This is a genomic window from Pantoea sp. 18069, from assembly GCF_902706035.1.
In the GTDB taxonomy this organism is placed as follows: Bacteria; Pseudomonadota; Gammaproteobacteria; order Burkholderiales; family Burkholderiaceae_C; genus Comamonas.
Genome location: NZ_CACSJA010000002.1, coordinates 280030 through 382513, shown reverse-complemented (window position 1 = coordinate 382513; position 102484 = coordinate 280030). Strand labels below are relative to the sequence as shown.

Below are 102484 nucleotides of genomic sequence, written 5' to 3'. Positions count from 1 at the left end.
GGGGGGTACATCGGAGTTGTCGATGGAGGCTTCAAGGGCCTGGAAATCGACTTGTGCACTGTCGCCGCTGACGTAGTAGGACCAGCCTGCATCCTGGCTCAGGCGCTCTTGCAGTTGCGCCTGTGTCACGCTGTCCGAGCCGAGTTGGCTGGTGCCGCCGGCATCGAGTGCAATGACTTGCAGCGAGCCGACGTTGCCGGCCTGGACCAGTGTGTTGCTGATGGCGGTCAGGCCTGATTCGCTGACATTGACGATATGCACTTGTGCGCCATTGGCCTGGGCCTGGGCGGCCAGGTCCTGATATTGGGGAACGCGGCTGTCTATGAGGACCACTTCCTGAGGCGCTGTGTCGGCCCGGCTGCCATCGAAGTCCAGTGGCTGCGGGCTTCGGCCCTCGAGCGATGCATCCGACGCATGACCTGCATTGTCTTGATGCACGTCGTCCGGGGGCATGGCGTCCTGGGCGGCCACCATGGCTGCGCCATCAAACAGCAGCCGCGGCTCCAAGGCCAGCAGACGGCTAGTTGAACGGAGGCGTTTGCTTGACTTTGCCATGGTGGATTCCTTTGTAATTCGATGTGTGATTGTGCGAACCGTAGGATAAAGATTACTTTTTCTTACGCTCTTGTCCGTATCCGAAGGGGCATCAAACAGGAAATTTTATTGTTATTTTTTGAAATCTATGTTTTTCAGCGTCCCGTGCCTGGATTCTAGGGACTCAGGCCAGTTGGGGCGGGGGCTTGTAATTTGTTGACATTCTGTTGCATTGTTGGTTGTTTTGTTGCGACGATTCGGGCAAAAAACAGCTTCGCGGAGCTTGAGCAATTGCGGGTTCTATGCGCAAAAGATGGCGTCAATATGGGTTCTCTGTGTGTTCGCTTTGGGTGGGTGTTGCTCTTGCGAGCGCATGCGTCACGCCTGACGGTCGGCGGCTGGCTGGCAGCGCTGCTGAAAGCACGCCGACTGGGTGCTGCGCGCCTTCGGCGACGGCTGCATCAGCCAGCGCGCCGCTGGGCGAGGTCCTGCTCAGCCAGTGAGCTACAGGACAAAGTCAACCTTCCGGACGAGGCACGTCACCGGCCAGCCCCAGGTGATGCGGGCGTGCGCCGTGCGCCAAGATGGACGGTTGAGCGCCCCGAACGGTGGCGCGTCTGAAGGGGCAGTTCCATCGCGCAGATGCTGCAATTTGTCCTGTGCTTCGAGGAACTGGAACAGCCGCTGGCCCGGCAATTCCTGCCAGCGCGCCACGACGCGCCGGTCGACACTTCCTGCATGGCGCGGCTCTTGCCCCTGCCATGCCGCGTGAGCTGATCTGCGCAGGCCTTGGCGTGGCGGTTCTTCAGCGTCGCCAGCCCATAGGTTCTAGGACTGCGCCACAGCGCCGTCGGCTGCGCCCGGCTGTGCCAGCCCATGGAACGTGGTCTGCGTGACCCAGTCGAGGATCTGCGCATGGGTGTACTGGCCCGACTCCTTGAGCAGCGCCACGACGGGATCGCAGGCGCGCGCGAACAGCGTGTAGAGCACGAGTTCGGACGGCAGCTGGGCGTTGAGCTGGCCGCTGGTCTGGGCTTCGGCGATCCAGATGCTCAGGCGGTTGCTCAGCGCAATCAGCCGGTCCATATAGGCATCGTTCGATTGCAGTGAAGCGCTGAGGCTGGAGTTCTGCGCCGGCAGCGACGGCATTTCGCCTTCGAGCTGGGTCTGCATGGCCCAGCGGATCACCGCGCGCAACTGGTCCACGGGTGACAGCGGCGAGCCGGTCTGCGCGGCTTCGCTGGCCTGGGCGCGCAAGCCGTCGACAAATGCCAGCGCACGGTCGAGAACACCGACCATCGCCGCGCCCGCGAGCTCTTCCTTGGACGTGAACAGCTTGTAGAGACTGGCCTTGGCCATGCCCGCTTCCGCCGCGACTTCGTCCACGGTCATCGCGTCGTAGCCCTTGCTGGCCAGCAGGCGGTTGACGGCGGTGACGATGGCTTCCTGACGCAGGCGCTGGATCTGCTCTTTGATCGATGAACGGGTTTCCATAGGCCTTGATTCTAGAGCGAAACCCCGAGTGTGGAAACTTTATAGTGCAAAGTCGAGACTTAAAAGATATATTGTGAACTCATGAGTTCATTAATTGATCTTTCAAGTACAAAAATGGAGTTCGCCATGCACCGCATCGCTGTCATCGGATCCGGCGTCGCCGGCCTGTCTGCCGCGTGGCGGCTCGCGGATGCGCATGCGGGCCACCAGGTCACGCTGTTCGAGGCGGGCCGCCATTTCGGTGGCCACGCGAACACCGTGAACCTCGCGCTTGACGGCATACAGCACGGCGTGGATACGGGCTTTCTGGTCTACAACCAGCAGACCTATCCCTTGCTCACGGCGCTGTTCGCCGAGCTGGGCGTGGACAGCGCGGCGTCCGAGATGTCGCTGTCGGTGCAGTGCCTGGATGCGCGGGGCGGCAGCGGCCTCGAATGGAGCGGGACTTCGCTCAACGCGGTGTTCGCCCAGCGGCGCAACCTGTTGCGGCCACGGTTCTGGGGAATGCTGTCCGAGATCCTGCGTTTCAACCGCCTCACGACCGATCTCGCGCGGCGCCAGGTCGAAGACGAATTGCAAAGCCCTATCGCCGATTTCCTCCACACCCATGGCTTTGGCAAGGCGTTTCGCGAAGACTATCTGCTGCCGATGATCGGCAGCATCTGGTCCTGCCCGACCGAGCAGATGCTGCGGTTTCCCTTGGCGACGCTGGTGCGCTTTTGCCACAACCATGGGCTGCTGCAGGTCACCAAGCGTCCGCAGTGGTACACGGTGCGCGGCGGCTCGCGCGAATATGTGCGCCGCATGGTCGCGCGGCTGCAAGGCCCGGGCGTGCACCAGGCACGCCTCAACACGCCGGTGCTGGGCGTGCGCCGGCTGGATGCAGGCGTGCTGGTGCAGACGGCGCAGGGCAGCGAAGCCTTCGATGCCGTCGTCATGGCCTGCCACAGCGACCAGGCGCTGGCCTTGCTCGGCGCCGATGCGACGTCGCTCGAATCGGCGGTGCTGGGCGCGATCCGCTACCAGCCCAATGTCGCGGTGCTGCACACCGATACCGGCGTGCTGCCGCAGCGGCGCGCGGCCTGGGCGGCCTGGAACTACGAGCGCGCCGCGGGCGCGGGCGCCCACCAGGCCCAGGTCTGCCTGCACTATCTGCTCAACCGGTTGCAGCCGCTGCCCTGGCAGCAGCCGGTGATCGTCTCGCTGAACCCTTCGCGCGCCATCGATGAGGCCAAGGTCCAGCAGCGCATCGAATACAGCCACCCGGTGTTCGACCTGGCCGCCATCCAGGCCCAGGGCAAGGTCGCGGCGCTGCAAGGCCAGCGCCGCACCTGGTTCTGCGGCGCCTGGTCGGGCTATGGCTTCCATGAGGACGGCCTGCGTTCGGGCCTGGCCGCGGCCCAGGGCGTGATGCAGGCCCTGCGCCGCATGCCGCAGAGCGTCGCGCAGGAGGCCGCATGACCCAGGCCCCGGCGCAGCCGTTGATCGGCATGGGCCATGTCTGGCACCGGCGCCTGCGGCCGGTCGCGCATGCGTTCCGCTATCCCAGCTATTTCCTGCTGCTGCCGCTGCGCAGCCTGCGCGACCAGCCCAGCGCGGCGCTGGCGCGCAACCGCCGCGCGGGCATCAGTTTCCACGACTGCGACCACGGAGAAGGCGGGGGCGACGCGCTGGCCTGGTTCGATGGCGTGCTGCAAAGCGAAGGCATTGCCGACGCCGATGGCGAAGTCTGGCTGCACACCTTTCCGCGCGTGTTCGGCTATGTGTTCAAGCCGGTGAGCTTCTGGTATGCGCACCGCGCCGATGGGTCGCTCGCCGCAGTGCTGGTCGAAGTCAACAACACGTTCGGCGAACGCCATGCCTATCTGCTGGCGGGCGATGAACTGGACTGGGGGCGCGAGCAGACGGCGCGCAAGGTCTTTCATGTCTCGCCTTTTTGCCGCATCGAAGGCCACTACCGCTTTCACTTCGAGCGCACGGCCGCGGCTGCCGGCAGTCCGGCGAACACGCGCGTGCGCGTCGACCTGCATGACGACGCCGGGCCCCTGCTGCACACCAGCGTCGCCGGGACGCTGCAGGTGCTCGACGCGGCCAGCATACGGCGTGCGCTCTTCGGCATGCCTTTGATGACCCTGGGCGTGGTCGCCCGTATCCACTGGCAGGCGCTGCGCCTGTGGCGCAAGCGCCTGCCTTTCATTTCCAAACCCGCGGCTCCCGAACATTTCATATCGCGATGAACACCACCACAGTCCCCACAGCGGCCGCGGCCGCCCCGCGCCGTGCCACGGCCGCTACCGAACGCGTGCTGCGCCTGCTCGAGCGCCTGCCCATAGGCCAGCTCGAGCTGCACCTGCCGGGCCGCCATATGCTGCGCCTGCCGCTGCACCCCGGGGCGGCCGCCGACGGCGAGATGCCGCGCGCCGCGTTGAACGTGCGCGATGTGCGGGTGTTCGAGCGCGTCTGGAAGTCGGGCGACACCGGCCTGGCCGAGGGCTTCATCGATGGCGATTGGGACAGCCCCGATCTGCCCGCGCTGCTGCGCCTGTGCATTGCCAACCGCACGCACATCGAGGCCATGGTCTATGGCAGCTGGTGGGGGCGGCTAGCCTACCGCCTGCGCCACCTGCTGCGGCGCAATACCCGCGCGGGCAGCGAAAAGAACATCCATGCCCACTACGACCTGGGCAATGATTTCTACCGGCTGTGGCTGGACGCCAGCATGAACTACAGCGCGGCCTGGTTCGAAGGCCGCGACCCGCAAGGCGCAGACCTGCAGTCCGCGCAACTGGCCAAGGTGCGGCGCGCGCTGCGCGAAGCGCGCGTCGCGCCCGGCATGCGGCTGCTTGAAGTCGGCTGCGGCTGGGGCGGTCTGGCCGAAGTCGCGGCCGGCGAGTTCGAGGCCCAGGTCACGGGCGTCACGCTGTCCAGGGAGCAATTGCTCTGGGGCCAGCAAAGGCTGCGCGCCGCGGGGCTCGAAGGCCGGGCCGCGCTGCACTACCAAGACTACCGCGACCTGCCGGCCGCGCATGGCGCAGCGCCCTTTGATGCCATCGTCTCGATCGAGATGTTCGAAGCCGTGGGACACGAATACTGGGCCGGCTACTTCGACATGCTGCACGCCTGTCTCAAGCCCGGCGGCCATGCCTGCATACAGACCATCACCATTCGCGACGATCTGTTCGAGCGCTATCTGAACTCCACGGACTTCATCCAGCAATACATCTTTCCCGGCGGGCTGCTGCCCAGTCCGTCGGCATTCGAAGCCCAGGCCAGGCGCGCCGGTTTCGTCGTCGAGCAGCGGCTGGCGTTCGGGCGCGACTATGCCGAGACGCTGCGCCGCTGGCGCGACGCGTTCATCGCCGGTCGCGACGGGCTGCTGCAGCTGGATTTCGACGAGCGCTTTGCGCGCATCTGGACTTTCTATCTGGCCTACTGCGAAGCAGCGTTCGACACCGGCAATACCGATGTCATCCAATTCACCCTGAGAAAGCCCCTGCCATGACTGCCGGCCGGCCCACGCGGCGCGCGCTGTTGCAGCAAGGCAGTGGCGTTCTCGCTGCCCCCATTCTTGCCATGCCCCTGACCGCTTGCGCTGCCCCCACCCGGCCCGAGGAACTGCGCGCCGACCTGCCCGATGCCCGGCTCGTGGGCACGGGTGTGCTGCGTTTTTTTGGCCTGCGCGTCTACGAAGCCCGGCTGTGGGCCGGCCCGGGCTTTGCGCCCGAGCACTACGCGCACCAGCCGATGGCGCTCGAACTGCTCTATGACCGCAAGCTCGAAGGTCTGGCGATCGCCGAACGCTCCATTGCCGAAATGCGCCGCATCGGTGCGTTCAGCGAAGCGCAGGCGCGGCAATGGCTGGCACTGATGACCACGGCGTTTCCCGATGTCGCGGCGCAGGACCGGCTGCTGGGCTGGAGCGACGGCCAGGGCGGCGTGCGCTTTTTCCACAATGGGCGGCTGACGGCGCAGGCGCGCGACGCAGAGTATGCGCGGCTGTTCTTCGGCATCTGGCTGGCCGCGCAGACTTCGGCGCCGGCGCTGCGCAAGTCGCTGCTCGGGCTTGCGGACTGACGCTGCGCTTCGCACCATGACCACTGCCGCGCGCGCTCCCCTGCAACTGCCCTGGCGCACTGGGCTGGCCTATGGCGCGCTCGCCGCGCCGCTGGCCTTTGTGTCGCTGCCGCTGTATGTGAACCTGCCGCACCACTACGCGAGCGTTGCCGGCGCGCCGCTTGCGGCGCTGGGCGGTGTGCTGCTGGCCACGCGCGCGCTCGATGCGCTGATCGACCCCGCGCTCGGGCGGCTTGCCGACCGGCTGTTCCGCCAGGGCAAAGGCCAGGGCCATGCCTGGTGGGCTGCTGTACTGGGCTGCGTGCTGCTGGCGCTGGGCTTTGCCGCGCTGTGGCACCCGCCCAAGGACAGTGCGACGGCAATGCTGGTCTGGCTCGCGGGCGCGCTGCTGCTGACGACGCTGGCCTACAGCGCGGTCTGCATACTGCACCAGGCCTGGGGCACGCGCTGGGGCGGGGCGCCGGCCTGGCGCGCGCGCGTCACGGCCTGGCGCGAAGGCGCGACGCTGATCGGCGTGCTGCTCGCCAGCGCGCTGCCGCTGTGGCTGGGCTTCGACGCGACCAGCGCGCTGCTGGTGCTGGGGCTGATGCTCGGGCTCTGGAGCCTGCACCGTTTGAAGTTGCCTGTGGCGCAGCTGGCCGACCCCGTGGCGCCGTCGCCCGATCGGCCGCAGCGCTCGCCCTGGGCCAATGCGAGCTTTCGCTGGCTGATGCTGGTGTTCATGCTCAATGGCGTGGCCAGCGCGATTCCCGCGACCTTGCTGCCGTTCTTTGTCGCCGACCGCCTGCAGGCGCCGCAATGGCAGCCGCTGTTCCTGCTCGGCTACTTCGGCGCTGCGGCGCTGGGCTTGCCGCTGTGGGTGCGCGCGGTTGGGCGCCGGGGCCTGGCGCCGAGCTGGCGCGCGGGCATGGGCCTGAGCGTGCTGGCGTTCGCGGCCACGCCCTGGCTGGGCGCGGGCGATGGCGCGGTGTTTGCGGTGATCTGCGTTGCCAGCGGCCTGGCGCTGGGCGCCGACCTGGCCTTGCCGGCCGCGCTGCTGACCGGTGTGATCCACCAGGGCGGCGCGGGCGGGCAGTCCGAAGGCCGCTATCTGGGCTGGTGGACCTGCGCCACCAAACTGAATCTGGCGCTGGCCGCGGGCCTGGTGCTGCCCTTGCTGTCGTGGGCCGGCTACCGCAGCGGCAGCACCGATGCCGCGGCATTGCAGGCCCTGGCCTGGCTCTACGCCGGCCTGCCCTGCGTGCTGAAGCTGGGCGCTGCTCTGGCGCTCTGGTGCGCCGAACGCCACCACCCCACATGGAGACACACGACATGAAGCCATCGACTTTTGCGATCGCGCGGCGCGCGGCCCTGTGCCTGGCGGCTGCGGCGCTGCTCGCGGGCTGCGCCGGCCCTGAAGTCCAGGACTATGCGCGGGAACAACCCGTGCTGGACCTGCGCGAGTACCTCAACGGGCCGCTCACGGCGCACGGCATGTTCACCGATCGCGCGGGCAGGGTGGTCAAGCGCTTTTCGGTGCAGATGACCGGCCGCTGGGACGGCGACAGCGGCATGCTCGACGAGCATTTCGTCTACAGCGACGGCACGACGCAGCGCCGCGTCTGGCACCTCAAGCACCTGGGCGAAGGGCGCTACACCGGTCGCGCCGACGACGTGGTCGGCGAGGCCACGGGGCAGACCGCGGGCAATGCCTTCCACTGGAAATACACGCTGGCCCTGCCGGTCGACGGCCGGGTCTGGAACGTCGACCTCGACGACTGGATGTACCGCATGGACGCGCGCACCGTGCTCAACCGCACGGCCATGCGCAAGTTCGGCCTGCACCTGGGCGACATCACACTGGCGTTCGACAAGCCGCCCAGGGACTGACCACCATGGCCTTCTTTGGAGCCCCCCTGAACCCGCCGCTGCGCGACTGGACCGGCCGCTGGGTCTGGATCATAGGCGCGTCGTCGGGCATAGGCCGCGCCACCGCCGCGGCACTGCACCGCGAAGGCGCGCGCGTCATTGTCTCGGCACGCCAGGCGCCGGCGCTCGCGGACTTCGTCCGTGGGCATCCGGGCTGCGTCGCGTTGCCGCTGGACGTGGGCGATGCGCAGGCGCTGCGCGCCGCGGCACTGCAGGTGCAGGGCCAGGCGGGCCCGCAGGGGCTGGCGCTGGTGCTCTATTGCGCGGGCCACTACCGCGCGCAAAGCGCGACCGCGTTCGACCTGGCCGAGATGCAGCAGCATCTTGCCGTGAACTACGGCGGCGTGCTGCACCTGCTGGCCGCCGTGCTGCCGCAACTGCTGTCGGCGGGCCGGGGCCATCTGAGCCTGGTCGGCAGCGTGGCCGGCTACCGCGGCCTGCCGATGTCGCTGGCCTATGGGCCGACCAAGGCCGCGCTCAACAATCTTGCCGAAAACCTCTACCTCGACCTGCATCCGCGCGGCATAGGCGTGTCCATCATCAACCCGGGTTTTGTCCAGACGCCGCTGACCGCGCAGAACGCTTTTCCCATGCCCGCGCTGATCAGCGCCGACGAGGCTGCCGAGCGCATGCTGCAAGGCTGGGCGCGCGGTCGTTTCGAGATGAACTTCCCGCGCCGCTTCACCGCCTGGGTGCGGCTGCTGCGCTGCCTGCCCGACGCCTGGTACTTCGCGGCCGTGCGCCGCACCACCGGAGCCTGATGCCATGCCCTTGTTTTCCTCTGATCCCCGAATGGCGGCGGTCGTCACGGCCTATGAAGCGCTGCGGCCCGAGACCGTGCCGGCGCTGCTCGCGCTCTACAGCCCGCAGGCGCGCTTCAAGGACCCGTTCAACGAAGTCCAGGGCCGGGCCGCGATCGGCTGCGTGTTCCAGCACATGTTCGATACGCTGGGCGCGCCGCGTTTCATCGTGGGCCAGGCGGTGAGCGAAGGCGACGCCGGTTTTCTGACCTGGGAGTTCCTGTTCGAGCGCGCGGGCGGCGCGCGGATGTGCATTCGCGGTGCGACCCATCTGCACTTCGCGGCCGATGGCAGCGTGGATCTGCACCGCGACTACTGGGATGCCGCGGAAGAGCTTTATGCCAAGCTGCCGGTGCTGGGTGTGGTGATGCGCGCGCTGCAGAAAAAGCTGGCGGCCAGGCCGCGCTAGCGAGTTAAGCCGCCGCGGGTTGGCGAAACAGCTCCTCGATGCACGCGCGCAGCCAGACCTTGGCCGGCTCCTGGGCAAAGCGCCGGCTCCAGTGCAGCGAGACCGCGAAGCGGTGGTCGGGCAGGCCGGCGTCGAGCAGCGCATAGCCGCCGCCGCGCACGAAGCCCGCGGCGATCTCGTGGGGCATGACCACGGCCAGATCGGTCTGGCTCACGATGGACGGCACGGCCAGGAAGTGGGCCGCCGACAGCCGGATGCGGTCGGTGAGTTCTAGCGCCTCAAGTATGCGCAGCGTCTCTGAGTGCGAGCGCACGGCGACGAATTCAAGCTGGCGCAGCGCCTTGATGCCCGGTCGCGAACTTTTCCCTTTCTGCAGCAACGGGTGCTGGCTGCGCAGCAGCACGCAGTAATGGTCTTGCAGCAGCACGCTGCGCTCGGTGCTCAGCACGCCGGGCAGAAAGCCGATTGCCGCGTCCAGCGTGCCGCGGTCCAGCGCGTCGGCGATATCGGCCATGGGCAGCGGCAAGGTCTCTATGCGTATGCCGGGCGCGCGCTGGCGCAGCGCCGCCATCAGCGCGGGCAGGAAGCGCGCTTCGCCGATGTCGCTGAGGTGAATGCGAAACACCTGGCGCGCGGCGCGCGGATCGAACGCCTGCGCTTCGCCCAGGCCGACTTCGAGCGCCGCCAGCGCTTCGCGCACCACCAGCGCCAGGCGCTCGGCGCGCGGCGTGGGGCGCACGCCGCCATGCACGCGCTCGAACAGCGCATTGCCCAGGAGCAGGCGCAGGCGCGTCACCGCCTGGCTGGCCGCGGGCTGCGACAGGCCCAGTTCCTCGGCCGCGCGGCTCACGCTGCGGTGGCGGTAGACGGCGTCGAACACGCGCAGCAGGTTCAGGTCCAGCCGGTTTATATCCATGGAGTGAATATCTCTTAGATGGTTTATGCAGTTGCTGGAAATTATCGCCGCGGGCACGATGCGCTGTACGCCAAGGAACCGCCATGCAAGAGACAAACCCCCAGAATTCCGCCTCCTTTACCGTGCGCCATGCCGTGATAGACCTGCTGCGCCAGCTCGGCATGACGCGCATTTTCGGCAACCCGGGCTCGACCGAGCTGCCGCTGTTTCGCGACTACCCCGAAGACTTCTCCTATGTGCTGGGCCTGCAGGAGGCCGTGGTCGTGGGCATGGCCGACGGCTATGCCCAGGCCACGCGCCGCGCGAGCTTCGTGAACCTGCATTCGGCCGCGGGCGTGGGCCATGCGATGGCGAATATCTTCACCGCCTTCAAGAACCGCACGCCTATGGTGATCACCGCGGGCCAGCAGGCGCGCTCCATACTGCAGTTCGACCCGTTCCTGCACTCCAGCCAGGCGGCCGAGCTGCCCAAGCCCTATGTCAAATGGAGCTGCGAGCCCGCGCGCGCCGAAGACGTGCCGCAGGCGCTGGCACGCGCCTATTACATCGCCATGCAGGAGCCGCGCGGCCCGGTGCTGGTGTCGATTCCGGCCGATGACTGGGACCACCCGGCCGAGCCCATCCAGGTGCGCGAAGTCGGCTTCGAAAGCCGGCCCGACCCGCGCGTGCTCGACCTGATAGGCGCGGCGCTCGACGGCGCGCGCGCGCCGGCGCTGGTCGTGGGCGCGGCCGTGGACCGCGGCGACGCCTGGGACGCCGTGGTCGCGCTGGCCGAGCGCCACCAGGCGCGCGTCTATGTCGCGCCGATGTCGGGGCGCTGCAGCTTTCCCGAAGACCATCCGTTGTTCGCCGGCTTCCTGCCGGCGATGCGCGAACGCATCGTGCAACTGCTCGGCGGCCACGACGTGGTGTTCGCCGTGGGCGCGGCGACATTCACCTACCATGTCGAAGGACAGGGGCCGCACATTCCCGACGGAGCGGCGCTGTACCAGCTGATCGAGGACCCGGCCATCGCCGCCTGGGCGCCCGTGGGCACGGCGGCCATAGGCAATATCCGCCTGGGCGTGCAGGAGCTGCTCGCGCGGCCCGCGCCCGCGGTGCGCGCCGCTCCCGCACGGCGCGCACCCGCGCCACGCGCCAGGCCGCCCGAAGCCGGCCAGCGCATGTCGGTGGCCTGGGCGATGCAGACGCTGGCCGAAGTGCGTGACCCGCGCAGCATCATCGTCGAGGAAGCGCCGAGTTCGCGCTCGACCATCCAGGCCCATCTGCCTATCTTCCATTCGGGCACGTTCTACACCATGTGCAGCGGCGGCCTGGGCCACAGCATGCCCGCGGGCGTGGGCGTGGCGCTGGCCGAGCCGGCGAAGAAAGTCATTGCCGTGATCGGCGACGGCTCGAGCATGTATGCGATCCAGGCGCTGTGGAGCGCGGCCCAGCTGCGGCTGCCAATCACCTTCGTGGTCCTCAAGAACCGCCGCTACGCGGCGCTGCAGGAATTCGCCAAGGTGTTCGGCTACCGCGACGGCGAGAAAGTCGAAGGCACGGAGCTGCCCGACATCGATTTCGTGGGCCTGGCCAAGGCCCAGGGCTGCGACGGCGTGCACGTCGATGATGCGCTGCAGCTGCGCGCCGTGCTCGAGGCGGCGATCGCCGCGCCGCGGCCCATGCTCGTCGAAGTCGAAGTCGCCTGAAGCAGGGCGGCCCGAAGACCCGGGACACAACAATAAATTCACAAGGAGACAAACCATCATGACAACCCATTTCCATGCCACGCGCCGCCAGGGCCTGAAGGCTGCGTCGGCGCTTGCCGTGGCCGCGCTAAGCAGCATTGCGCTGCCGGCGATGGCCCAGAACTGGCCCGAGAAGCCGGTGCGCCTGGTCGTCAACTTCGCGCCCGGCGGCGCGGCCGACGTGCTCGCGCGCGCCATCCTGCCCCAGCTCTCCAAGACGCTGGGCCAGCCCGTGATCATCGAGAACAAGCCGGGCGCGGGCGGCAACATCGGCATCGCCGAGACCGTGCGCTCGGCCAAGGACGGCTATACGCTGCTGCTGAGCTCGGGCGGGGCGATCACGATCAACCCGATGATCTACGAGAAGCTCAGCTTCGATCCCGCGCGCGATCTCACGCCTGTCGCCGCCGTGGCGCGCGTGCATGTCTATCTCGAGACCCATCCCGATGTGCCGGCGAAGAACGTCGCCGAGTTCATCCAGTACCTCAAGGCCAATCCGGGCAAGGTCAGCTATGGTTCGCCGGGCCAGGGCAGCTCGCCGCATCTTGCGGGCGAGATGTTCAAGCGCATGGCCAAGGTCGACGCCGTGCACGCGCCGTACCGCGGCGCCGCGCCCGCGCTCAACGACGTGATCAGCGGCCAGCTGCAGTACTGGTTCGATCCGGGCCCGGGCCTCAAGCATGTCGACGCCGGCAAGCTGCGCCTGCTGGCCGTGGGCAGCCCGCAGCGCTCGCCCCAGTACCCGGATGTGCCCACGCTCGCGGAAAGCGGCCTTCCGGGCTTTGACGCCGACACGCTGTTCGGCATCTACGCGCCCACGGGCGTGCCCGACGTGGTGGTCAGCAAGGTGCGCGACGGCATCGCCAAGGCCATGGAGCAGAAGAACGTGCGCGACATCGTCGCCGGCCTGGGCGCGACCCCGGCCGTGATGACGCGCAAGCAGTTCATCGACCACCACGCGGTCGAGGCCCAGCGCTTTGGCGAGCTGGTCAGGAGCATTGGCCTGAAGGCCGACTGAACGGCAGGCGCGCGCGGTTGCGCCCGTACCTGCGCAGCCTCATGCGCCGAACGACAGCGCGCCGGCGGGCAGCGGCTGGCCCAGCGCCGAGATCAGCGCGGTGTAGTGCATGGCCTCGTCGGCGGCCAGGCGTCCGGCGACCTTGGCCAGGTCGCGGTTGGCAAACGCGGGAATCACGCCCACATAGGCATTGGTCGCGCCCAGCTCCAGGCGCGCCGCGAGGGCCAGCACGTCGTTCTGGGTCCTGAGAGTGTTGGCCTTGAGCGATTGGACATAGACGTGCATGGGGCGCTCGGCCACGGGGGCGCCGCCGAGCTTCTGGATGGTGGCGATCAGCGCGTCGCGGTGGGCCTTGTGGTGGCTCTGGAACAGCACGGCCACATCCAGCACGGGCTTTTGCAGCAGGCCGCTGCCCGCACCCAGTTGATAGGCGTTGATGGCTTCATGTTCGAGCCCCAGCGCGATGTTGAGAATCGAGACATCCTGGGCCGCATCGCCGCCCATGCCCTGGGCCAGCGCGTCCCGGCCCGCGAGCATGGCCACGGCCACGGCGGACAAAGTGCCCGTGGTGCCGAGGAATCCGCGGCGCGAGGCCAGCGGGGTGGAATTGTCTGCAAGCAAATGGGTGTTCATGATGGCTCCTGTGGGGTGGATGTCGGCACATTCCAGTGCCTGACACTTGAGATACGCAGCCCTGGCGCCATCGGATTCAGCTGAATGCGAATATTTTTGCGCCCCGCCAGCCACAGGGCTGCATCCAATCGGCCCTTGCCTGCGTATAGCCAGCTACACAAGGGCCAATCCTCTGGGTTGGCGGCAAACCAACAGCGCCTCTGCAAGCCAAGGCTTCTTTGCACAATGATGGGCATGAGCGTAAATACACCGGACAGCGAACTGATGGACCTTTTAGACCGCATCGCCGTGCAGGAGGAAGCCGCGCTCAAGCAGCTCTACGAGCACAGCGCCGCGCGCCTGTACGGGCTCGCGCTGCGCATTCTTGGCAACCGGGAATGGGCCGAGGATGTGCTGCAGGACAGTTTTCTGGGCATCTGGCGCAATGCCGCAAGCTACCGCGCCTCGCTGAGCCCGCCGCTGGCCTGGATGGGCATGGTGGTGCGCAGCCGGGCCCTGGACTTCCTGCGCCGGCGCCGCGCCGAGCGCATGCATGTCAGCGTCTCGCTCGACGATGCCGAAGGTTTCCTGCCGGCCAGCGACGCCCTGGGCCCCATGCAGCTGGCACAGGCCAGCGAGCAGGCGCTGGTGCTGCACCAGTGCATGCAGCGCCTGGAGCAGGCCCAGCGCGAGGTGGTAAGCCTGGCCTACCTGCGCGACCTGAGCCACAGCGAACTGGCCAGCCAGTTGAAACTTCCGCTGGGCACCGTCAAGACCTGGGTGCGCCGAAGCCTGGAGCAGTTGCGCAAATGCATGGCCCGGCATATATGAAGCCCTCCCTGAGCCGCCCTTGGCTGGCTGCCCCTGAGTTGGAGCATGCCAGTTTCAGGCGCTGCAGATGATGCGATCACCGTGGATAACCGAGAAGGTGGCACCATGAACCTGATACAGAACCCTGAACTGCTCGACCGCCTCGCCGCGGCCCATGCGCTGGGAACGCTGCGCGGCGGCGCGCGCCGGCGCTTTGAGCACCTGGCGCGCGAACATGCGCAGGTGCGCGCCACGGCCTTGCTGTGGCAGGAGCGCTGGTCGGCGCTGTCCGAAGTGCAGGCGCCGGTGCAGCCCGATGCCGCGGTCTGGACCCGCATCGACAATCTGCTGCAGGCAGAGAAGGAACGCGCGGCCCAGACGCTGCGTCGTCCACAGGCCGTGCCTGCGTCCGGTCTCTCCTGGTGGCGCAATGCCGCCTGGGCCGGAGCGTTCGCCACCGTGGCCGCCGTCGCGGTGGGCCTGTGGTCCCACCAGGACCTGCGCCAGGCCAGCGCGCAGCAGCTGGCGTTGCTGCAAAGCCAGTTGCAGACCGCGCAGGCGGCGCCGCAGATCCAGTATGTGGCAGTGCTCGCGGATGGCAGGCAAGAGGCGTCGATGCTGGTGACGTTCGATGCGCGCCAGAACCGCCTGGTGCTGCAGCGCGTCGGCGGCTTTCGCGAAGGCGCGGATCAATCGCTGCAGTTGTGGGCCTTGCCGCCGCAAGGCGGGCCCAGGTCGCTGGGCGTGCTCGGCCAGGGCCGGCTCGAGCAGCTCCCGGCCCAGGAAGCCCAGGTGCAGACCGTGCCCATGCTGGCCATCAGCCTCGAGCCCAGGGGCGGCGTGCCCAGCGAAACCGGGCCGACGGGGCCGGTGCTGTTCACCGGTGCGCTGATACGGCGGGATTTGTAGGCCCTGGAGGTCAGGCTGGCCAGATCCAGACCAGCGCACTGGTCATCACCAGATAGCGCAGGAACTTGCCAATCGCCATATAGAACACGCAGGGCCAGAACGGCAGGCGCAACCAGCCCGCGACCACGCACAGCGGATCGCCGACCAGCGGCAGCCAGCTCAGCAGGCAGGCCTTGGCGCCGAAGCGGCGCAGCCAGATGCGCGCCTTGCGCTCATGGCGCGAGGGCTGGCGCGCGGCCTTGCCGGTGCGCGGGCCGCCTTCGATCAGGTGGCGCTCCTTGGCCTTGTGCCAGGCCTTGTGCGCGCCCAGGCCCATCCACCAGCTGATCGCGCCGCCCAGCGTGTTGCCGACCGTGGCGACGAAAATCGCCTGCCAGAACAGATCGGGGTTGAGCTGCAGCAGCCCGGCGACGGCGGGCTCGGAGCCCAGCGGCAGCAAGGTCGCCGAGATCAAGGCGACGAAAAACACCGTGCTCAGCCCGAATTGCGGCAGCGACAACCATTCCAGCAACTGGTGTATCCATATCTCCATGAGGCGCAAGTGTAGGCCTGGGCTGGCTTGTCTTTATCCAGACCGCGGTTATTGTGCTTGCTTGACAAGACAAACAGAGGTGTAGCGCGATGCCTGGACAACAAAGAGTGGGTAGGGCGGTGGGCAGGGGCTGGGTACACAGCTGCCTGGGCGTGCTGGTTTTGGGGCTGGCCAGTTGTGGGGTGCTGCCGCCCCCGGGGGCGGCCGGGCAGGACGAGGCACAGGCTTCGGCCCGGGCCCAGGCCGAGATCGCTTCGGTGCTGGCGCAGGCCGAGTGCCGGCGCCTGGCCGGCCAGCGCGCGCGCCTGCAGGCGGTGCAGACAGCGCTTGCGCGCGAGGGCATGGCGCTGCGCGTGCTCGGTTGCCCGCAGCTGGCGTCGGGAGCGAACGCTGCAGCCGGCCAACAGGTGCTCGCGGTCGCGGTGCAGGTGGTCGACGGCGAGCGCGCGGCCCGGACCGTGCGCGGCCCGCTGGCCGATGGCGAACTGCTCGACATGGGCAGCGATGCACCCCAGGGCGCGTCGGGCCTCACGCAGCGCGTGAGCACCGCGAATCTGGCGAAGCCGCCCGAAGATGCGTTGTCGCCCGATGTGCTGCACAACCGTGCGTGGCTGCGCACGCTGATGGGCCGCGAGGGCTTGCGCGCCGTGGCCGACACCTGGTGGGCCTTTGCGCCACGCTGAGCGGCCGGGTAGTTGATGCGGCCCTGGTGGCTTTCAACCGCATTCTTTCTGCTGAAAAATTAAGCAGATACAATCTCGCCTCTTTTTCCCACCGCCCTTTCCCAACCTGAATCCTTCGATGGCTGCGCTGCGCATTGGTCATATTCCGCTGGAAAACCGCTTGTTTGTCGCCCCCATGGCCGGGGTGACCGATCGGCCTTTCCGCCAGCTGTGCAAGGCGCTGGGCGCGGGCTATGCGGTCAGCGAAATGGTCACGTCGCGCAAGGACCTGTGGAGCAGCCTCAAGACGTCGCGCCGCGCCAACCATGAAGGCGAGCCCGGGCCGATCGCGGTGCAGATCGCGGGCACCGATGCCGAGATGATGGCCGACGCGGCGCGCTACAACGTCGAGCGCGGCGCGCAGATCATCGACATCAACATGGGCTGCCCGGCCAAGAAGGTCTGCAACAAATGGGCCGGCTCGGCGCTGATGCAAAACGAGAAGCTGGCTGTGGAGATCGCCCAGGCCGTGGTCGAGGCCTGCGCCCCGGCCAATGTGCCGGTGACGCTGAAAATGCGCACCGGCTGGAGCGACGACCACAGGAATGCCGAAGTGCTGGCGCGCGCGTTCGAAGGCGTGGGCATACAGATGCTCACCGTGCACGGACGCACGCGCGAGCAGGGCTACAAGGGCTTTGCCGAGTACGACACGATTGCCGCGGTGAAGGCCGCGGTGCGCGTGCCCGTGGTCGCCAACGGCGACATCACCTCGCCCGAAAAGGCGCGCGATGTGCTGGCCTACACCGGCGCCGATGCGATCATGGTCGGCCGCGCGGCCCAGGGCCGGCCCTGGATCTTCCGCGAGATCGGCCATTTCCTGGCGACCGGCGAGCACCTGGCGCCGCCGCTGGTGGCCGAGCTGCGCCGCCTGCTGCTCGACCATCTGCAGGACCATTACAGCCTCTACGGCGAAGGCACGGGCGTGCGCAGCGCGCGCAAGCACATCGCCTGGTACCTGCGCAGCCTGCCCGGGGGGGAGGCCTTGCGCCAACATATCAACACCATCGAGGACTGCGGCGTGCAATGGCAGGCCGTGGCCGACTACCTGGAGCAGCTGGCCACGCAGATGGACCGGCTGCCGGTGGCGGCTGCGTACGGCCACGCCCAGCCTCTAGAAGAATCCGCAGGACAGACTGCATGAGCAACCAGAATATTGAACAATGCGTGCGAGACAGCCTCGAGAGCTATTTTCGCGACCTGGATGGCGAAGCGCCCAACAGCATGTATGACATGCTGCTGCGCGTCGTCGAGAAACCGCTGCTCGAAGTGGTGATGAGCCAGGCCGACCACAACCAGTCGCGGGCCGCCGAATGGCTGGGCCTGAACCGCAACACGCTGCGCAAGAAGCTTGTCGAGCACCAACTGCTCTGAGCGCGCACCCCCTTTTTGAAAGCCGTCGAGCCCGCGCGTTCGCACGCTTTCGCCCCGTTTCCTTTTGAAAATATCCCACCATGTCCCTCACCGCACTTCTTTCCGTCTCCGACAAGACCGGCATCGTTGAATTCGCCCAGGCGCTGCACGCCATGGGCGTGCGACTGCTGTCGACCGGCGGCACCGCCAAGCTGCTCGCCGACAAGGGCCTGCCCGTGACCGAAGTGGCCGAAGTCACCGCCTTCCCGGAAATGCTCGACGGCCGCGTCAAGACCCTGCACCCCAAGGTCCACGGCGGCCTGCTCGCGCGCCGCGACGTGCCCGCCCACATGGCGGCCCTCAAGGAGCACGGCATTGACACCATCGACCTGCTGGTGGTGAACCTGTATCCGTTCGAGGCGACCGTCGCCAAGCCCGGCTGCACGCTGGCCGATGCGATCGAGAACATCGACATCGGCGGCCCGGCCATGGTGCGCTCGGCTGCGAAGAACTGGGCCGACGTCGGCGTGCTGACCGATGCTTCGCAATACCCGGCCGTGCTGGCCGAGCTGCAGGCCGGCGGCAAACTGTCGAACAAGCTGCGCTTCGAGCTGTCGGTCGCGGCGTTCAACCGCATCGCCCAGTACGACGGCGCGATCAGCGACTACCTGTCGAGCGTGCGCTTCGAGGAAGACAAGCTGTCGGAAGAATACGTGCCCGAACGCGCCACCTTCCCCGGCCAGGCCAACAGCCATTTTCTCAAGGTGCAGGACCTGCGCTACGGTGAAAACAGCCACCAGCAGGCCGCCTGGTACCGCGATCTGGCACCCGCTGCCGGCTCGCTGGCCACGGGCCAGCAGCTGCAGGGCAAGGAACTGTCGTACAACAACATCGCCGACGCCGACGCCGCCTGGGAATGCGTCAAGAGCTTCGAAGCACCGGCCTGCGTGATCGTCAAGCACGCCAACCCCTGCGGCGTGGCCGTGGCCGGCAATGCGCATGACGCCTATGCCAAGGCCTTCCAGACCGACCCGACCAGCGCGTTTGGCGGCATCATTGCCTTCAACCGCACCGTCGACCTGGCCGCGGCCCAGGCCGTCGCCAAGCAGTTCACGGAAGTGCTGATGGCCCCCGACTTCACGCCCGAAGCGCTCGAAGTCTTCAAGTCCAAGGCCAATGTGCGCCTGATGAAGATCGCGCTGCCCGCCGACTACAACCAGGTGCGCAACGTGATCGAGACCAAGCGCGTGGGTTCGGGCATGCTGCTGCAGACCGCCGACAACCATGAGCTGCAGCTCGCCGACCTGAAGATCGTGACCGTCAAGCAGCCTACCCAGGAAGAACTGCAGGACCTGCTGTTTGCCTGGAAGGTTGCCAAGTACGTCAAGAGCAATGCCATCGTGTTCTGCAAGAACGGCATGACCATGGGCGTGGGCGCGGGCCAGATGAGCCGCCTCGACTCGGCGCGCATCGCCTCGATCAAGGCCGAAGCCGCCAAGCTGTCGCTGCAGCACACCGTCGTCGCCAGCGACGCGTTCTTCCCGTTCCGTGACGGCCTCGACGTGGTGGTGGATGCAGGCGCGACCTGCGTGGCCCAGCCCGGCGGCTCGATGCGCGACCAGGAAGTCATTGACGCCGCCAACGAGCGCGGCGTGGCCATGGTCTTCACGGGCGTGCGCCACTTCCGTCATTGATCTGACGCGCTGATGGTGCAGCCGTCTTCCCCTGCCTCCAGGCGCTGGCGCCGGGTGGGGCTGGGCGTGGCCGTTGCCATGGTGCCGGCCTTGTTCGCCTGGCTGGCCTGGCAAAGCATCCACAGCCGCCGGCCGCCGCCGCCCGCGCCAGCCGTGAGTGCGGCCCCGCTGCCCGCGGCCAGCGAAGGCTGGGCGCAGGTGCAGGCCCAGTTCTGCCTGCGCTGCCATGGCATGGAGCAGACCCATGTCGGCCCGGGCTTTGCGCAGATCGCCCAGCGCTACCGCGGCGAGCCGGACGCGCTCGCATACCTTGCACGCAGGATACGCGAAGGCAGTGCCGGCGTCTGGGGCCGCAAGCTGATGCCGCGCCAGCCGGGCATCAGCGCCGAGCAGGCGCAGGCCATGGCGGTCTGGCTGCTGGCCCAGCCCGACCCGCCGGCGCACTAGCGCCAGAAGTGGCGGCCATGGGGGTCGATGGGGGCTGGCTGTCATGCTTAGACTTGCCAGGGGGGCTTGTGCAGCGATTCCAATGGAATGCAATCAATTGCAAGAAATTTGCAAAATAATTTCATCTGATGGTGATGTGATTCCAGGTTAGGTATCATCGAACGCACAGAACCGAGCAATTCAAACCAGGCAGGAGAATGACATGCTTTCAACCCCTCGCCCAACCCCCGACCCCGCCGTTGTTTTGACAAAAGCCACCCTGCGGGCCGCCGAACAGCTGGGATTGAGCAATGCCGATCTGGCTGCAGTCATTGGCGTCAGTGAGGCCACGGTTTCCCGCCTCAAGTCCAGCGGCCGGCCCATCAGTCCAGCAACCAAGGAAGGCGAACTGTCGTTGATGCTGATTCGCGTGTTCCGCTCGTTGGACCCGTTGATCGGCGGCGATGATGCCAAGCGCAAGAACTGGATGGGCAGCTACAACAAGGCGCTGCTTGGCTCTCCCAACGAGTTGATCCGCAAGGCCGACGGCTTGGTCAGAACCCTTTCCTATCTTGATGGCATGCGCGCAGCAACATGAAGGCTGAGACCTGGGACCCGGCCTGGCTGGAGGAGCATTGCGTCAACCTGAGCATGGAGAACGCATGGAGAGGGGTGGAAACGCAATACATCGCCGCCTCCATGAAGCTGGTGGACTCGCTGCAAGAGCAGGAGTTGCTGGAGCAACTGCTCGAAAGCAGCAAACCACCCGCCGCGCAAAGCACCACGGCCAAGCATTACCTGCTGCTGAGCCCGTTTCGCTATTTTCCGCAGCACAGTTCACGTTTCCGACCAGGCCAGCAAAGCGGCCTGTGGTATGGCTCATCCACCCTGCCCGGGGCTTGTTCGGAAGTTGCCTGCTGGCGCATGCGCTTCATTCAAGATAGCGCGGGGCTGGTGGCTGATGGTGAACTGGTCACGGAACATACGTTCTATCAAGCTTCCGTGCGCGGGCGCGCCATCAACTTGATGGGCCATCCATGGGTGCAACTTTCTCATTTGTGGAAGCACGCTTCTGACTACAGTGCGACCCACAAGCTGGCAGAAGCCGCAACTGCCGCTTCAATCGATTGGATTCAATACGAGTCAGTGCGAGCGCCAAGCTGTGCCTTGGCCGCAGCCCTGAGCCCCGATGCGGTGTTTGCAGACAACGCCGCGCTGGAGCAATCCAGGCAAGAGTGGATTTGCAAGGCGACCAGGGAGACCGTGATGATGATCAGCAAGAGCGGGACTGAACGCTTTGAATGGCGCGAGTAGCAAGGGCCTGTTGACAACGCCTGGACCTGAATGACAAAAGCCCCGCAGGCCAAAACCTGCGGGGCTTTTTCATCGGTATGCAGCGTTTACAGCGTCTTGAACACCGCGCGCGCGGCTTCGATGGTGCTGTCGATATCGGCGTCGGTATGGGCCGCGCTCACAAAGCCCGCCTCATACAGCGCGGGCGCGAAGTAGTGGCCGCGCTCGAGCATGCCATGGTAGAACTTGTTGAAGCGCTGGCCGTCGGTGCGCATCACTTCGGCATAGGTCGTGGGCAGTTCGGGCAGGAAGAAGAAGCCGAAGAGCCCGCCTTCGTGGTCGCCGCAAAACGGCAGGCCGGCTGCGTGCGCGGCTGCCGTGAGGCCCGCGATCAGCCGGCCCGTGCGGCGGTGCAGCTGCTCGTGGAAGCCCGGCTGGCTGATCAGCTCGAGCGTCTTGAGGCCGCAGGCCGTGGCGATGGGGTTGCCCGACAGCGTGCCCGCCTGGTAGACCGGGCCCAGCGGCGAGAGCCTGGCCATGATCTCGCGGCGCGCGCCGAAGGCCGCCATCGGCATGCCGCCGCCTATCACCTTGCCCAGCACCGTGATGTCGGGCGCAAAGCCCGGAATGTGCTTCGCGTAAACGCTTTGCGCGCAGCCCAGGGCCACGCGAAAACCGGTCATCACTTCGTCGTAGACCAGCAGCGCGCCATGCTGCGTGCACAGCTCGCGGATGCGGCGCGTGAACGCGACGCTGGCGCGCACGAAGTTCATGTTGCCGGCAATCGGCTCGATCATCACGCAGGCCAGCTGCTCGCCGTAGAGCTGGAAGGCTTCCTCGAGCTGGGCGATGTCGTTGTACTCGAGCACCAGCGTGTCCTGCACGGCTTCGGGCGTGACGCCGGCGCTGGTCGCATTGCCGAACGTCGCCAGGCCCGAGCCTGCCTTGACCAGCAGGGCGTCGGAGTGGCCGTGGTAGCAGCCGTTGAACTTGATGATCTTCTTGCGGCCCGTGAAGCCGCGTGCCAGGCGCATGGCGCTCATGGTCGCTTCGGTGCCCGAGCTGACCAGGCGCACCATTTCCATAGCCGGCAGCAGCGCGATCAGTTTCTCGGCGAGCGTGACTTCGCGCTCGGTGGGCGCGCCGAAGCTGAAGCCGTCGAGCGCGGCTTCCTGCACGGCAGCCAGCACTTCGGGGTGGCCGTGGCCCAGAATCATCGGGCCCCAGGAGCCTATGTAGTCGACGAACTGCTGGTCGTTGGCGTCCCAGAAATAGGCGCCCTGGGCGCGCTGCACGAAGCGCGGCGTGCCGCCGACGGCATTGAAGGCGCGCACCGGCGAGTTCACGCCGCCGGGGATCACGGCCTTGGCGCGTTCGAACAGGGGAAGATTCAGGTCAGTGTTTGGTGTCATGGGGTGGCATCACAAAGCCCTCGAGGGGCAGTGGTTCATTCACCGATCGGCCCAGCGGGGTCGCGGGCGCGGGCGCCGCTTCCTCGTTTTCGGCATCGGCATCGAGTTCGTCGTCCTCGGGCTGGGCCCAGAACATGCGATCCGGCAGGAAGTGGCCCATGCCCGGGCGAAAGCCGTTGTCCAGGCTGTGGTCCAGGTATTCGAGCGCTTCCTGGGTGGCGCTGATCAGGTCGTTGCCGCTGGCCACCAGCGCCGTGAGCGCCGCCGACAGGGTGTCGCCCGCGCCGCTGAACGAGCCGTCGAACATCTCGAAGCGGTGGCTGGCGAGCACCGCATGCTGGGTCGACAGCACGTTGTCGAGAAACTGCTCGGGCAGCGGAATGCCGGTCACGAGCACATAGGGCACGCCCAGTGCGTCGGCGGCCATCGCCAGGTCGCGCGCGCTGGGGCTGCGGCTTGCATCCCAGTCGGGCAGCAGCCAGCGCCACAGCGTGCTGTGGTTTCCGACCAACACCGAAGTCTGCGGCAGCACCAGCTCGCGGAATGCGTCGAGGTACTGGTCGAGCAGGTCGTCGCGCCACCAGGACAGCTCGGGCATGTAGCTGATGATGGGCAGGTCGGGGTAGTCGGACGAGATTTCGGCGATCACCGCCAGGTTCTCGGGGCTGCCCGCGAAGCCGACCTTGATGGCGCGCACCGGCAGGTCCTCGAGCACGGCCCGCGCCTGTTCGTCGACGCAGTCGTCGGCAAACGCGTAGTGCTCGAAGATGCGGCTGGTGTCGCGTACGTAGGTGCCGGTGACCACGCCCAGCGGGTGTCCGCCGACAGAAGCGATGGTGGTGATGTCGGCCGTCAGGCCTCCCGCGCCGCTGGGGTCGCTGGCGTTGAATACCAGCACGCACACTGGCTGCGCGACATCGAAGTCTTCGGGCGCGGGTGCGCCCAAGGCGGTGGATGGGGTGGGAGTTGTTGCCATGATGGGCCTTAGTTTGCCCCTGCGCCAATGCCTGGGTGTGTCAGGGTGATGACTGGATACAATCGTTGCATTCTATGTGAAGGCCCTTTAAGCTGTGACGAACCCTAAGACTTGGATGTGTTTGATCTGCGGCTGGCTGTACCACGAGGAGCTCGGCTGTCCGGAACATGGCATTCCAGCGCAAACCCGTTGGGAAGACGTTCCGATGAACTGGACCTGTCCGGAATGCGCGGCCCGCAAGGAAGACTTCGAGATGGTTGAAATTTGAGCGCAGGGTGCACCTGCGCCGTGGTTTGACTGGGAGGATCTCAAGTGACAACGACAGCGGACGCACCTTTGAAGGTACTGGTGGTGGACGACAGCAACACCATCCGGCGCAGTGCCGAAATCTTTTTGCGCCAGGGCGGCTACGAAGTGCTGCTCGCCGACGATGGTTATGACGCGCTGGCCAAGGTCAACGACCACCAGCCGCAGCTGATCTTCTGCGACATCCTGATGCCCAAGCTCGACGGCTACCAGACCTGCGCGATCATCAAGCGCAATGCGCGCTATGCCGATACGCCCGTGGTCATGCTCTCGTCCAAGGACGGCGTGTTCGACAAGGCGCGCGGGCGCATGGTCGGCTGTCAGGAATACCTGACCAAACCCTTTACCAAAGACCAGTTGCTGCAGGCCGTGCGGCAATTCGGCAAGATTCCCCAAGGAGCGATGTGATGGCTGTTCAGAAGGTGCTGGTCGTTGATGACTCGAAGACCGAGCTGATGTTTCTGACGGATTTGCTGCAGAAAAAAGGCATGCAGGTGCGCTGTGCGGAAAACGCCGACGAGGCCTTTCGCTGCCTGGCCGAGGAAAAGCCCGACCTGATCCTGATGGACGTGGTCATGCCGGGACAGAACGGCTTTCAGCTCACGCGGGCAATCACACGCGATCCCCAGTACGCCGATGTGCCCATCATCATGTGTACCAGCAAGAGCCAGGAAACCGACCGCGTCTGGGGCCTGCGCCAGGGCGCGCGCGCCTACATCACCAAGCCCGTGGACCCGGCAGAGCTGCAGGCCAAGATCGACGCGCTGGGCTGAGCGGCGCTGTTCCATGGCCAATCGTGAAGCACTGAGACAATTGCATGCGCGGCTGGCCGCGCGGCTTCAAGCCGCCCGCAGCGAAGGCGTGGCCGCGGCCAGCTGGCTGGCCGTCGAGGCCGGCGGCAGCCGCTATCTGATGCCGCTCGCGCATGCGGGCGAGATCTTTCCCTGGTCGGGCGTGCTGCGCGTGCCCTACACCCGGCCCTGGCTGATGGGCGTGGCCAACCTGCGCGGCACGCTGGCCGCGGTGGTCGACTTTCCCGGCCTGCAGGGCAGGGCCGTGGTGCGCAACGAGATGACGCTGGCCGACGCGAGCCTGCTGGCCTTCAATCCGGCACTGGAGGTGCATGCGGCCCTGCTCGTGGACCGCCTGCTGGGATTGCGCGGCGCGCAGAATTTCACGGGCATGCAGGATGCCCCGCCCGATGCCCCAGGCTACTGGGGGGCGACCTACTTCGACGAGGCGGGCGATTCCTGGCAGGAAATCGATCTGCAAAGCCTCGCGCAAGACCCTGTATTTCTCCATATCCGTGCCTGAGTTTTCCCCTGTGAGGCTGTGTCATGTCTTTTGCCCAGAAAATTGGAAAAATGTTTCAGCGCCGTTCCGCCGGCAGCGGCGAAGGGCTGAGCGATCTGTCTGACGCAGACGTGGCGCAGGAGCCCGCGCGCAATGCTCCGGCCAGCCTCTACGGCGAAAGCGGTCTTTCGTCGTTCACCGACGACGAGCGGCAGCTCCATGAAGAGCAGGTGTCGCTGCCCCTGCTGGGCCGCGCGCCCGCGGCGCAGCAGCAGCGCCGCCTGCTGATCATGCTGGCGGTCGGCGTCACCGTGCTGGCGCTGATGGCCGGCTGGGTGCTGCAGCAGGCCGAGCGTTCGGCCCAGCAACTGGCCGCCAATGGCCAGGCGCTGATGCAGTCGCAGCGCCTGGCCAAATCGGCGTCGCAGGCGATGACCGGCAATGGCCCGGCGTTCGACGGTCTGCAGGAAAGCGCGGACGTGCTCGCTCGCAGCGTGCGCGCGCTCGCCGGTGGTGACGACGCGCTGGGCGTGGCGCCGCTGGGCTCCGAATACGCCGATGCGCTCGCGGAAATCACGCCATTGATGGAGCGCGCCGAAAGCAGCGCCCAGCAGGTGATGGCGCAGCGGCAGGTGCTGATGCAGGTCGGCGACGCGCTGCGCGCGGTGAACCGCCAGTCGTCGGATCTGCTCGAAGTCGCCGAAACGATTGCCTCGCTCAAGCTGCAGCAGGGCGCGTCGCCCGCCGAGATCTCGGCCGCTGGCCAACTGGTGATGCTGACCCAGCGCATAGGCAAGTCGGCCAACGAATTCCAGACCGCCGAAGGCGTGAGCCCCGAAGCGGTATTCCTGCTCGGCAAGGACCTGGCCTCGTTCCGCGAAATCGCCGAAAGCCTGCTCAACGGCAGTGCTGAACTGCGCCTGGCGGCGACGCGCGACGCGCAAACGCGCGAGCAGCTGCAGGCGCTGATCGCGCTGTATGAGCAAACGCGTACCGGCGCCAGCGCCATCCTGGGCAACCTGCAGGGCCTGGTGGCCGCGCGCGAAGGCCAGACGACGATCAACAACGACAGCGAAGCGCTGCGCCGCGGCCTCGAAGCATTGCAGGGCCAGCTGCGCTCGACGGCGGGATTGGGCGCGGGCCAGTTCGCACTGCTGGGCCTGGTGGGCCTGTTCGTGCTGCTGTGCGGCGTGGGCATTTCGCGCGTGCAGCTGCTCGACAGCCGCAACCGCCAGGGCGCGGCCGAGCAGCAGCAGCGCGACGCGCGCCGCCAGGAGCACGAAGCCAAGCGCGTCAACGACGCCAACCAGGCGGCGATTTTGCGGCTGATGAACGAGCTGCAGTCCGTGGCCGAAGGCGACCTGACTCAGGAAGCCACGGTGACCGAGGACATCACGGGCGCGATCGCCGACTCGGTGAACTACACCGTGGAAGAACTGCGCCTGCTCGTGGGCAGCGTGCAGAACACCGCGACGCGCGTGGCGCAGACCACGGCCAAGGTCGACAGCACCTCGACCGAGCTGCTCGCGGCATCGACCGAACAGCTGCGCGAGATCCGCGAAACAGGCCGCTCGGTGCTCGACATGGCGACGCGCATCAACCAGGTCTCGGCCCAGGCCCAGGAGTCGGCCGCGGTGGCGCGCCAGTCGCTGCAGGCCGCGGACCAGGGCCTGAAGGCGGTGCAGAACACCATCGGTGGCATGAACTCCATCCGTGACCAGATCCAGGACACCTCCAAGCGCATCAAGCGCCTGGGTGAGTCGTCGCAGGAGATCGGCGAAATCACCGAGCTGATTTCCGACATTACCGAGCAGACCAATGTGCTGGCGCTCAACGCCGCCATCCAGGCCGCTTCGGCCGGTGAAGCCGGCCGGGGCTTTTCGGTCGTGGCCGAGGAAGTGCAGCGGCTGGCCGAACGCTCGGCCGATGCGACGCGGCAGATTTCGGTGCTGGTCAAAGCGATTCAGACCGACACCCAGGATGCGGTTGCGGCCATGGAGCGCTCGACCCAGGGCGTGGTGCAGGGCGCCGAGCTGTCCGATACCGCGGGCACGGCGCTCAGCGAGATCGATAGCGTTTCGCGCCGCCTGGCCGATCTGATCGAACAGATCTCGCAGTCCACCTCGCGCGAAGCCGATCTGGCCAACGGCGTGGCCGACAATATCCAGCACATTTTCGCGGTGACCGAGCAGACTGGCGAAGGCACGCGCAGCACGGCCCAGCAGGTGCGCGAGCTGTCGCACATGGCCGAGGAACTGCGCCAGTCGGTGGCCCGATTCAAGATCGCCTGAGGCGTCTTCCCCTTTCCTACACCGGCGTTAGTCCGCCGCGGAGTTCCGCATGTCTTCCACTGACGCCTTCTTTCCCCATGCCGCCGAGACAGCTTCGGCCGACGCTGCGCAGGGCGAGCAGGACCTCGGGCCCCTGGCATGGGTCATCGACGAACTGCGCAAATCGCTCGAAGGCGCGGCCAAGGCGCTCGCGCGTTGCGCGCGCGAGGCCGAGCTGACGCAGGATGGCGCCGCCGCAGCGCTCGACACGCTGGCCGTGCAGCAGGCGCTGCACCAGGCCGGCGGCGCGCTGGAAATGGTCGACATGCCCGCGCCCGCGCGCCTGGTGCATGCGATGGAAGCGGCCGTGCTGCGCCTGGCGCAGGACCCGCAGCGCTGCACCCCCGAAGCCGCGGGCACGCTCGAGAACGCGAGCTTCGCCTTGCTCGAATACCTCGACACGCTGCTGGCCGGCAGGGCCGTGCCCGCCGTGGCGCTGTTTCCCCAGTACCGCGCGGTGCAATCGCTGGCCGGCAACGACAAGGTGCATCCGGCCGATCTGTGGCCCGCCGAGCGGCGCATGCACGAGCCCGCGCTGCCCGAAAGCACGCCGGCGCTGGCCTATGGCCCGCAGGCGCGCGCGCTGCTCGACGCGGGCGTGCTGGCGCTGGTCAAGACCGGCAATCCCGCTGCCGCGGCCCAGCTGCGCGCGGTCTGCCTGGGCTTTGTCGCCGCGCAGAACGAGCCCGATGCGCGAACGTTCTGGAAGATCGCGGCCGGCTTCTTCGACGCGTTCGCGCAGGGCCTGATCAAGCCCGACGTCTACGCCAAGCGCGCGGCTTCGCGCGTGCTGATGCAGTACGCGGCCATGGCCAAGGGCGACCAGCGCCTGCCCGAGCGGCTGACCCAGGACCTGCTGTTCTTCTGCGCGCAGGCGGCCGAGCCTGGCACCCAGGCGCCGGTGCTGCGCGCGGTGCGCGAATCCTTTGGCCTGGCGCGCCACCCGGCGGTCGACTACGAGCGGCCGCGCTTTGGCCGTTTCGATCCCGCGCTGCTCGCGCAGGCGCGCAAGCGCGTGGCCACGGCGACCGAATGCTGGTCGGCGCTGGCCGGCGGCGACCGCAGCAAGATCAAGCCCGTGGTCGAGCAGTTCGGCCAGGTCTGTGATTCGCTCAACAAGCTCTACCCCGACAGCACCGGGCTGGCGCGCGCGCTGCAGCGCGTGATCGAATCGATGGCGCGCAGCGGCGAGCCACCGGCGCCGGCGCTGGCGCTCGAAGTCGCGACCGCCATCCTCTATCTCCAGGCGGCGCTCGCGTCGCCGGAACTGGCCGACGAATCCATGGCCGCGCATTCGGGCCGGCTCGCGCAGCGCCTGGATGAAGTGCGCCAAGGCATGGAGTCGCAGCCGCTGGAACCCTGGATGGAGGATCTCTACCGGCATGTGAGCGACAGCCAGACCATGGGCAGCGTGGTGGGCGAACTGCGCACCACGCTGGCCGAGGCCGAAAACCTGCTCGACCAGTTCTTCCGCCAGCCGGCCCAGGTCGATGTGCTGGCCCAGGCGGCGCAGCACATGGCGCAGATGCGCGGCGTGCTGTCGGTGCTGGGCCTGGAGCAGGCCTGCCTGGCCGTGGCGCGCATGCGCGATACCGTCGAGCAGCTGATGCGCAACGAGATCCCCGCGGCCGGCCAGCCCCCGGTCTTTGCGCGGCTGGGCGCCAACCTCGGTGCGCTGGGCTTTCTGATCGACATGCTCAGCTACCAGCGCAATCTCGCGCGCCAGCTGTTCGTCTATGACGAGACATTGGGCGAGCTGCGCATCATCATGGGCCGCAACCGCGTACGTGCCAGCGACGCGCCCCAGGCGCAGACGCAGCATGTCGAAGCGCGCGCCGCCCAGCCTGTGGCGCCGGTGCTCCCGGTTGCCGCGGCGCCGGTGGCCGCGCAACCGGTACCCGTCGCTGCAGCGCCGGCCGTGGCCGACGCCCTGCCGCAGCCCGTTGCCGCCCCTGCGGCCGCGCCGTTGAGCGTGGCCGATGAAGACACGGACGAGGAACTGCGCGGGATCTTCCTCGAGGAAGCGCGCGAAGTCGTGGGCCAAGGCCTCGAGGCGCTCGATGCGCTGGCCGGCGACGCTGAACAGTGGAACGCACAGACCAGCTTGCGCCGGGTCTTTCACACGCTCAAGGGCAGCGCGCGCATGGTCGGGCTCGACGAGTTCGGCGAAGCCGGCTGGGCCATGGAGCAGATGCTCAACGCCTGGCTGGGCGAGCAAAAGGCCATGCCGCCCGCCTGGCAGGCGCTGGCGCGCGACGCCTTGCAGGCGTTTGCCGCCTGGACCCAGGCGATTGCCGACGGCCAGGACCAGGACTGGTCGGCGACGCCGTTTCGCGCCGCGGCCGATGCGATGCGCCTTGATGGCCAGCGCGCACCCGTGGCGCTGCAGCCATCGCTGCGCCGTCGCCGGCAGGTGCCAGCGCCTGCGGCCGAAGAACTTCTGCCCGGGGTGCAGGAAACGGGCACCGATGGCGACACCACGCCTTTGCCCGCGCTGCCGGGCGTTGTCGAGGAAATCGATTTTGCCGCCTTTGAGTCCGCGCTCCAGGCCAGCGAGCGCTTGCCCGATGCCGCGCCGGTGCCCGAGCCGCCTGCCGTCGAGCCCATCGCGCAGGGCGCCGAGGCCGAGTCGGGCCAGGAGTGGCTAGACGACACACCCGGCTGGGACGATACCCAGATCGAGGACGACGCGGCGCAGCCGCCGCAGCGCGCCGAATCGCCCGCGGCGCCCGTTGCCGCGCCCCTGGACGAAGGCTGGACATGGACGTCCGGCGCGCAGGCCGCGCCCGCCGCCGACAGCGTGCCGGTGGTGGCGCCCGCTGCCGTGCCCGACATCGCGCCCGCCCAGGAACCTGTGCCTGAAGCCGAGCCGGTCATGGAACTTGCTTCGGAGCCAGAAGCTGCGCCCGTGGCCGGGCCTGTGCCCGAGGCCGCGCTGCCACCCGAGCCCGAACCCGAGCCTGAACCCGAGCCCGTCGACGACAATGTCAAGGTGATCGACGGCCTGCGCATCCACCTGCCGCTGTACAACGTCTATCTGAACGAAGCCGACGAGTGGTCGCGCCGCCTCGATGTGGCGCTGCAGGAATGGGCGCTCGAAGCGCACCGCCCCCAGCCCGAGGAAGCCGTGGGCTGGGCGCATTCGCTGGCCGGCAGTTCGGCGACCGTGGGCTTCAAGGACTTGTCGCTTCTGTCGCGCGCGCTCGAGCACGCGCTGATGCACGTGCGCCCGCAAGGCCGCGGCGATGCGCAGCAACTGGCTGCGTTCCAGGGCGCGGCCAATGAGATCCGCCGCCTGCTGCACCAGTTCGCCGCGGGCTTTCTCAAGACGCCGCTGCCGGCCGTGGAAGCCGCGCTGCAGCAGGTGCTCGACAGCGAAATCGACCGCATTGCCGGTGAGGGCAGCGTGGCCCCGGGCCTCGATGCCGAAGACGCGATCTGGGCGCAGGAGCTGGACGCCGACGCGGCTGAACAGGCCAGGGCGCAGCAGGCGGCTGAAACGCAGCCGCAGCGCGAAGCCGCAGCCGAGGCGCAACCCGAGGCCATTGCATTCGAGCCGCAAGCCCCGGCGCCGAAGCCGGACCCGATCGACGCCGCGCTGGCGCTTGCCGTGGGCATGGACAGCGACATCGATGACGACATCGAAGCGCTCGATGCGCTCGACCCCGACCTGTTCCCGATTTTCGAGGAAGAGGCGGCCGAGCTGCTGCCGGTGCTGGGCACGGCGCTGCGCGACTGGGCCGCGCACCCGCAGCGGCTCGAGGCGCGCAATGCGAGCCTGCGCGCGCTGCACACGCTCAAGGGCAGCGCACGGCTGGCTGGCGCGATGCGCCTGGGTGAAATCACCCACCGGCTCGAGTCGGCGATAGAGCACATCGACGCACAGGCGGCGCAGGCCGTACAGATAGAGCCGCTGCTGGGCAGTTTCGACACGCTCAATGCGCATTTCGGCGCATTGCGCGCGCTGGGCGAGGAAATTGCCGCGGCGCCGCCCGCCGAGCCCACGGCGCCCATGCCGGCCGAGCCGGCGCGCGAGCGCAATGCCGGCCTGCGCGCGGCTACGTTCACGCCGATTGTCCCGCTCACGGCCGGGCGTTCGGCCTCGCAGCAGTCGGTGCGCGTGCGCGGCCAGCTGCTCGACCGGCTGATCAACCAGTCGGGCGAAGTGCTGATCGCGCGTTCGCGCATCGACGCGCGCCTGGCGCAGGCGCGCAGCTCGCTGCACGACCTCAACGGCAACCTCGAGCGCCTGCGCCAGCAACTGCGCGACATCGAAGTCCAGGCCGAGACGCAGATGCAGTCGCGGCTCGCGCTCTCCAAGGATTCGGCCGCGGGCTTCGACCCGCTGGAGTTCGACCGCTTCACACGCGTGCAGGAACTCACGCGCATGATGGCCGAGTCGGTCAACGACGTGGCCACGGTGCAGCGCAACCTGCAGCGCGACCTCGCCGCCGCCGAAGACGATCTCGTCGCCCAGGGCCGCCAGGCGCGCGACCTGCAGCGCGATCTGCTGCGCACGCGCATGGTCGAATTCGACGCCATTTCCGAGCGCCTGTACGCCGTGGTGCGCCAGACGTCCAAGGAAATGGGCAAGCAGGTGCGGCTGAACATCGTCGGCGGCACCATTGAAATGGACCGCGGCGTGCTCGACCGCATGGTGCCGGCGTTCGAGCACCTGCTGCGCAACTGCGTGGCCCACGGCATTGAACTGCCCGCGCAGCGCGAGGCCCGGGGCAAGGCCGCGACCGGCACCATCAGCGTGACGCTGCAGCACGAAGGCAACGACGTGCGCGTGCGCTTCGACGACGACGGCGCGGGGCTGGACCTCAAGCGCATTCACGCCGTGGCCGTCGCGCGCGGCCTGGCCGCCGAAGACGCGGCCATCACCGCCGAGCAAGCCGGGCAGCTGATCTTCCAGCCGGGCTTCACGACGGCGACCGAAGTGACCGGCGTGTCCGGGCGCGGCATCGGCATGGACGTGGTGCGCTCCGAAGTCAATGCGCTCGGCGGGCGCATAGAAACCCAGAGCACGCCGGGTGCGGGCTCGTCGTTCGCGCTGGTATTGCCGCTGACCACGGCGGTGACGCAGGTGGTGATGCTGCGCGTGGGCCAGTTCGCCGTGGGCGTGCCCGCGAATCTGGTCGAGATCGTGCGCCGCGTGCCTTTGGCGGCGCTGGAGCAGGCCTATGCCAGCGGCCAGCTCGACGAGCCCGGCAGCGAGCAGGCCCTGCCGTTCTTCTGGGGCGGCGCGCTGTGGCAGACGTCTGCGCAAAGCCTCGAAGGCGTGGGCAAGACCCGCGCCGTGGTGATCCTGCGCAGCGCGGCCCAGCGGCTGGCGCTGCATGTGGACGAAGTGCTGGGCAACCAGGAACTGGTTGTGAAGCCCCTGGGGCCGCAGCTCGCGCGCCTGCCGGGCCTGACCGGCATGTCGGTGCTGGCCTCGGGCGCGGTGGTGCTGATCTACAACCCGGTGGCACTGGCCACGGTCTATGGCGAGCAGGTGCGCGAACAGCTGCGGCGCCAGCCTGCTGCGGCGGTGCAGCTTGCCGGCGGCGACGGCGTGGCCACCGTCCAGCCCCAGGCCGCGGGCGCGGGCGAAGTGCCGCTGGTGCTGGTGGTCGACGACTCGATCACCGTGCGCCGCGTGACCCAGCGCCTGCTGCAGCGCGAAGGCTACCGTGTCGAAGTCGCGTCCGACGGCCTGCAGGCGCTGGAAAAACTGCAGGGCGCGCGCCCGGCGGTGGTGCTGTCCGACATCGAAATGCCGCGCATGGACGGCTTCGATCTCGCGCGCCATATCCGCGCCGACGCGCGGCTGCACGATCTGCCCATCATCATGATCACCTCGCGCATCGCGCAGAAACACCGCGAACATGCGCAGCAAATCGGCGTGAACCACTACCTGGGCAAGCCGTATTCCGATGAGGAATTGCTGAGCCTGGTGCAGCGTTATGCTGCACTGTCTGCGGCTCAGACGACGTCGATGGCGTAAGCCATTGGCGCGGCGTGAAAACCGTTGAATACCTGGGCTTCGACAGGCTCAGCCCGAACGGGTTTTTGACTGCGCGCTAACCCACGTTCTCCTTGAGCTTGCCTCGCCGGCCGCGTCGAAGGGTGAACGTCCAGACTAGAGACCGAAAGCGCGCTTTTTCTTAGCGGGCGGAGTTAACCGCAGCCCCCTTGACCACCGAATACCTCGCCAGCGTCTTATCCCTTGCCTCGGCATGGTCCACGATGGGGCGCGGATAGCTCGAAGGGCCCAAGGCCTGGCCCGCATCGACCAGCGACAGCCCCGCCGCGGCCAGCTCCAGCGGCCCGGCCTTCCATGGCGCGTGGATCAGCTTGTCGGGCAAGGCGGCGAGCTGCGGCAGATAGCGGCGGATAAAGCGGCCCGCGGCATCGAACTTCTCGCTCTGGCTGATGGGGTTGAAGATACGGAAGTAGGGCTGGGCGTCACAGCCTGTAGACGCCGCCCATTGCCAGCCGCCGTTGTTCGCGGCCAGGTCGAAATCGTTGAGCTGCTCGGCGAAATACTGCTCGCCCCAGCGCCAGTCGATTCCCAGGTCCTTGACCAGAAAGCTCGCCACGACCATGCGCAGCCGGTTGTGCATATAGCCGGTCTGGTTGAGCTGGCCCATGGCCGCGTCGACCAGCGGGTAGCCCGTGCGGCCTTCGCACCAGGCGGCGAACAGGCGTTCGGCCTCGGCGCCGCTTTCCCAGACGATGGCGTCGTACGCGGGCTTGAAGGCCTGCGTCACCACGCGCGGATGGTGGGCCAGGATCTGGTGGTAGAAATCGCGCCAGATGAGTTCGCTGAGCCAGACGGCCGCGCCCGGGCTCTGGCGCTGCGACGATTCGGTCCAGGCCAGGCGGGCGAGCTCGCGTATCGACACGGTGCCAAAGCGCAGGTGCACGCTCAGATAGCTCGGGCCCTTGACGGCCGGAAAGTCGCGCGCCTCGCCATAGTGCGCGAGCCGCGGAACGAAGTCGGCAAGCAGTTGCGCCGCGCCTTCGCTGCCGGTGGGCAAAGCCAGCTGCTGCAGATTGGTGGCCTCGAAGCCGATCTCGGCCAGCGTGGGCAGCCGGCAATAGCCCGCGGGCCGGGGTGCGAGGCGGCTTGCGTAACGCTCGACGGGGTAGGACGAAAGATAGAAGGCGTTGAGCTTGCGCAGCCAGGCGTTCTTGTAGGGCGTGAACACGCTGAACGGCGCGCCCGCCAGCGTCAGCACTTCGTCGCGCTCGAAAATCACATGGTCCTTGTAGGTGTGCAGTGCCACGCCGTTGGCCTGCAGCGCGGCGCGCACGCGCGCATCGCGCGCCAGCGCCTGGGGCTCGTCATCGTGGTTGGCGAATACCGCCGTCGCGCCCAGTTGTTGCGCCAGGCGCGGAATTTCCTGCGCGGCCAGCCCCTGGCGTACGATCAGGCCGGCGTCGGCGTGGCCAGAGAGCGCGCGCAACTGCGCATCGAGCGAGACCAGGCTGCGCTGGATGAACTCGACACGCCGGTCGGCGCGTGGCAGCGGCGCGAGGATGGAATCGTCGAAAAGAAAGACGCAATGCACCTGCGCGCAGCCGCGCAAAGCATGAAAAAGGGCGGCGTGGTCGTGCGTGCGCAGGTCGCGTCGCAACCAGACCAAGCCCACAGGGCCCGAAAGTGCCATGGATCACCGTTAAAATCTGGGAATGCCCGCTGATTCTGCGCCTATCAACTTGACGCACCATTTTCTGATCGCCATGCCCGGCGTCGAAGATGAGTCTTTTTCGCGCAGCGTGGTGTACCTGTGCGAGCACAGTGAGCGTGGCGCTCTGGGCTTGATCATCAACAAGCCCATGCCATTGAGCCTTGAAGGCCTGCTCGACAAGATCGACCTTTCCCTCGGGCGCGAAGACCTGCGCACCGACGTGGTGTACCGGGGTGGCCCGGTACAGACCGACCGCGGCTTCGTGCTGCACGACGCCTTCCTCGCCGAGGGCATCGTCGCCGAGGAATCCATTTATGCCTCGACCATGACCATTCCCGGCGGGCTCGAGATGACGACTTCCAAGGACGTGCTCGAAGCGCTGTCCAACGGCGCCGGCCCGCGCCGGGTGTTTGTCTCGCTGGGCTATGCCTCGTGGGGCGAAGGCCAGCTGGAATCCGAACTGTCGGAAAACACCTGGCTTACGGTGGGCGCCGACGTGGGGCTGATTTTCGAAGCCCCGGTGGCCGAGCGCTACGACCGCGCGCTGGCCCTGCTGGGCCTGCAGGCCTGGTCGCTGTCCCCGGAAGTGGGGCACGCATGAGCGACGCTCCCGACACGGTGCCGCCGGCACCGTCGCCTGCGCGCGCGCCCACGGACGCGCCGCTGCGCGCGCCCACGGACGCGCCGCTGCGCGCGCCCGTCGTCGTGCCCGCGCATTTCCAGAGTTTCCTGGCCTTTGACTTCGGCACCAAGCGCACGGGCGTGGCCACGGGCAGCCGCATGCTGGGGCTCACAACGCCGCAGGCGACGATCAAGGCCGAAGGCGCGGATGCGCGCATGCTGCAGGTCGCCGCGCGCATCAAGGAGTTCCAGCCCGACGCGCTGGTGATAGGCGTGCCTTACCACCCCGACGGCGCGGCCCACGAGAACACCGCGCGTGCGCTCAAGTTCGGCCGCCAGCTGCGCGGGCGCTTCGGCCTGCAGGTGTTCGAGGTCGACGAGCGCTACAGCACGACCGAGGCGCTGTCGGGCGGCGCGCGCGACGCCGATGCCGCGTCGGCCTGCATCATTCTTGAACAGTTTTTGAGGAGTCTTCCATGAACGATCCCATCGCCGGTAGCGGCAGCCTGGTGCTCGACGCCGAGGCGCTGTACCGTGAACTGCTGCGCGGCGTGCGCAGCCTCATGGGAGCTTCGACGCGCCTGGCGGGCATCACTTCGGGCGGTGCCTGGCTGGTCGAGCGCCTGCACAAGGACCTGAACCTGCCCGGCACGCCCAGCGTGCTGTCCTCGGCGCTGCACCGCGACGACTTCGCGCAGCGCGGCATGGCCACCAGCGCCCAGACGCAGATCGACTTCGACGTCAACGGCGCCGACATCCTGGTGCTCGACGACGTGCTCTACACGGGCCGCACCATCCGCGCCGTGCTCAACGAACTCTACGACTACGGCCGGCCCGACTGCGTGCGCCTGGCCGTGCTGGTCGACCGCGGTGGGCGCGAGCTGCCCATCCAGGCCGACTTCGCCGCGGCCCGCATCGCGCTGCCGCCCGCCCAGGCGCTGGCGCTGGCGCGCGACGAGCAGGGGCGCTTCCATTTCCGCATCCAAGAGGCCTGACCGTGTTGTACAAGCGCAATCCCCAGCTCAACAAGAACGGTGAGTTGATTCACCTGCTGTCGACCGAAGGCCTGTCCAAGGACATCCTGACGCATATCCTCGACACCGCGGCCAACTTCGTGAGCGTCAACGACCGCGAAGTCAAGAAGGTGCCGCTGCTGCGCGGCAAGAGCGTGTTCAACCTGTTCTTCGAGAACAGCACGCGCACGCGCACCACGTTTGAGATCGCCGCCAAGCGGCTGTCGGCCGACGTGTTCAACCTCGACATCGCGCGCAGCTCGGCCAGCAAGGGCGAGTCGCTGCTCGACACCATCGCCAACCTGTCGGCCATGGCCGCCGACATCTTCGTCGTGCGCCACAGCGAGTCGGGCGCGCCCTACCTCGTGGCCCAGCATGTCGCGCCGCACGTGCACGTGGTGAACGCCGGCGACGGCCGCCATGCCCACCCCACGCAGGGGCTGCTGGACATGTACACCATCCGCCACTACAAGAAGGATTTCTCCAACCTGCGCGTGGCCATCGTAGGCGACGTGCTGCACTCGCGCGTCGCGCGCTCGGACATCCATGCGCTCACCACGCTGGGCGCGGCCGAAGTGCGCGTGGTCGGCCCGCGCACGCTCGTGCCTTCCGACCTGTCGCTGATGGGCGTGCGCGTGTTCCACACGCTGGAAGAAGGCATACGCGACGCCGACGTGATCATCATGCTGCGCCTGCAGAACGAACGCATGACGGGCGCGCTGCTGCCCTCGAGCCAGGAATATTTCAAGGCCTTCGGTCTCACGGCCGAGAAGCTGCGCCTGGCCCAGCCCGACGCCATCGTGATGCACCCAGGCCCCATCAACCGCGGCGTGGAGATCGATTCCGAAGTGGTCGACGGCCCGCAGGCCGTGATCCTGTCGCAGGTCTCGTTCGGCATTGCCGTGCGCATGGCCGTGATGTCCATTGTTGCCGGCAACGAAGCCTAAATATGGAACACCCCCTGAGCGCCTGCGGCGCTTCCCCCTCTCATCCTTCGGTGGAGGGGGACGGCAGCCTCGGTGCGGGGCGGCCCTTCCTCGCTGCCCCCAGGCTGGGGCAGGCCAGTTTCAAACGCTGCGCGCATGCGCTGTCAATCATTGATTCGAAATTTTTGCTAGCCGTCCGTGACCGGACGGGGCATTGGGTGTGAAGTATGAAACTACTGATCCAGAACGGCCGTGTCATCGACCCGGCTCGCGGTTTTGACCAGGTCTGCGACATCGCCGTCGATGCGGCCAGCATTGCCGCGATCGGCACCCTGCCCGCGGGCTTCGTGCCCGACCGCGTGATTGACGCCAAGGGCTGCTGGGTGCTGCCCGGCCTGGTCGACCTTGCCGTGCGCCTGCGCGAGCCCGGCCACGAACACGAAGGCATGCTGCAAAGCGAAATGGCGGCCAGCGTCGCCGGCGGCGTGACCAGCCTGGTCTGCCCGCCCGACACCGACCCCGTGCTCGACGAGCAGGGCCTGGTCGAGATGCTCAAGTTCCGTGCCGAGAAGCTCAACCAGTCGAGATTGTTCCCGCTGGGCGCGCTCACGCGCGGCCTGGCCGGCGAAGTGCTGACCGAAATGAACGAGCTGACCGGGTCGGGCTGCGTGGGCTTTGGCCAGGCCGATGTGTCGCTGGCCAGCACGCAGACGCTGCAGCGCGCGCTGCAGTACGCCGCCACCTATGGCTACACGGTCTGGCTGCGCCCGCAGGAAATGCACCTGGGCAAGGGCGTGGCCGCGAGCGGCCCGCTGGCCACGCGCATGGGCTTGTCGGGCGTGCCCGTGGCGGCCGAGACGATTGCGCTGCACACGATTTTCGAGCTGATCCGCGGCACCGCGGCGCGCGTGCACCTGTGCCGGCTGTCGAGCGCCGCGGGCGTCGAGTTGGTGCGCCGCGCCAAGGCCGAAGGCCTGAGCATCACGGCCGACGTGAGCATCAATTCGCTGCACCTGACCGATACCGACATCGGCTACTTCGACAGCAGCGCGCGCCTGAACCCGCCGCTGCGCCAGCAGCGCGACCGCGACGCGCTGTCGGCTGCGCTGGCCGACGGCACGATAGACGCGCTGGTGTCCGATCACACGCCCGTCGATGACGACGCCAAGGTGCTGCCGTTTGCCGAAGCCGAACCCGGCGCGACCGGCGTCGAGCTGCTGCTGTCGCTGGCCGTCAAGTGGTCGCAGGCGCAAGAGGTTCCCCTGGCGCGCGCGATCGAAGTCGTCACGGCCGCGCCCGCGCGCGTGCTGGGCACGGCGCTGGGCGAGTTGCAGTCGCAGATCGGCCAGCTGCAGGTCGGCGGCGCGGCCGACCTGTGCATCGTCGACCCCGAAAGCCACTGGAAAGTCACGCCCGACGCGCTGGTCAGCCAGGGCAAGTGCACGCCGTTTGGCGGCTACGAGCTGCCGGCCCGCGTGCGCTGCACGCTGGTCGCGGGGCGCATTGCCTTCGAGCGTGGCTGAGCAAATCTGGGTGCGGCGCGGCCGCGCCGGCGCACGCCTGCTGCGCCTTACAGCCCACCTGCTGCACGGGCTGTGGACCATCTTCTGGCGCTTTCCGCGCCTGTCGGTGGCGCAGCGCAATGCCCATGTCCAGGCCTGGGCGCGCGGCCTGCTGCCGCGCGTGGGCGTGGAGCTGCAGGTGCACGGCACGCCGCCCGTCAACGGCCCGGTGCTGCTGGTCGCCAACCACCTGTCGTGGCTGGACATCCCGGTGCTGCATGCGGCGCGCCACTGCCGCTTCATTTCCAAGTCCGACGTCGCGTCCTGGCCGGTGCTGGGCACGCTGGCGCGCGCCGCGGGCACGCTCTATATCGATCGCAACTCGCGCCGCGACACGCTGCGCCTGGTGAACGTCATGGCCCAGGCGCTGGCGCAGCGCGATGTGCTCGCCGTGTTCCCCGAAGGCACGACCGGCGAAGGCCGCGAAATGCTGCCGTTTCGCGCCAACCTGATCGAAGCCGCGCTGCAGTCCGGCGCGCCCGTGCAGCCGCTGGGCCTGCGCTTCATCGACCCGGCCACGGGCGAGGACAGCGAAGCACCGATCTATGCGGGCGACACGCCGCTGTGGACTTCCGTATGGCGCACGCTCAGCGCGCCCGCGATCATTGCGCGCGTAGGCTATGGCGAACAGCAGACCGCCGAAGGCCGCGACCGGCGCACCTGGGCACGCGACTTGCAAGCCGAAGTCGACCGTCTCCGGCGCGCTTAGTCGTTTTTCGCGCATGGGCATTGCCGAAAACCGCGATAACCTACAGGTTTGAAGACCCAGCGCAGCGCGCAGCACATGCGTTACCCTGCGCGCTCGGCTTTTTCACATCACAGCTACAGGTGGATCCATGAAAATTTCCCGTTTTTCCCTGCTGGCCCTGGCTCTGGCCGGGGTGACTACGGCCCATGCGGGCAAGACGCTAGACACCATCAAGCAGCGTGACCAGATCAGCATAGGCATCAGCAGTGGCGTGCCGGGCTTCTCGGCCGCGGACAGCCAGGGCCGGTGGAGCGGCCTTGATGTGGACGTGGGCAAGGCCATTGCCGCGGCGCTGCTGGGCGATGCGAACAAGGTCAAGTGGGTGCCGCTGGCCTCGCAGCAGCGCTTCACCGCGCTGCAGTCGGGCGAAGTCGATGTGCTGTCGCGCAATACCTCGGTCACGCTCACGCGCGACGCCTCGATGGGCCTGGCGTTCACCGCCGTGGTGTTCTATGACGGCCAGGGCTTCATGGTGCCGGCCAAGACCAAGGTGCAAAGCGCCAGGCAGCTCAAGGGCGCGACGGTCTGCGTGCAGTCGGGCACGACCTCCGAGAAGAACATGACCGACTTCTCGCGCATCCACAATCTCAACCTCAAGCCCGTGGTGTTCGACAAGTTCGATGCCGCCAATGCCGCGTATTTCGCGGGCCGCTGCCAGGCCTACACGACCGATGCCTCGGGCCTGGCCTCGGTGCGCGCCAAGGAAGCCAAGGACTCCAAGGAACACGTCATTCTCACGGACCTGATTTCCAAGGAGCCGCTGGGCCCGCTGGTGCGCCGCGGCGATGACGAGTGGCTGGCCGTGGTGCGCTGGGTCGTGCACGGCCTGGTCGAAGCCGAGGAGAACGGCATCACCCAGGCGAATGTGGACAAGCTCAAGGTCGACACCACCGACCCCGTCGTTGGCCGCCTGCTGGGCAAGACCGAGGACACAGGCAAGCTGCTGGGCCTGGACAAGGAATGGCTGGTGCGCGCGATCAAGGCCGTGGGCAACTACGGCGAGATCTACGAGCGCAACGTCGGCGAGAAGACGCCTGTGGGCCTGGCCCGGGGCAAGAACAAGCTCTGGACCGATGGCGGCCTGATGTACGCCTTGCCGGTGCGATGAGCGTTGAGCGCCAGGACTCCCTGATCCCCGCGCGGCCCGCGCCGCCCCGGCCCCGGCCGGGCTGGTCCTGGCACCACCCGGCCACGCGCGCACGGCTGTGGCAACTGCTGGCCGTGCTGGGAGTCGCCGCGCTGGTCGGCTGGCTGGTGCACAACACCCAGGTCAACATGGCCGCGCGCGGCATCCAGAGCGGCTGGGATTTTCTCGGCCAGACCGCGGGCTTCGATATCGGCGAACAGCCGATAGCCTTCGAATCCACCGACACCTACTGGCGCGCGTTTCTCGTCGGCCTGCTCAACACGCTGCGCGTGGCCTTCGCGGGCGTGGTGCTGTGCACGCTGCTGGGCGCGCTCATAGGAGTGGGGCGCTTTTCGCGCAACCTGCCGGTGCGCGCGCTGTGCCGCGGCTATGTCGAGCTGTTTCGCAATGTGCCGCTGCTGGTGCAACTGCTGGTCTGGTACCTGCTGCTGGTCGAATACCTGCCCGACACGACCGAAGCCTGGTCCTGGGGCGAAGGGATTTTCCTGAGCAAGTCGGGGCTGATACTGCCGTTTGCGCAGCACGGCGCGGATGGCTGGCACTGGAGCGTGCCGGTGATCGACGGCTTTGCGATCGACGGCGGCGCCGCGCTGTCGCCCGAGTTCCTGGCCGTGCTCGCCGGCCTGACGTTCTACACCGCGGCCTTTGTCGCTGAAGTGGTGCGCGCCGGCATTGCGTCCGTGCCGCGCGGCCAGATCGAGGCCGCGCAAAGCATTGCGCTGAGCCGCTGGCAGACGCTGCGCCTGGTCACCGGGCCGCAGGCGCTGCGCGTGATGGCGCCGCCGCTGACCAACCAGTACCTGAACCTGACCAAGAATTCCTCGCTGGCCGTGGCCGTGGGCTACCCCGACCTGGTGTCGATCGCCAACACCAGCCTCAATCAGACCGGCCGCGCGCTCGAATGCATTGCCATCGTGATGCTGGTCTATCTGACGCTGTCGCTGGCGACGGCGCTGCTGATGAGCCGGCTCGACCACCGTGACCTGGCGCGGCAGGAGCCATGAGCATGCTGCAAACACCTCCTGTTGCGGCACGCGCGGCACCGCCCAGTGTCGGCGGGCTGCGCGCCTGGGTGCGGCGCGAGCTGTTCGGCAGCTGGGTCAGCGCGCTGACCACGCTGGCGCTGCTGGCCTGGGCGCTGTGGGCGCTGCCCGGCGCGCTCGACTGGCTGCTGTGGCGCGCCGTCTGGCAGGCCGACGCCGACGCCTGCCAGGCCGCGCGCGGCATCGGCGCCTGCTGGGGCGTGGTCACCGAAAAACACCGGCTGATCCTGCTGGGCCGCTACCCGCTCGAAGAACAATGGCGGCCGCTGCTCGCGACCGGGCTGCTGCTGGCGCTGGTGATCGCCAGCGGCGTGCGCCTTTTCTGGACGCGCTGGCTGGTGCTCGCCTGGGTGCTGGTCTGGGCCGTGTTCTTTGCGCTGATGCTGGGCGGCGTCGCCGGCCTGACGCGTGTGCCGACCGAGCGCTGGGGGGGGCTGCCGCTGACGCTGATGCTGACCACGCTGTCCATCGTGCTGGCCTGCCCGCTGGCCGTGCTGCTCGCGCTGGGCAGGCGTTCGCGCATGCCTGCGATCCGTGGCCTGAGCGCGCTGTTCATCGAACTGGTGCGCGGCGTGCCCTTGATTTCCGTGCTGTTCATGGCGAGCTTCCTGTTCCCGCTGTTCCTGCCCGTGGGCGCGACGCCCGATGTGCTGCTGCGCGTGCTGCTGGGCATTTCGTTGTTTGCCGCCGCTTATCTTGCCGAGACCGTGCGCGCGGGCCTGCAGTCCGTGCCCCAGGGCCAGCTCGAGGCTGCGGACAGCATTGGCCTGACCTGGTGGCAGACGCAGCGCCTGGTGGTGCTGCCCCAGGCGCTGGGCGCCGTGGTGCCGGGGCTGATGAACAGCTTCATCTCGATCTTCAAGGACAGCTCGCTGATCACCATCGTGAGCCTTTACGAGCTGACCGGATCGCTGGGCCTGGCGCTCAGCGGCGACCCGGTCTGGCGCCCTTTCATGGTGGAGGGCTACCTGTTCATCACCGCGATCTATTTTGTGGTCTGCGCGGCCATGTCACGCTACAGCCTGTGGGTCGAGCAGCGGCATGCACGCGGCCTGGCCCGTTGAAAGAAGAGCTGCATGCCAGACACTCCCATGGTCCGCTTCGAGCGCCTGAACAAATGGTTCGGGCGTGACTTCCATGTGCTGCGCGACATCGATCTCGAGATCGCGCGCGGAGAGCGCCTCGTGGTCTGCGGCCCGTCGGGCTCGGGCAAGTCGACGCTGATCCGCTGCATCAACGCGCTCGAACCTTTCCAGGAAGGCCGCCTGTCCGTGGGCGGGGTGGCGCTGGCCGTCGAGGGCCGCGAAGACCTGCGCGCGGTGCAGCAGGTGCGCCGCAGCGTGGGCATGGTGTTCCAGCAGTTCAATCTGTTTCCGCACCTGAGCGTGCTCGACAACCTGACGCTCGCGCCGCGCAATGTCGGCAAGGTGCCGCGCGCCGAGGCCGAAGCCCAGGCGCTGGCCCAGCTCGAGCGCGTGCACATTGCCGAGCAGGCGCACAAGTTTCCGCAGCAGCTCTCGGGCGGCCAGCAGCAGCGCGTGGCGATCGCGCGCGCGCTGTGCCTGTCGCCGCAGATCCTGCTGTTCGACGAGCCCACGTCGGCGCTGGACCCGGAAATGGTGCACGAAGTGCTTGACGTGATGGTCGAGCTCGCGGGCCAGGGCATCACCATGGTCTGCGTGACCCACGAAATGGAATTCGCGCGCTCGGTCGCCGACCGCGTGGTGTTCATGGACCAGGGGCAGATCATCGAGCAGGCGGCGCCGGATGCTTTCTTTTCCAATCCGCAGAGCGAGCGGGCGAGGCAGTTTTTGGATAAGTTGTTGGGCGCGAAGCGCTAGGGTCTGTTCACCCCGCAGTGGCTTGCCTGCGGGCAGGAGCCGGGTCTCGGCCCGGCAGCCGAGGTACTTTTCTTTGCTTCGCCAAAGAAAAGTACCCAAAAGAAAGGCGAGCCCTGCTGTCTGCGACCCTCCGCTGCGCTGCGGGCAACCTGCCGTGCTCGGTCCCGGGCTGCGCCGCGGAACTCGCTACGCGCCTTCGGCGCTGCGCTCGAACAACCGCGGCGAGTTAGTCAACGAAGCAGGTGTGTCCTTCGGCACACCTGCCAGCCCGGGCCCTGCGCGCGCCAGGCGCAGTCAGAAGGGCGAAGCGGGATAGCTTCGCGGGGGCGTAAACGCCGCGCTCCATGCAAAGGATGTTTCGTTCTATTCCCTCGGAAACGCCACCACATGCTCCATCGCCAGCGCCATCCCCACCCATTCGCCTATCTCATGGTTATGGTGGCTGGGCACATGGGCCATCACCGTCTGGCCGCTGGCCAGGCGCATGGTGTAGAGGAATTCCGAGCCGCGAAATGACTTGCGCACGATCTGCGCCTTGACCGGGGCGTCGTCGACGTGCACCACGTCATCGGCGCGCAGCAGCACATCGCATTCGCCGTCGGGGTAGCTCGCGGGCAGCGGGCATTCGGCCAGGTCGCGGAGTTCGCCCAGCGGTGTCTGCGCGACCACGCCGCTCTCGCGCATCACCAGGCGCGCGGGCAGGAACACGCCATGGCCGATGAAGTCGGCGACGAAGCGCGTCGCCGGCCGGTGGTAGAGCGTGTAGGCGTCGTCCCATTGGTGCAGCTCGCCGTGGTTCATCACGCCGATCATGTCGCCGATGGCAAACGCTTCGAGCTGGTCGTGGGTCACGAACAGCGCGGTCGCGCCCGCGGCCTTGAGGATAGTGCGCACTTCGTGCGCGAGCCGCTCGCGCAGGTCGACGTCGAGGTTGGAAAACGGCTCGTCCAGCAGCATCAGCTGCGGGCGCGGCGCGAGCGCGCGTGCCAGCGCCACGCGCTGCTGCTGCCCGCCCGACAGCTCGTGCGGAAAGCGCCCGGCGCTGCCTTCAAGGCCGACCAGGGTCAGCACCTCGGCCACGCGCGCCGCCTGTTCGCTCTTGCGCAGCGCATGGATGCCGAACGCCACATTCGCGCCCACGCTCAGGTGCGGGAACAGCGCGTAGTCCTGGAACACCATGCCGATGCGCCGCTGCTCGGGCGGCAGCGAGACCGTGGCGCTGCCCACGATCTGGTCCTGCAGGCGGATTTCGCCGCTGCTCACGGGCTCGAGCCCGGCCACGGCGCGCAGCAAGGTGGTCTTGCCGCAGCCGGAGGGGCCGATCAGCACGCCGATGTCACCGGCGTTCAGGTTCAGTGAAACGCCTTGGACGGCGGCCTGCGGGCGGCCGGCATAGCGCACCCCGAGTTGGGAGACCTTGAGAAACATTCCTTGATTGTAGGGCGGTGCAAATGCTTAGAATTCGCATTTGTACGAGAGGCCCTGGCCGTCGCATGCCTGATGCGCTGGCTGGACACGGGTCGCACCTCCTGCGCTTTCTTCCCCCCAGCCGAGCTCCATCTTGCGCCGCATCACTTACGCCTGTCGTTCCCTGCCCCTGATCCTGCTGGCGTTGCTGCTCACCTTGCCGGTGCTGGCCGTGTTCGCGGCCTGGCTGCCCTGGGGCAGCGGCGATACCCAGGCCGGGCCCATCCTGCGCGAAATGGCGTCCACGGTGCTGCCCGGCTATGTCTGGACCACGGTCTGGCTGGGCCTGATGGTGGCGCTGGGCGCGGCCGTGGTCGGCACGGTGGCCGCGGCCACGGTGACGCTGTTCGATTTCACCGGGCGGCGCACGCTCGAATGGCTGCTGCTGCTGCCGCTGGCCATGCCGGCCTATGTCACGGCCTATGCCTATACCGACTTCCTGCAGTTCAGCGGCCCGCTGCAGGTCTGGCTGCGCGAGACCTATGGCCTCGAAGGCCGCTTGCTGCCCGAAGTGCGCAGCCTCGGCGGCGCGGTCTGGGTGTTCGTCTTTTCGCTCTATCCCTATGTCTACCTGCTCGCGCGCACGGCGCTGGGCGAGCGCGCGGCGCATCTGATGGAAGCCGCGCGGCTGCTGGGCGCGCCGCTTTCGCGACGCATCACCGCCGTGGCGCTGCCGCTCGCGCGCCCGGCCGTGGCCGCGGGCGTGGCGCTGGTGGTGATGGAAACGCTGGCCGATTTCGGCGTGGCCAGCTATTTCGGCATCCAGACCTTCACCACCGGCATCTACAAGGCCTGGCTGTCGATGGACAACCGCATTGCCGCGGCCCAGCTCGCGACCTTCCTGCTGGTGCTGGTGGCGGTGTTGCTGCAGATCGAAGTGCGCGCCCAGCGCCGCATGCGTTTCGTCACAAATAGCGTGGGCCGCGCGGGATCGGCCGAAGCCCAGCCCCTGCGCCTGCGTGGCTGGCATTGCGGCGCGGCCTGGCTGGTCTGCCTGTTGCCGGTCTTGATAGGTTTCGTCGCACCCGTGGTGTTCATGCTGCGGCCACTCGCGGCCGACTGGTCGGTGCTGCCCTGGTCACGTTTTCTCGAGTGGGCCTGGAACAGCGTGCGCCTGGGCGGAATCACCGCGGTGCTGGCGGTGGCGATTGCGCTGGCGCTGGCGTTCGCGGTGCGCCGCCGCCCGGATGCGCTCACGCGCGGCGTGGTGCAGCTCGCGAGCCTGGGCTATGCCGTGCCCGGCGCGGTGATCGTCGTCGGGCTGCTGCTGCCCGTGGGCTGGCTGCAGGCGGCTGTGCCCGACTGGGGCCTGGCCTCGCTGGTCACGGCGACGGCGGTGGGCATTGTCTGGGCGTATCTCGTGCGCTTTTGCGCCGTGGCGCTGCAGTCCATGCAAAGCGGCTACGCGCGCATCCCCGTGAGCTTCGATGATTCGGCGCGCATGCTGGGCACGCGCAGCTGGGGGCTGATGGCGCGCGTGCACTGGCCGCTGCTCAAGCGCTCGACGGCCGCGGCGGCGCTGCTGGTGTTTGTCGATGTGATGAAGGAGCTGCCCGCGACCATGGTGCTGCGCCCGTTCAACAGCGACACGCTGGCCGTGGTCGCCTACCAGCTCGCGCGCGACGAACGCCTGGGCGAAGCCGCGCTGCCTTCGCTGGCGCTGGTGGCCGTGGGGTTGGTGCCGGTGATCATGCTCAGCCGCACGCTGCGCTCGAAGTAGGCGGCGCTGGGTAAACTGGGGCCCATGAGCCAGACACTTTCCACCCCAGACTTCCCGGTCACGATCTACCATAACAGCCGCTGCAGCAATTCGCGCGGCGCGCTGGCGCTGATCCGCGAGCGCGGCATAGCGCCGCAGATCGTCGATTACATCGCCGAGCCGCTGGATGCGGCCGCGCTCACGGCGCTCATCGCCCAGCTCGGTGTACCGGTGCGCGATCTGCTGCGCAGCAAGGAGGCGGTCTACGCCGAACTGCAGCTCGACGGCCCGGCGATCGGCGACGCCGAACTGATCGCCGCCGTCGCGGCCCACCCGGTGCTGCTCAACCGGCCCATCGTGGTCACGCCGCGCGGCGCGGCGCTGTGCCGTCCGCCCGAGAAAGTGCTGGCGCTGCTGCCGGGGTAAAACGCCGGGAATCCGCAGGGAGCCGTTATGCTGGCCCCATGAGCTTCTTCCCACTGCCAGAAACTCTTGCCCGGCGAGGCGCTGCCTGCGCGCTTTGCGCGGCGCCGTCTTGCGGTTGCGTGCCATGACCACGCTGGCGCTGCTCTCGGGCCTGGGCCACAGCATCGTGGTGATCGCGAGCCTGCTGGTCTACATGGTCGCCACCCGCATCGGCCGGCAGCGCCGCCACCCGTCGGCAGCGCTGGCCTGGGTCGTGGCCATGGTGGCTTTTCCCTACGGCGCGCTGCCGCTGTTCCTGCTGATCGGCAGCCGCAAGTTTTTGCGGCCGGTGCAGCGCCACGCCGCGGCCCTGCCGGCTCCCCAGGTCTGGGGTGATCAGGGCTATCCCGGCGATGGCAGCGAAGGCGCGGGCGCAGCGCCCCCTGAATGGGTGGCCCGCCTGCTGCGCGCGCTCGACCTGCCCGAAGCCATGCGCAACACGCGTGTCGAGTTCCAGTCGAGTGGCGAGCAGGCGCTGGCGGCGCTGATAGCTACCATGGACAGCGCGCGCGAGCAACTGGTGCTCAGCACCTACGTGCTGGCCGGCGACGCCACGGGCAAACAGGTGGCCCAGGCCTTGCAGCGCTGCGTCGCGCGCGGTGTGCAGGTGCGCGTGCTGATCGACGCCATAGGCAGCCTGCAGACGCCGCGCACGCTGCTGCGCGACTGGCGCGGCATGGGCATCGCCGTGCGCCGCTTCATGCCGCTGCTGCACAACCCGCTGTACGGCCGGCTCAACCTGCGCAACCACCGCAAGCTCGTGGTCGCCGATGGCCTGTTGCTGTGGAGCGGCGGACGCAATCTGGCCGATGAGTACTTTGTCGGCAAGAACGGCGCGCCGCCCTGGCTCGATCTGGGCTTTGTCGTCGAAGGCCCGCTCGCGGCCCAGGCGCTGGCCCAGTTCGACGCCGACTGGCGCGCCGCGCCGGGGCGCATCCACCGCAAGAAACACCGCGCCCCGCCCGTGGCCCGGCCCGCGGCGCTCGCGCCCGGCCCGGGCCAGACCTGGGCGCAGTGGATTCCCAGCGGCCCGGACCACGCCGACGATACGCTGCACGCGCTGCTGCTGTCGGCGGCTTTCCAGGCGCGCGAAAGCATTGTCGCGGTGACGCCATACTTCGTTCCCGATGACGCGCTGCTCGCGGCCTGGACGCTGGCCTGCCGGCGCGGCGTGCGGCTGCGATTGCTGCTGCCGCGGCGCTCCAACCACCGACTCGCCGACTGGGCGCGCGAGCGCGGTCTGCGCCAGCTCGCGCAGGCCGGTGCCGAAATCCACCTCCTGCCGGCGATGCTTCACGCCAAATGCGTGGTGATCGATGGCGAATGGGCGCTCAGTGGTTCGCTCAACCTCGACGCGCGCAGCCTGTTCCTGAACTACGAGGCCATGACCGCGTTCTATGGCCAGGCCGAAGTGCAATGGCTGCAGGACTGGCACGAGACGCTGCTGGCCGGCGCCGACCCCTATGTCACGCGCCGGCCGTCGTGGCCGCGCGATATTTTCGAAGGCATGGTGCGCACCGTCGCATTCCAGCTTTGAGCGCGTCGCGGTCTCGGCGCATGGATTGTCCGCTTGCGCAGATGCGCAAGCCGGATCGGCCCGAAGTTCCATCGGCCTGTGCAGCCGGTACCCGGGCTTTGCGCCAGGCCTTGCCGCAGACGTAAAAAAACCGGCAGGCCCTTGGGGGCTGCCGGTTGGCTGCTGGCCAGATGAGGCCGTTCAGTCGATCAGCACCACTTCGACGCGGCGCGCTTCGGCATTGCTGCCGCCGGCCAGGGTCTGCTCGGGCTTGCTCAGTTCGATCATGTTCTGGTCCACGCCAAGCGTGAGCAGCGTGGCCTGCACGGCCAGGGCGCGTTGCTTGGCCAGTTCGGCGTTCACGGCGCTGTCGCCGGTCGCATCGTGGAAGCCCGAAATGCGCGCGCGCTTGCCATTTGTCACGCCGCGCACCACATCGGCCAGCGCGACATTGCCACCGATGGCGACGTCGGCCTTGCCGGTCGCGAAATAGAACTTGACCACGCCGTTGTCGACACGCACCAGCGCTTCTTCGTAGAGCACCACGGCCGGGACCGTTGCGGCGGCGGCGGGCGCGGGTGCCTTGAGCACGCGCTGGTACACCACGGTGCCGATCACGGTCGAAACGATCAAGGTGATCAGGGCAAACACCAAGCCGAGCGCAAACCGCTGCTGGCTGTCGTCGTCTGAATTGCTGGACATGTCAAAACTCCCTCTGTGTTGATGAATGATGGCGCACGAATGAGGGGATTGTAGTGGGCCGCGCTTGGCCGCTGTCAACGGCGGCATGCCTTCGCCATCGCGGTGCGGGCTGCGCTCGCCGACTGCCGGCTTGGTGTCAAGCGCCGGGCCTACAGCGCAGCTCGTGCCGCCGGACACCAACGCCCTGGCCCGGTACGATGGCCTGCGTCAGGTAGCGCCCCAGGGGCTGGCCCATCTGCGAATCCGTCTCGAACCCCCAGCGGGCGCCGCAACGGCAGTGTGCATTGTGCGGCCGGTGCGGGCGCTCAGCAGTCGGTGTGCTGCTCTATGGTCTGGCGCACCTTGCCCAGCGCCAGCCGCAGCGCGTCGGGCGCGACCGAGCCCAGCGCCAGCCGGATCGCATGCGGCACATGGGTCGAAGTCGCGAACGGCTGCGCGGTCGAGACCGACACCCGCTGGCGTTCCAGCGCCATCGCCACGCGGTCGGCGCGCACTTCGTCGGCCAGCGGCAGCCAGACGAAATACGAGCCGGGGTGGCCCACGCGCGGCAGCGGCCCGAGCACTTCGGCCGCGAGCTGCTGGCGCTGGCGCGCATCCCGGCGTTTTTCTTCTTCGAGCCGCGCGACCGTGCCGTCGTCGACCCAGTTGCTGACCAGCGCGGTCATCACGCCGGGCGTGTTCCAGATGGTGGCGCGGATCACACGTTCCATCTTGGCGACCCAGGGCAGCGGCGCGGCGACGCAGCCCACGCGCAGGCCCGCGGCCACGTTCTTCGAGAAGCCCGAAACGTAGACCGTGCATTCGGGCGCGAGCATGGCCAGCGGCGGCGGCGGGTCTTGGGCGAGAAAGGAATAGGCGCCGTCCTCGATGATGATCACCCCGTGCTTGCGCGCGATCGCCACCAGCGCCTGGCGGCGCGGCACATCCATCACCCAGCCCAGCGGATTGTTCAGCGTGGGCATGGTGTAGACGGCGCGCACAGTGCGCTGCTGGCAGAGCTTTTCGAACGCGTCCAGGTCGGGGCCCGCGCCCGCGGCTGGGATGGGCGCGAGCTCCAGATGCTGGGTCTGCGCGACCAGCCTGAAGCCCGGGTAGGTCAGCGCATCGACCGCCACCACATCGCCGGGCTGCAGCAGCGCCATCAGCGTGATCGCCAGACCGTGCTGGGCGCCGTCGACCAGCAGCACCTGTTCGGGCGGCACGCTCAGGCCGCGGCGCAACAGGTGGCGCGCGACCATGGCGCGGTCGTGCATGCGGCCCGCATGCGGCTGGTAGCGCAGCAGCGCTTCGAGGTCGCCCGACGCCGCGAGCTGGCGCAGCGCGGCGCGCAGCAGCTCGGCCTGGCCCGGCAGGGACGGGTAGTTGAAGCTCAGGTCGACCATGTCCGCGGCCGCGCTGTGCAGGTCTATGCCCTGGCCCGCATAGAGCGCGGTCTCCTTGACGAACGTGCCCCGGCCCTGCTCGCCGCTGACCAGCCCCATCGCTTCGAGTTCGGCATAGACGCGCGTGGCCGTCACCAGCGCCAGGCCTTCGCGCGCCGCGAGCTGGCGGTGCGTGGGCAGGCGCGTGCCCGGCGGCAGCCTGCCCGCGCGTATGTCTTCGGCGAGCCGGTCAACCAGGGGCTTGTAGCGGGCTTGGGGCATAGCGCAGTGTATCCATGACAATTATTTGATTGTATTGGTGGAGCTGCCTAGCATCAACGCTTTCACACCGCCTCACAAGAAAGCACACCATGGGCAAAACATCGAGCGGATGGAGCAACGGCTTCATCGGCATGCTGATCTTCAGCGGCTCCCTGCCGGCGACGCGCGTCGCCGTGATGGAGCTCGAACCGCTGTTCCTCACCGGCGCGCGCGCCGCCATTGCGGGCCTGCTCGCGCTGTGCGCGCTGGCGCTGTTTCGCCAGCAGCGCCCGACACCGGGCCAGTGGCGCTCCTTGGTTCTGGTGGCGCTGGGCGTGGTGCTGGGCTTTCCGCTGCTCACGGCACTGGCGCTGCAGCAGGTGACCTCGGCGCACTCGATGGTGTTCATGGGCATGCTGCCGCTGTCCACCGCCATTTTTGGCGTGCTGCGCGGCGGGGAACGGCCGCAGGCTTCGTTCTGGTTTTTCTCGCTGCTGGGCAGTGCGCTGGTCATGGCCTTTGCCGTGTCGCAGGGGCTGGGGGCTTCGTGGCGCGGCGACCTGCTGATGCTGCTGGCGATCGCTATCTGCGGGCTGGGCTACGCGGAAGGCGCGAAGCTCTCGCGCGACCTGGGCGGCTGGCAGGTGATCTCCTGGGCGCTGGTGTTGTCGCTGCCGGCCATGCTGGTGCTCGCGGGCCTGCGCTGGCCGGCAAACCTCGCCGACGTCGGCGCCGGGGCCTGGCTGGGGCTGGCCTATGTCTCGGTGTTCAGCATGTTGATCGGCTTCTTTTTCTGGTACCGCGGGCTCGCGCAGGGCGGCATTGCCGCGGTCGGCCAGCTGCAATTGCTGCAGCCGTTCTTCGGCCTGGCGCTGGCCGCAAGCCTGCTGCACGAAGCCGTGAGCCTGGGCATGGTCGGCGTGACGCTGGCCGTGATCCTGTGCGTCGTCGGCGCAAAGCATTTCGCGCCGGTGATGCCCGCGCGCTGACTTCAGGTGATCTTGAATACCCAGCGCACGGCCTTGCCGCCTGACTTTCCTTCGTAGACCGCCCACTGCTTGATGCCTTTGACCAGCACCTGCTGGCTTACATCGCGCACCGACTTCTTGGCCTTGAGCTGGGCCGTGAGCCAGTCCTGGATATGCGCGTAGTGCGCGCCTTCCTGGCCCGTGGGGACCAGCAGTTCCTGGCCCGCGACTTTGCCAGCGGAGGTGACGGTGATTTCGGTGGCGGGCATGGTGAGACGGTGTAGCAGTGAAGGGGAGGGCGATTGTGCCCGTGGCACGCCGTTTTCGCCCGCGGTGGGGTCATGGCGGGAGCGACAATGGCCGCTGGCAGACCATTGTTCGGCCGATATTCAACACGAGGATTGCAGCATGCCAGCGCACGAGACCATCAACTACGTCGAGTATCCCGCGAGAAACCTCGAGGCGACCGCAGCGTTCTTCGCAGCGGCGTTCGGCTGGACCTTCACCCACTACGGCCCCGACTACATGGCGTTCTCCGGGCAGGGCCTCGACGGTGGTTTCTACCGCGCCGAACGCGCGGCCAGCACCGCCCAGGGCAGTGCGCTGATCGTCTTCTACAGCGAACGCCTCGAAGAAACGCTGGCCAAGGTCGAGGCAGCGGGCGGTGAGATCGTCAAGCCCATCTTTTCCTTTCCGGGCGGGCGCCGTTTTCACTTCACCGAGCCCAGCGGCAATGAGCTTGCGGTCTGGAGTTGACATTCCTCTGACTGACTTCGCACGATCGCCTGGGTGGTACCCGTGAGCAAAACGGTTTCTGGCACGAAAAGTTTGCCGCGCCGTATTACGTCTTCGAGGGCGCGATGCGTGCATGATGCGGGCTTCTTCCGCGGGTACGGCAGTGAACTGCACAGTTTGGCGCAGCGCGGAACGTGTCAATTTCTGAGCTGCCTATGCGGCAGTGAACAGCACGTCTGGAAAAGCGGCAAGCGTATCTCTTTTCTGAGCTGCTTATGCGGCAGTGAACTTGTTGTCGCGCACATCGGTAATGCCCGTTGTTTTCTGAGCTGCCTATGCGGCAGTGAACCGTGGGCGGTCGATTTTGAGCTCGGCAGCACTTTCTGAGCTGCCTATGCGGCAGTGAACGGCAGCGAGCCGGCCACTACCTGGAAGCTCTGTTTCTGAGCTGCCTATGCGGCAGTGAACAGTGTCAGCGCCAAGCGCTGGGTGCACCTGTCTTTCTGAGCTGCCTATGCGGCAGTGAACTGGCATCGTCACGCTTGTAGAAGCGGATGTACTTTCTGAGCTGCCTATGCGGCAGTGAACCTGGTGGCTGGGCGCCGCGTTGGCCTGCACTTTTTCTGAGCTGCCTATGCGGCAGTGAACCCAGGTGGCTTGGTCGAACACGGTCTGCACACTTTCTGAGCTGCCTATGCGGCAGTGAACGCCGCCAGGGTAAAGGCTCATGGTCGACAGGCTTTCTGAGCTGCCTATGCGGCAGTTAACCTGCTGATCTCGCTTTGCAGCGCCCTGCGATATTTCTGAGCTGCCTATGCGGCAGTGAACGCCGTGGTGTCCAACTTGGACAAGGTTGCCCTTTTCTGAGCTGCCTATGCGGCAGTGAACGAGGCGACAGCGAACGTGGCGAAGCTCAACCATTTCTGAGTTGCCTATGCGGCAGTGAACAAATACAGCGCCCCGGGAAGGGTGCCCACGCTTTTCTGAGCTGCCTATGCGGCAGTGAACGCACATTCAACGTGCCGGTGGCTCTGGAGCCATTTCTGAGCTGCCTATGCGGCAGTGAACGAACGCTCCGGTGAATTCAAACTGCCATTTCGTTTCTGAGCTGCCTATGCGGCAGTGAACATTCCGGCATCGGCCCCAAGCTGGCGTGATCTTTTCTGAGCTGCCTATGCGGCAGTGAACGTATGCGCTCAAGCCTTCATCGCGCAGTGTCATTTCTGAGCTGCCTATGCGGCAGTGAACTTTCGAGCATGCGGCCGTATACCGTGGCGCTGTTTCTGAGCTGCCTATTCGGCAGTGAACGCGATTTCGCGATGGTGCCCGATGTGATCGACTTTCTGAGCTGCCTATGCGGCAGTGAACGTCAGCGGCAATCTGGCCCGGTCGATCTATCATTTCTGAGCTGCCTATGCGGCAGTGAACTCTTTGCTTTGCTATTGCCTGGGCATCACTGATTTCTGAGCTGCCTATGCGGCAGTGAACACGGCAGCCTGGTGCTGCCTCTCTCTGGCCATTTTCTGAGCTGCCTATGCGGCAGTGAACGGCACGCAGCCCATGGCCTGCACCTGGGCTGCTTTCTGAGCTGCCTATGCGGCAGTGAACACACCAAGACCGAATTCTCTCCGGTCACCGATTTTCTGAGCTGCCTATGCGGCAGTGAACACGGTGCCTTCTTGCCAGCGATAGGCGCTATTTTTCTGAGCTGCCTATGCGGCAGTGAACGTGGCCCTGGCGCAGTGCTTCATTTCACGAATTTTCTGAGCTGCCTATGCGGCAGTGAACCGCAGGAGGTGGAGCCTCTTTTGTCGGACCTGTTTCTGAGCTGCCTATGCGGCAGTGAACAGTTCGTCGACCGTAGAGACGGAATTGCTCAATTTCTGAGCTGCCTATGCGGCAGTGAACAGGCACCGAACGAAAGTGAGTAAAAAATGATCTTTCTGAGCTGCCTATGCGGCAGTGAACTCTGGCTGCCCATGACCAGCGTGTCGGTAAATTTTCTGAGCTGCCTATGCGGCAGTGAACAACCCCATGCTGTGGCCACGCCGTACGCGCATTTTCTGAGCTGCCTATGCGGCAGTGAACATTGAGGCCATTGCTGGCACATTCAACGTGCCTTTCTGAGCTGCCTATGCGGCAGTGAACGCGAAGCACTTGGTCAAATCAGCGACCGCCTTTTTCTGAGCTGCCTATGCGGCAGTGAACGGCAAGCGGATCGCTTCGGCGGTAGCCGCCCTTTTCTGAGCTGCCTATGCGGCAGTGAACGCAGTTCAGGCACTGCCACGGCTGCGGGCGCTTTTCTGAGCTGCCTATGCGGCAGTGAACGACTTGCATCGTTCGTCGGGATCTCCGAGTTTTTTCTGAGCTGCCTATGCGGCAGTGAACCCGAGGGCGAGCGCGATCTGTCCGACTGGGACTTTCTGAGCTGCCTATGCGGCAGTGAACGAGCTGTTCGGCCAGAGGTGCAAACATTGCACTTTCTGAACTGCCTATGCGGCAGTGAACATGCAAAGACTGCGGCAGAGCTTGCGCGTGATTTTCTGAGCTGCCTATGCGGCAGTGAACATCACCGAGGCGTCTGAGTTGCTGCGTCTTCGTTTCTGAGCTGCCTATGCGGCAGTGAACCCCGTACCAACCGGCAAACGAGCCTCAATCAATTTCTGAGCTGCCTATGCGGCAGTGAACACACGGGCAATGTGACGGCCACGGTCAGCAACTTTCTGAGCTGCCTATGCGGCAGTGAACAGTGGGTCAAGGGCGATGTTTCGCCGCTGTCTTTTCTGAGCTGCCTATGCGGCAGTGAACGATAGCTGCCCAGTGGGTAGTTGTGCGTCAGCTTTCTGAGCTGCCTATGCGGCAGTGAACACGTCCGCGCGGCCTACGGCGGTCACTACTGTTTTCTGAGCTGCCTATGCGGCAGTGAACTACTTGCTGGCATGGCAACAGTGATCGGGACTTTTCTGAGCTGCCTATGCGGCAGTGAACGTCACCCGCGTGATGAGCTCGGAGGTGGCGGATTTCTGAGCTGCCTATGCGGCAGTGAACTCAACACAGGCTACAGCGCTGACCTGGAGTCTTTTCTGAGCTGCCTATGCGGCAGTGAACGCCTGGTGATGTGCAGCTGAGCGTGGCCGACTTTTCTGAGCTGCCTATGCGGCAGTGAACCTGACTAATTTTGCCCGAAACCCTTGCTGGTCAAGGGTTTCAAGCATTTTTGCAGGCGAGACCCTTTTATTTCATTCCACCGTAAGTGCTTGATTTGTAAAAGCTGCGGCAGGCGCTTTAAAAAAGGGTCAAAACCACGGTACGGTAGCCGTCGTACTCAGGCCATAGGCGTTGAAGTCCCCTGGGCTGGGCTGAGGCTGGGCGGGGCCCAAGGCCAGAAACAGCTTGAATTGCTGGGCTGTACTGGTGCTTGCCATCTGTATATAAGGCAGGTCGCTCATCCGGCCGACGCTGTCGGGGATGCGCTGGCGGGCCTCCTCTTCGCTGAGCTGATGGCGCTTCATCAGGCGGCGGCGCAGGCGTTCGGGGCTGCTTTTGACTTGAGTTCGCCGCAGAGCGCGGTGTGCAGCATGTGCCGGCACCGGCAAGGGTCCGGTGGTACTGACATGGTCGCGGACATTGCCGAGCCACGCTCCAGCTGCCCAGGGCTGCAAAGCGGCCTCGCTGCCGTACAGGCGCAGGCAGTCGCCCACGGAACGGCGGCTGCCGTCGTAACCCGGAAAGCCGACCGCAATGCCAGGCGCATCTTGCGCGGCGGCCAAGGCGCGGTGCAAACGTGTGTACAGCGCAGCCAGCAAATGAACGGGCGTGGTTTCAGGGTCGGGCCGAAGGCGCAAATCGATATAGTGGCTCAAGGTGGCCATGACTATTACTCCTTGCCCGCATCGCCAAACACGCCGCCGCGAATGAGCGTGGCCAGCACAAAGTGCTGCTGCTCTACGGCAGGCATTTTGTCTTTGATAAGCCAGCTGTCCAGCAAGGTATAGAAGTCCATCTTGTCCGAGGGCTGACGATAGGCCTTGCCCTGGGTGGTGACGGAGCCATAGGGCTCGACGGCAATGGGGCCTTGCTCGGCCGCGTCGGGGTACCAGGTGTCGATGCTGCGCAGGGCGTTGCCCAGTTTTTGCGAATGCATGCCGGCCGTGCCATCCACGGAGTAGAGCGTTTTGCTCTTCTTGCTGGAGCCTTTATCCAGGATCAGCTCTTGCGACGGAAACACTTCTTGTCCCTCTCCCAGGCGCACAAAGGCTTCCACGCGCAGCAGCACATGCGACTGGCCCGAGAGGCCTTGCTCCATCACTTGCGCCAGTTCTTGGGCCGCGCCTTCTTGCCCGGCCGGCACGTTGAAGTCGCGCAGCGACCAGGCTGTGGCATCAAACGTCCACTGCTGCAAGGGCTGGCCGTCTTTGAGCTGCGCAATGCGCACTTCGACCTGCTCGGCGCCCAGGCGGTTGCGCCACAAAAAGCGGCCATTGGCCAGGTTGGCCGTGTAGCGCGCAGCCAGCACGCCCAGGCCGTGGGCGTCCACATAGCCTTGCACGGTGGCGCGCAGCTTGGCTTGATAGTCGGCGTTGTTGCAGGCAGAGGGCGCGCCCACGCCCGCGAGCACGCGCAAGGTGAAGCGCACACGAAGGGTGTCGGCATCGCCTGGCAGGGCAGCGACGTCCACGGTCTGCAAGTTGGGGTTTTGGATGGCAGCGTCGAGTTTGGCCGGATCGGCGTCTTTGGTTTTGAGGCGGTTGGAGATGGTGCCGCGCACGGATTTTTCTCGCACGGTGACGGCAGGCCAGGTGCTGGCCTGGTCGCGGCTTGTCCAGGAGCCCGATGTAAACAGGGCGTCAGAGGGATCCAGCTTGCGTTCAAAGGCAAGGACGGAGGCAGTCTTGAGTGCAGCAGTGGCCATGGAAATTTCTCCAGATCAATTTATGCAGATACGGTTTCGGAAGGGTTTGCCGGTGGCTGCTCGGCGGCCAGTGCGGCGGTACTGCCTGTGAAGGTTTCGGGCTCACAGGCGTTTCGGCAGCGGTACAGGCCGGTGGCTTCGTCGTAGGTGGGCCACCAGATGAGTTGCCTGGCATCGCGCAAGCGGTGCGGGCTGATCCATTGGCCGATGGAGAAAACGCTTTCGACAAAGCGCAGCGGCGTGGTGGCGTCGCGCGCCTGCACCACGCTGCCAGCCGGGTGCAGTGTCGATAGCGCGGCGTAGCCCACCGGGATGGGTGCCAACCAACCAGGCCGCAGGTCGCGCTGCCATTCGATGCGCTCGGCAGCGGCGGGTTTGGCATCTGCAGCGTCAGGGACTGGCGTTTCACTGGGTACCGGCACGCGCATGGCGCGGGTGTTGATCCGCGACAAATCCAGCCAAGCGTCGAGTGCCGTGGCGGGTGTGGACGGGTCTGCATGGCCTTTCGTCTGGCGTTGCGACAGCGTGCGCTGGTGGGCTTGCAGCAGATCGTCGCGTGCCACCAGGGCAAAACCGGGCAGCAAACGGCGGCTGAGCTGGGCAAACTCCTTGCGCTGCTGCCCAGGCTCCTGGGCTTCGAGGCGCAGTTGTGGTTGCAACGCGCGGCGCGAACGCGGGGTGTGTGATGCGATCACGCTGCCGCCGGCGATGCGCATGGTGGCCAACAGGTCTGCAACGGTCTGCGCCAACTGCTGGCGTGCCGCCTCGTCGATCAGTTGGCTGGACAGACCCACGTCAAACACCAGGCTGATGTCGAGATGGATGCGGCCTTCTTCCACGATGCCGGCGGTCGATCCATCCTTGCGCACGGGATTGCGCGAGAGGTGGAAGCTGTGCGTATAGCCCCGGTGGGTTTGCGCTTCAAAGCGGTGGCACACCACACCCACACCGTTGAATTGGAGGCCGCAGTCGGCACCCAATTTGCGCTCCAGCGCCGCCATCAGCCCCACAAAGGCGGTGATGCTGGGAAAACCCCAGGTCATGGGGCTGGAAATGGCGTTGGCGTTTTGCACCTGCAGGTGCGGCACCAGCAGCAGGGCACGGTCAAAAGTGGAGTGCAGGTCAGCAGACATCAGCGGCCTCCTGCAGCGCCCAGGCTTCTTGGGCCAGCTCATCACGAACCAAGCTGCGCCAGTAGGTGAATTCCCGGTCGCCCAACGGCAGAGGGTCGCGCAACTGGCCGTTGATCCAGCGCGCGAGGTCTTCGGCGACGGTGTCGAGCGTCTCATCTACCTCGGGCGCCTGGGTGGAAGCGTCCAGCGCGGCCTGGACCACGCCTTCAGGATCGAGCCAGTGCTTTTGCGCTGCGCTCAACTGGCATTCAGGCCGCTGACTCCAGCCCGGTGTCACGGTGCGCAGCGTGGCGCTGAGCTGCAGCCATTCGTCCAGCAGATCAAACACCATGGCATCACGGCGCTGTCGTGTGCCTTGATTGGCGGATGGGTTCGATTCAAGAAACTGGCGCAGTTGTTGCAGGGTTTGCTTGACCTCCGGACGGTAGCCAAACCGCGCCATCAGGCGCCGGTTGGTATGAGGCAGTTGCTCGCGGGTTTGCCACAGCGGCGGCAGCGAGGCCAGCAGTGGATTGTTGCCGCCGCGTTCACTATTGAGCTGGCTGATGTTTTGCGGTTTGGTGCCGCCCATCTTGCGTACGGCCAGATGCGGGTATTCGTACACCGGCGTGTCGCTATCCGCGCCCTCTTTGCGCGCCTGCCGCGCAGCCTTGGCGGCATCGCCAAAGCGGTGTTCCTGCAGCGTTTGCCATACCGAATGGGCCAGTGCGCTGCCAAACAGCGGGGCGATCAGGTGGTAGCTGGCATCAGCGTGAGGGTCTTCGTCCACGCGCCAATACAACTGCTTGGCGTAGCCGTGGGTGGCCGGGGTGCCGCGCGGCTGAACGAGTGCGGCAAAATCTGCCATCCACCGACGGGCTTCAACGGGATCGGTGCTCAGCACTTCTGCCAGGTCTGCGTCTTGCGCGCAGGCCAGTTGCAGCAAGGTTCGCCCGTTTTGTGCCAGTTTCAGAAATTTGAAAACATCCAGCGCGGCGGCATTGCCGACCACGTCATCGGCATACGAGTCGCCCAGACAGTGACTGCCCACTTCATCCAGCACAGGCAAATCCTGCGGGCCTACATACAGACTGCTGCCGCGTGCGTCCGGGTGGATGGGTTTGAGGGTGTGCGTGGCGCACTGGATCTGGGCAGAACGCCGGGCGGCGTCATCGAGCCAGGTGCGCCAGGAGAACTGCGTTTGCAACTCGGTGCGTTTGGGATCGTCAGGTTTCAGCGCTTCGAGCTTGCCATTCAGTCGTTCGGTCAGGAACCCCTGAATGAGCTCGCGCAACTTTGCCTGACGCGAGGCGGTCGCCATAAAGCATTTCCTTGAAACTGCACGAAGTGCGTGCAATCTATAAAATGCTCCGAGGCAATGCCCCGGAGCGTGATGGTTGAGCGGCCTTTATCTTCTGATCGAGCGACTTGTCATCACACATGTACCCTCCTCAAACGACTAATCCCCGTTCGCTGGGTGCCTAGCCTTCCCGGGCCGTGGCGTTGCTGTTTGAAACCCCGACGGTGTTAGCGCATCGTCGGGATTCATTTAATAGTAAACCATTATAGATTTAGTCGTTAGTCGAATGAATCTGCTCTGGGCCAGCGCAGTCTAGCATGCGTCGCGCTAATTTGTCATGGGGTACGTCAACGTATACTTTTGAGACTGCCGGAAGGCAGCTCAGAAAATTATCGACTTCGTCGCTAGTTGCATTTCTACTGCCGCATAGGCAGCTCCTTAGGCCTGACCCGAGGTAAATCCCAGCGCTGGGTGAAAGCGCACGCACCAGTCGTCACTGCTCACGGGCAACGCCGTGGTGCCATAGCGCTGGGCGCATGCAACAGGAGATATGCCCAGGCTCTGAGCCAGCTCGCTCACAGCCCGCATATAGTCAAAGGTGCCCCATACGGCGATGCGCTCGCCTTGCACCAGCCGGTCGTCCAGCAGTTCCATGCGTTCACGCGTGATGTTGATGCTGCGCGGGCCGGCACTGCGCTTCACCCACTCCAGTGCCAGATGCAACTCCACGCCGTCCTCGTCTTCGTTGAGGAGCAGCATCACATCCACCTGTTCCCGGGTTTGCTGGCGAAAGCGTTGGCGCTGCGGCAGCACATGGGTCAGCAGGGCGTCTTGCGGTGGCGCAAGCCACCAGGTGGCGCCGTTGAACAATGATTCAGCCGGAGGCTGGCGCGCAGCTCCGCGCATCGGGGCACGGCCATGCAGTGCGGTTGTCGCTGCGGGCGGCGCAGCGCGCAGCAAGGTCTGGCGCAGACGGGCATGCTCCAAATCCACCCAGTAGCGCTGTGGTTGCAACTGTGCGGGTAAGGGGCTTTGAATGCGCGGACGCGCGTCGATGGCGTTCAGGTCTTCGATTTCGTGCGGGTGCAGCAATTCGCCCAGGCGGTGCGACACCAGCAGAAATGCTTCGCCGTCTTCAAACCCCGGCCATCTGAACGCAGCCGCTGCGGGCGACTGGAAATGGCGCAGGTTGGTGTCCAGCACGGCGATATTGGGTTGCATGCAGGCGCCGGTGCGGTGGCGGCGCACGCGACCGGCCAACTGTATGAGCGAGCGCATGGAGGACGGCTCGACCACAGCCCAGTCGTAGTCGTGGTCGCGGCCCACTTCGGTCACGGGTGAGCCGAGCACGATGAACATCTGGTCGGCAGACGCGTGCGCATCAATGCATTGGCGCAGGTCGGAGCGGTCAAACACGGCGTGCGGCGTGCGACGGTTGAGCACGGCGTCCAGCCGCTGCTCGATGGCCGAGCGCAGCAGCAGTGGAAAGCGCGCGTGGTACACGCACAAATGGACTTGCCAGCCTGCGGCAACGCCCTGACGAAAAAGCGCAAGCGCCACTTCCACCAGAGGCTCGATGTTGGCCATGCGCACCAGGCCAAAGCTGATGCGTTTGCCGCTGTGCGGGTCGACGCTGTGGTGGTGTGCGTGCTGCGCCATGGCTGCGGCCAGCACGGCCTGGGCAAAGCCCGCGTGGCGGGCGTCAGCGTCTTGTGCATTGGCAATCTGCAGGGGCAGCAGCGCTGCGCGGCGGCGCACTTCGGCGACGTTGGCCAGCCGATGGCTGCGGCCTTGCACATAGCTGATGTGCTGCGCCATGAAGGCGTCGGCGCTGGCGCAGTTGGCATGGCGCTGGTCATACTCGTCCAACCACAGACAGCACACGTCGGGTAGCACCGCGCTGCCGGGCTGCGCGCCCCGGTTCTTGGCATATTCGCGTCGCCCGGCCAGGTAGGCCTCGAACAGGCCTTGTACCAAAGCGGGCGCCAGCGTGGCCGATGACAGCAGCACGCGCGCACCAAGCAGCCCGGCCCAATGCACCAACCGACCCAGCGCGGGCAGGTCGCCCAGGTCAAAGTCGTCGGGCTCGTCGAGCACCAGGTCGCTGCTCATGAGCCGCAGCATGGGTGCGATCTGGCGGCCGCCGCGCTGGCTCTCGGTGGCGGGCACGAGATGGTCGATGGTGCAGACCAGCAGTGGCGCCGTCAGCAGTTGGCGCACCTTGGCATCGCGCGTGACGCGCGAGAGCAGCGGGTGTGCGTCTGCGTTGCCTTCGATGCCCTCCACCTGCGCAAATTCATCCACCAGGTCCTGGCGTGACGCCGAGCCGCTGGCTTCGGCTTGCGCTGCATAGTGCTCGAACAGCGTGCGGCTGGCCGCGCCACCGACCAGGATGGCAAGCTGCTCGTCGTCCAGTTGCAGCAGATTGCGAAACGCTCGCCCGGTTTGCAGCGTGAGCGTGCGCAGTCCCATGGCAAAAGAGCAGCGCATGCCGTGTACAGGATCTGCCAGCGCGTGCATGACCTTGGCGTTGGCCAGTGTTTTACCGCAGCCGGTAGACGCCATGTTGACGATGAAGGCGCCGTGCGTGGCGGCTTGTTCGCGCTGCGCGGAGGCCAGATCTGCGGCCTTGTCTTGCCAGCGAAAGGCGCTGTGCGTGCTGCGCTGGCGCAGCAGGCGATGGCCCGTCATGCGTGGCAGGTGCAGCTCAAAGCCGGGCAGGGCGCGCGTGGCGAGTTGGCTGTGCTTCGCCACGCCGATCAGGTGCTCGTTGAGGGGCTGGAGGAGTTCCGGATTTTTTCCATTCGTGCCATCTGGTTGGCGTTTGGTGTTTGCAGCCAAAGTTCCCCAAGCAGGGACGTCGATACGGCCATCGTCCTTCGTCTCAAGGCTGGAATAGTGGTGATCGGCCAGCATCAGGCACATGCGCGAGACGTGCATCACATACGGGTTGGCCAGCCAATCACCCTGGCCGGGCTGGGCCAGCAGCACTTGCAGGCGCCGGGAGAGCTTTGCGGCGTTTTTCTGCCAGGTGGGGCAGTGGATGGGCAGGTCTTTGGGGGTGAAGCTCCAGTAGGGCTTCACCCACCGGGCCTCGCTATGGGTGGGGATCTCGTTCCAGGGTGCAGTGATGCGGTGCAGCACCTGCGCCAAGTGGCTGGGGTTGAACACTTCGTCTTTGGGTGGCTGCGGCAGCCGGTGATGCGTGACCACCAACCAGCCGATGGCCTGAGCCAGCGGAGCATGTGCCAGCGCCATGAAGGGCGGCGGAGCGGGCGTGTCCAAGCCGTCACGGACCAGTCGGTCCGTCCAGGTCGCGTGATCGGCAGGCGTAGGCTCGGCGAGCCGTGCAAGCCATTGCGCATCGGTATCCGTGCCCACAAAGGCCTGGAACATGCGCAGGGATACCCATTCATGGCGGTAGTCGTTGCGCCCCATCTCGCCCTTGTTGCGCAGCCGGTCTTGAAAGGCCTGGCTGGCCTTGCCCAGGTCGTGCAGCAGCGCAGCCAGCGCAGCAAACAGGTGGATGGCCTCGCCGCTGTGCCAGTCATTTTCGTCCTGCTTGCGCAACACATTGCGCTGCGTGGTGTGCGTGGGTACAGCGCCTCGGGCGTTGAAGCGGCGTGCATCGCCCACCACCCACAACAGTTCGCTGTGGTCTAGCCCGCGAATCCAGTGGCAGGCCACGGCCGTGTTTTTGCGCGCGGTTTTGCGCAGCAGGCGGCGCAGGGTGTCCAGGCCCTCCTTGGTGATCGGTGTTTGCCAGGTGCGCTCACCCCGGCGTTCGGCGAACTGGTCCAGGATGCGTCGGGTTTCCACCAGGGCGCGCTTGTCGCATTCGGAAATCAAAAGAATGTTCATGCGGCAGTTCCTGATGTTGCGGGCGGGATGGGCTCCGTGGCCGTACTTGTTGCGCCCTGGGCCGCCAGGCGCCCGGTCTCCAGCGCGATGGCTTTGAGCATGTCGATCATGAAGTCCAGTGCCTCTTTGCGGGTGAATTGCTCTATACAGGCTTGGCGGAACTCCTGTTCGGTGTCCCCGCGTGCCGCCGATATGAAAGCCTGCGGCAGCACGATGGCGTCCTTGATCAAGTCGGCCGCATCAAACACCAGGCCGCCGCGCCGCGTCTTGCCGTGCAGCACGGCAAATGCTGCGGGCAGGCCCAGCACCCAGATAGCGGTGGCGCCGAGGCCGTAGGCGAGGTAGTTGCCGTGGTCGAGGAACCTGTTGGCCGGGTCACGGCTCTCGCCGCGCGCGCTGCGCGCAAACTGACCCGCTTGCGTGGCATGGGCGGCCATTTGGTAGAGCTGTTTGGTCAGGCGCCCCTCCAGGGCCAGCAGGTGGATGACATCGGGCGCCGCTGTCACGGCAGCGGTGGTCTGCGTGACGAGGGAGGCAAGGTGGTCGATGGGTACGGTGAACACGCTCTCCTTGGCTCGCGCGTGTTCACCCCAATGCTGCAGCAGATAGCGCAGGCGGGCTGCTTGCAAGGCTTTGGCTGCCGACAAGCGCAATGCATCGTCAAACCAGAAGCGCGCCCAGTGCTGCAGGTATTCGGTAGGCCGGTATTCGCTTTGCGGGGCGAACCAGGCCACCTCCTGCTCGAATTCATTGGCACTGAACAGTGGCGTCCCGCCTCCGCCGCAAAAGCCCACCATGACGCCCGCTTTGGCCAATTCGCGCATCGCGGCCTGGGTGACCGAGGTGCCAGTGCCCAGCAGCACCGTGCTGGTGTTTGCGATGGGGATGTTCCAGTAAAGCTGCTGCTTGCCCCGCTCTGTTACGTACTCGACCCTCCCGCCGTTGACCAATACCCTGCAATGTTCGAGGTAGTAGAGGTTGGCTCGCTTGGAGTGGAGGATGGTCTTTAGGTCGGAGGAACTCAGATTTTCCATGAAGAGAGTGGCACTTGCCCGCCAAGCGGAGTAGGGTCTTCATCATAGAGTTCGACGTGAACCGGTATCAAAGGCTCTGCTCACGCCAGTTCACAATAAAGACGCAGATGGCAGTGTCATGGTCCAATGTTTTCGGCCCTCTCAATGGGGGCACCCTTGAGGACGTCCAGGCACTGCTGCAACAGCTGACCTAGAGCCATCATTGAACAGAAAGGAGCCCCATGCGCAGTGCCATCCACACCACTTTTGGCGAACCCGCCGACGTTCTTCACCTCGGTGAAAGCCCGGTGCCGCAGCCGGGCCCGGGCGAAGTGCGGATCAAGACCTTGCTCTCGCCCATCCACAACCACGACCTCTGGACCGTGCGCGGGCAGTACGGCTACAAGCCTGCGTTGCCCGCGATAGGCGGCAGCGAGGCAGTAGGCATCGTCGACGCGCTCGGTGAAGGCGTGCAGGGCGTGACGCCGGGCCAGCGCATCGCCGTCGCCAGCGTGCACGGCAGCTGGGCCGAGTACTTCATCGCGCCCGCGCCGCTGCTGGTGCCGCTGCCCGCGGTGATTGCCGACGAAGCGGCCGCGCAGCTGATCGCCATGCCGCTGAGCGCGCTGATGCTGCTCGAGTTCCTGGAAGTCCAAAGCGGCGACTGGATCGTGCAGAACACCGCCAACGGCGCCGTGGGCAAGACGCTGGCGATGCTCGCTGCCGCGCGCAGCGTGCACACCATCAACCTGGTGCGCCGCGATGCCGGCGTCGATGAGCTCGCCGCGCTGGGCATTGCGAATGTGGTTTCTACGGCGCAGCCCGGCTGGCAAGACCAGGTGCGCGCCATCATCGGTGACGCCAGCCTGCGCGCCGCGGTCGACTCGATTGGCGGCAAGGCCAGCGGCGACCTGCTGGCGCTGCTCGGCGAAGGCGGCCTGCTGGTGTCGTTCGGCACCATGGCCGGCGAGCCCATGCAGATCGCTTCGGGCGACCTGATCTTCAAGCAGGCCACGGTCAAGGGCTTCTGGGGCAGCAAGGTCAGCGCGGCGCTGTCGGTAGACGACAAGCGGCGCCTGATTGGCGAACTGCTGGGGCTGGCCGCGAGCGGCGCGCTGAAATTGCCGGTGGAGGCGGTCTACGATCTGGCCGACGTGTCCCAGGCCGCGGTCGCAAGCCTGCAGCCCGGGCGCAAAGGCAAGGTGCTGCTGCGCCCCTGAAGTCCGCAGCGCAGCGGTGCGCTGCATTGATTCCTTGTTCGAACCCGGAGGAAACCCATGATCGCCAGCATTCTCATTGGCCTCGTCGTGGCCATCCATTGCTACATCGTCGTGCTTGAAATGCTCCTCTGGGAAAAACCGGCAGGCCGGCGCGCATTCGGCCTGACCCCCGAGTTCGCGGCCCAGACCCGCACGCTGGCCGCGAACCAGGGCCTGTACAACGGCTTCCTGGCCGCAGGCCTGTTCTACGGCCTGGCGCGCGGCAGCGCAGGGCTGGAGTTCCAGTGGTTCTTCCTGGCCTGCGTGCTGATCGCCGGCCTCTACGGCGGCTTCACGGCGAGCCGGAAAATCCTGCTGATACAGGCGTTGCCTGCGGGGTTGGCATTGCTGGCGCTGTGGCTGGGCGTCTGACGGCGCTGAGGGACAAAAGTGGCGGGGCGTTCATGCGGTTTTTCGAGATCAGGCCGTTGGCGGGTTAGCTGTGGGGCACAGTGCGCGCGCAATACGGTGGTTCCATGCCTTTAGACTTGCATGCTGGCGCAGGCTTCCAGGCGGGCTGCGCCTGGCCTTTTCCCATCATCGAGGCTTTTGCCCGGCCCCATCCCCATGGAAAATACAGCAAGCTCACACGCGGTTCTCGGATCTGCCATCGTGGACCAGATGGTTTCGCGCGAGCAGATGGAAGCCCTGATCCTGACCGGGAGGCCGGTGGCATTCGAGCGCTGTGATTTCGAGGGCGTTGACCTTTCAAGGCTCCACATGCGCGATTTCGAATTCAGCGCCTGCTCCTTCATCGAGACCTCGTTGTATTCGGCCTCCCTGACGCGAACGATTTGGCAAGGCTACCGCGCACGCCAGGCAGATTTTGAGTCCGCCGACCTGACGGACGCGCATTTCCAGTCCTGCGACCTCAACAACACCAAGTGGCGTCGCGCCAAGCTGCCTGCAGCCTCTTTCAAGGGCTGCAAGCTCACGGGCGCCAGCTTCGAAGAAGTTTCGCACCTGGGATTGACTTTTGAAGACTCCCTGCTGATCAGTGCCGACTTGCGGCGGCTGTCGTTTCGCAAGCAGCAGTTGCAGGCGCTCGACTTCTCGGACGCCAACCTGTCGGGCTGCGATTTCCGCGACGCCGTCTTCATTGGCGGCAGCCTGCGCGATGCTTATCTGAAGCAGGCGCGTTTCGACGGCGCGGATCTGCGTGAGGCGGATATTGGCGGGCTGAAACTCGAGGACGCCCGCCTGTTCCGTGGTGCCACTATTTCACGCAATCAGGCGGCGGGGCTTTTGATGGAGTTGGGAATTACCGTGGAGTGAGGGGCGCAGGGCCCGATGCCGGCGTCTTGGCTATCCATGGAAATTTCCTGGGCTTGACTTCAGCGGGCCACCGCGGACCCGCTGCAAGCAACGCTCAGACCTGGGCGAAGGCGTTTTCGCTTTTGCTTTCCTGGGTAAGGAACACGAGCATCACAATGAATCCGATGACCGGCACGAAGTAGATCAACTGCCACCAGCCGCTGCGATTGGTGTCATGGAGCCTGCGTGTTGCGGCTGCTATCGATGGCAGCAGAGTTGCCAAGGCAAAGACTCCGCTGAGCACTTCGCTGATCATCGCAGTCCCAAGGCTGACAAGCACCACGAACAGAAAGAACCACCAATACTCGGAGCGGCGTGCGCGGCCGCTGAAATCTGCGTACTTGGCAAAGCACACGCGAATGGATTCCTGGAACGTCATGTTTTCTTCCCATTGTTGACAGACGAAAAGTGATCGTCTGAAAAAACATCGTAACGTAACTTTGTGTCAAAGGTCCTGCGCCACTGCGGGCGGCGCGGAGCGCGGGGACTCCGCCTGCGTAAACCGAGGCAAAGCACTCATGGCAACTCGCCAGCCAGGCCGCTGCTGCCTGATTCGAACCAAACCGCCTTCATGGAACCTGGAGCGGTTCTGGCGACTGATGCGGCAATTGCAGAGAGAAAAAAGAAAAAGGCCGCACGTCTGTGGACATGTGCAGCCTTGAAATTGGTCCCCTCAGCAGGAATCGAACCTGCATCTAGCGCTTAGGAGGCACTCGTTCTATCCATTGAACTATGAGGAGACGCGGCGCTATTGTAAGCGGGCGCAGCGGGGCGTTGGCCCTGAAACCGGTGTAGAACCGGTTTCAGGGCGCAGTACTTCAATCCTTGCGCACCGTATAGATCAGGTCCACCGCGCTTTTCTCCCCGGTCTGGCCGCGCAGCGTGAGGCGGCGCGACAGGTCGTAGAAGATGTACAGCGTGCCCATTGCGCCCGACAGGCTTTGCTCGTAGGTGATGTACAAGTCCTTGGACAGGCGCTTGCCCAGCGTCAGTGCGGCGCCGTCCGAGGAGTCGCTGCTGCCCGGGCCCTTGAAGCCGATTTCGTCCAGGCCCACGCGGCCCGCGAAGTTCTCGCCCGAGCCGCCGCCGCTGAGCAGCGCGAGCGCGGCCTGTTGCAGCAGCGCGGCTTCGGCGCCGCCTTCGGAGGGGTCGCGGCCCATCACCACCCAGGAGAGTTTTTCGGCGTCGGGCATTTCCGGGTCGGAGTACAGGCGCACACGCGGGTCGCTGGCCGAGCCCGTGACCTGCACGCCGGCGCGCACGGCGATGTTCGGGCGTACGGCCAGAATGTCCAGCGACGGGTTGTCGTAGCTGCCGCTGAAGCGCACGATGCCGGTTTCCACGTCGAGCGATTGCCCCCAGGCGCGGTAGCGGCCCTGTTCGGTGCGCACTTCGCCGGTGATGCGCGGCGGCCCGCCGGCCTGCAGCGGACCGAGCACGTCGAGCTGGCCGACCAGGCGCGTGGTGATGCCGAAACCCTGCAGCGCGAAGTCATTGCCCAGGTCCAGGCTCACGGCGATGTCGGGCGGCTTCGCGGTCTGGGCCTTGGCGCTGGTCTGGCGCGCCTGCTCTTCCTGCTGCGCCTGGCGCGAAGCGGCCGAGCGCACGACCACGTCGGAGTCGAGCGAGGGTGCGGAGTCTTCGGGCAGCAGGATGGCCGCGCGGTCGGCCGTGAGCTTGCCGCGCAGCGTCCACAGGCCCTGGTCGAGCTGGGCCTGCAGGTTGCCCGAGACGCTCAACTGGCGGTCGGCGCGCACCAGCACCTGCAGCTTGCGCGCCTCGGCGTTGAATTGCATGCGCAGGCCCGATCCGTCGCTGTCGCCGAGCTTGTCCCAGCGGATGCTGCCCTGGCCGATCAGCTCGCCGCCGTCGGTCGGGGCCGCCGTGAGGTTGCCGCTGTAGCCCAGGATGCGCGCGCTGCTGCCTTGCCCGCCTTCGAAGCGCAGCTGAGTGATGTTGAGCTGGTTGCCCGCGAAGCTGCCGTCGAGGCTGCCGTTCTTCAGGTCCACGCCGTCGAGCAGCGAAGCGATGCCCAGGCGGCTGGCCTGCAGCGTGCCCTGCCAGCGCGGATCGAGCCGGCTGCCCGAGAGCGTGGCGTCGGCGCTGAACGTGCCCGACGCGCGCCAGCCCGGCGGCGCGAACAGCGACCAGATGCCGACGTCGGGCATCTGCGCCGAGACCTTGCCGGAGAGCGGTGCGTCCTCGGGCCAGGCCCAGCCTTCGGCGCTGCGTGCCAGCCGGGTGCCGAGCTGGGCCTTGACGTTGCCCGCGCGTTCGCTGGCCCAGTCGAGTTGGGCGACGACATCATCGCCCCGGGCCTGGAGGTTCAGCCGCGCCTGCTGGATGCGTGCCCGCATGCGCGTGCCCTGCACGGCCACCGCGCGTGCGCGTGAGCGTGGGCGGGCTTCGCCGCTGTTGCTGTCGGCGGAAGGGCCGCTGCTGCGCACGATGGTGGACGTATTGCCTTCATCGACCGCGATGCGGATGTCGCCGTCGGCGCGCTCCAGCGTCGCGCTGGCCTGGAGCTGGGGCCCCGTGGTGTCGATGTTCCAGTCGCCATTGAGCCGCAGGTCGCCACTGATGCCGGCGCGCGTGAGCGGGCCTTCCTGGCCCTGCACGCCCAGCGCATCGGCCCAGGCCATGGGTACGCCCAGCAGCCGGCCCTGGGTCTTGAGCGCCCAGCTGCCTTTGGGCTGGGAGCGCGCGATCATGTCCTGCCATTCGATGCGCGACTGGCCTTCCAACAGGGACGGGGGGGTCACGATCAGCGCGCTGGCGCTGGCCTCGATCTGGGTGGTGCGCACGGTCTGGCCGGGGCTGGTCTGGCGCAGCGTCAGCGGCGACTGCAGCTGCACGGCCCAGGTCCCGGGAAACTCCTTGCCGAGTTCGGCGCTGGCCTGCAGGCGGGCGATGCGCGCCTGCCAGTCGTTCGCGGCGCCGCTGCGCAGGCTCGACAGCCCCGCGTCAAGCGCGGTGTTCAGCTGCAGCTTGCGTTCGCCCATCTGGGCCTTGCCCTGCAGCTCGATCTGCGCCTGCTCGGGCGTGCCCTTGAGGTTCAGCGCGAGCCCTTGCACGGCCAGTGGTTCGGCATCCGCGCTCAGATAGCGCAGGCTGGGCACATCGAGGCTGGCCTGGAGTTGCAAGCCCGAAGGCGCTGCTGGCAACTGGCCCGCGGGCGCCTGCAGGCGCTGCAGCAGCTTGCCCCAGCCGCCCTGCCATTGCAGTGCGAGCTGGCCCTGGCCCTCGAGGTTGGCGCCGGGCAGGGGATCACTCACGCCGGGCAGGCCGCGCAGCCATTGCAGCAATGCGGGCGCCGAAGCGATGGCCAGATCGGCCTTGCCCTTGCCGCTTTCACGGCCGAGTTCGCCGTCGATGGCGAGCTTGCCGCCCGGCACTTCGGCCTGGGCGCGTGCGGTCACCTGCATGGTCCGGGTTTCGATTTCGACACGGCTGCTGCGCACCCGGGCTTGCAGCGCGTCGACGCGCAGATCGCTCAGGCGCAGCCATGGCGCCTGCCATTCGCCCTCGACATTGAGTCTTTCCAGCGCCAGCGGCGCGGGCTTGCCGGCGGCGCGGCGTGCGCGGCCGGTATCCGCCTGCAGCGCGGCGGTGAAAGCCACGCTGTGGTCTTCGCGGGTCGTGGCTTCGACGCGGCCCTGAAGGGGCGCGGCGTCCAGCGTGCTGTAGAGATCGGCGGGGTTGAGCCGGGCAACGTCCGCGCGGCCTTCGACGGTCTGGGTCGCGGGCGTATAGCGGCCTTGCAGGGCGATATGGCCCGGGCCGACGTCGGCGCGCGATTCGCGCACTTCCCACACGCCGTCGGCGTAGCGCACTTGCGCCTCGAGGCGGTCGAGCGGCAACTGCTGCTTGTCCCAGGGGCCGGCCTTGGCATTGCTCAGCTGGGTCTGCAGCGCCCAGCCGCCGTCGGCTTCGGGGCCGGCCTGCAGGCTGCCGGCGACCAGGGTGCGCGGGCCCGCGGGCCAGAAGCTCGCGACGTCGAGCTGCTCGAACGTGGCCTGGGCCTGCTCCAGCGGCTGGGCCAGCCAGGGGCGCACGACGGCCGTGACATGCGCGCTGGGCGCGAGCGCGGAGCTGTCGCTGGGCGCCTTGGCGTCGGCGGTGATCTCCAGCCGTGCGGCTTCGGTGGCCAGCGTGCCGGCTATCTTGACTTCGGCTTCGACGGTCTGGCTGCGCTGCTGGTCGGGCAGCGGCGCTTCGAGCCGGCCCGACAGCGTGGCCTGCAGTTGCATGGGCGCGTCGGCCTGCAGTTGCAGCGCGGCGCGGTAGCTGCCGTCGGCCCAGTCCAGGCGCGCCACGTCGAGGCGGTGGTGCTGGCCGTCATAGCGGTAGTTTCCCTTGAGCTGCTGGATCTCGGCGCGCGGCGGGCCGTTCCAGACCAGTTGGTCGATCTCGAACGGCAGCGCGATGCGCACCGGCAGGCGCAGTTGCTGCAGCGGCTCGGTCGGGCTCGCGTCGGGCTGCGCCGTGCTGGTGATTTCCAGGCGCTGGGCGTGCAGCTGGCCGACCTGCACTTCGCGCTGCAACAGCGGCTGCAAGCGCCAGCCGATGTCGGTTTTTTCGATTTCGACGGTCAAGGCCGGGCCGCGCCAGCGCAGCCAGCCGATATGGCCGCCCTGGCGCAGCGTGCCCGAGACGTCGCGCGCTTCGAGCGACTGCCCTTCGGGCAGCCAGCGTGCGACGCGGGTGATCAGCGAGGCGAGCGAGTCGGCCTGGCCGGCCCACCACCAGACACTGCCCAGCGCCGCGACCAGCACCAGTAGCAGCGAGATGAACAGCACGGCGAGCGCGCGCCAGGCGCGGCGCCAGCGGCTGCGATGGGCACGGGCCGCGGCGGCAGGAGTCGCGGCGGCCGATGCCGCGGCGGCCGGTGCCGTCTGGGAAGAGGGGGAAGGGGATGCAGTCGGCTCGGCCATGGATCAGAAAGTGAAGCCCAGGCGCAGATGCAGGCGCAGGCGTTGGGATTGGATGCCATAGGCGAGATCGGCCTGGATGGGGCCTACGGGACTGCGCCAGCGTATGCCCGTGCCCACACCGGCGCGCACGGTCAGCGCGTCGGTGTTGTCGGTGACCGTACCGGCGTCGAGAAACAGCGTGCTTTCCCAGTCGCTGGTGTTGCCGCGCACGGTGATCGGGCGCTGCCATTCGACGCTGCCCGAAGCCATGTAGCGGCCGCCGGTGACCAGGCCGTTGTCGGTGCGCGCACCGATGGACTGGTAGCTGTAGCCGCGCACCGTGGTGTCGCCGCCGGTGAGGAACAGCTGGGTCACGGGGATTTGCACGTCCTCGCGCGCGATCACGGCGCCGCCCGCGGCGCGCAGCGCGAGCCGGCTGCGCCGGCGCGTGAGGTCATCGCGCTGCCCCAGCTCGAGCAGCGTGAGCCAGCGCGCCGAGACCCGGCCGAAAGGTTCGTGCGCCGGTGTCAAGGTGGTGCCCGCGCCGACTTCCCAGGCAAAGCCGTAGCCGGAGCTGGGCGACGTCGGATTGTCGAAGTAACGGCCGGTCCAGCCGTAGTTGGCGGTGATCGACGAGCTCGACGGCAGGTCTTCGGCGCCCTGCAGCCGCGCAGCGTCGTACTGCAGGTAGTAGTTGCGGTCGATACGGTCTTCGCTGCGGCTGCGGCCGGCGCGCAGCTGCAGGCTGGTGGCGTCGAAGTCACCCGATTGCTCGCGTTCGGCCTTGGCGCCGCCGAACCAGGCCCAGCCCGTCTCATCGGGCAGGTCGGTCCAGTGGGTCGACAGCAGCGGGTTCTTCTTGTTGATATTGAGCTTGGTGACCGCGCGCCAGCCGATGCCGGGCAGGCGGTTGTGGATGTGGTCCACGCTCAGGCGCGGGCCGGTGTCGGTGCTCACGCCCACGCCCAGCACCCATTTCTGCAGCTTGGCTTCGCGCACCTGGGCGATCACCGGTGCCGTGACATGCGTGCTGTCCGGCTGGGCGGCGCTGGTGTCCAGCGTCAGGAACACCGAGTCATAGTAGCCGCTGCTCGCAAGCCGCTGCTGCGCATCGAGCAGCGTCTGCTGAGAATATTCCCGGCCTTCAGGCAGGCGCGCGATGCGGCTGGTTCCCTGGGTGTTGTAGCGCTCGCCGCCGTCGATGCGCAATGCGCCGAACGAATAGGCCGGGCCGGGCGCATAGGTCACGTCGAGCTGGGCCTGCTGGGTGTCGGCATCGATCACGGCCTGGCTGCCCGCGATCGCGGCCGTCGGGTAGCGGTGCTGCTGCAGGCTGCGCAGGCCCTGGCTCTTGGCGCCGCCCCAGGCGGATTGGGTAAAGCGTTGCCCGGGCTTGAGCGGCCACGCGGACTGGATGCGCGCGCGCTGCGCCGCGCCTTCGGGGTCGTCGGCCGTCGGGCCGGAAAAGCCGACCTGGGCCGCGGCGATCTGCGCGGGCGGGCCCGGATCGACGTGCACGATGACGACGAAACGCTCGTCGCTTTCCTCGGGCGCATCCTGGATTTCGAGCGCAATCGTCGGGCTGAAGTAGCCCAGCGTGCCTATCAGGTTGCGGATATTGCGGTCGGCCGCGCCCAGCAGGCGCGAGAGTTCGCGCCGCTGCAGGTCGGGCTGCTGGCGAAAACGCTGCAGCTCCATGTGCTTTTCAAGCAGCGTGCGCACGTCCTCGGGCGCCTCGACCTTCAGCGCGAAACTCGGCTTGCCGGAGATGGAGCTGACGGCCTGGGCATCGTGGGATTTTTCCTTCGACGGCAACAGGCTGCAACCGGAAAGCAGCAGCGCCGTGGTCAAAAAAAACGCCGACCCAATGGCCGGCGCCTGTGCGAAGAGGAGCTGGGGCATGGGTCTATTTTGACAGCAGGCGAATTGTGTCTTCGAGTCCTTTGAGTGACAAAGGGTACATCCGGTCGCTCATCAGTTGCTGGATGATGCTGATGCTCTGTCGGTATTGCCACACGCCCTGCGGTTCGGGGTTGATCCAGGCGAAGCGCGGAAACGCATGCGTGAGGCGCTGCAGCCACTCGGCGCCGGCTTCCTCGTTGTTGTATTCCACGCTGCCGCCGGGCTGCAGGATCTCGTAGGGGCTCATGGTGGCGTCGCCGACGAAGATCAGCTTGTAGTCCTTGTTGTACTTGCGGATGATGTCCCAGGTGTCGAATTTCTCGGCGAAGCGGCGGCGGTTGTTCTTCCACATGTAGTCGTAGACGCAGTTGTGGAAGTAATAGAACTCGAGGTGCTTGAACTCGCTTTTCACGGCCGAGAACAGCTCCTCGACGCGCTGGATGTGCTCGTCCATGGTGCCGCCCACGTCCATCAGCAGCAGCACCTTGACGTTGTTGTGCCGCTCGGGAATCATCTTGATGTCGAGGTAGCCCGCATTCGCGGCCGTGCTGCGTATGGTGTCGGGCAGGTCGAGTTCGAGCTCATTGCCCTGGCGCGCGAACTTGCGCAGCCGGCGCAGCGCGACCTTGATGTTGCGCGTGCCCAGCTCCTGCTGGTCGTCGTAGTCGCGGTAGGCACGCTGCTCCCAGACCTTGACCGCGCTCTTGTTGCGCCCCGGCCCGCCGATGCGCACGCCCGCGGGGTTGTAGCCGCCATGGCCGAACGGGCTGGTGCCGCCCGTGCCTATCCATTTGCTGCCGCCTTCGTGGCGCTCCTTCTGCTCTTCGAGGCGTTTTTTCAGCGTTTCCATCAGCTCGTCCCAGCCCATGGCTTCGATCGCGGCCTTGTCTTCGGGGCTGAGCTCGCGCTCGAGCAGCTTGCGCAGCCATTCCTGGGGCAGCTCGCGCGTCAGGTCGGCGACCATTTCCACGCCCTTGAAATAGGCGGCGAACGCGCGGTCGAACTTGTCGTAGTGCTTCTCGTCCTTGATCAGCACCGTGCGGCTCAGGTGGTAGAAGTCGTCGAGGCTCCAGCCGTCGGCGCTCTTGGGGCCGACCACGCCGGCCTCGAGCGCTTCGAGCAGGCTCAGGTATTCCTTGACCGACACCGGCAGCTTGGCCGCGCGCAGCGTGTAGAAGAAGTCAATCAGCATGGATCAGTCTCCGGCAGGCAGGGACGCTGAAGGCGCCTGCAGACGCGCGCTCAGGCGTGCGCGCACTTCGGGCCATTCGGCGGCGAGCAGGCTGTACATGACGGTGTCGCGGATGCTGCCGTCGCGGCGCAGCGCATGCGAGCGCAGCACGCCGTCCTTGTGCGCGCCCAGGCGCTCGATCGCGCGCTGGCTCGCGAGGTTGAGGATGTCGGTGCGCCAGCCGACGACCGTGCAGTCCAGCGCCTCGAACGCATGGGTCATCAGCAGCAGCTTGGCGGCGGTGTTCACATGGCTGCGCTGCACGCTGCGCGCATACCAGGTGTAGCCAATCTCGACGCGGCGCACGGCTGGAATGATGTCGTGGTAGCTGCTGCAGCCTATGATCTGGCCGCTGCCCGCGTCGACCACGGCCCAGGGCAGGCGCTCGCCGCGCGCCTGCATGTCCAGGGCCTGGGCGATATAGGCGCCCGTGTCCTCGGGCCGCGGCACCGAGGTCACGCGCAGGTTCCACAGTTCGCCGTCCGCGGCGGCGGCACGCAGGCCGGCCTCGTGCTGCATGGTCAGTGGTTCCAGCCGCACGCCATGGCCCTGCAGCACGACGGGGGAGGCGAAGGCGCTGCTCATTTCGAGTCGGACTTGTTGCGTTCCGTGCGCCAGATGCGTGCGGCCTGCAGGCCGCCACCGCCGAACAGGCCGATCAGTACGATGGCGGCCAGCGTCGTCGGCCCGTAGCCGGACGCGAACAGGTCCAGGCCCAGCAGCCGTCCCAGGCCATAGCCGAGCAGCGCCCCGACCACGAAGCCCAGCGCATCGGACAGGCCTTCCACCAGCAGTTGTCGAACATTGGTCATCGCAGGTCTTTCTTCAGCGGTTGCGCTGGTTCATTGCGACCAGCTTCTCGAACAGGCTCACGTCCTGTTCGTTCTTGAGCAGCGCGCCGACCAGCGGCGGCACGCTCACCTTGTTGTCGGCGCTTTGCAGCGCGTCCAGGGGGATATCTTCGGCCACCAGCAGCTTGAGCCAGTCGATGAGCTCGCTGGTCGAAGGTTTTTTCTTCAGCCCGGGCAGGTTGCGCACATCGTAGAAGGTCTTCATCGCGACCGACAGCAGCTCGGCCTGCAGCTTGGGAAAGTGCACGGCGACGATCTGGCGCATGGTGTCGGCGTCGGGGAACTTGATGTAGTGGAAGAAGCAGCGGCGCAGGAAGGCGTCGGGCAGCTCCTTCTCGTTGTTCGAGGTGATGAAAACCAGCGGACGGTGCTTGGCGCGGACCATTTCCCGGGTTTCGTAGCAGTAAAACTCCATGCGGTCGATTTCGCGCAGCAAATCGTTGGGAAATTCAATGTCCGCTTTATCGATTTCGTCAATCAGTAATGCCACGGGGTGATCGGCGGTAAATGCCTGCCACAGCACGCCCTTAATGATGTAGTTGTGAATGTCCTTGACGCGCTCGTCGCCGAGCTGGCTGTCGCGCAGGCGGCTCACGGCGTCGTATTCATACAGCCCCTGCTGGGCCTTGGTCGTAGACTTGATGTGCCACTGCAACAGCGGCATGTCGAGGGCCTGGGCCACTTCCTCGGCGAGCATGGTCTTGCCGGTGCCGGGCTCGCCCTTGACGAGCAGCGGGCGCTGCAAGGTGGCGGCAGCATTCACCGCCAGCATCAGATCCTGGGTCGCTACGTAGTTTTGTGAACCTTGAAATTTCATGGCGGTATATCAGCGTAAGTATTGATGGGGTCGTTTGACGGTTGCTGCCTATAATCATTTCGCTCCACGAGGCAAAGCAGAACTTCCAAAGGATTGTGCTCGCAAAATGAATCAGACTTTGACCACGATATTTGCCTTGACTGTCGCCTGCGTGACCGGCACGGCCCAGGCCCAGGATGTACGGGGCGATGCGAAAGCCGGAGCTTCCAAGGTGGCCATGTGCATAGGCTGCCATGGCATTCAAGGGTACCAGGCCAGCTTTCCCGAAGTGCACAAGGTGCCCATGATCTCGGGCCAGGGCGCGGGCTATATCGCGGCCTCGCTGGTCGCCTACCAGAAAGGCGAGCGCAAGCACCCGACGATGCGCAGCATCGCCAACTCGCTGACCGAGCAGGACATCGCCGATGTCTCGGCATTCTATGAAAACCAGGTTGCGCCCAGCACCGCCACCAAGCCCGCGCGCGAGCCCAGCGTGCAGGTGGCCGAACTGCTCAAGCGCGGCGCCTGCATCTCCTGCCACGGCGACAACTTCGCCAAGCCCATCGATCCGAGCTACCCCAAGGTCGCGGGCCAGCATGCCGACTACCTGTATGTCGCGCTCAAGTCGTACAAGATCGACAAGAACCCGCAGGTCGGCCGCACCAATGGCGTGATGGCCGGCATTGCCCAGCAGTTCACCAACCAGGAACTCAAGCAGCTCGCAGACTATATAGGTCGGCTGGATGGCGATCTGAAGACGGTGCCGCAGGCCAAGTTCCGCTGAGCCTATTTCGGCGCTCGCAGTTGGATGCCTTTGAAACTGGCGCGTTCCAGCAAGGAGGCAGCGAGCCCTTCGACGAGCTCAGGACGCCGCCCAGTCCACTGCGCACCGAGGGGGATGCCCTCTTGCGTCCCTTGTTCATGGGGAAGCCGGGGCCCGCCCAGGGCGCCAGCGGCTCAGGGGGGCCTAATCCTTTGTAGCCCGGCGCTGAACGCAAGCGATATAACCATCCCCATCCGGCGGGCGCCCCGCGCGCTGGCTTTCCCAGAGCATCTGGCCCAGGCATTCCATGGCCGCGTGGTGGGCCTCATGCAGCGAATCGAGCCGGCGCGTGAGCAGTTCGACGGCCTGGCGTATGCCGCGCGGCTGGTCGATGCTGCACTGCTCGCTGATCGACAGGTGCATGGACAAATGCAGGAACGGGTTGGTCTGGCCGGGCGGGTCTTCGTAGTTGCGCGCCACGGCCGCATCGGCATCGGCGAGCTCGGCAAAGTACTCGGGGTGCTCGGCAATCCAGAGGCTGGCCAGGGTTTCGATGGCTTCCATTGGCGCATCGGCGAGCATCTTGGCGCGCACCCCGCAGAAAAAGCGCCGGACATCGGCTTGGGAAGGGTTGAACATGATGGCGCGCAGCGTAGCACGGGTGCTGCGCTGCCTGCACACGCAGGTTTGAGTCCACGCCTAGAATGGACGGTTTTTCGCACCGCGCTTCCTGATTCATGGACCTGCAGACCTGGTTGGCCTTTTTCCTTGCCGCGTGGATCATCGCGGTGTCTCCGGGCTCGGGCGCGGTGCTGTCCATGAGCCATGGCCTGCGCTACGGCCTGCGCCAGGCCAGCCCGACCATCTGGGGGCTGCAGCTGGGCCTGCTGCTGGTGCTCGTTATCGCGGGCGTAGGCGTGGGCTCGCTGCTCGCGGCGTCGGCCTGGGCGTTCAATATCGTCAAGGTGGTCGGTGCGCTCTACCTGATCTATCTGGGCTTCTCGCAGTGGCGATCGAGCACCGGCCCGCTGGCCGAAGACAGCGCACCGGCCGTGGCACTGAGCCTGCGCCGCCGCCTGCTGACCGGCTTCCTGACCAATGCGACCAACCCCAAGGGCATCATCTTCATGGTCGCCGTGCTGCCGCAGTTCATGACGCCCAGCCGGCCGCTGTGGTCGCAACTGCTGATCCTCGCGCTGACCATGCTCGCGGTCGACGCGACGGTGATGCACGGCTATGCGGCCGGAGCGAGCGCCCTGCGGCGCCTGATGCGCAGTCCGCGTGCGCTGCGCGTCCAGAACCGGGTGTTCGGCGGCCTGCTGATGGCCGTGGGCCTGGGCCTGTTCTTCGTTCAGCGCGGCACGCAGTAGGGCGCCTCGCGCCCTTGTCGCCTGCCAGACAACGGCCAGGCCGCGCGCCCACTACAGTGGGCTGCATGCGTACCTTTACCTCCTATTCCGAAGTGCTGTCCTGCCTTGGCCAGGAAGTCGCGGTGACCGACTGGATCACGGTCACCCAGCAGCAGATCCAGCTGTTCGCCGATGCCACCGGCGATCACCAATGGATACATGTCGATCCAGAGCGCGCTGCGGCCGGGCCCTTCGGCACGCCGATCGCCCACGGCTTTCTGACGCTGTCGCTGCTGCCGCGCTTCTTTGAAAGCGCGTTCGCTTTCGAAGGCGCGCGCATGGGCGTGAACTACGGTCTGAACCGCGTGCGCTTTCCCGCGCCCGTGCCCGTGGGCAGCCGCCTGCGCGCGCGCATGACGCTGCAGCAGGCGGAGCGCATCGAGCCCGACGGCCTGCAGATGGCCTGGGCCGTGACCATAGAGCGAGAAGGCAGCGAACGGCCGGTGTGCGTGGCCGAGTCACTCATTCATAGTTATGGAGCGCCTCACTGAGGTGGAAGCGTGATCGAGCTTTCAGTCTGGTCGGGCACCAGAAAAGCCCAACTGGCGCCAGGCCTCGAACACGCTCACGGCCACCGCATTTGACAGGTTGAGGCTGCGCTGGCCGGGCAGCATGGGCAGCCGCAGGCGCTGTCCAGGCGCAAAGCTTTCGCGCAGTGCCACGGGCAGGCCGCGCGTTTCCGAGCCGAAGATCAGCCAGTCACCGGCTTCGAACTGCGCCGAGTGCAGGGGATTGCTGCCGTGCGAGGTCATGGCGAACATGCGGCCGGGGTCGGGCTGTTCGTCGCGCAGGAAAACGGTCCAGCCCGCATGCCGCTTGACCTGGGTGTACTCGTGGTAGTCGAGTCCCGCGCGGCGCATGAGCCGGTCTTCCATGGAAAAGCCCAGCGGCTCGATCAGGTGCAGCGTGCAGCCGGTATTGGCGGCGAGCCGGATGACATTGCCCGTGTTCGGGGGGATTTCGGGCTCGACCAGGACGATATGAAACATGTCCCTATTGTCGTGGCAGGCGCTGGGTGCGCGCGACAACCATGGCGCAAATATGGCTTGCCCCCGCACGGCGCAGCGCCTGCGCGGCCGCATCGAGCGTGGCGCCCGTGGTCATGATGTCGTCGACCAGCACCACGCGCTGCCCCGCCAGGCGCGCCGTCTGCCACGCCGGTACTTCGAACGCGCCGCGCAGGTTGCGCAGCCGCCGGTCGCGCTGCAGTCCGCTTTGCGCCGGCGTATGGCGTGCGCGCACCAGCAGGTGCGCGCAGTCGGGCGCCTGCGGCAAGGGGGCGCAGTTGCCTGCCAGCGCCCGGGCCAGCAGCGCGGCCTGGTTGAAGCCGCGTTCGCGCAGCCGCTGGTCGGACAGCGGCACGGGCACGATCCACCGGGCCGAGGCCAGCGCGGCCGACACGCCGGGCACGCGTGCGAGCAGCTGTGCGAGCGCATAGGCGGCGCCCGGGTCCTGCTGGAACTTGAGCTGCGCGAGCAGCAGCGACCAGGGATAGCCATAGTCCACGGCCGCCCAGGCGGCGTCGAAGGCCGGCGGCGCGCGCAGGCAGGCGCCGCATTCGGCTGCGCCTGCGGGCAGCGGCAATGCGCAGCGCCGGCAGCGCGGCTGGGTGCCGGCCCAGCGCGCCGTGCAGTCGCCGCAGACGCGCTGGCTGGGCCAGCGTCCGCAGATGCCGCACTGGCTGGGCAGGGCCTGCTGCACCTGCGCCAGGCCCTGGAGCAGCCATGGACCGGGGCGGAAAAACATGGCCAGCACTATACGCCGGGCGCCGTGCGCCCGGCGCGTTTTTTCGGGCTGTGGCCCAATGTCGGCAGGGGCATGCCCAGCGCTGTCCCGCCGAATATCCCGCCCTGTTGTCTGCCCTGGTTGTCCGTATGTCTGATCTGCTTCCTCCCACCATCGATCCCGTGGCCGCCGCGCGCTGGCATCAGGCCGCGCCGCCGCTGTCGCCCTGGCTGCACGAGGAAATCGCGCGGCGCATGGAAGAGCGGCTCGAATGGATAGTGCAGGCGCCCAAGCGCTGGTGCCACTGGGAGCCGGTGCGCGGCGGGCTGCAGGCCCATGGGCTGCTTGCCGCACGCTATCCCCAGGCCAGCGTGCAGGTGCACGAAGGCGCGCCACTGCGCATGGCCGTGGCCCAGGAGCAACTGGGCAAGCGCTGGTGGCAGCCCGCGCGCTGGCTGGGCGGCGCCGTGCAGTTCGGCCTGCCTGCGGCCGGCAGCGTCGACATGCTCTGGGCGAACATGGCGCTGCACACCGCGGCCGATCCGCAGCAACTCATCAACCAATGGCACCAGGCGCTTGCCGTCGACGGCTATGTGATGTTCTCCTGCCTGGGTCCCGACACGCTGCGCGAGCTGCATGCGGTCTATGCCCAACTGGGCTGGCCCGTGCCCGGCCACGCGTTCACCGACATGCACGACTGGGGCGACATGCTGGTACAGGCCGGGTTTTCCGAGCCGGTGATGGACATGGAGCACATCACGCTGACGTTCGCGACGCCGCAGCGCCTGCTGCAGGAACTGCGCGAGCTCGGCTGCAATCTGCACCCGGCGCGCTTTGCGGGCCTGCGCGGGCGCCGCTGGCGCCGTGCGCTCGAGCAGGCGCTGCAGCAGCGGCTCGCATCGCCCGCACACGACGGTCAGTTGGCGCTGACTTTCGAAATTGTGTATGGCCATGCCTACAAGCCCACGCCCCGGCTGCGCGTGAGCGAAAGCAGTGCCGTTTCCCTCGAGGACATGCGTTCCATGTTGCGTGGTGGGCGCAACCCGGGTTTGCGCTAGTCCGAATGTCACTTTCCGGTCATTGCTTTGGCGGCTTCCCGACATACAATTTTTGCAATGACACATAAGAGCGGGTCACGGGGGCGAGCAAGTCGCACGCGTTGACCACGTGAAAGAGCTTTCCTTGCGGGCCGCACTTCAAGGCAGGGAAGGAACCCTCGGCGTTGCTGCCACGATGGGAGAAAAAATTGGTGTTTCGCTTTGCCACGGGGTCGGGCCAGCGGGTTGACGGGCGACTGGCTCGCGCATGGGATGAATTTCGTCTGAAACGGTGGACTACCGCCGGCGCGCAGGCGCTGGCGGGGTTGTGCTCTGCCGTTGCTGCCTTCGGGGTGCAGCCACAGCGTAGACTGCATTCTCCGGCCGCTGGTTCCAGCGCGCCGAATTTCCTTGTTTCGGGTGGGCGCAGCCCACGCACGGCCGGGCCGCAGTGTGGCGCCGCGCCTTCTTTTTTTGTCCATGCCGGTTCTGCGCGGGGAGGGTGCGAACGGGTGAATGACCGCCGCGCGCTTGCCCGCGGGCGGTGCGGTCAAGGGTGCTGACCCAGCGCGGCAGCCCAGTCGATTGGATAACTTGAGGCTTAGACGTAAGTGAGAACTATGAAAAGCATTTCCTCCAAGCTGGAAGCATTTGTCGCGATGGCAGGCATCGGGTTGGGAACGGCAGCCCACGCCGTCCAGGACCTGCCGGGCGGCCCGGCCGTGAATCAGCTCAACCTGCATCCGGCCGTGACGCGCATCGCCCAGGAGCAGCAATTCCTGCACTGGATGATGCTGGGCATCTGCACGGTGATCTTCGTAGGCGTGTTCGGCGTCATGTTCTATTCGATCTGGAAGCACCGCAAATCGCGCGGCGCCAAGGCGGCGAATTTCCACGAGTCGGTCACTGTCGAAGTCATCTGGACCATCGTGCCGTTCATCATCGTGATCCTGATCGCATTGCCGGCCACCAAGGTGCTGGTGGCGCAGAAGGACACGACCAACGCCGACCTGACGGTCAAGGTCACGGGCTACCAGTGGAAGTGGGGCTACGACTACATCAACGGTGAAGGCGAGGGCCTGGGCTTCGTCTCCACGCTCGACAGCAGCCACCGCGCGATGTCGGACAGCGGCGATGTGCGCAACGCCCCGGTCGACTACCTGTTCAAGGTCGACAACCCGATGGTCGTGCCCGTCGGCAAGAAAGTGCGCGTGATCACCACCGCCAACGACGTGATCCACTCCTTCATGGTGCCGGCCTTCGGCATCAAGCAGGATGCGATCCCGGGCTTCGTGCGCGACACCTGGTTCCGCGCCGAGAAGGTCGGCGACTACTACGGCCAGTGCGCCGAGCTGTGCGGCAAGGAGCATGCCTACATGCCCATCCACGTGAAGGTGGTCAATTCGGCGGAGTACACGCAATGGGTCGATGGTCAGCGCAAGCTCGCCGCGGCCAAGCTCGACGACCCGACCCGGGTCTGGGAACTGATGCCACTGGTTGCGCGCGGCGAGAAAGTCTATGCGGCCAACTGCGCGGCCTGCCACCAGGCCAATGGCCAGGGCGCGGGGCCGATCAAGGCGCTCGACGGCTCGGCCGTGGTGCTCAATACCGACCATGCCCAGCAGATCCGCATCCTGCTCGACGGCGCTGCCAACGGTGCCATGCCGTCATGGAAGCAACTGAGCGATACCGACCTCGCAGCCGTCGCCAGCTACACCAAGAACGCCTGGTCCAACCAGACCGGGCAGGTGGTGCAGCCGTCCGAAATCGTCGCTGAGCGCAGCAAGTAAGCCGGCCCCAACGTACCGAGGAATCGAAGATGAGCGTAGTAATTGACAACCACGGGCCGGCAGCAGGCCATCCGGACCACGCGGGCCACGACCACCACCATGCGCCGCCCACGGGCTGGCGCCGCTGGCTCTACGCGACCAACCACAAGGACATAGGCACGCTGTACCTGTTGTTCGCGTTCACCATGCTGATGGTCGGCGGCGTGCTCGCGCTGCTGATCCGCGCCGAGCTGTTCCAGCCCGGCCTGCAGCTCGTGAACCCCGAGCTGTTCAACCAGCTCACGACCATGCACGGCCTGATCATGGTCTTCGGCGCGATCATGCCGGCCTTCGTGGGCTTTGCGAACTGGATGATTCCGCTGCAGATCGGCGCGTCCGACATGGCCTTCGCGCGCATGAACAACTTCAGCTTCTGGCTGATGGTGCCCGCCGGCGCGCTGCTGATCAGCTCGTTCTTCATGCCCGGCGGCGCGCCCGCGGCCGGCTGGACGCTCTATGCGCCGCTGACGCTGCAGATGGGCCCGTCCATGGACACCAGCATCTTCGCGATGCATGTGCTCGGCGCCTCGTCCATCATGGGCTCGATCAACATCATCGTCACCATCCTCAACATGCGCGCGCCCGGCATGACGCTGATGAAGATGCCGATGTTCGCCTGGACCTGGCTGATCACCGCCTACCTGCTGATCGCCGTGATGCCGGTGCTCGCCGGCGCGATCACCATGACGCTGACCGACCGCCACTTCGGCACCAGCTTCTTCAACCCCGCGGGCGGCGGCGACCCGGTGATGTACCAGCATATCTTCTGGTTCTTCGGCCACCCCGAGGTCTACATCATGATCCTGCCGGCCTTCGGCATCGTCAGCCAGATCGTTCCCGCGTTCGCGCGCAAGCGCCTGTTCGGCTATGCGTCCATGGTCTATGCGACCGCATCCATCGCCATCCTGTCGTTCATCGTCTGGGCGCACCACATGTTCACCACCGGCATGCCGGTCACGGGCCAGCTGTTCTTCATGTACGCGACCATGCTGATCTCCGTGCCCACGGCGGTGAAGGTGTTCAACTGGATCGCGACCATGTGGCGCGGCTCCATGACCTTCGAGACGCCGATGCTGTTCGCCGTCGGCTTCATCTTCGTGTTCACCATGGGCGGCTTCACCGGCCTGATCCTGGCGATGGCGCCCATCGACATCCAGCTGCAGGACACCTATTACGTCGTCGCCCACTTCCACTACGTGCTGGTTGCGGGCTCGCTGTTCTCGATGTTTGCCGCCTACTACTACTGGGCGCCGAAGTGGACCGGCGTGATGTATTCCGAAACCCGCGGCCGCATCCATTTCTGGGGCTCGCTGGTGACGTTCAACATCACCTTCTTCCCTATGCACTTCCTGGGCCTGGCCGGCATGCCGCGCCGCTACGCCGACTACCCGATGCAGTTCGCCGACTTCAACATGCTGGCGTCCATCGGTGCCTTCGGCTTCGGGCTGATCCAGGTGTATTTCTTCCTGTTCGTGGTCGTGCCCGCGATGCGCGGCAAGGGCGAGAAAGCGCCGCAGCGCCCCTGGGAAGGCGCCGAAGGGCTGGAGTGGGAAGTGCCTTCGCCCGCACCGTTCCACACCTTCGAGAACCCGCCCAAGCTCGACCCTACCGCGACCCGCGTGATTGGATGAGAACATGGCAATGTCGCCCGAACAACGTAAAAGCAATCTGCGCCTGGCACTGATCCTGGCCTCGATCGCCGCCGTCTTCCTGGCGGGGTTCGTGGCCAAGATGCTGTGGCTGGGTGCGCAGTAAAAGGACCGCCGTGGGAATGCGCCAGGAAAACATGAAGATGGTCGGCAAGCTGGCGGTGATCGCCGTCGGCATGTTCGCCTTCGGCTATGCGCTGATTCCCATCTACAAGCATGTCTGCGAAGCGCTGGGCATCAACATCCTCGCGATCTCCGAGCGCCAGGTGCCGGGCAATGGCCAGATCGGCCCGAATGCGAAGCTGCCGGCCAACTCCCAGGTCGACATGAGCCGCACCATCACCGTCGAATTCGACGCGAACGCGCGCGGCCCCTGGGACTTCAAACCGCGCCAGCGCTCGGTGCAGGTGCATCCGGGCGAGCTCATGGTAGTCGAGTACGAGTTCCAGAACGTACAGAACCGGCGCATGGCCGCGCAGGCCATTCCAAGCTATGCGCCGCACCAGGCGGCCGCGCATTTCATCAAGCTCGAGTGCTTTTGCTTCAACCAGTACACGCTGGAGCCGGGCGAGAAAAAGGAATGGCCCGTGGCCTTCATCATCGACCCGAAGATTTCCAAGGACGTGACCACGATCACACTGTCGTACACCTTCTTCGAAGTCGGCGGCAAGACGCCGCCCGCGCCCGCCGGAGGCCTCAAGCAGCCGGCAGCACGCCAGGCTGCGGCGCCGGCCGTTCAGGAGCCCACGCTGTGACCGGCCCGGACAAAAAGAAAAAAGCCTCGGCGCTGCGCACCATGCGCGCCATGCTGTGGGCATTGCTGGGCGTGCGCAAGGGCAGCGACTACCAGAAAGACGTTGAAAGCATCACCCCGCTGCAGGTGGTGGTGGGGGGGCTGGTGGCCATTTTTCTATTGGTCGCAGGCTTGATCTTGATTGTGAACTGGATCGTCTGAGCGCCAAGCTACGGACGGACGCAAGGACCTAGAGAGTCAGGAGCAGGAAATGAGTGGAACTACCCAGGGCGCAACACCCTACTACTACGTGCCCGGCGAATCGCGCCATCCGATCATGGCGGCGGCGGGCCTGTTCTTCGTGATCCTCGGCGCGGGGCAATGGATCAACGGCCACGAATGGGGAAAATGGAGCCTGTTCTTCGGCCTCGCCTGGTGGCTGGTCGTGCTCTACCAGTGGTTCCGTGATGCGATCCGTGAAAGCGAAAGCGGGCTTTACGGTCGCAAGATCGACCTGTCGTTCCGCTGGAGCATGAGCTGGTTCATCTTCTCGGAAGTGATGCTGTTCGGCGCGTTCTTCACCGCGCTGTGGTGGGGCCGCGCGCACTCGGTGCCTACGCTGGGCGGCATAGAGAACGCCTTGCTCTGGCCGGATTTCAAGGCCGTCTGGCCGAGCATGGCCGCCGGCGCCACGGCCTCGCCAGCGGGCATCGTCGAGCCGTTCCAGACCGTGGGCCCCTTCTGGCTGCCGACCATCAACACCGCGCTGCTGCTGACGTCGGGGGTCACCCTGACCATCGCTCACCACGCGCTGCGCGAGAACCTGCGCGGGCGCACGATCGCCTTCATGTGGGCCACGGTGGTGCTGGGCTTCGTCTTCCTGTGCGTGCAGGGCTATGAGTACTACCACCTCTACACCGACCTGAACCTCAAGCTGTCCTCGGGCATCTTCGGCTCGACCTTCTACATGCTCACGGGCTTTCACGGCTTCCACGTGTTCGTAGGCATGCTGATGCTGTTCTTCATCACGCTGCGGCTGCAAAAAGGCCACTTCACGGCCGACAAGCACTTCGGCTTCGAAGGTGCGGCCTGGTACTGGCACTTCGTGGACGTGGTCTGGCTGGGCCTGTACGTGCTGGTCTACTGGATGTAGGCAGCGAGTAGCGGCGAAGGCCGCCGCTGTGCAGGGCCGGCTGTGCGCCGGCCCTCGGCTTTTCTAGCGCCCCACCGGCAGCCCCGTAGGCTGGATAAGCCCAAGTTTCCAGCTGATCAGCAGGCACAGGAACAGCACCACCGACAAGCCCACACGCAGCGCAAGCGCACGCGCCATGTGCTGGCTGCGGCGGCGGTTATCCTCTACGCCATCGCGTGGGCGGCGCATCATGAAGAACAAGGCGCTGCCCAGGCTGGCCAGAATGCCCAGAAAGGCCAAGGCGATGAAGATTTTCATGGAGACCATTATCCGGTGAGTAAAAGCACAAGGCCAGCGGGTTGGCCAGTAGGCGCGCGCTTCTGGGTGATCACCTTGGCAGCGGTGCTGGGAATTGCCGCCACCGCCGCGCTGGGCTGCTGGCAGCTCGACCGTGCGGCCCAGAAGCAGGCGCTTGGCGCCGCCATCGAGGCCCGCGGCCAGCAGGCGCCGCTGTCCGGCCCGGCGCTGCTGCAGGCGCTGCAAGCTCCGGCGGCAGACCTGGTCCACCGGCCCGTGGCGCTGCAGGGCCGCTGGCTGGCGGACCACACGCTGTATCTTGACAACCGGCAGATGAACGGGCGCCCGGGCTTTTTCGTGCTCACGCCGCTCGCGCTCGACGGGCCCGCACCGGCCGTGGTGCTGGTGCAGCGCGGCTGGGTGCCGCGCAATTTCCAGGACCGCACGGCACTCGCGCCCGTGGACACGCCCCAGGGCCCGGTGGCGGTCACGGGCCGGCTCGCGTTGTCACCCGCACGGCTGTACGAAATGGCAACCGGTGCAGACCCTGTTCCCGAAGCGTCGCCTATCCGACAGAATCTCGACATGGCCCGGTTTCGCGCGCAAAGCGGTCTGCCTTTGCTGCCCATGAGCGTGGTGCAGACGGGGGCGGACAGCGAAGGCCTGCAGCGCGACTGGCCCCGCATCGATGCGGGGGTGGACAAGCACTACGGCTATGCATTTCAATGGTTTGGTATCAGTGTCCTGATGGCGGTTCTCTATGTCTGGTTTCAACTCTTCCGACGCTTCATTCGACCGCGCCAGCAGCCCACCGCCTGAGCGCGCCGCTGCCGAGCCGCTGGGCCTGAGCGTGCATGGTCTGCCCGCGGCGGGCGAGGCAATGCAGGCCGTGCAGCGCACGCGCTCCGGCCGCTGGCAGATGATAGGCGTGCTGCTGGTCTGCGCGGCCCCGGTCATCGCCTCCTACTTCACCTATTACGTGGTCCGACCCGAAGGACGGCGCAACTTCGGCGAATTGATGGAGCCGCAGCGCGCGCTGCCCGATATCAATGCACGCACGCTGGCCGGTGCTTCGGTTCCACTCGCATCGCTCAAGGGCCAGTGGCTGCTGGTCAGCGTGGCAGGCGGGCAGTGCAACGCCGCCTGCGAGGAACACCTGTACCTGCAGCGCCAGTTGCGCGAAAGCCTGGGCCGCGAGAAGGACAGGCTCGACTGGGTCTGGCTGGTCAATGACGCGGCCCAGCCCCCCGCGGCCCTCGCCCCGGCGATGGCCCAGGGCCAGGTGCTGCGCGTCGACTCCCAGGCCCTGGCCGGCTGGCTGCAACCGGCGCAAGGCCAGCGCCTCGAAGACCATCTGTATCTCGTCGATCCCATGGGAAACTGGATGATGCGCATGCCCGCATCGCTGGACAAATCCAGCGCCGCCAAGGCCAAGCGCGATCTCGACCGCCTGCTGCGCGCGGCCGCGTCCTGGGACACCGCGGGACGCCCGGATGCTGCGGCCACTCCCCGTTGATACACCGCTGACATGCCGCCCCTTTCTTTCCGAGTTCCCGCATGAGCCTTGCCGCCACCGTCTGCGCCCCTTCGCGCGCCGCCCAGTTCTATGCGCTGACCAAGCCGCGCGTGGTGCAACTGATTGTTTTCTGTGCCCTGATCGGCATGGTGCTGGCCATACCGGGCCGGCCCGCATTTGACCAATTGGTGCTGATGGGTGTCGCCTGCGCCGGCATCTGGCTGGTGGCAGGCGCGGCCGCGGCGTTCAACTGCCTGGTCGAAAAAGGCATAGACGCGAAGATGAAGCGCACGGCCTGGCGGCCCACGGCCAAGGGCCAGCTGTCGGACGGCCAGGCACTGGCGTTTTCCACGCTGCTGTGCGCCGCGGGCTCGGCGCTGCTCTACGTCTGGGTCAATCCGCTGACCATGTGGCTCACGCTCGCCACGTTTGTCGGCTACGCCGTGGTCTATACGCTGATCCTCAAGCCGCTGACGCCGCAGAACATCGTGATAGGCGGCGCCTCGGGCGCGATGCCGCCGGTGCTGGGCTGGGCCGCGGTGACCGGCCAGGTAGGGCCCGAGGCGCTGATCCTGTTCCTGATCATCTTCCTGTGGACACCGCCGCATTTCTGGGCGCTGGCGCTGTACCGCGTCGAAGATTACCGCCAGGCCGGCCTGCCCATGCTGCCCGTGACCCATGGCAATGAATTCACCCGTCTGCAAGTGTTTCTCTATACGCTGGTATTGTTTGCCGGATGCCTCCTGCCGTTTGTCTTCGGCATGAGTTCCTGGCTCTACCTGGTGGCTGCCGTGGTGCTCGGTTTCGGCTTCTGCGCCTATGGCTTTCGGCTGTGGCGCAATTACTCCGATGCCCTGGCGCGCAAGACCTTCCGGTTTTCGCTGATCCACCTGAGCCTCCTGTTCGCCGCACTGTTGGCGGACCACTATATTTTCTGAACGACTATGGACAAACGACGTGTATTGAAGTTGTTGCTGGCCTCGGCGCTGGGCACGGGTGCGGCGGGCCTGCTGGCGGGCTGCGGCCGTGAAACCAAGGCGAGCTTTCAAGGGGTGGACGTGACCGGCGCCGAATATGCGCGCGACTTCGCGTTGCCCGATGCCTCGGGCCAGCAGCGCAGCCTCAAGGACTTTGCGGGCAAGGTGGTGGTGGTGTTCTTCGGCTACACCCAGTGCCCCGATGTCTGCCCGACATCGCTGCAGGAACTGGCCGAAGTCAAGACGCTGCTGGGCGCCGATGGCGATCGCCTGCAGGGCATTTTTGTCACGCTGGACCCGGAGCGCGACCAGCCCGAAATGCTCAAGGCCTACATGGAAAGCTTCGATCCGAGCTTCGTGGCCCTGCGCGGCACGCCCGAGCAGACCGCAGCCATCGCCAAGGATTTCAAGATCTTCTACAAGAAAGTCGACGGCCCGACGCCCGAAAGCTACACGCTGGACCATTCGGCCGGCAGCTATGTCTATGACCCCGCGGGGCGGCTGCGCGTCTACGAGCGCTACGGCAGCGGGCCGCAGGTGCTGACTGCCGACGTGCGCACGCTGCTTGCCGAGAAGGCTTAACAGGGCGGGGCGGGCCCTGGCCCGCCCAGGTGAGGTTATTGTGCCGTGATCTTCTGGCTGCGAATGATGTCGCCCATCACCTTGGCATCGGTGCGTATGCGGTTGGCCAGGCCTTCGGACGACGTGCCCGCGACCTGCCAGCCCTGCGCGAACAGCTTGGCGCGGATGTCGGGGTGGCGGGCGATTTCGCTGAGCAGCGCGCCCAGGCGCTCGACGACGGGCCGGGGCATGGAGCGCGGCGCGGCGACCGCGTTCCAGATTTCCATCTGGTAGTTGGCAATGCCGGCTTCCGACAGGCTGGGGTACTCGGGCACCAGCGCCGAGCGGCTGGTCGACGTCACGCCGATCACGCGCAGCTTGCCGGCGCGTGCCTGGGCCGCGGCCATGGCCGGGGGCAGCAGGGCCAGTTGAATCTGTTCGCCGATGATGGCGTTGATGACCTGAGGGTTGCCGGGGTAGGGCACATGGACCGGAGCGATGCCGGCGCGCGTCTTGAGCAGTTCCATGCCGATATGCGCGACCGTGCCTATGCCGGGGCTGCCATAGCTCCACTTGTCGCCGCTGGCGCGCGCGGCCGCGAAGAGTTCGGCGGCCGTGCTGCCGGGCGCCTGGGCCGATGCCGCCAGCGCCAGCGGGGCGGTGGCGATCAGGCTCACGGGCTGCAGATCCTTGAGCGGGTCGTACGTGGCCTTGGGGTTGATCAGCTTGGCGATGGTCATGTTGCCATTGATCATCAGGCCCAGCGTGTGGTCGTCGGTGGCATGGGCAACGGCATCGGCACCGATGTTGCCGCCCGCGCCGACCTTGTTTTCGACCACCACCGGCTGGCCCAGCATCCTGGCCAGCGGCTCGGCCAGCGTGCGTGCGACCAGGTCGGGTGACGACCCGCCAGGGAAGCCGACGATCAGCTTGACCGGGCGCGTGGGCCAGTTGGCCGGGGCGGCGGCATGCGCCTGCACGCCGACCGTGCCGGCGATGCAGGCCGCCCAGGCGATCGCCGTACGGCGGGTCAAAGTGGAAAACATGGCGAACTCCTCGAAGATAGTAGTTGGGGCCCTGGCTGCCTGCTCCTGCAGCCGCTCGGTGCACGCAAAAAAAGCGCACAGCCTGCAAAGGCGGTGCGCCGATTATCCCTGCCGGGAGACTCAGGCGTATTCGGCCAGCGTCTTCTTCATTTTCTTCATGGCCGCCGATTCGATCTGGCGGATGCGCTCGGCGCTCACGCCGTAGACCGCGGCGAGTTCGTGCAGCGTCATGCCGCCCGAGCCGTCGTCGTTGACCTTGAGCCAGCGCTCCTCGACGATGCGCCGGCTGCGCTCGTCCAGACCGCCCAGCGCCAGGCTGATGCCGTCGGTGGCCAGCGCGTCGCGCTGGCGCGACTCGATCATCGCCGTGGGTTCGTGCGAACCATCGGCCAGGTAGGCGATGGGGCCGAAGGCGTTCTCGCCGTCATCGGAGGGCGAAGGATCGAGCAGCACGTCGCCGCCCGACATCCGGGTTTCCATTTCGATGACTTCTTCACGCTTGACGTTGAGCTTTTGCGCAACGGTGTCGATCTCATGCGGGCTCAGCGTGTCGCGGTGGGTGCTCTCGTCGAGCGCCGCGGCATCGGCCTTGAGCCCTTGCTTCATCGAGCGCAGGTTGAAGAACAGCTTGCGCTGGGCCTTGGTCGTGGCCAGCTTGACCATGCGCCAGTTCTTCAGGATGTATTCGTGGATCTCGGCCTTGATCCAGTGCATGGCGTAGCTCACCAGGCGCACGCCCTGTTCGGGGTCGAAGCGCTTGACGGCTTTCATCAGGCCGACATTGCCCTCCTGGATCAGGTCGCCGTGCGGCAGGCCGTAACCCAGGTATTGGCGCGAAATGGCCACCACCAGACGCAGATGCGACATCACCAGGCGACCGGCCGCGTCCAGGTCGCTGTCATTCTTGAGGCGGCGCGCGTAGTCCTGCTCTTCTTCCAGAGTGAGCATGGGAAGACGATTGACCGCCGTGATGTAGGCGTCCAGGTTGCCCAGCGGAGGTACCAGCGCCCAGGGGTTGGTGGGCGCCAGGGTGGTCGTCGCAATGTTTGCGGATGTGGAGGTCATTGAAGTCCTTTCTTCCATATCTTCATGTTAGCAGTCTATTGGAGAGAGTGCTAAGGCAGAAGTTCCTTAACCATTGCAATTGGAGGTTGACGGCAGCATGGTCCATGCTTGCGGCTCGGCCTTGCTGTCATGGGTGCCGTGGTCAGCGCCCATGCATCCGGGAAATTTCCTTTTCTCACATCCCGGATGCCGCATCCGTGCCTCCGCCAAAGACCTTGTAGAGCGTGACGCGGTTGCTCGCCTCGGTCAGTCGCAGGCTGATCCGTTCCTGGCGCGCCGTGTAAAGCGTGCGCTGCGCGTCCAGTGTGCCGAGGTAGCTGTTCATGCCGTTTCGAAAACGCGCTTCGGCCAGCGCGTAGCCTCTCTGGCTCGCATCGACCAGCCTGCGATGCGCATCCAGTTGCTCGTCGAGTTGCTGGCGCGCGGCCAGGGTGTCGGAGACTTCCGCAAAGGCAGTCTGGATCACGCGTTCATAGCCCGCCACGCCCATATCCTTCTGTATCGTCGCGATATCGAGCGAGGCCCGCAATGCGCCGGCATTGAAGATAGGCAACGTGACGCTGGGCATGAACGACCATGTACGGTTGCCACCGTCGAACAGGCTGGACAGCTGATCGCTGCCGCGCCCGGCCGACGCGGTCAGCGAGATCGACGGAAAGAATGCCGCGCGCGCGGCACCGATGTTGGCGTTGGCCGCCTGCAGCGTGAACTCGGCCGCGCGCACGTCGGGGCGCTGCAGCAGCACGCTGGAGTCTATGTTCGGCGGCAGCGTTGCCAGCGCGATTCCTGCATGGAGCGCGGTCTCGTCGGGAAACAGCCCGGCCTCGACCGGCGAGCCCACCACCAGGTCCAGTGCAATACGCGACTGCGCAAGCTGCGTCGTGAATGCGGCAACATCGGCGCGTGCGCGCTCGACGCTGGCCTGCACCTGGGCCAAGTCGAGTCCCGACGCGGCGCCCCGCGCATGCAGGTGACCTGTGAGAAGCAGGGTTTCGTGCTGACTTTGCAGGGTCTGCTGCGCCAGCGCAAGCCGCTGCTGGTCCGCCGACACCGTCAACCAGGTCGCGGCGACTTCCGCGATCAGGCTCAGCCGTGCGTCGCGCTGGGCCTGCTCGGTCGACAGGTAGGTGGCGAGCGCTTGGTCGTTGAGGCTGCGGATGCGGCCGAACAGATCCAGCTCCCACGCGCTGAATCCGACCTCGACCGACGCACTGCGGCCGGACGCGGCTCCGTCGCCGGGATTGGACGCGCCGCCGCGGCGCGCGCGGGTCTCGTTGGCGGTCGCCGCGACGCCAGGCAGCAGGTCCGCGCGGCCGATGCGGTAGCGCGCACGCGCCTGCTCGATGTTGAGCACGGCGACGCGCAGGTCGCGATTCTCCGCCAGCGCCAGCGCGATGACCTGCTGCAGGCGCGGGTCGAGGAATACGTCGTCCCATGCCAGACGGGCGACTGCGGGGGCTTGGGCCGTTTCATTGCCGGCCACTCCGATGCTGGACGGCACCGGGGCGGCAGGCGGCGCGTAGCGGGGGGCGAGGCTGGTACAGCCGGCCACGATCGCCGCGCTGGCGAGCGCCAGCGTCAGCCTGGACAGTGCGATACAGATCATCGGGTCACCTCGTCGGCGGATGCCACCAGCGCAGCCCCAACCGGGAACCTGCGGCGACCAGGGAACAGACTGCGCACGATGATGTAGAACAGCGGCACGAAGAAGATGCCCAGCAAAGTCGACACCAGCGTGCCGCCGAGAACCCCCGTGCCCAGGGAGTGCCGGCCACCGGCACCGGCGCCGCTGCTGACGACCATCGGCAGCACGCCGAGCATGAAGGCCAGCGATGTCATCAGGATAGGGCGCAGGCGCATGCGGGCGGCTTGCAACGTCGCGTCGATCAGCGACATGCCTTTCTCCTCAAGCTCCTTGGCGAACTCGACGATCAAGATGCCGTTCTTGGCCGACAGGCCCATGACCGCGAGCATGCCGACCTGAAAGTAGATGTCGTTCGACAGTCCGCGCATCCACGTGGCCAGCAGCGCGCCGACGATGCCCACCGGCACCGCCAGCATGACCGAGATGGGGATGGACCAGCTCTCGTAAAGCGCCGCCAGGCACAGGAACACGAACACCAGTGACAGCACGTACAACAACCAGGCCTGGTCGCCAGCGGCCTGCTCCTGATACGACAGGTCCGACCACGAATAGCCGACCCCGCCGCCCAGTCCGTCGACCAGCTCGGCAATCGCCGCCATTGCATCGCCGGAACTGGTGCCGTCGGCGGCAGTCCCGGTGATCTCCATCGCCTCGACACCGTTGAACCGGTTGAGCACCTGCGGCGCATAGCCCCATTCGGCGCTGGAGAACGCGGAAAACGGCACCATGCCGCCCGCGCTGTTGCGCACGAACCAGCGGCCTATGTCGTCGGGCAGCATGCGTGCGTAGGCCTCGCCCTGTACGTAGACGCGCTTGATCCGGTTGTTATTGAGGAAGTCGTTGACATAGCTGCCGCCCATGATGATCGCCAGCGTGCTGTTGATGTCGGCGGCAGCCAGACCCAGTGCACCGGCTTTGTCGTCATCGATATCGATACGGTAGTTCGGCGCATCTGCCAGGCCGTTGTAACGCACGCTGGTGATGCGGGCGTCGCTGTTGGCCAGCTCCAGCAGGCGGCTGCGTGCCTCGGCCAGCGCCTCGTGTCCGTTCCCGCCTACGTCCTGAAGCTGCAGGGTGAAACCGGATCCCGTCCCGAGGCCGTTGATCGCGGGCGGGGAAATCGCAATCACCTGCGCGTCGCGCTGCGAGCCCCTCATGGCATTGGTGATCCGCTGGGCGATCTCGCTGGCGGATGCGTCGCGCTCGCTCCAGTCCTTGAGCCGGATGAATCCCATCGCCGAGTTCTGGCTGCTGCCAGCGAAGCTGAAGCCGGCGATGGTCATCACACCGTCGACTTCGGGCTGGTCGACGATGAACTTCGTCGTGGCATCGATCGCCAACTGGGTCCGCTCCTGGGTCGAACCGGAAGGCGCGTTGATCATCACCATCAATCGGCCCTGGTCCTCCTGCGGCAGGAACGAGCTGGGCAGCAGCCAGTACAGCAAGCCCATCACGCCAATGAGCAGCACATAGACGGTGACACCCGTTCCTCGGCGCGCGACCAGCTTGCCCAGCCCGACTCCATAGGCGTTCGTACCATGGTCGAACGTGCGGTTGAAGCGCCCGAAGAAGCGGCCGAGCAGGCCCTTGTGCGACGGATGGCCGCCTTTTTCTATGGGCTTGAGGACGCTCGCGCACAGGGCAGGACTCAGTGTCAGCGCGACCAGCAGCGACAGGATCATCGCCGCGGCAATGGTGATCGCGAACTGCCGGTAGATCTCGCCGGTCGCACCGCCGAAAAATGCCATGGGCAGGAACACCGCGGTCAGCACCGTGGTGATGCCGACCAGCGCACCGGTGATCTGACCCATAGACTCGTGCGTGGCTTCGCGCGGCGACAAGCCTTTCTCGGACATCACGCGCTCGACGTTCTCGACGACGACGATTGCGTCGTCGACCAGCAGGCCGATCGCCAGCACCATGGCGAACATCGTCAACGTGTTGATCGAATAGCCCATCGCCGCGAGAACGCCGAAGGTGCCCATCAACACCACAGGCACGGCGATCACAGGGATCAGCGTCGCCCGCCAGTTTTGCAGGAAGAGGTACATCACCAGCACGACGAGCACCACCGCCTCGAACAGTGTCTTGACCACTTCCTTGATCGACAGACGCACGAAGGGCGTGGTGTCGTAGACGACTTCGTACTTCAGCCCGGTCGGAAAATACGGTTGCCGCGCCTCCAGCTCGGCCAGGACCGCGTCGGCCACCGCGAGCGCGTTTGCGCCCGCCGCCAGCTGCAGGCCAATGCCCGATGCCGGCTTGCCGTTGAACTGCGACCGTGACGCGTACGACTGGGCGCCCAGCTCAATGCGGGCGACGTCGCGCAAATAGACGTTTGCGCCGCCGATATTGGAGCGCAGCGTGATCGCTTCGAACTGCTCCACGGTGCGCAGCTTGCTGCGCGACGTCACGGTGGCGTTGAGCTGCTGGCCTTCGACGGCCGGCAGCGCACCGAGCGCTCCGGACGACACGTCGGTGTTCTGCGCGGCGATTGCGCTGCTGACATCGGAGGGCATCATCGCGTAATGCCGCATCTTCTCCGGGTCGAGCCAGATGCGCATGGCGTATTGCGCACCGAACACGTTGATGCCACCGATGCCGTTGATTCGGCTGATCGGATCCTGCAGGTTCGACACCATGTAATCGCTGATGTCCGTTGCGTCCATGCTGCCGTCGCTGGACAGGAACGCCAGCACCATGAACGAGCTGCCCCTGGACTGCTTGTTGACGGTCACGCCGTTCGCGGTGACGACGTCGGGCAGCATGGGCTCGGCCTGCGACACACGGTTTTGCACCTGGACCTGTGCGGTGTCGGGATTGGTGCCGGAGTCGAAGGTCAGCGTCACCGAGGCGTTGCCCGTTGAGCTGCTGTTGGAGGACATGTACAGCAAATTGTCGAGCCCGGTCATCTGCTGCTCGAGAATCTGCGTGACCGAGTTCTGCACGGTCTCGGCAGAGGCGCCGGTGTAGACGGCGCTGACCGTGATCGACGGCGGCACGATGTTGGGATACTGCGCAAGCGGCAGTTTGATGATCGCAAGAATGCCGGCGAGCGTGATCACGATGGAGATCACCCACGCGAAGATGGGGCGGTCGATGAAAAAGCGTGCCATGGTGGACCTCAGTTCGCCGCAACGCCAGCACGCGCCGGCGCAACGGCCGGGGCTGTGACTTCGACGGGGCGCACGAGCATTCCCGCGCGCGCACGTTGCGCGCCTTCGACGATCAGGCGGTCGCCGGCCGCGAGGCCCTCGGCGATGATCCAGCGGTCGCCCACTGCGGCGCCGGTGCGCAACTGCCTCTGTTCGACCTTGCCCTCGGCATCGACAACCATGGCCTGTGCCTGGCCTTTTGCGTTGCGGGTGACCGCCTGCTGCGGCGCCAGGATGGCCGCTTCGTCGAAGGCCATCGCCAGCACCGCGCGCACGTACATGCCCGGCAGCAGCACATGATCGGGGTTGGGCACGACCGCGCGCAGGCGGACCGAGCCGGTGGATTCGTCGACACGCGCGTCGACGACCTCCAGCGTGCCGGTGTGGGCGTAGGTGCTGCCATCCTCAAGCTCGACGCTGACCTGCGCCTTGCCGTCCACCGCCCGGAGCTGGCCGGCGTCGAGGCGACGCCTCAGCTGCAGCAATTGCGAGCTCGACTGGGTCACGTCAACGTAGATCGGATCGAGCTGTTGAATCGTTGCCAGCACCTCGGCCTGGCCTGCGCTCACCAGCGCACCGGGCGTGTAGCTCGACATGCCGATGCGCCCGCCGATCGGCGCGGTGATGCGGGTGTGGTCAAGGTTGATGCGCGCGACCTCCAAGGCGGCGCTGGCGGCCACGACCGCTGCCTCGCTCTGGCGCAGCATCGCGATCGCGTCCTCGCCATCCTGCCGGCTGACGGCCTCGAGCGCGACCAGGGTTTCGTAGCGCTGCGCCTTCGGCCTGGCCGACAGAACGGCAGCCTCGGCCTGTGCCAGATTTCCACGCGCGACCCCGAATGCTGCCTGGTATGCGGCCGGATTGATCTCGTACAGCACCTGACCGGCCTTGACGGTCTGGCCTTCGGTGAACAGCCGCTTTTGCAAGATGCCGCCAACCTGAGGGCGCACGTCGGACGTCATGTGCGCCATGGTGCGACCGGACAGCGTCAGGCTGACCGGCAGCCGTTGCGTGGCGACCGTGTGCACGCCGACTTCGGGCGCCGCCTGCGGTGAGGGGGGCGCCTGCGGCGAGCAGGCGCAAAGGACCAGGGCGACCATGCCGGCGAGCGGCAGGGGGGCAATGGAAAGCAAGGACGGGCGTGACGGAAGGGAAGGCATGAAGGGCTCAGGGTGTGTCTGAAGCTCGCCATAATCCGACGCGAATGTGGAGCAAATTTGAAGAATGGCCGCAGATGCTTGCGTCGGCAACGCTTCGAGGGATTAATAGCGATCTTCCCAAGGCCTATCCATGATCAAACCCGGCATTACCTCGAAGCTGTTCCTTGCGATCCTGGCCGCATGCGCGGTCGTGGTGGTGGTCTATGGCGTGACGGCACAGGTCTTTTTGCACAGCACGTTTGCCGACTACCTGCGCGAACAGGACGTGGCACGCATCGCCGAGCTGATGCCGCGCGTCGAAGCCGCCTATGTGGAGGCCGGCAGTTGGGGGCCCATCCGCGAGAGCGCAACCGACCGGTTCACCCTGCTGAAGCCGCAGCGCGTGCCGGGCCCGCAGCCGTATCCGCGCCCGGTGTCGGACCAGACCGGCGCCATGTTCCGGATCGCATTGCTGGATCGCGACTACAGCGTCGTGCTCGGCAACCCCGATGCGGGCCGCGACGACGTATTGCAGCCTATCGTGGTTGGCGGCGCGACCGTCGGCTGGATGGCGATGGTGCCGTTCAAGAAGGTGCTGGCCAGCGCCGAGTCGCGGTTCTATTCCGCACAGCTGCGGGCATGGTGGCTGATCGGTATCGCCTCGGTGCTGGTGGCCGCGCTGATAGGCTGGCTGCTGTCGCGTACGCTGCTGCAGCGGTTGCGCGGCCTGGCCGGCGCAACCCATCGCCTGGCCGCCGGTGACTATGCGACCCGCATCGATGGGGATGTACCCGACGAACTCGGCCAGCTGGCGCGCGACTTCAACCAGCTCGCGCAGGTGCTGGAGCACAACGAGCGTGCCCGGCGCGGTTTCATGGCGGATATCTCGCACGAACTGCGCACGCCGCTTGCCGTGCTGCGCGCCGAACTCGAGGCGCTTCAGGACGGCATCCGCCCGATGGCGCCCGCCTTGCTGTCGGCACTGCACCAGCAGGTCGGACAGCTCGGTCAACTGGTCGATGACCTGCACGATCTTTCGCTGACCGATGTCGGCGCGTTGGCATATCGCCGAGAGCCTGTCGATCTGGTGGTGGTGCTCGGCGCCGTTCTCAATGGCATGCGGGGGCGATTTTCCGCCGCCGGATTGGCACTGCGCACGCCGATCGAGCCGGGGCCTTTCCTGGTCAACGGCGATGAATTCCGGCTGCAGCAGCTGTTCGCGAACCTGCTCGAAAACGCGCTGCGCTACACCGACGCGGGCGGTGACGTCGTGGTCTCCTGCACCCGCCGCGACGGCATGGTGCAGGTCGTCATCGAAGACAGCGCGCCCGGGGTAGAAGCCGGCAAGCGCGCCCGCCTGTTCGAGCGCTTCTACCGTGTCGAAGCCTCGCGCAACCGCGCCAGCGGCGGCAGCGGCCTGGGCCTGGCCATCTGCCGCAACATCGTCGAAGCGCATGAAGGCGAGATCGATGCCGAGGCCTCGCCGCTCGGCGGCCTGCGCATCGTGCTGGTGCTGCCTGCTCTGGTGCAATGATGCAGGACGTCTCCGGCCACATCCTCATCGTCGAGGACGAACCGCGCCTGGCTGCCGTGCTCGGCGAGTATCTGCAGGCGGCCGGCTACACGCATCACTGGATCGATGACGGTGCCTTGGCGCTGGAGGCATTCCGTACCCAGGTGCCGGATCTCGTGCTGCTCGATCTGATGCTGCCCAACCGCGACGGGCTCGACATCTGCCGCGATCTGCAACGCTTCGGCGCGGTACCCGTGATCATGATGACCGCGCGCGCCTCAGAGATCGACCGGCTGCTCGGGCTGAAGATCGGCGCCGACGACTACATCTGCAAGCCGTTCAGCCCGCGCGAAGTCATCGCGCGCGTCCACGCGGTGCTGCGCCGCCATCGTCAGGTACCGGGCAGCATGGCCGCACGGGGCCTCCTGATCGATGAGGCCGCCTGCCGTGCCAGCGTTGACGGCAGGCCCTTGGACCTGACACAGGTCGAGTTCCGCCTGCTTCGAACACTGGCCGCATCCCCCGGGCGCGTCTATTCGCGAGAGCACCTGATGGAGCGGCTCTACGCCGACCACCGCATCGTTACCGACCGGGCCGTAGACAGCCACATCAAGAACCTGCGCCGCAAGCTTGTCGAAGTCGGCGCAGGGGACTGGATCCGTTCTGTCTATGGTGTCGGCTACCGTTTTGAGGCCTGAAGCCGCAAGGTCGACGGCCCCCGATGTCCACCGGCAGCGAGACCACCGATCGATGACCCGGATCGGCGGTCCTCGACGGCACGCCGCTGCCATGCTGCCGCCCCCGACCACCAATTCCCATCCGCCAACGAAAAGGATTGCACCATGTCAAGCCCCCGCAACACCAGCGACCCGCACCACCTGAGCAGACGCGCCGTGCTGAAGACCGCGATCACCATGGCCACGGGCGCGATGGCGAGCAGCATCGCGCGTGCGCGCACGCCCGCACCGAAAATCCTCAGGTACAGCGACCATGAGCCGTTCGGCGGCATGCGCACACGCTTTCTGAAAGACGTCTTCTTTCCCGCCATCGAGCGTGAGTCCAGCGGTCGGTTGAAGATCGAGGCCCATTGGGATGGCGAACTGGCGGCCGCCTACGACGCGCTGGGCGCCGCGGGCAAATCCCCGCGGGTGGACATGGCGACAGCAGTTCCCGAGTACACCGCCAACGAGCTGCCGCTGCACCAGATCTTCAAAAGCTTTCCCGTAGGCCCCACCGGCGACAAGCAGGTCGGATTCTTCCGACAGGTCTACCGGGACGTGCCGGAATTCTCGGACGAGCTGGCCAGGAACGATGTGGTCCCCGTGTACATTGGAACGGGCTATCCGGTCTCGTTCTTCAGCAAGGCCCCCCTGGACGGTCTCAAGGGCGTGGCAAAAGGCCGGTGGAGAACGGCGAGCTTCTGGCATCGGGACTTTCTGCGCAGCGTTGGTGCGACGCCGGTTTCCATCCCCTGGGGTCCCCAGGTCAACGAAGCCTTCGGACAGGGAACGCTGGACGGTCTCA

At 66.5% G+C, this 102484-nt stretch carries 95 protein-coding genes, 1 tRNA gene, 1 pseudogene and 1 CRISPR repeat array (1 of these 98 cut by a window edge); of the genes and pseudogenes, 62 read left to right on the top strand and 35 right to left on the bottom strand.

Going from position 1 to position 102484, the window contains the following annotated elements; all coding sequences use genetic code 11:
* Positions 1-555: DUF4347 domain-containing protein (locus GVL12_RS03895; protein WP_159911349.1), on the bottom strand; the 555-nt coding region annotated here is incomplete at its 3' end.
* Between the two features lie 621 nt (positions 556-1176).
* Between GVL12_RS03895 and GVL12_RS26845 the strand changes: the two genes are divergently transcribed.
* A complete protein-coding gene (locus tag GVL12_RS26845; RefSeq protein WP_306770573.1) occupies positions 1177-1311 on the top strand; it encodes a hypothetical protein in 135 nt (44 codons plus the stop codon).
* A 51-nt stretch (positions 1312-1362) separates the two neighbouring features.
* Here GVL12_RS26845 and GVL12_RS03890 read toward each other — a convergent pair whose 3' ends face one another.
* A complete protein-coding gene (locus GVL12_RS03890; protein ID WP_159911321.1) occupies positions 1363-2028 on the bottom strand; it encodes a TetR/AcrR family transcriptional regulator in 666 nt (221 codons plus the stop codon).
* Between the two features lie 126 nt (positions 2029-2154).
* On the opposite strand from GVL12_RS03890, the gene GVL12_RS03885 reads away from it, so the two are divergent.
* The 8 genes from GVL12_RS03885 (at position 2155) to GVL12_RS03850 (ending at position 9219) form a co-directional block, all read left to right on the top strand.
* The gene (locus GVL12_RS03885) at positions 2155-3489 is read left to right on the top strand and encodes an NAD(P)/FAD-dependent oxidoreductase (protein WP_159911320.1); all 1335 of its coding nucleotides are present in this window, start codon (positions 2155-2157) and stop codon (positions 3487-3489) included.
* On the top strand, positions 3486-4265 hold the full coding sequence (locus GVL12_RS03880) for a DUF1365 domain-containing protein (RefSeq protein ID WP_159911319.1): 780 nt from the start codon (positions 3486-3488) through the stop codon (positions 4263-4265). The genes GVL12_RS03885 and GVL12_RS03880 overlap by 4 nt, the downstream gene beginning before the upstream one ends.
* On the top strand, positions 4262-5530 hold the full coding sequence (locus GVL12_RS03875) for a cyclopropane-fatty-acyl-phospholipid synthase family protein (RefSeq protein ID WP_159911318.1): 1269 nt from the start codon (positions 4262-4264) through the stop codon (positions 5528-5530). The genes GVL12_RS03880 and GVL12_RS03875 overlap by 4 nt, the downstream gene beginning before the upstream one ends.
* A 71-nt stretch (positions 5531-5601) precedes the next feature.
* Positions 5602-6102, top strand: coding sequence for a chalcone isomerase family protein (locus tag GVL12_RS03870; RefSeq protein ID WP_200843478.1), 501 nt, complete (start codon positions 5602-5604; stop codon positions 6100-6102).
* 16 nt (positions 6103-6118) lie between these two features.
* Positions 6119-7417, top strand: a complete 1299-nt coding sequence (locus GVL12_RS03865; protein ID WP_159911317.1) for an MFS transporter — start codon at positions 6119-6121, stop codon at positions 7415-7417.
* Complete coding sequence (locus tag GVL12_RS03860; RefSeq protein ID WP_159911316.1) at positions 7414-7971, top strand: DUF3833 domain-containing protein; 558 nt, start codon at positions 7414-7416, stop codon at positions 7969-7971. The genes GVL12_RS03865 and GVL12_RS03860 overlap by 4 nt, the downstream gene beginning before the upstream one ends.
* A gap of 5 nt (positions 7972-7976) precedes the next feature.
* Positions 7977-8771 (top strand): SDR family oxidoreductase, encoded by a 795-nt coding sequence (locus tag GVL12_RS03855; protein ID WP_159911315.1) that lies wholly within the window; start codon positions 7977-7979, stop codon positions 8769-8771.
* A gap of 4 nt (positions 8772-8775) precedes the next feature.
* Positions 8776-9219: a nuclear transport factor 2 family protein gene (locus tag GVL12_RS03850; RefSeq protein WP_159911314.1), complete on the top strand. Its 444-nt coding sequence runs from the start codon at positions 8776-8778 to the stop codon at positions 9217-9219.
* Between the two features lie 4 nt (positions 9220-9223).
* Here GVL12_RS03850 and GVL12_RS03845 read toward each other — a convergent pair whose 3' ends face one another.
* Entirely contained in the window at positions 9224-10135 is a 912-nt protein-coding gene (locus tag GVL12_RS03845) for a LysR family transcriptional regulator (RefSeq protein ID WP_159911313.1), read from the bottom strand.
* An 83-nt stretch (positions 10136-10218) separates the two neighbouring features.
* Between GVL12_RS03845 and mdlC the strand changes: the two genes are divergently transcribed.
* Together mdlC and GVL12_RS03835 are read left to right on the top strand one after the other, a co-directional pair.
* On the top strand, positions 10219-11826 hold the full coding sequence (mdlC, locus tag GVL12_RS03840; protein ID WP_159911312.1) for a benzoylformate decarboxylase: 1608 nt from the start codon (positions 10219-10221) through the stop codon (positions 11824-11826).
* Positions 11827-11884: 58 nt separating this feature from the next.
* Positions 11885-12883, top strand: coding sequence for a tripartite tricarboxylate transporter substrate binding protein (locus GVL12_RS03835; RefSeq protein ID WP_159911311.1), 999 nt, complete (start codon positions 11885-11887; stop codon positions 12881-12883).
* A 39-nt stretch (positions 12884-12922) separates the two neighbouring features.
* Here GVL12_RS03835 and GVL12_RS03830 read toward each other — a convergent pair whose 3' ends face one another.
* Entirely contained in the window at positions 12923-13516 is a 594-nt protein-coding gene (locus tag GVL12_RS03830; protein WP_159911310.1) for a ferritin-like domain-containing protein, read from the bottom strand.
* Between the two features lie 234 nt (positions 13517-13750).
* Between GVL12_RS03830 and GVL12_RS03825 the strand changes: the two genes are divergently transcribed.
* Together GVL12_RS03825 and GVL12_RS03820 are read left to right on the top strand one after the other, a co-directional pair.
* On the top strand, positions 13751-14326 hold the full coding sequence (locus GVL12_RS03825) for a sigma-70 family RNA polymerase sigma factor (protein ID WP_159911309.1): 576 nt from the start codon (positions 13751-13753) through the stop codon (positions 14324-14326).
* 105 nt (positions 14327-14431) lie between these two features.
* Positions 14432-15214 carry an anti-sigma factor gene (locus GVL12_RS03820; RefSeq protein WP_159911308.1) on the top strand — a complete coding sequence of 261 codons (783 nt, stop codon included), beginning with the start codon at positions 14432-14434 and terminating at the stop codon, positions 15212-15214.
* Positions 15215-15224: 10 nt separating this feature from the next.
* Here the strand turns inward: GVL12_RS03820 and GVL12_RS03815 are convergent, their stop codons facing one another.
* On the bottom strand, positions 15225-15746 hold the full coding sequence (locus tag GVL12_RS03815; protein ID WP_200843477.1) for a YqaA family protein: 522 nt from the start codon (positions 15744-15746) through the stop codon (positions 15225-15227).
* 182 nt (positions 15747-15928) lie between these two features.
* Between GVL12_RS03815 and GVL12_RS03810 the strand changes: the two genes are divergently transcribed.
* From GVL12_RS03810 to GVL12_RS03780, 7 genes are all read left to right on the top strand, one after another.
* Complete coding sequence (locus GVL12_RS03810) at positions 15929-16429, top strand: D-Ala-D-Ala dipeptidase (protein ID WP_159911307.1); 501 nt, start codon at positions 15929-15931, stop codon at positions 16427-16429.
* Between the two features lie 127 nt (positions 16430-16556).
* Positions 16557-17609, top strand: coding sequence for a tRNA dihydrouridine synthase DusB (dusB, locus tag GVL12_RS03805; protein WP_200843483.1), 1053 nt, complete (start codon positions 16557-16559; stop codon positions 17607-17609).
* On the top strand, positions 17606-17839 hold the full coding sequence (locus tag GVL12_RS03800) for a Fis family transcriptional regulator (protein ID WP_159911305.1): 234 nt from the start codon (positions 17606-17608) through the stop codon (positions 17837-17839). Before dusB ends, GVL12_RS03800 begins: the two co-directional genes overlap by 4 nt.
* A gap of 80 nt (positions 17840-17919) precedes the next feature.
* A complete protein-coding gene (gene purH, locus GVL12_RS03795) occupies positions 17920-19512 on the top strand; it encodes a bifunctional phosphoribosylaminoimidazolecarboxamide formyltransferase/IMP cyclohydrolase (RefSeq protein ID WP_159911304.1) in 1593 nt (530 codons plus the stop codon).
* A gap of 12 nt (positions 19513-19524) precedes the next feature.
* Complete coding sequence (locus GVL12_RS03790; RefSeq protein WP_159911303.1) at positions 19525-19959, top strand: c-type cytochrome; 435 nt, start codon at positions 19525-19527, stop codon at positions 19957-19959.
* A 202-nt stretch (positions 19960-20161) separates the two neighbouring features.
* Positions 20162-20536 carry a helix-turn-helix transcriptional regulator gene (locus GVL12_RS03785; RefSeq protein WP_159911302.1) on the top strand — a complete coding sequence of 125 codons (375 nt, stop codon included), beginning with the start codon at positions 20162-20164 and terminating at the stop codon, positions 20534-20536.
* Positions 20533-21252 (top strand): RES family NAD+ phosphorylase, encoded by a 720-nt coding sequence (locus GVL12_RS03780; protein WP_200843476.1) that lies wholly within the window; start codon positions 20533-20535, stop codon positions 21250-21252. Before GVL12_RS03785 ends, GVL12_RS03780 begins: the two co-directional genes overlap by 4 nt.
* Positions 21253-21338: 86 nt before the next feature.
* Here the strand turns inward: GVL12_RS03780 and hemL are convergent, their stop codons facing one another.
* Positions 21339-22643 carry a glutamate-1-semialdehyde 2,1-aminomutase gene (hemL, locus tag GVL12_RS03775; RefSeq protein WP_159911301.1) on the bottom strand — a complete coding sequence of 435 codons (1305 nt, stop codon included), beginning with the start codon at positions 22641-22643 and terminating at the stop codon, positions 21339-21341.
* Positions 22627-23619 carry a bifunctional hydroxymethylpyrimidine kinase/phosphomethylpyrimidine kinase gene (locus GVL12_RS03770; RefSeq protein WP_159911300.1) on the bottom strand — a complete coding sequence of 331 codons (993 nt, stop codon included), beginning with the start codon at positions 23617-23619 and terminating at the stop codon, positions 22627-22629. Before GVL12_RS03770 ends, hemL begins: the two co-directional genes overlap by 17 nt.
* 115 nt (positions 23620-23734) lie before the next feature.
* On the opposite strand from GVL12_RS03770, the gene GVL12_RS03765 reads away from it, so the two are divergent.
* The 6 genes from GVL12_RS03765 to GVL12_RS03740 are packed head-to-tail and all read left to right on the top strand — an operon-like array spanning position 23735 to position 33540.
* Entirely contained in the window at positions 23735-23887 is a 153-nt protein-coding gene (locus GVL12_RS03765) for a rubredoxin (protein ID WP_159911299.1), read from the top strand.
* Between the two features lie 44 nt (positions 23888-23931).
* Positions 23932-24333, top strand: coding sequence for a PleD family two-component system response regulator (locus tag GVL12_RS03760; protein WP_159911298.1), 402 nt, complete (start codon positions 23932-23934; stop codon positions 24331-24333).
* Positions 24333-24698 (top strand): PleD family two-component system response regulator, encoded by a 366-nt coding sequence (locus tag GVL12_RS03755; RefSeq protein WP_159911297.1) that lies wholly within the window; start codon positions 24333-24335, stop codon positions 24696-24698. The genes GVL12_RS03760 and GVL12_RS03755 overlap by 1 nt, the downstream gene beginning before the upstream one ends.
* Before the next feature lie 13 nt (positions 24699-24711).
* Positions 24712-25239: a chemotaxis protein CheW gene (locus GVL12_RS03750; RefSeq protein WP_159911296.1), complete on the top strand. Its 528-nt coding sequence runs from the start codon at positions 24712-24714 to the stop codon at positions 25237-25239.
* A gap of 50 nt (positions 25240-25289) precedes the next feature.
* Complete coding sequence (locus GVL12_RS03745; RefSeq protein ID WP_200843474.1) at positions 25290-27509, top strand: methyl-accepting chemotaxis protein; 2220 nt, start codon at positions 25290-25292, stop codon at positions 27507-27509.
* Positions 27510-27558: 49 nt separating this feature from the next.
* Complete coding sequence (locus tag GVL12_RS03740; RefSeq protein ID WP_159911294.1) at positions 27559-33540, top strand: Hpt domain-containing protein; 5982 nt, start codon at positions 27559-27561, stop codon at positions 33538-33540.
* A 160-nt stretch (positions 33541-33700) separates the two neighbouring features.
* Here GVL12_RS03740 and GVL12_RS03735 read toward each other — a convergent pair whose 3' ends face one another.
* A complete protein-coding gene (locus GVL12_RS03735) occupies positions 33701-35209 on the bottom strand; it encodes a deoxyribodipyrimidine photo-lyase (protein ID WP_159911293.1) in 1509 nt (502 codons plus the stop codon).
* A gap of 43 nt (positions 35210-35252) precedes the next feature.
* Between GVL12_RS03735 and GVL12_RS03730 the strand changes: the two genes are divergently transcribed.
* The 10 genes from GVL12_RS03730 to GVL12_RS03685 all read left to right on the top strand — a co-directional run bounded on the left by GVL12_RS03730 (position 35253) and on the right by GVL12_RS03685 (position 44131).
* Positions 35253-35831, top strand: coding sequence for a YqgE/AlgH family protein (locus GVL12_RS03730; protein WP_200843482.1), 579 nt, complete (start codon positions 35253-35255; stop codon positions 35829-35831).
* The gene (gene ruvX / locus GVL12_RS03725; RefSeq protein WP_159911291.1) at positions 35828-36331 is read left to right on the top strand and encodes a Holliday junction resolvase RuvX; all 504 of its coding nucleotides are present in this window, start codon (positions 35828-35830) and stop codon (positions 36329-36331) included. Before GVL12_RS03730 ends, ruvX begins: the two co-directional genes overlap by 4 nt.
* Positions 36328-36846: a bifunctional pyr operon transcriptional regulator/uracil phosphoribosyltransferase PyrR gene (pyrR, locus tag GVL12_RS03720; RefSeq protein WP_159911290.1), complete on the top strand. Its 519-nt coding sequence runs from the start codon at positions 36328-36330 to the stop codon at positions 36844-36846. The genes ruvX and pyrR overlap by 4 nt, the downstream gene beginning before the upstream one ends.
* Positions 36843-37811, top strand: a complete 969-nt coding sequence (locus GVL12_RS03715) for an aspartate carbamoyltransferase catalytic subunit (protein ID WP_200843481.1) — start codon at positions 36843-36845, stop codon at positions 37809-37811. Before pyrR ends, GVL12_RS03715 begins: the two co-directional genes overlap by 4 nt.
* Positions 37812-38017: 206 nt before the next feature.
* Positions 38018-39313: a dihydroorotase gene (locus GVL12_RS03710; protein ID WP_159911288.1), complete on the top strand. Its 1296-nt coding sequence runs from the start codon at positions 38018-38020 to the stop codon at positions 39311-39313.
* Entirely contained in the window at positions 39306-40061 is a 756-nt protein-coding gene (locus tag GVL12_RS03705) for a 1-acyl-sn-glycerol-3-phosphate acyltransferase (RefSeq protein ID WP_200843473.1), read from the top strand. The genes GVL12_RS03710 and GVL12_RS03705 overlap by 8 nt, the downstream gene beginning before the upstream one ends.
* A 127-nt stretch (positions 40062-40188) precedes the next feature.
* Positions 40189-41208: an amino acid ABC transporter substrate-binding protein gene (locus GVL12_RS03700; RefSeq protein WP_159911287.1), complete on the top strand. Its 1020-nt coding sequence runs from the start codon at positions 40189-40191 to the stop codon at positions 41206-41208.
* A complete protein-coding gene (locus tag GVL12_RS03695; RefSeq protein ID WP_159911286.1) occupies positions 41205-42251 on the top strand; it encodes an amino acid ABC transporter permease in 1047 nt (348 codons plus the stop codon). The genes GVL12_RS03700 and GVL12_RS03695 overlap by 4 nt, the downstream gene beginning before the upstream one ends.
* Positions 42252-42253: 2 nt before the next feature.
* Positions 42254-43354, top strand: coding sequence for an amino acid ABC transporter permease (locus tag GVL12_RS03690; protein ID WP_159911285.1), 1101 nt, complete (start codon positions 42254-42256; stop codon positions 43352-43354).
* A gap of 12 nt (positions 43355-43366) precedes the next feature.
* Positions 43367-44131: an amino acid ABC transporter ATP-binding protein gene (locus tag GVL12_RS03685; protein ID WP_306770572.1), complete on the top strand. Its 765-nt coding sequence runs from the start codon at positions 43367-43369 to the stop codon at positions 44129-44131.
* A 363-nt stretch (positions 44132-44494) separates the two neighbouring features.
* On the opposite strand, the gene GVL12_RS03680 is transcribed toward GVL12_RS03685, so the two are convergent.
* Positions 44495-45559, bottom strand: a complete 1065-nt coding sequence (locus GVL12_RS03680) for an ABC transporter ATP-binding protein (RefSeq protein WP_159911284.1) — start codon at positions 45557-45559, stop codon at positions 44495-44497.
* Positions 45560-45692: 133 nt separating this feature from the next.
* Between GVL12_RS03680 and GVL12_RS03675 the strand changes: the two genes are divergently transcribed.
* From GVL12_RS03675 to GVL12_RS03665, 3 genes are all read left to right on the top strand, one after another.
* Entirely contained in the window at positions 45693-47318 is a 1626-nt protein-coding gene (locus GVL12_RS03675) for an iron ABC transporter permease (protein ID WP_159911283.1), read from the top strand.
* Positions 47319-47342: 24 nt separating this feature from the next.
* Positions 47343-47723 carry an arsenate reductase (glutaredoxin) gene (arsC, locus tag GVL12_RS03670; RefSeq protein WP_159911282.1) on the top strand — a complete coding sequence of 127 codons (381 nt, stop codon included), beginning with the start codon at positions 47343-47345 and terminating at the stop codon, positions 47721-47723.
* A 124-nt stretch (positions 47724-47847) separates the two neighbouring features.
* The gene (locus GVL12_RS03665) at positions 47848-49299 is read left to right on the top strand and encodes a phosphatidylserine/phosphatidylglycerophosphate/cardiolipin synthase family protein (RefSeq protein ID WP_159911281.1); all 1452 of its coding nucleotides are present in this window, start codon (positions 47848-47850) and stop codon (positions 49297-49299) included.
* Positions 49300-49479: 180 nt separating this feature from the next.
* On the opposite strand, the gene GVL12_RS03660 is transcribed toward GVL12_RS03665, so the two are convergent.
* Together GVL12_RS03660 and GVL12_RS03655 are read right to left on the bottom strand one after the other, a co-directional pair.
* On the bottom strand, positions 49480-49980 hold the full coding sequence (locus GVL12_RS03660; RefSeq protein WP_159911280.1) for an OmpA family protein: 501 nt from the start codon (positions 49978-49980) through the stop codon (positions 49480-49482).
* Positions 49981-50285: 305 nt separating this feature from the next.
* Positions 50286-51623, bottom strand: coding sequence for a PLP-dependent aminotransferase family protein (locus GVL12_RS03655; RefSeq protein ID WP_159911279.1), 1338 nt, complete (start codon positions 51621-51623; stop codon positions 50286-50288).
* Between the two features lie 89 nt (positions 51624-51712).
* Here GVL12_RS03655 and GVL12_RS03650 point away from each other — a divergent pair, with 89 nt between their 5' ends.
* A complete protein-coding gene (locus tag GVL12_RS03650; RefSeq protein WP_159911278.1) occupies positions 51713-52591 on the top strand; it encodes a DMT family transporter in 879 nt (292 codons plus the stop codon).
* Between the two features lie 2 nt (positions 52592-52593).
* On the opposite strand, the gene GVL12_RS03645 is transcribed toward GVL12_RS03650, so the two are convergent.
* Positions 52594-52839, bottom strand: coding sequence for a hypothetical protein (locus GVL12_RS03645; protein WP_159911277.1), 246 nt, complete (start codon positions 52837-52839; stop codon positions 52594-52596).
* A 139-nt stretch (positions 52840-52978) separates the two neighbouring features.
* Between GVL12_RS03645 and GVL12_RS03640 the strand changes: the two genes are divergently transcribed.
* Positions 52979-53326: a VOC family protein gene (locus GVL12_RS03640; protein WP_159911276.1), complete on the top strand. Its 348-nt coding sequence runs from the start codon at positions 52979-52981 to the stop codon at positions 53324-53326.
* A gap of 11 nt (positions 53327-53337) precedes the next feature.
* A pseudogene (locus GVL12_RS26465) lies at positions 53338-53430 on the top strand (type 1 glutamine amidotransferase domain-containing protein); the annotation flags it as partial.
* A gap of 76 nt (positions 53431-53506) precedes the next feature.
* Positions 53507-56473: a CRISPR direct-repeat array (repeat unit 28 nt; unit sequence TTTCTGAGCTGCCTATGCGGCAGTGAAC).
* A gap of 128 nt (positions 56474-56601) precedes the next feature.
* Here the strand turns inward: GVL12_RS26465 and cas6f are convergent.
* The 6 genes from cas6f to cas1f form a co-directional block, all read right to left on the bottom strand.
* Entirely contained in the window at positions 56602-57177 is a 576-nt protein-coding gene (gene cas6f / locus GVL12_RS03635; RefSeq protein ID WP_159911275.1) for a type I-F CRISPR-associated endoribonuclease Cas6/Csy4, read from the bottom strand.
* 5 nt (positions 57178-57182) lie between these two features.
* On the bottom strand, positions 57183-58217 hold the full coding sequence (gene csy3, locus GVL12_RS03630; protein ID WP_159911274.1) for a type I-F CRISPR-associated protein Csy3: 1035 nt from the start codon (positions 58215-58217) through the stop codon (positions 57183-57185).
* 20 nt (positions 58218-58237) lie between these two features.
* Positions 58238-59350 carry a type I-F CRISPR-associated protein Csy2 gene (gene csy2, locus GVL12_RS03625; RefSeq protein ID WP_159911273.1) on the bottom strand — a complete coding sequence of 371 codons (1113 nt, stop codon included), beginning with the start codon at positions 59348-59350 and terminating at the stop codon, positions 58238-58240.
* Entirely contained in the window at positions 59340-60650 is a 1311-nt protein-coding gene (gene csy1 / locus GVL12_RS03620; protein WP_159911272.1) for a type I-F CRISPR-associated protein Csy1, read from the bottom strand. The genes csy2 and csy1 overlap by 11 nt, the downstream gene beginning before the upstream one ends.
* Positions 60651-61067: 417 nt before the next feature.
* The gene (gene cas3f, locus GVL12_RS03615) at positions 61068-64490 is read right to left on the bottom strand and encodes a type I-F CRISPR-associated helicase Cas3f (protein ID WP_159911271.1); all 3423 of its coding nucleotides are present in this window, start codon (positions 64488-64490) and stop codon (positions 61068-61070) included.
* Entirely contained in the window at positions 64487-65524 is a 1038-nt protein-coding gene (gene cas1f, locus GVL12_RS03610; protein WP_159911270.1) for a type I-F CRISPR-associated endonuclease Cas1f, read from the bottom strand. The genes cas3f and cas1f overlap by 4 nt, the downstream gene beginning before the upstream one ends.
* 221 nt (positions 65525-65745) lie before the next feature.
* Here cas1f and GVL12_RS03605 point away from each other — a divergent pair, with 221 nt between their 5' ends.
* From GVL12_RS03605 to GVL12_RS03595, 3 genes are all read left to right on the top strand, one after another.
* A complete protein-coding gene (locus GVL12_RS03605) occupies positions 65746-66723 on the top strand; it encodes a zinc-binding dehydrogenase (protein ID WP_159911269.1) in 978 nt (325 codons plus the stop codon).
* Between the two features lie 57 nt (positions 66724-66780).
* Positions 66781-67134, top strand: a complete 354-nt coding sequence (locus GVL12_RS03600) for a DUF1304 domain-containing protein (protein ID WP_200843472.1) — start codon at positions 66781-66783, stop codon at positions 67132-67134.
* A gap of 195 nt (positions 67135-67329) precedes the next feature.
* Positions 67330-68037, top strand: a complete 708-nt coding sequence (locus GVL12_RS03595; RefSeq protein WP_159911268.1) for a pentapeptide repeat-containing protein — start codon at positions 67330-67332, stop codon at positions 68035-68037.
* A gap of 94 nt (positions 68038-68131) precedes the next feature.
* Here the strand turns inward: GVL12_RS03595 and GVL12_RS03590 are convergent, their stop codons facing one another.
* The 8 genes from GVL12_RS03590 to GVL12_RS03555 form a co-directional block, all read right to left on the bottom strand.
* Positions 68132-68455 carry a DUF805 domain-containing protein gene (locus tag GVL12_RS03590; RefSeq protein WP_159911267.1) on the bottom strand — a complete coding sequence of 108 codons (324 nt, stop codon included), beginning with the start codon at positions 68453-68455 and terminating at the stop codon, positions 68132-68134.
* A gap of 286 nt (positions 68456-68741) precedes the next feature.
* Positions 68742-68816 (bottom strand) — tRNA-Arg (locus GVL12_RS03585).
* Between the two features lie 78 nt (positions 68817-68894).
* Positions 68895-73010 carry a translocation/assembly module TamB domain-containing protein gene (locus GVL12_RS03580; RefSeq protein ID WP_159911266.1) on the bottom strand — a complete coding sequence of 1372 codons (4116 nt, stop codon included), beginning with the start codon at positions 73008-73010 and terminating at the stop codon, positions 68895-68897.
* 3 nt (positions 73011-73013) lie between these two features.
* Complete coding sequence (locus GVL12_RS03575) at positions 73014-74891, bottom strand: autotransporter assembly complex family protein (protein ID WP_159911265.1); 1878 nt, start codon at positions 74889-74891, stop codon at positions 73014-73016.
* 4 nt (positions 74892-74895) lie between these two features.
* Complete coding sequence (locus GVL12_RS03570) at positions 74896-76083, bottom strand: VWA domain-containing protein (protein ID WP_159911264.1); 1188 nt, start codon at positions 76081-76083, stop codon at positions 74896-74898.
* A gap of 3 nt (positions 76084-76086) precedes the next feature.
* Entirely contained in the window at positions 76087-76707 is a 621-nt protein-coding gene (locus GVL12_RS03565) for a GNAT family N-acetyltransferase (protein WP_159911263.1), read from the bottom strand.
* A complete protein-coding gene (locus tag GVL12_RS03560) occupies positions 76704-76934 on the bottom strand; it encodes a hypothetical protein (RefSeq protein ID WP_159911262.1) in 231 nt (76 codons plus the stop codon). The genes GVL12_RS03565 and GVL12_RS03560 overlap by 4 nt, the downstream gene beginning before the upstream one ends.
* Positions 76935-76947: 13 nt before the next feature.
* Positions 76948-77790, bottom strand: coding sequence for a MoxR family ATPase (locus GVL12_RS03555; RefSeq protein WP_159911261.1), 843 nt, complete (start codon positions 77788-77790; stop codon positions 76948-76950).
* Between the two features lie 106 nt (positions 77791-77896).
* Here GVL12_RS03555 and GVL12_RS03550 point away from each other — a divergent pair, with 106 nt between their 5' ends.
* Complete coding sequence (locus GVL12_RS03550; RefSeq protein ID WP_159911260.1) at positions 77897-78553, top strand: cytochrome c; 657 nt, start codon at positions 77897-77899, stop codon at positions 78551-78553.
* Between the two features lie 183 nt (positions 78554-78736).
* Here GVL12_RS03550 and GVL12_RS03545 read toward each other — a convergent pair whose 3' ends face one another.
* The gene (locus GVL12_RS03545) at positions 78737-79171 is read right to left on the bottom strand and encodes a DUF1841 family protein (RefSeq protein ID WP_159911259.1); all 435 of its coding nucleotides are present in this window, start codon (positions 79169-79171) and stop codon (positions 78737-78739) included.
* A gap of 98 nt (positions 79172-79269) precedes the next feature.
* Here GVL12_RS03545 and GVL12_RS03540 point away from each other — a divergent pair, with 98 nt between their 5' ends.
* On the top strand, positions 79270-79902 hold the full coding sequence (locus GVL12_RS03540) for a LysE family transporter (RefSeq protein ID WP_159911258.1): 633 nt from the start codon (positions 79270-79272) through the stop codon (positions 79900-79902).
* A 65-nt stretch (positions 79903-79967) separates the two neighbouring features.
* Positions 79968-80432: a MaoC family dehydratase gene (locus GVL12_RS03535; protein WP_159911257.1), complete on the top strand. Its 465-nt coding sequence runs from the start codon at positions 79968-79970 to the stop codon at positions 80430-80432.
* A gap of 21 nt (positions 80433-80453) precedes the next feature.
* Here the strand turns inward: GVL12_RS03535 and GVL12_RS03530 are convergent, their stop codons facing one another.
* On the bottom strand, positions 80454-80930 hold the full coding sequence (locus GVL12_RS03530; RefSeq protein WP_159911256.1) for a tRNA (cytidine(34)-2'-O)-methyltransferase: 477 nt from the start codon (positions 80928-80930) through the stop codon (positions 80454-80456).
* A gap of 4 nt (positions 80931-80934) precedes the next feature.
* On the bottom strand, positions 80935-81687 hold the full coding sequence (locus GVL12_RS03525) for a ComF family protein (RefSeq protein WP_159911255.1): 753 nt from the start codon (positions 81685-81687) through the stop codon (positions 80935-80937).
* Between the two features lie 128 nt (positions 81688-81815).
* Here GVL12_RS03525 and GVL12_RS03520 point away from each other — a divergent pair, with 128 nt between their 5' ends.
* From GVL12_RS03520 to GVL12_RS03495, 7 genes are all read left to right on the top strand, one after another.
* Positions 81816-82724 (top strand): biotin synthase, encoded by a 909-nt coding sequence (locus GVL12_RS03520; RefSeq protein ID WP_159911254.1) that lies wholly within the window; start codon positions 81816-81818, stop codon positions 82722-82724.
* A 599-nt stretch (positions 82725-83323) separates the two neighbouring features.
* Positions 83324-84493, top strand: coding sequence for a cytochrome c oxidase subunit II (gene coxB, locus GVL12_RS03515; protein ID WP_159911253.1), 1170 nt, complete (start codon positions 83324-83326; stop codon positions 84491-84493).
* 29 nt (positions 84494-84522) lie between these two features.
* Positions 84523-86163, top strand: a complete 1641-nt coding sequence (gene ctaD / locus GVL12_RS03510) for a cytochrome c oxidase subunit I (protein ID WP_159911252.1) — start codon at positions 84523-84525, stop codon at positions 86161-86163.
* 4 nt (positions 86164-86167) lie between these two features.
* Positions 86168-86287 (top strand): cytochrome oxidase small assembly protein, encoded by a 120-nt coding sequence (locus GVL12_RS26460; RefSeq protein ID WP_235033794.1) that lies wholly within the window; start codon positions 86168-86170, stop codon positions 86285-86287.
* A gap of 16 nt (positions 86288-86303) precedes the next feature.
* On the top strand, positions 86304-86936 hold the full coding sequence (locus tag GVL12_RS03505; protein WP_235033793.1) for a cytochrome c oxidase assembly protein: 633 nt from the start codon (positions 86304-86306) through the stop codon (positions 86934-86936).
* A complete protein-coding gene (locus GVL12_RS03500; RefSeq protein WP_200843471.1) occupies positions 86933-87136 on the top strand; it encodes a DUF2970 domain-containing protein in 204 nt (67 codons plus the stop codon). The genes GVL12_RS03505 and GVL12_RS03500 overlap by 4 nt, the downstream gene beginning before the upstream one ends.
* 49 nt (positions 87137-87185) lie before the next feature.
* Positions 87186-88067 carry a cytochrome c oxidase subunit 3 gene (locus GVL12_RS03495; protein WP_159911250.1) on the top strand — a complete coding sequence of 294 codons (882 nt, stop codon included), beginning with the start codon at positions 87186-87188 and terminating at the stop codon, positions 88065-88067.
* A gap of 63 nt (positions 88068-88130) precedes the next feature.
* On the opposite strand, the gene GVL12_RS03490 is transcribed toward GVL12_RS03495, so the two are convergent.
* Positions 88131-88364 carry a twin transmembrane helix small protein gene (locus tag GVL12_RS03490; protein ID WP_200843470.1) on the bottom strand — a complete coding sequence of 78 codons (234 nt, stop codon included), beginning with the start codon at positions 88362-88364 and terminating at the stop codon, positions 88131-88133.
* Between the two features lie 66 nt (positions 88365-88430).
* Here GVL12_RS03490 and GVL12_RS03485 point away from each other — a divergent pair, with 66 nt between their 5' ends.
* From GVL12_RS03485 to GVL12_RS03470, 4 genes are read left to right on the top strand one after another with little or no spacing between them, the layout of a single operon-like run.
* The gene (locus tag GVL12_RS03485) at positions 88431-89162 is read left to right on the top strand and encodes an SURF1 family protein (RefSeq protein ID WP_200843469.1); all 732 of its coding nucleotides are present in this window, start codon (positions 88431-88433) and stop codon (positions 89160-89162) included.
* The gene (locus GVL12_RS03480) at positions 89104-89859 is read left to right on the top strand and encodes a hypothetical protein (protein WP_159911248.1); all 756 of its coding nucleotides are present in this window, start codon (positions 89104-89106) and stop codon (positions 89857-89859) included. The genes GVL12_RS03485 and GVL12_RS03480 overlap by 59 nt, the downstream gene beginning before the upstream one ends.
* A 41-nt stretch (positions 89860-89900) precedes the next feature.
* The gene (gene cyoE, locus GVL12_RS03475; RefSeq protein WP_159911247.1) at positions 89901-90797 is read left to right on the top strand and encodes a heme o synthase; all 897 of its coding nucleotides are present in this window, start codon (positions 89901-89903) and stop codon (positions 90795-90797) included.
* Positions 90798-90803: 6 nt separating this feature from the next.
* The gene (locus GVL12_RS03470; protein ID WP_159911246.1) at positions 90804-91418 is read left to right on the top strand and encodes an SCO family protein; all 615 of its coding nucleotides are present in this window, start codon (positions 90804-90806) and stop codon (positions 91416-91418) included.
* 35 nt (positions 91419-91453) lie between these two features.
* Here GVL12_RS03470 and GVL12_RS03465 read toward each other — a convergent pair whose 3' ends face one another.
* The 5 genes from GVL12_RS03465 to GVL12_RS03445 form a co-directional block, all read right to left on the bottom strand.
* Positions 91454-92443 (bottom strand): tripartite tricarboxylate transporter substrate binding protein, encoded by a 990-nt coding sequence (locus GVL12_RS03465; protein ID WP_159911245.1) that lies wholly within the window; start codon positions 92441-92443, stop codon positions 91454-91456.
* A 120-nt stretch (positions 92444-92563) separates the two neighbouring features.
* Positions 92564-93508 carry an RNA polymerase sigma factor RpoH gene (gene rpoH / locus GVL12_RS03460; protein ID WP_159911244.1) on the bottom strand — a complete coding sequence of 315 codons (945 nt, stop codon included), beginning with the start codon at positions 93506-93508 and terminating at the stop codon, positions 92564-92566.
* 175 nt (positions 93509-93683) lie between these two features.
* Positions 93684-95114: an efflux transporter outer membrane subunit gene (locus GVL12_RS03455; protein ID WP_159911243.1), complete on the bottom strand. Its 1431-nt coding sequence runs from the start codon at positions 95112-95114 to the stop codon at positions 93684-93686.
* Positions 95111-98269: an efflux RND transporter permease subunit gene (locus GVL12_RS03450; RefSeq protein ID WP_159911242.1), complete on the bottom strand. Its 3159-nt coding sequence runs from the start codon at positions 98267-98269 to the stop codon at positions 95111-95113. The genes GVL12_RS03455 and GVL12_RS03450 overlap by 4 nt, the downstream gene beginning before the upstream one ends.
* 8 nt (positions 98270-98277) lie before the next feature.
* On the bottom strand, positions 98278-99468 hold the full coding sequence (locus GVL12_RS03445) for an efflux RND transporter periplasmic adaptor subunit (RefSeq protein ID WP_159911241.1): 1191 nt from the start codon (positions 99466-99468) through the stop codon (positions 98278-98280).
* A gap of 130 nt (positions 99469-99598) precedes the next feature.
* Here GVL12_RS03445 and baeS point away from each other — a divergent pair, with 130 nt between their 5' ends.
* From baeS to GVL12_RS03430, 3 genes are all read left to right on the top strand, one after another.
* On the top strand, positions 99599-100981 hold the full coding sequence (baeS, locus tag GVL12_RS03440) for a sensor histidine kinase efflux regulator BaeS (protein ID WP_200843468.1): 1383 nt from the start codon (positions 99599-99601) through the stop codon (positions 100979-100981).
* Positions 100981-101658, top strand: coding sequence for a response regulator (locus GVL12_RS03435; RefSeq protein WP_200843467.1), 678 nt, complete (start codon positions 100981-100983; stop codon positions 101656-101658). Before baeS ends, GVL12_RS03435 begins: the two co-directional genes overlap by 1 nt.
* Positions 101659-101802: 144 nt before the next feature.
* A protein-coding gene (locus tag GVL12_RS03430) for an ABC transporter substrate-binding protein (RefSeq protein ID WP_159911239.1) crosses the window boundary here: on the top strand, positions 101803-102484 show its 5' portion. It continues 410 nt past the right edge of the window; 682 of the gene's 1092 nt are visible here — the first part of the coding sequence; its start codon is at positions 101803-101805; the stop codon falls past the right edge of the window.

Bases quoted from the DNA above. Each gene is read 5' to 3' on its own strand.
- GVL12_RS03710 (WP_159911288.1), top strand. From the start codon at position 38,018: ATGAAACTACTGATCCAGAACGGCCGTGTCATCGACCCGGCTCGCGGT.
- GVL12_RS03750 (WP_159911296.1), top strand. From the start codon at position 24,712: ATGGCCAATCGTGAAGCACTGAGACAATTGCATGCGCGGCTGGCCGCG.
- GVL12_RS03470 (WP_159911246.1), top strand. From the start codon at position 90,804: ATGGACAAACGACGTGTATTGAAGTTGTTGCTGGCCTCGGCGCTGGGC.
- GVL12_RS03595 (WP_159911268.1), top strand. From the start codon at position 67,330: ATGGAAAATACAGCAAGCTCACACGCGGTTCTCGGATCTGCCATCGTG.
- GVL12_RS03650 (WP_159911278.1), top strand. From the start codon at position 51,713: ATGGGCAAAACATCGAGCGGATGGAGCAACGGCTTCATCGGCATGCTG.
- GVL12_RS03745 (WP_200843474.1), top strand. From the start codon at position 25,290: ATGTTTCAGCGCCGTTCCGCCGGCAGCGGCGAAGGGCTGAGCGATCTG.
- cas1f (WP_159911270.1), bottom strand. From the start codon at position 65,524: ATGGAAAATCTGAGTTCCTCCGACCTAAAGACCATCCTCCACTCCAAG.
- hemL (WP_159911301.1), bottom strand. From the start codon at position 22,643: ATGACACCAAACACTGACCTGAATCTTCCCCTGTTCGAACGCGCCAAG.
- GVL12_RS03690 (WP_159911285.1), top strand. From the start codon at position 42,254: ATGCTGCAAACACCTCCTGTTGCGGCACGCGCGGCACCGCCCAGTGTC.
- GVL12_RS03600 (WP_200843472.1), top strand. From the start codon at position 66,781: ATGATCGCCAGCATTCTCATTGGCCTCGTCGTGGCCATCCATTGCTAC.
- GVL12_RS26845 (WP_306770573.1), top strand. From the start codon at position 1,177: ATGCTGCAATTTGTCCTGTGCTTCGAGGAACTGGAACAGCCGCTGGCC.
- GVL12_RS03825 (WP_159911309.1), top strand. From the start codon at position 13,751: ATGAGCGTAAATACACCGGACAGCGAACTGATGGACCTTTTAGACCGC.
- GVL12_RS03640 (WP_159911276.1), top strand. From the start codon at position 52,979: ATGCCAGCGCACGAGACCATCAACTACGTCGAGTATCCCGCGAGAAAC.
- GVL12_RS03660 (WP_159911280.1), bottom strand. From the start codon at position 49,980: ATGTCCAGCAATTCAGACGACGACAGCCAGCAGCGGTTTGCGCTCGGC.
- GVL12_RS03850 (WP_159911314.1), top strand. From the start codon at position 8,776: ATGCCCTTGTTTTCCTCTGATCCCCGAATGGCGGCGGTCGTCACGGCC.
- GVL12_RS03865 (WP_159911317.1), top strand. From the start codon at position 6,119: ATGACCACTGCCGCGCGCGCTCCCCTGCAACTGCCCTGGCGCACTGGG.
- GVL12_RS03800 (WP_159911305.1), top strand. From the start codon at position 17,606: ATGAGCAACCAGAATATTGAACAATGCGTGCGAGACAGCCTCGAGAGC.
- GVL12_RS03735 (WP_159911293.1), bottom strand. From the start codon at position 35,209: ATGGCACTTTCGGGCCCTGTGGGCTTGGTCTGGTTGCGACGCGACCTG.
- GVL12_RS03680 (WP_159911284.1), bottom strand. From the start codon at position 45,559: ATGTTTCTCAAGGTCTCCCAACTCGGGGTGCGCTATGCCGGCCGCCCG.
- cas6f (WP_159911275.1), bottom strand. From the start codon at position 57,177: ATGGCCACCTTGAGCCACTATATCGATTTGCGCCTTCGGCCCGACCCT.
- GVL12_RS03590 (WP_159911267.1), bottom strand. From the start codon at position 68,455: ATGACGTTCCAGGAATCCATTCGCGTGTGCTTTGCCAAGTACGCAGAT.
- GVL12_RS03755 (WP_159911297.1), top strand. From the start codon at position 24,333: ATGGCTGTTCAGAAGGTGCTGGTCGTTGATGACTCGAAGACCGAGCTG.
- GVL12_RS03490 (WP_200843470.1), bottom strand. From the start codon at position 88,364: ATGAAAATCTTCATCGCCTTGGCCTTTCTGGGCATTCTGGCCAGCCTG.
- GVL12_RS03525 (WP_159911255.1), bottom strand. From the start codon at position 81,687: ATGTTTTTCCGCCCCGGTCCATGGCTGCTCCAGGGCCTGGCGCAGGTG.
- ruvX (WP_159911291.1), top strand. From the start codon at position 35,828: ATGAGCGACGCTCCCGACACGGTGCCGCCGGCACCGTCGCCTGCGCGC.
- GVL12_RS03535 (WP_159911257.1), top strand. From the start codon at position 79,968: ATGCGTACCTTTACCTCCTATTCCGAAGTGCTGTCCTGCCTTGGCCAG.
- GVL12_RS03545 (WP_159911259.1), bottom strand. From the start codon at position 79,171: ATGTTCAACCCTTCCCAAGCCGATGTCCGGCGCTTTTTCTGCGGGGTG.
- GVL12_RS03540 (WP_159911258.1), top strand. From the start codon at position 79,270: ATGGACCTGCAGACCTGGTTGGCCTTTTTCCTTGCCGCGTGGATCATC.
- csy1 (WP_159911272.1), bottom strand. From the start codon at position 60,650: ATGGCGACCGCCTCGCGTCAGGCAAAGTTGCGCGAGCTCATTCAGGGG.
- csy2 (WP_159911273.1), bottom strand. From the start codon at position 59,350: ATGTCTGCTGACCTGCACTCCACTTTTGACCGTGCCCTGCTGCTGGTG.
- GVL12_RS03790 (WP_159911303.1), top strand. From the start codon at position 19,525: ATGGTGCAGCCGTCTTCCCCTGCCTCCAGGCGCTGGCGCCGGGTGGGG.
- GVL12_RS03580 (WP_159911266.1), bottom strand. From the start codon at position 73,010: ATGGCCGAGCCGACTGCATCCCCTTCCCCCTCTTCCCAGACGGCACCG.
- GVL12_RS03770 (WP_159911300.1), bottom strand. From the start codon at position 23,619: ATGGCAACAACTCCCACCCCATCCACCGCCTTGGGCGCACCCGCGCCC.
- GVL12_RS03570 (WP_159911264.1), bottom strand. From the start codon at position 76,083: ATGCTGATTGACTTCTTCTACACGCTGCGCGCGGCCAAGCTGCCGGTG.
- GVL12_RS03765 (WP_159911299.1), top strand. From the start codon at position 23,735: ATGTGTTTGATCTGCGGCTGGCTGTACCACGAGGAGCTCGGCTGTCCG.
- GVL12_RS03815 (WP_200843477.1), bottom strand. From the start codon at position 15,746: ATGGAGATATGGATACACCAGTTGCTGGAATGGTTGTCGCTGCCGCAA.
- GVL12_RS03505 (WP_235033793.1), top strand. From the start codon at position 86,304: ATGCGCCAGGAAAACATGAAGATGGTCGGCAAGCTGGCGGTGATCGCC.
- ctaD (WP_159911252.1), top strand. From the start codon at position 84,523: ATGAGCGTAGTAATTGACAACCACGGGCCGGCAGCAGGCCATCCGGAC.
- GVL12_RS03605 (WP_159911269.1), top strand. From the start codon at position 65,746: ATGCGCAGTGCCATCCACACCACTTTTGGCGAACCCGCCGACGTTCTT.
- GVL12_RS03830 (WP_159911310.1), bottom strand. From the start codon at position 13,516: ATGAACACCCATTTGCTTGCAGACAATTCCACCCCGCTGGCCTCGCGC.
- GVL12_RS03875 (WP_159911318.1), top strand. From the start codon at position 4,262: ATGAACACCACCACAGTCCCCACAGCGGCCGCGGCCGCCCCGCGCCGT.
- purH (WP_159911304.1), top strand. From the start codon at position 17,920: ATGTCCCTCACCGCACTTCTTTCCGTCTCCGACAAGACCGGCATCGTT.
- GVL12_RS03695 (WP_159911286.1), top strand. From the start codon at position 41,205: ATGAGCGTTGAGCGCCAGGACTCCCTGATCCCCGCGCGGCCCGCGCCG.
- GVL12_RS03550 (WP_159911260.1), top strand. From the start codon at position 77,897: ATGAATCAGACTTTGACCACGATATTTGCCTTGACTGTCGCCTGCGTG.
- GVL12_RS26460 (WP_235033794.1), top strand. From the start codon at position 86,168: ATGGCAATGTCGCCCGAACAACGTAAAAGCAATCTGCGCCTGGCACTG.
- GVL12_RS03780 (WP_200843476.1), top strand. From the start codon at position 20,533: ATGAAGGCTGAGACCTGGGACCCGGCCTGGCTGGAGGAGCATTGCGTC.
- GVL12_RS03665 (WP_159911281.1), top strand. From the start codon at position 47,848: ATGACCACGCTGGCGCTGCTCTCGGGCCTGGGCCACAGCATCGTGGTG.
- GVL12_RS03495 (WP_159911250.1), top strand. From the start codon at position 87,186: ATGAGTGGAACTACCCAGGGCGCAACACCCTACTACTACGTGCCCGGC.
- GVL12_RS03700 (WP_159911287.1), top strand. From the start codon at position 40,189: ATGAAAATTTCCCGTTTTTCCCTGCTGGCCCTGGCTCTGGCCGGGGTG.
- GVL12_RS03455 (WP_159911243.1), bottom strand. From the start codon at position 95,114: ATGATCTGTATCGCACTGTCCAGGCTGACGCTGGCGCTCGCCAGCGCG.
- GVL12_RS03450 (WP_159911242.1), bottom strand. From the start codon at position 98,269: ATGGCACGCTTTTTCATCGACCGCCCCATCTTCGCGTGGGTGATCTCC.
- GVL12_RS03785 (WP_159911302.1), top strand. From the start codon at position 20,162: ATGCTTTCAACCCCTCGCCCAACCCCCGACCCCGCCGTTGTTTTGACA.
- GVL12_RS03860 (WP_159911316.1), top strand. From the start codon at position 7,414: ATGAAGCCATCGACTTTTGCGATCGCGCGGCGCGCGGCCCTGTGCCTG.
- GVL12_RS03890 (WP_159911321.1), bottom strand. From the start codon at position 2,028: ATGGAAACCCGTTCATCGATCAAAGAGCAGATCCAGCGCCTGCGTCAG.
- GVL12_RS03870 (WP_200843478.1), top strand. From the start codon at position 5,602: ATGCCCCTGACCGCTTGCGCTGCCCCCACCCGGCCCGAGGAACTGCGC.
- GVL12_RS03520 (WP_159911254.1), top strand. From the start codon at position 81,816: ATGTCTGATCTGCTTCCTCCCACCATCGATCCCGTGGCCGCCGCGCGC.
- coxB (WP_159911253.1), top strand. From the start codon at position 83,324: ATGAAAAGCATTTCCTCCAAGCTGGAAGCATTTGTCGCGATGGCAGGC.
- GVL12_RS03820 (WP_159911308.1), top strand. From the start codon at position 14,432: ATGAACCTGATACAGAACCCTGAACTGCTCGACCGCCTCGCCGCGGCC.
- cyoE (WP_159911247.1), top strand. From the start codon at position 89,901: ATGAGCCTTGCCGCCACCGTCTGCGCCCCTTCGCGCGCCGCCCAGTTC.
- GVL12_RS03855 (WP_159911315.1), top strand. From the start codon at position 7,977: ATGGCCTTCTTTGGAGCCCCCCTGAACCCGCCGCTGCGCGACTGGACC.
- GVL12_RS03845 (WP_159911313.1), bottom strand. From the start codon at position 10,135: ATGGATATAAACCGGCTGGACCTGAACCTGCTGCGCGTGTTCGACGCC.
- GVL12_RS03880 (WP_159911319.1), top strand. From the start codon at position 3,486: ATGACCCAGGCCCCGGCGCAGCCGTTGATCGGCATGGGCCATGTCTGG.
- rpoH (WP_159911244.1), bottom strand. From the start codon at position 93,508: ATGACCTCCACATCCGCAAACATTGCGACGACCACCCTGGCGCCCACC.
- GVL12_RS03530 (WP_159911256.1), bottom strand. From the start codon at position 80,930: ATGTTTCATATCGTCCTGGTCGAGCCCGAAATCCCCCCGAACACGGGC.
- GVL12_RS03565 (WP_159911263.1), bottom strand. From the start codon at position 76,707: ATGAGCAGCGCCTTCGCCTCCCCCGTCGTGCTGCAGGGCCATGGCGTG.
- csy3 (WP_159911274.1), bottom strand. From the start codon at position 58,217: ATGGCCACTGCTGCACTCAAGACTGCCTCCGTCCTTGCCTTTGAACGC.
- GVL12_RS03575 (WP_159911265.1), bottom strand. From the start codon at position 74,891: ATGCCCCAGCTCCTCTTCGCACAGGCGCCGGCCATTGGGTCGGCGTTT.
- GVL12_RS03465 (WP_159911245.1), bottom strand. From the start codon at position 92,443: ATGTTTTCCACTTTGACCCGCCGTACGGCGATCGCCTGGGCGGCCTGC.
- pyrR (WP_159911290.1), top strand. From the start codon at position 36,328: ATGAACGATCCCATCGCCGGTAGCGGCAGCCTGGTGCTCGACGCCGAG.
- GVL12_RS03555 (WP_159911261.1), bottom strand. From the start codon at position 77,790: ATGAAATTTCAAGGTTCACAAAACTACGTAGCGACCCAGGATCTGATG.
- GVL12_RS03445 (WP_159911241.1), bottom strand. From the start codon at position 99,468: ATGCCTTCCCTTCCGTCACGCCCGTCCTTGCTTTCCATTGCCCCCCTG.
- GVL12_RS03435 (WP_200843467.1), top strand. From the start codon at position 100,981: ATGCAGGACGTCTCCGGCCACATCCTCATCGTCGAGGACGAACCGCGC.
- GVL12_RS03655 (WP_159911279.1), bottom strand. From the start codon at position 51,623: ATGCCCCAAGCCCGCTACAAGCCCCTGGTTGACCGGCTCGCCGAAGAC.
- baeS (WP_200843468.1), top strand. From the start codon at position 99,599: ATGATCAAACCCGGCATTACCTCGAAGCTGTTCCTTGCGATCCTGGCC.
- GVL12_RS03885 (WP_159911320.1), top strand. From the start codon at position 2,155: ATGCACCGCATCGCTGTCATCGGATCCGGCGTCGCCGGCCTGTCTGCC.
- mdlC (WP_159911312.1), top strand. From the start codon at position 10,219: ATGCAAGAGACAAACCCCCAGAATTCCGCCTCCTTTACCGTGCGCCAT.
- cas3f (WP_159911271.1), bottom strand. From the start codon at position 64,490: ATGAACATTCTTTTGATTTCCGAATGCGACAAGCGCGCCCTGGTGGAA.
- GVL12_RS03835 (WP_159911311.1), top strand. From the start codon at position 11,885: ATGACAACCCATTTCCATGCCACGCGCCGCCAGGGCCTGAAGGCTGCG.
- arsC (WP_159911282.1), top strand. From the start codon at position 47,343: ATGAGCCAGACACTTTCCACCCCAGACTTCCCGGTCACGATCTACCAT.
- GVL12_RS03645 (WP_159911277.1), bottom strand. From the start codon at position 52,839: ATGCCCGCCACCGAAATCACCGTCACCTCCGCTGGCAAAGTCGCGGGC.
- GVL12_RS03480 (WP_159911248.1), top strand. From the start codon at position 89,104: ATGTCTGGTTTCAACTCTTCCGACGCTTCATTCGACCGCGCCAGCAGC.
- GVL12_RS03685 (WP_306770572.1), top strand. From the start codon at position 43,367: ATGCCAGACACTCCCATGGTCCGCTTCGAGCGCCTGAACAAATGGTTC.
- GVL12_RS03740 (WP_159911294.1), top strand. From the start codon at position 27,559: ATGTCTTCCACTGACGCCTTCTTTCCCCATGCCGCCGAGACAGCTTCG.
- GVL12_RS03560 (WP_159911262.1), bottom strand. From the start codon at position 76,934: ATGACCAATGTTCGACAACTGCTGGTGGAAGGCCTGTCCGATGCGCTG.